This window comes from Liquorilactobacillus ghanensis DSM 18630 (assembly GCF_001435235.1).
GTDB lineage: Bacteria > Bacillota > Bacilli > Lactobacillales > Lactobacillaceae > Liquorilactobacillus > Liquorilactobacillus ghanensis.
Genome location: NZ_AZGB01000016.1, coordinates 293,257 through 400,350, shown reverse-complemented (window position 1 = coordinate 400,350; position 107,094 = coordinate 293,257). Strand labels below are relative to the sequence as shown.

Below are 107,094 nucleotides of genomic sequence, written 5' to 3'. Positions count from 1 at the left end.
ATAAATTCAACTTTACGTCCCCGTTTTTCGATCATCGCTCGAGTTTCATCCCATTCGGCTTTACCAAAAGTCGGAATAAAAATATCCGCGCCCGCTTCGGCCAATGCAACTGCATAACCTTGCCCTAAACCGGTGTTGCCGCCGGTAATGACCGCAACTTTGCCTTTCAGGCTAAAAAAATCCATTTTAAACTTATCTAACGCTGCTTCATTGGCTTTAATTTCTTCAATTGATTGTTTCATTTATTCTGCTCCTCAATTATTTTAATTGATCCATTGCCACAGCATCCATATCATCATAGGTCTGATTTTCACCGCACATCGCCCAAATAAAGGCATAACGCGTTGTTGCTACTCCACAATGAACTGACCAACTGGGGTTAACCACTGCTTGTTCATTGGCAACAACAATATGTTTAGTTTCCGCTGGTGTTCCCATTATATGAAATACTTTAGTTTCCGGTTCAGCAAATTCACAATACATATAAGTTTCCATTCGCCGAGCATGAGTATGAGCTGGCATAGTGTTCCAAGCTGATCCCGGTTCCAAAACAGTGTAGCCCATTTGCAATTGACATGTATCCATCTGTGAAGCGTCAATATATTTGTAAATTGTCCGCTTATTCATGTGCTCTTGATCGCCTAGCGGTTTAGCCAAAGCATTGGCAAATGGTAATTTTTTATTGGGATATTTTTTATGTGCTGGAGTCGAAACAACATAAAATTTGGCTGGATCATTTGCATCAATTGATTCAAACAAAACCTGCTTAGTACCCTTGCCGACGTAATAACCATCGTGTTGAACCATTTCAACTTTTTCACCATCAATTGTCAATGACCCTGTACCACCAATATTAATAATGCCTAACTCACGCCGCTCTAAAAAATAATTGACCCCTAATCCTTTATCAAGTTTAATTTCTAACGCCTGTTCACTTGGTGTTACTCCACCGAAAATCATTCGATCATTATAAGTATATGTTAGTAAAATATCGCCTTTAGAAAACAGTGTTGGCATTAAAAATTGCTCACGCATCTGTTCAGTCGAATAATGACGAATATCTTCCGGGCTATGCGCGTATCTGGTTACCATTGAAAATGTCATAATTAATTCCTCCTTGTTTAGTTTCTTTATAAGAAACCTAATTTCCTATTTACAAGATAATTTTAATATCTTGCTCTCACAAATGCAAGCCCTTTCTATGAAAAATAATCATTAAAAAATCATAAATTACCCATTTTTCATTTTTAAGTTTTTGGTGATATTTCATTTGGTTTCCATTTAAAACTCAATTTTACTTAATTTTTAGCTGCTAAAATTTAATATCCACTAAGCAGATCACAGCAGAAATTCGCATTGATAATCACCATCTGCATTAATGAAATCAGCGATAGAATAACAAAATAATTGATTAAATTACTATATCAGCTAATATTTAAACAAAGAGACAAATTAGATATTGCAATTCAAAAGAAAATAAATTACAATCACTTTGTAGAATATAAGAAATATAGTTTCTCATATAGAAATGTAATAACCATTCAAGGAGGATTAACTTATGAATACTTATCGCTTGCAGCAGTTGCTTTACGAGGAAACAGACATTGAAAAAATTCAGAAAAAAAAGCATAATTTCATAATTGACCTGCCTAAATATTCATTTAACTACCAGAATGGGCTTTTAACTTTAAACGATACCAGTTTCTTCAAAAAAAATGAATATCTATTTATAAATAAACATAATCGCTATGCAGCCTGTCCAAAACATTGTTATCAATTTATTGAGTTAAATTATATGTTTTCGGGAAAGTGTACCGAAAAAATCAATGGTGAGAAAATAGATTTGAAAAAAGGAGATATTCTTTTTTTGAACGCAGGTTCCAAGCATGCAATTAGTTCACTCGGTAAAAATGATATTTTAATAACCTTTTTGATCAAAGAAAAGAATATTAAGGTAGACTTGTTATCCCAAACAAAGGGATTTTTAAATATATCAATGGAAAATATAACGCCATTTTTTACTGATATCTTCCGTGATAAACAATATCATGTTTTTAGAAATAACGAACCATTAAGTTTTGAACAAACATTGAACAATATCATCTATGAGTATTATTTCCCACAAATCTACTCGGCGGAAATTATAAAATGTAATTTATTAAAATTCTTTCTACTTACAGCTAGAAGATCCGAAAAAAGCTGTCCTGATTCACAGCTAGAACCGCATAATTCTATATTATTGTCCCAAATTACTGAAGAAATTAATAAAAATTTTAAATCCTTAACCCTAGCAGTAATTGCCCAAAAACTAAATTACAACAAAAATTATATAAGCAATTTCATAAAGAACCAAACCGGAAAAACTTTTACCGAGTTAATAAACATCAGACGAGTTGCCGAAGCAAACAAATTGATTAAGCATACCAACTATTCCATAGCCCAAATAAGCGAACTAGTCGGATTTTCCAGTAAAACATATTTCTATTCAGAATACAAAAAGCACTTTGATCATTTGCCTTCACATGACCGCCAATATTCTGCAGCTGAGTTTTTAAAAGTTTAACGTCTGATTACTGTTTTATGCTAAAACGCTCATATTTTTAGATGAGTAGCTATAACTTTACAATTACCAAACAAAACGGTTCTCAAAAAAGCTGCAAGCAATTAAAAAATTGCTCTACATTAATTGCTTTGCTGTTATTTTCAACTGCATAAAATTAGTCGAAGAAAAATTAATTTCTTCGGCTTTTTGTTATTTTAAGCATTAACTAAACTACTACAAAACATCAGAGTATAACTGATTGCTAATTTTCAAAGAAATCTATTGATCGGTAACAGCTGCTTTTTTTGCAAGTTGCAAATCTTTAAACTCATGGAATAGAAACGCGATCAACAGCCAAGCCCCGAAAATATACGGGAAAAACTTCACTGGACCTTCCGGTTGCGGATAGACACTTCTAACAATCGGAATCATCAACAAAACCGCGGTGATCAAAGATAAGATAACATTATGAATTTTTAACTCAGCAGATTTATACAGAAAAACAGGGGCGCTGATGGTAATTAACAGATAAGCAATTAAAAATCCCCAAACAGCAATTGTGCCAAACCACTCATATGTGTTTTCAATAGTTGTCATTAAAGCAAAACCCACTCCCAAAAAACCGATAATTGCTCCAGAAACGCCAATTGCAAAGGTCGGTGTTTTCTTTTTTTCATTAACAAACGAAAACTTTTTGGGTAGATAGTTTTCCGAACTCATTTTCATCATAATTCTAGATCCGGCTGTAATTACACCTACCGTACTGGACCAGAAACTGATTACAGCTCCTATTGTAATGCAATAGCCCAGAAAGGAAACATGATTTCTAGTAGCTAAAAAACCAAGTGGCGACATTGACTCTCCAAGCGAATGACCAGTTCCTGAAAATCCCATCATCATAATTAACGACATGATAACAAAGAAAATGCCAACAGCAAGAGGACTGCTGATAATAGCTCGTGGAATATTTTTAAGTGGTTCTTTAGCTTCTTTCCCCATCGAAGCAGCTCCCTCAAAACCCACAAAACTGAAGAACGCCAAGCCCAGTCCGGAAGCAACATGGCTAAAAGAAATATTTGTAAAAGCAACATTGTTAGGATTAATTGAAAAATGATGACTAAATAAAAGGACAATTCCAAGAATTGAAATAATTGAAACAGATAGGAATTCCATTGTCATCATGGTTTTAGTAGAAAGTTCTACTCCCTTTTGAGCCATTAACCAAGCAGTGATTGTACCGATAGCTATTAAAACTGGATAGGGTAATGAAATATTGATATAAGCTAGCAGTGTATGTGCATAAATCGCAAAACCAGCTAAAACCGCTACTGCTGTTGTGATATAAGCAAACAAAATACTGGCACCAGACATGAAACCAACTCGACTGCCAAGGCCGTCGGTAACATAAGTATAGATACTGCCAGAAGTGGCATATCGCCGAGAAAAGACATTTACCTGTTTAGCCAAAAGTACACAAGCCACAGTAGCAATTATATAGGAAATCCAAGTACCGTTACCTGCAAGAGCAAAAACAACCGGAATCGTAATTGCCGGTGTTGCAGTAGGAGCAATATTAGCTACTGACTCACCAAGAACCTCAAAAAATGATAATGAATTTGCTTTTAATCCAGGAGAATTTGTCACGGTTGAACTAGGTTGTTGCGGACTGATTTTTTTGGAAATTTCAATGTAACTGGCATCCGATAGTTTTTCATGCATAAGCAGCACTCCTTTGCTAAAATTTAAAAGCGGCAAGCAGTAATGTCATAATATATAACATCGACAATTGGATTATATTATTTAAATGTGAAAAAAGCAACTGTGTTCTAATCAAAAACTACGCATTTTAATAATATTTTCAGTTTTAATATTGATTAATCTGAATTTAGTGGTAATATTCTAATCATTAATAGTCAATTCGCTTTATTGGCTATTGTTGTCGGTTAGCTTTTATCACATGACAAGAATTTGCTAAAAAATGAAAGGTGTGTTGTTTATGATTAAAACTGATGAATTACAAGAGGCCCTTCCCCAAGTTTCTATGCCACTTCCTGGACCAAATGCTAAAAAGGTTTTAGCAAAGCGAGCTGCAAATGTTCCTGCTGCGGTTCTGTGCAGCTATCCAGTAGTAATTAGTCGTGGAAGTGGTGCAATGATCGAAGATGTTGATGGCAATCGTTTTCTTGATTGGGTCGCCGGTGTGGGGGTTATGAATGTCGGCTATAGTCAACCGCAGGTGATCGAGGCTGTCAAACAACAAGCGGAGCGATTCTTCCACGGAATGATCAACATTACAACACATGCCAACTATGTTGACTTAGCAGCGCAGATAAATAAATTAGCACCGGTTAATGCTGAAGATAAAAAGACCATGTTCGTTAATTCCGGTGCCGAGGCGATCGAAAATGCCGTTAAAATTGCTAAATCAGTTACTGGCAGAGCTGACGTGATCGTTTTCTCAGGCGCCTTTCATGGACGAACGGCACTAACATCAACCATGACGGCTAAAAAAACATATTCATATGGCATTGAACCAGCAATGGGGGGAATTCACCGAGCAGAGTTTCCCAATCTATATCGAGCACCACATGGATACTCACGCGAAGAGAGCATTCAATATTACCTTGATAAACTTCGATATGTCTTTGAACAAGCTGTCCCAGCTAAACAAGTCGCAGCAATTGTTATTGAACCAATTCAAGGTGAAGGCGGCTTTATTCCTGCACCGTTTGAGTATGTAGCAGCATTGCGAAAAATTTGTAATGAAAATGGTATTATGCTAGTTGCTGATGAAGTTCAATCAGGATTTGCACGTTCGGGAAAATTATTTGTTTCAAATTATTGGAAAGAAAACGGTTTTGCACCTGATATTATTGCCATGGCAAAGTCAATTGGAGCTGGATTGCCATTAGCGGCTGTAACAGCTGGTTCACAGATCATGGATAACATTCAATCCGGAATTGTCGGTAGTACATTTGGAGGAAATGCTTTAGCATGTGCTGCGGGACTTCAAGTGCTTGATATCATTAAAGAGCAGCAATTAACTGAACGAGCTAAACAAATTGGTCAAATGGCTTTTGATGGATTTACCGATATGCAGTCGCGTTACGCTGAAATTGGTGATGTTCGCGGAATCGGCAGTATGATCGGTGTTGAATTTGTAAAAAATAGAGCTACCAAAGAACCATATCCAGAACTAGTTGCTAAAATTATCAAACATGCCGTTTCTCATGGTTTAATCATAGAAAATGCTGGCGTTCACGATAATGTTATTCGCTTCCTAAGTCCGTTAGTCGCAACCAAAGAACAAATCAAAGCCGGGCTTGCTATCTATGAAACAGCAATTAAAGAATCATTGACAGAATTAGCAAAATAGTAGACTATTTTTAATGATGAGTTGTTTTAGAAATACAACAGCTTAAATTATTACAATAATTTATAATTCAAGCACCACTTTTTCTAATAATTAATTGGATAGCTCAAAAAGACGGTCAACTTTGTTTAAGCTGACCGTTTGATAGCTAAAAATCCTGTTAAACTGGCTGTGGTAAGTAATTGCCTTGCCGGTTTTTTTGGTGATGAATAAAAATTTGCTATTAAAATTCTGGCATCTCACCTAATTATAAAGCCTGTTTGCTCCCAATGTCAGATAGATTTCTCAACAAAATTCACCTTTAAATCACGAGCTACATAATTTAATGAATTAGAAACAATTGCTTGGAAGCGGCATTGAACAGTTGCTTTACCGTTACATGGACGTAAATCAAAAGTTGTTTTTTCAAGCTTGACATCCCTAAAAGTAGCTTTAAGATTAGCAAAAACAATGTTATCCAACATCTTTGCTTGCTCAGTATAGATGAAGATGCTGTTATCACTCAAAAATTCGATATCTTCAAATTTAACATTCTCAAGCCGTTGCCCCGACAAATCTGTGTTTTCGGTTCTTGGCAACAAAGTAATAAAAATCGGTTCACCAGATCCCCACCATTTTTCAGTAAATCTTTGAGTTTCAATTTTTATATCCTTGAATACTATATTAATTGCACTGCCGGGATCCCGCAGTTGAAAAGCCAGTCCCCGATTACTTCCTCTAATATCAAGCCGTTCAAACTTACAATTTTCAAAATCACCAAAACTACTGCTGCCAAATTTAATAGCTGAGCTTTGAGACTCTATATAACAATCTGTTACATTTAGATTTTCGCAATTACCATATTTCGCCGTTTCTTCGGTACATTTTAGACAAATACCATCATCCCCAGTAATAATTTCACAATTTTGAATTAATGTGTTTTTGCTTCTATCCACATCGATCCCATCTGTATTGGGCATCCGCATTTCATTGTGAATCTTGATCTTAGTGATAACTGTATTTACACAGCCAACTAAATGAATTGTCCAAAAAGGAGCCTGCTTTATTTCGATATCTTCCAATGTTGTATCCACGCAATTCTCAAAATATAGGGTCATTGGTCGTGGGTATTTGTAAAATTTTAAATGGCTTGCAGTTTTTTGGTTGGGAAGTATAAATTTTGTATAGTTGCCATCGATCGTACCTTCACCGCTAAATTTTATATGCTCGCAGTTTTGGGCATATATTAAAGCACAAATAGGCGTCTTATTTTTATTCAATTCAAAGGGTCCTGGTCGATGATAATACTTTGCTTCTACTCCGCTGCCCTTCAAGCAAACTCCCTTGGCTAAATGGAATTCAAGATTGGATCGTAATTTAAGCCCGTCAATCAAATATATCCCGGGTTTATCAAACGAAATTGTTAGCTTATTCTTTGGATCATGGTCATTTATAATTTGTTGCAAACAGCTGGTCAACTTGTTAAGATCTTTAATAACCTCAAAAATATGAATGGTCTGCTGTTTCATTACTTCCTCCTAACTTTGATTAATTTCATGACAACGACCTGTTTGAGAGATTAAGCCAATCATAAAAATTTTTACAGTAGCTACTTATCTCCCAATTCTATCGTGGTTTCACACTGTCAAGTGCACTCATCAGGTATTCAAAGTTTTTACTATTAATAAACTTAAATTGATTTGCTTCCAAATTATTGAACTTCTCAACTAGCAAATAAGCCGTCAGGTATCTCACTAAAGCTTTTTTGCAATCTTTTTCGTCATCATCACCGGTTAAATTCGAGCCGCTAACCACTGAACAGGCAAAAGCCGCTGGATCTATTTTTATTTTTTTATCCGCCATTTTAAATCATTCTCCTTTAAACATAAATTTCCTAATTCTAACGATTGTCAAAATTATCATTCATATTTTGGTTACTGTGTTTAATATTAAGTGAAACGTTTTTAAATTTCAGACCCTTAACGCCAACAATATTTCCAAACTCACTAACATCTAACTTAATATCTTCAAAAATAATATTTTCCATCGGTTTTGCAGGGAAGGCTTTTATATCAAAAGCGCGTGCTGATTTTTCATAATCAGCTGATAATTTTAAAGAAACGTTTTTAATATAGACATCTCTTACTTTAGTTTGCCATAAGTTTTTAGGTATCGAAGCAGCCACGCTTCGCCAAAATTCAGGTTTTGATTGAAATTCTTCGTCACTAATCTTTTTCAAATTATATTCCCGATGCCAATTAAGTATCCATGAAAACGGAAATCTGACATTCTTCATCTGCAAATTTTCTACAAAAACATTTTCAATCGCGCCACCGCGTTCTGCTGATGATTTCATCCTTATCCCGCAATCACAGCCGACAAATTCCAAATCGTGAACTTTAATTTCATAAACACTGCCGGTTACTTCACTGCCAATCGTCAATCCGTACCCCGATAAAAACTTGCAATGATCGATCTCGATTATTCGACTAGGTCTCCCCACCCTATAACCATCACCATCTCTGCCTGATTTAATTGCAATACAATCATCGCCGCAGGAAAATACACAGTTATGCACATGCACTTTTTCAGACGAATCAATATCTATTCCATCTGTACTAGGTCCGTTATTTTTATCAATAACTAAATTAGCTATTTCGATTTTAGAACAATAGGTTATTTGTAAATTCCAAAATCCAGACTGCGTTAAATTAATATCTTTCACTTTAATATCGCTGGCATTATACAATAATATTTCTCTAGGTCTTGGGATTGAATAATCAGCTATCCAGCGCAAATTCTGTTCATCATATTGCTTTCTGGCCCCACTCTTTTTATCATTTCCCCAATATTTGGCCCACCAGAAGGGCCCTTGCCCATCGATTCGACCATTTCCGCTAATAGAAATATCTACCGCATCAATGCAGTTTATAATAGCTGCCGGCCATTTCATCTCAATCCCAGCAACTCTGGTATTAATAATTTTATAATCTTTAAGACTTTTTGTTCCCAGTAAAACTGCGCCATCTTCAAAAACTAAGCTGGTATGACTCTTTACAAAAAGTGAACCAACCAAATAAACTCCCGCCGGAATAACTACCGTATTTTGGACATCATTAACCGCATCGAGTGCTGCTTGAATTGCTTTTGTTGCATTGGTGGTTCCATTTCCTTTCGCAGCAAAATCAAGTACATTTATCTGCATAGAGCTAACCCCCTAAATCAGCTGGCCATCTTAAAATAGCTTTTAATCTACACATCCCCTATGATCTACAGATATATTAAACAATTTAAAGTAACTCACTTAGTTGCCTAAGAACTAATAAAAACAGCAAGCTCTTCAACGAATGATTAAATTGTCAAACTAAAACGAAGAAACTCATCGGCAAGTTTTCTAGCATGTAACTACCTTGCATCAAAAAAGTTAATCCTTGTCAGATTTGGCAGTACCTCATTATCTGATAAATAATCCAATTCTATAATTTATCAATTATCTGATTAGCATTGATCAATGATTGTTTAAAATCCTTTTGCGGAGTTTCGTCAAGGATCACGTAAGGTTCACATTGAAAATCAGCAATTATTTTGACCATTTCACTGATAGCGGCATCTCCAGTTCCGATCGGTGTAACGACCTTTTTTCCAGCTTTAAATGCATAATCTTTTAGATGAAACGCATAGATACTTTCGCCAAAGTTTTCAATGGCTTCTGCAACCAGCTCCGTTGCTTGATCACTTGCTTGATAAACCAAATTAGCCGGGTCCAAAATTATTTTTAAATTTGGTGAAGAAACCTCTTGTAGCAGTCTTTTTGTCAAACCAACACTGTGTATCGGATGATTTATACCAGGTTCAATTCCCACGAGACAACCAAGTTTAGCCGCTGTGTCAGTTAAACTTCTTACTTCATTAATCGTCTGCTCAACAATTTTGCCATCCCAATTTTCTTTAGTAAAGTTAAAATTCGGGTCAACACTGCCGGTTTCGGTAGCAACAAGTGCGCTCCCAAATGAACTGGCAAGGCTCAGATACTTTTCAAATTGTTGGCAGTTTTTTGCTCTTAGTTTAATGTCTGGATGAATTATATTTACATAACATCCAAGGACCGCGATACTAATTTTATTCCTTGCAAAAGTTTTTCTTACACTGTCAGCTAATCCGAATGAAACATTTTTCCCAGAATCAGTTAACTTATCTAAGGAAACCCGCGGAGCAAACTGAACATATGAGAAATTTAATTTATGCAATTCAGCTGCTAATTGGTCAACATCATTAAAAATTGGTAGATCATGGGCTCTAATTCCTAACTTCATTTTTCATCTTCCTTAAATTTAAAGCTGCTTACTTTAGTATTAATCTTTATTGATCTCTTTTAATTCAGCAGAAATTTTATTCATCTTACTCTTTGTTAATGAATAAGCAAAGAATAAAATGAGGACTGCGACTAATAACAAAAAGGCTGGCAATAAATTTGCAACATCATAGATTCGATCTTTAACCGCTTGACTCTGGACTGCCCCGCCAACTGTTGAAGATTGATAACCAATTAGTGCCAGCAACCAGCCACTTAAGCCACCAGCCAAAGCCTGACCAACTTTACGAGCAAATGAATTAATTGCATAAATGGTACCATCTTCGCGATAATGCGAAATATACTGATGATAATCGATTACATCGGTAATAAAAGCCCAAACCATCAGATTGAAGAAGGAGTAGCAAACTGTACCCAAGAACATTAAGGCTAAATAAAGCCAAACGTTTTGAATCTTCAAAAAATAAAGCAGGAAGAAAATAACTGAAGATGCAAGCAAGGTCACCGAACTAGCTTCTTTTTTGCCAAATTCTTTAATGATCTTATTTGCAAATGGAGCTAAAATAATTGGACAGCCATAAGCAAAAAACTCAGATATAGATAACGCAACATTATTTTTGTAAAAATCATTAAACAAATAACTTATCATTGTTCCAAAAGCACTCTGATTAATAACGACAAACATATCAGTTAAAATTAAGGCAATCAACGGTTTATTTATCGAAATACTCTTAAACATTTCCTTTAAAGAAACATTATTAGTTTTCTTAACTTGGACACGTTCAGTCGTGAAATGGTAAGTCAAATTGTACGAAATAAATGCGATCACTGCACAAGCAATTGAAATATAAAAGAAATGCATGCCACTGATCTGTTTTTGACCGGAACCAATGCTGGTATACATAAATATCGGAATCAACAAGCCAGTCGTTGCTCCACCAATAGCTGACCCAACACTTCTAAAGGTTGATAATGATGCTTTATCATCCGGCGCTGGACTTATCGCTGAAGCTAGAGAGCCATAAGGAATATTAATGCAGGAAAGCAAAATACCATATGATAAATAAGTAATAGTTACATATACTAATTTTCCAATCATTGAAAAATCATTAACAAACGGTAAAAATAATACTATACAAATTATGCAAAATGGATATTTAGCTTTACGAATCCATGGTCTGAAGCGTCCTTGCGGTGTCAGCTTAGCAACATCAGCCAGCCTGCCAATGGTTACATCAGTAAACGCATCGATAAATCGGGCAATCAAAAACAGTGTTCCCAATGTTGAGCCGGCAATTCCTAAAACATTGGTATAATAAATAGTTACGAAACTATTTACCAAGCCCAAAATAAAACAATTGCCTAAATCGCCAAACATATAGCCGATCTTATCCCGTTTACCAAAGGGAGCTGCTTTTATATTGACAGCTTCTCCATAGTCTGCTTTTTTCATTACTGCCACCTCCCATAACTTTATTAATAAAAGCCTTTAAGATATTCAGTCAAAGCAAGAATTGCCATTGACTGGCCATAAGGCATGATCGAGATTTTTATGTGCTTATAAAATTCTTTATCTTTGCCCATTGGTGTTCCAGCCGAAACATGTGCCAATCCGCCATTTTCATCAATATTGGCGATTAACCCATTAATTGCTTTTTCAACTGTCTTCAGATGTTCTTTACCGATCAATCGTAAATTAATCGCCTTTAAAATACCGTAGGCAAACCCAGCTGTTGCAGATCCTTCAATGTATGAAGTTGGATCATCAATCAAGGTATGCCAAAATCCGGTAGTTGGATCTTGATACTTTTCCAAGGCACTAAGCTGGTACTTAAAACTTGTTACTAAAAATTGTTGGTATCCATCCGTTTGGTCGCAGCCGATCAATTGTAGAAATTCTGGAATTGCAATCGTGATCCAGCTGTTTCCGCGACCCCAAAATGCAGCTCCAAAATTATTTTTTTCATTAAATGTCCATCCGTGATACCATAAACCGGTTTTCTTATCCTGCAAAAACTGAATATGGAGCAAAAACTGTTTCTTAGCTTCTGCAACATATTCTTTTTTATGGAAAAGTACTCCCAGTTTGGTCAATGCCAATACACTCATCATCAAGGTATCGTCCCACATTTCATTTGGATTTAAATCTCCAAAGGTAACGTGTTGGAAGCCTCCTCTTTCAGTTCGTGGAAGTTCGTAATATAACCATTCACCCCATTGTTGTAAATATGGCAAATAAAATTTATTATTGGTTTCTTCAAATAAATCTGCTAATGTCAACATCTGTACCATTGTGTTAATATTTTTCTCAACCGGCTTGCCGTTAAGATGATCGTCATACCATTTCTCAATACGTGCTAAAACTTGGGGATCTCTGGTTAATTGATAATATTTCATCATCCCATATAAACCAATTCCTGATGTCCATTCCCAATAATCAAAGCTTTTATTATCAATTATCGAACCGTCAGCTACTTTAATTGAAAATTCACCCGTTGGATCACTAAGATGGATCAAATTGTCAATTAACAACTTGATTTTTTCATTCAATTTATCTTTAGTAATTGTCATCTCTGCCATTTTTCAATCCTCCTAATCAAAAATTGCCTATAGTCGTATCCAATTAATTAACACACCCTAGTCTATTGATTACGCTTTCATTATATTTGTGAAATATATCTCAATCAATAATTGATATACATATGGCGGTGTTTAATATACATATTTCATTCAGATTAGAAAACAATTAAAATATATTTGTTTATACTTGTTGTAAATTGAACTTGGTAATTACATACTCTGGTTGCCTTAGCAAATTACTTGAAAAGTTACAACAAGATGCCAATTTGCGGCCCGTGCCAACTCTTTTTTATGTGACATCTATTGGCTTTTAAATTATAATGGTTTATGCATAAACTCATTTATAAGGGAAGATAAAAATGGCAACTAAAATGTATGGTTCAGTTCTTATTAAAGCGAAACAAATTACTGATTTTATTGCTGATAAAAATACTTCAGTTTCTTTAAAAGAACTTGATGAACACCTTGAAATTACCAAGCCGACTATTTTGAAAATATTACGAACTTTGGAATATTGCGGCTTTGTTCAACAAAATACGGAAACCAAAAAATATAGTTTGGGAACTGTTTTTTTGCGTTACGGTCAAAAAGTGGCTGAAAACTTCGATATTAAGGATTTAACTCGACCATTTCTTGAACAACTGCGCGACGAAACAAATGAAACTGTAAATCTCGGTATTGTTGAAAAAAACAATGTAGTACTGTTAGACAAGCTGGAAAGCTCAAGAAGCGTTAAACTCGTTTCACGAATCGGAGGCACCATGCAGATGTATTCATCCGCAATGGGAAAGGCTTTTTTAGCCTACTATTCCCCTGAAAAACTAACTGCCTATCTAAGCGAAACACCTTTAAAGCCCTTAACTTCACACACTATAACTGATGCTGTTGAGCTTAAAAAAAATCTCGAAAAAATCCGCCGTCAAAATTTTTCAATTGACGATGTCGAAAACCAATTAGATATTTTCTGCGTTGGTTTTATAATTCAAAAGAACGCCAAATGTTATGGGGCTTTCAGTATTAGCGCTCCCAAATACCGTGTTAATAAAAAAATACTAAATGATTTCATTAAATACGGTAAAAAAGCTCAACAAAATATTTTAAAAGCACTTCCGTAAGTGTTGATTGATTTAAAACCATTCATGAAAATGACCGGTCAGTTTCCAATGGAAATTAACCAGCTCTTTTTATGAACGGCCGAAAATTGTAACTGACAAAAAAAGCTCTCCAAAAAAGAGAGCTTCATCATCTTATTAAAATTAATCCTCATTACTTTATAAAAAGATTCAAAACCAGCACTACTAATAAACCAACAACTGAGTTTACGAACTCTAGTGCCCCCCAAGTTTTAAAGGTATCTTTTAATGAAATCCCGAATGATTGCTGAAACAACAAAAATCCTCCGTCATACATAAGTGTGGTCGTATTGCTTCCACAAGCACAAGCCAATACCATCAGAACTGGACTAACATGAAAAGCCGTTATCATTGGTGCCACAATTCCAGCTGCCGTTATCGCAGCAACCGCTCCCTGCCCAGTCAAAATTCTAATTAAAACCGTAATGATCCAAGCTAAAATAAAGGGCGAAATCGGCACTTTACCAACTAATTCTACAATGACATTACCAATTCCCGAATCGATAATTACCTGCTTCATTATTCCACCTGCAGCGATCACCAATAAAACATTTGAAATGCCTTCAATAGCACCAGTCATACTTTTAGTAATTTCTTTTCCTGAAACTCCTCTGGCGTATCCAAAAGCAACCATCGCAACTAAAACAGCCAGTAACATACTGATTTCGGCGCTACCGATAAACGATGCAAATTTATACATAAAACTGGTTTGTTTATACAGCAATTTTATAATTGAAGAAAAGATCATTAAAATTGCCGGCAGTAATGGCACTAACAAACTAATTCCAAATCCAGGCAATTCAGCTTTGGGCTTTTTAGGTGCTGGCTTCATGACATTTCCTAGTGGCATTTCTGCTAACCCAGGTATAAACCTTCTTATTAAAACCCCAGAACAGATAATAGTTGGAACAATAACAACGAATCCCCAAATATAAACCTGTGCTATATCTGCATGAAAAGCTGTGACTAAAGCCATTGGACCCGGTTGCGGTGGAAAAATACTATGTCCCATGGTAGCACCGGCTATGGTTGGAATTATTAATTTCATATAAGGAATTTTGGCTTCTTTGGCAATGCTAATAACCAAAGGAACAGTAATTAAAAATGCCACTTCATAAAACATCGACATTCCAAAAATAGTTCCTATAATCAACAAAGCAAACGGTAAAAGCTTAACTCCCATTTTCTCTACAATTGTATCGGCAATTTGTTGTGAAGCACCTGAATCGGTCATCAATTTACCAATTATCGCCCCAAAAATAACAATTAAAGCCAGCGTGGATAATACCCCGCCTACGCCTTTTTCAATTGTTGGAACAATTTGACCGATCTTCATCCCTTCGGCAAATGCAATAAATAAGCCTGATAGTATCAAAGCCAAAATATTGTGCATTTTAACTTTAACGATCAAAAACACTAGTAAAAGGATCCCCACAAAAACCCAGATTAAATCTAATAAATTAGCCAATTATACTCTCCCCCTGACTTGTCTTTTCCCCTGCCTTCCATAAAACACCTGATAACGTCAACTTCAACATGATTAGGTCATCCCCAAAATTTTTAAAATTAGACTTAATCATCACTTAAACATATTCAGTAACTTCACTATCATAAAATTTGTTATTTTAGATAAATTCTGTAGAATTAAAATCTATAAAATAAAGCTGATTTTTGAAAAATCAGCTTTATTTCTGCTAAAAAAACATTTATTTTCGACTTAATCTACCTGATTTTCTGTCATAAATTTTGTTAATTCAGCTTTATTTGGCAAACCTTCATTATCGCCGATGTTTTGCATTTGAATGGCACCGATAGCACTTCCGCGCCGTAAACAATCCCGATCACTTAACTCTTCCAGTTTGGCTGAAACCACCCCAGCCACAAAACCATCGCCAGCACCAATTCGATCAATGATCTTAGGAATTTTAATTGCGGCAACTCTTTCTGTCTGGTAACTGCCATCTGGTTGACGATGTTTACTGTATGAACCATCGTCTACTAAATTGACAATTACTTGCTGGATTTGACTGTTTTTGTTTTGCAAGTAATAATCAACAATATCTTCAACAGCTGTTTTACCCGTTAAAATTCGCCCTTCTTTGATATTAGGCATCATAACATCACATAAATTGGCAATTTCGTTAGTCCGCTTAATCATCAAATCTTCAGAATCCCAAATTGTTGGTCGCAGATTTGGATCAAACGTAATTTGAACATCATTTTTACGAGCCATTTCAATCAATTTTAAAGTAGCTTGATAGCCTTCTTCACTCAAACCGGCTAAAATTCCACCCAAATGTAAGATCTTAGTATCAGAAAAGTCCAAATCGGCCAATTTATCAATATCAAGATGCGAAGCAGCGCTTCCTTTGCGGTAATAATCGGTTTCTGGTCGCCCGTTATCTGCCAAACCTTTCAGCATGAAACCGGTCTTCCATTCCGAATTAATTTGCAAACCACTCAGATCAATTTTTTCTTTTTGTAACAAATCTTTAATCTGATCGCCAAATGTATCTTCACCGATCCGGGAAATAAATTTAACTGTATGGTTTAGACGAGCAACACCAATAGCCACATTTAAATCAGCTCCAGCAATCCGGCTGGAAAAGTGCTTTACTTGTTTCAGCGGTCCTTTGTCTTGTGCAATAAACAATCCCATCGGTTCACCAGCGGTAATCAATTCTGTCATTCTTTTATCTCTCCCTCTTAAATTCTAGTCAAAAATTATTTCATACTGCATCAGCTTGCTTTGAGCTGGCTTTAAAAATAAATTTCCATCTTTTTTCATCCAATCAATCGGTTCGCCATATACATCAGGCAATCCATTAAAAGGTTCAATACATAAAAATGGTAGCGGTTGATCTTCTTTAGTCCATAAACAAACATTGCGAAAATCTTTTAATTTTAACGAAATACGCTGATTTGTTTTTGTCGAACCAAGCTTAACCTCTGTAATGTCTTGGTTAGCAATTATACGTAAACCGTTAGCAAATAATTGCCGCGACAATTTGATTTGGTGCTTGTTTTGTGTTGGCAACAATTCCAATTTACCGGTTCGATAAGGAAATGGCTTCATAACTATCTCATAAGCCTGCAGCCGATCCTGATTGCCAGCAAATTCTAAATAATAATCCTCAAAACTTCCTTGGTCTGTGGCAATTGGCAGGTTGAATGCCGGATGAGATCCCAAAGCAAACGGCATAGTTTTTGAACTTAAATTAGTTACTTTAAAACTAACTGAAAGTCCTGTGCTAAGCAGCTGATACCTTACCTTTAATGAAAAATCAAACGGATACATCAGTTGTGTTTCCGAATTGCTTTTAAGTTCAAAAACAACTGCACTGTCGCTTTTTTGAATAACTTCAAAATTCTCGTCGGCAGCAAAACCATGTTGTGGCATATCAAATGGCTGTTCATCAACTAAATAACTATCCTTATTTGAACGACCAATTGCTGGAAACAGTAATGGAGCATGCTTAGGCCATTCCTTACCATTCCAAAGATAATCAAAACCATTTTTTTTATTTACAAAATTAGTTAATTGCGACCCCACGGGATCTATATTTAGATAATAGTTATTGTTTTCAATTTTTATCACGCTGAACTCACTCCTTTGGTAAAAAACCAAATTTTCAAATTATTTTGCAGCGTTGTCTTGTTGAATTTGCTCTAAGGATTTGCCAGCTGTTTCTTTCAGAAAGACTTGGACAAATACACCCATGATGACACAGAAAAGTCCAAAGATAACGAAAGTCCAAACACTGCCCAACTTAGCAATCATTACCGGATACAACTGTGTTACAACATATGTCGCTAACCAAAGAACTGATGAAGCAATCGATGAGGCACGGCCACGAATTTTATTTGGGAACATTTCTGAAATTAATACCCAAGTACCGCCGCCCCAAGACATTTCAAAGCTTGCAGTATGCAAAACAATTAAAATAACAATGAAAATATCAAATAATTTGGTAATTGGATTCTGAGCAAATAAAATTGCAATTAAGAACAAGCAAGTGGCCATCGCATAACTTCCCCATTTAAGCATGCGGCGACGACCTAATTTATCAATCAAGCCCATGAAGAAAGCAACAAACAATACTTTAACCAAGCCAATGAAAACAGTTTCAATCATTGCGGCATTGCTTCCGGCACCAGCTTGCTTGAAAATGGTTGGTGCATAGTAGCCAATTGCATTTATTCCTGATAACTGTTGGAAAATCGAGCACATAACAGCCACAAATAAAGCCATTTTAGAACCTTTTTTCAAGAGTTCTTTGGTAAAACTTTTACTATTTTTCTCACTTTGAATGCTGGCATGAATCTCTTTAATTTCTTCATCAACCTTTTCAGTTGGTTCATTCGACATTCGCTGCAAAATAGCTGAAGCTTGATCACTTTTATTTTTGTTAATCAAGAATCTTGGACTTTCAGGAATAGCAAATATCAGCAAGAAAAAGAGAATTCCTGGAACCATTCCTGCAAAGAACATCATTCTCCAGCCAACATCCTCATTCCAAGCTAACGAATGAGTATTCGCAATTATGGCATTGACTAAATAAACGATAAAAATTCCACAAGCAATCGCTAATTGATATCCGCCAACCATTTTCCCACGAATATCCTTGGGAGCTATTTCAGCTATATAGACTGGGACCAAAGTTGAAACCATCCCAATTCCCAAACCACCGATCAATCTAGAAATAATCATTAACGATACACTGCCTGCCAATGCACAACCTAACCCAGACAAAGTAAACAAAATAGCTGAGATCGACATTACAATTTTTCTGCCGATTTTATCAGAAAGCCAACCTGCAATTAGGCAGCCGAAAAAGGCTCCTAATGGTATGCCGCCTGATACAAAACCTAAGACACCACTTGACATGTGAAAGACCGGACCAATGTAATTAATAGCACCTGACATTACACCTTGATCATAGCCGAACAAGAATCCCCCAAAAGCAGCAATAAGAACGGTGATTAGTAAATACTTGGTATAGCTTTTGCCCTTTTTTTTCATATAGAACCTCTCCCCTATTTCAAAAACAATAACTAATCAAAAAAACCAAAGTAGTGATATGCATTATTGTAAGAAATATCTTCGACAATCTTGCCAAGATATTCATAGTCCTCAACTACTTGTCCCCGTTCGACCCATTCACCAATCAAATCACATAGAACTCTTCTAAAATACTCATGCCGCGGATAAGACAAAAAGCTTCGCGAATCAGTTAACATTCCCACAAAATTAGCTAACAGACTTTGTTGGGCCATAACAGTTAATTGTTTATGGATTCCTTCACGAGTATCGTTAAACCACCAAGCGCAGCCTAATTGCAGTTTCTGCACTCCTTCACCCTGAAAACTCTGCATGCCAGTTGCCAACTCCAGCCAATCGTTAGGATTAGTTGAATAAAGCATGGTCTTAGGCAGTTTATCTTCAGCATCCCCCAATAATTTCATCATTTCACCAGCAATGCCGCTTTGTGAGCCCATTGAATCAAAACCAGTATCCGGTCCCAATTTGGCAGACATCCGCGGATTAGCATTGCGCAAGACGTTGATGTGATACTGCATCGTCCAATTATATTTTTTATTCAATCCCATCAATGCTTCCAACAGCATGGTCTGGTAACCATTAACTTCTTTAGCTGATAAATGCTGATTATCAACTTGAGCCTTAGCAATAATCTGATCGACTTGTGCGGTCGAAAGTTTTTCAAAATGATACGTATTCAGTCCATGGTCCGACAAATGCCCACCCATTGAAGTGAAATACTCAAATCTTTGTTCCAGCGCCGCAACTAACGAAGCAAAATCGTGGATTTCAACCCCAGATACCTTACTTAGTTGTTTCAGATATTCGCCATAATCTCCTTGATTAATTCGAATAGCATTATCCGGCCGCATAGCTGGCAAAACTTTAAAACCATTCTGCTGTTCTTGCGCTGCTAACAATTTATGATAATGCAGGTCTGATGCCGGATCGTCAGTTGTACAAACGACTTTTACATTGGCATTTTTAATTAAATTGCGTGGCTTAAAATCCTCAGTCTGCAATAATTGATTAGCTTTTTCCCAAATTTCCGGTACATTAGCAACCGTAAATGGTTTATCAATCTTGAAAAAGCGCTTCAATTCAAGGTTGGTCCATTCATACAACGGATTCCCAATTGCCTTTTCAATCGTCTTAGCCCACTCAACTAACTTTTGATATTCATCACCATCACCGGTAATCAAATCCTCTGGTACACCGTTTGCCCGCTCTAATCTCCATTTATAATGATCTCCGAAAATTCCATCATTCAACCAAATGCGCGTTAAATTAGGATAATTCTTATTCTCGTAGATATCCTTTGGATCAAGATGGCAATGATAATCAATAATTGGCATCTTTTCAGCATGTTCATGAAATAACTTTTTAGCCGGTTCGTTGGTTAACAGAAAATCCTTATCTAAAAAAGACATGTTTTATTCCTCCTAACTAAAAGTTCTTGTTACTTACTTTCTTTTTCAATTGCTTCCCATAAACCGCTCAAATACGAGATACCTAACGCACGATCATACAGTCCATAACCGGGACGACCTGCTTCTCCCCAAATATCACGGCCATGATCCGGTCGGATATAGCCATCAAAGCCAGTATCATGAAGGGCTTTCATTATTTCATACATATCCAGTGAACCTTCTGATGAAAGATGAGCTGATTCATGGAAATCACCTTCATTGCCCATGAATTTGATATTGCGAGCATGGATAAATGGTGCCCGGTCCTTTGCAACAAATTCACGAATAATTGCCGGCACATCATTAGCCGGATTTTCACCCAAACTACCTGTACAAATAGTAAAACCGTTGTATTTGGATTCATGCAGTTGTTCAATTGTCAACATATCTTCACGGTTTTTGTAAATTCTTGGCAATCCGAAAAGTGGACGTGGCGGATCATCAGGATGCATTGCCATTCGCACATCACATTCTTCACAAACAGGAATAATTTCATCCAAAAAGTATTTCAGATTTTCAGTTAACTTTTTCGCATCAACTCCGCTGTAAGCTTCAAATAAGCGTTTTACTTCCGCTAATCTTTCCGGCTCCCAGCCTGGCAGTACATATCCGTTGGAGTTATCTTGGACTGATTTCAAAATATCTTCGGGATCGCCTTCAACCTTTTTATGTTGAAATGCCAAATCAGTTGAGCCATCAGCTAATTTAAAGTGCAAATCAGTTCTTACCCAATCAAAAATCGGCATGAAATTGTAACAAATTACTTTGATCCCGTATGCTGATAAGTTTCGAATTGTTTCTTTATAGTTTTCAATATATTTATCCCGACTTGGCAAGCCGATTTTAATATCATCATGAATATTAACGGATTCAATCACTTCAAGTTTTAGACCCGCAGCTTCAACTTCATTTTTTAAAGCAGCAATCTTTTCTTTAGGCCAAACTTCACCAACCGGCACATCAAACAAGGCACCGACAACTTGGGTCGTGCCCGGAATTTGCCGAATATCCTTTAATTTAATTGAATCGTCTTTTGATCCATACCATCTAAATCCCATATTTTTCATAAAGTAATCTCTCCTACTTCTGTTTTATTTTGAAAAGTTAAATCCTTTTTCAGCTACTGTCTGCTGAATTGTTTCAGCTACAGCTTTTGGTCCGGTAATCATTTTTGCAAAGTAGTTTTCAACTTTACCAGCCAAACCAATTTCATATAAATCATTGCCAAAAATTTCGTGATTGCTGAGAATCGGCTGCAGATGCTGATGAACATCAACATTTGTTCCTAATTTAATGTCCTTAACATATGGCTGTAATTCTGGCAGCATCGGATCACGACTTAATTCAAAGGCTTTGCCATTATCATCAATCCCCATTAAATAACGGCACCAGCCAGCTAAAACCAACGGAATAAACTCAAGCTCTCTGACATTACGATCGTCAGCATCAAGATAATGCTGAATCGTTACTCCATAACGCACCGGAATTTTTTGTGAAGTATCACTGGCAATTCGTTGTGGTGTATCAGGAATATTTTTATTCGGCAATCTCTTGGTAATTAACTGATCAATAAATTTCCGTGGATTCAAGATTTTCGGATCTTTAACAACTGGCAAATCTTCACGGTATCCCAAGTTTTTAATCAGTGCTAATAAATCTGGATTCTCTGTTTCTTCCCAGATAGAGGTATAACCCAATAAATTACCAAAGATTGCTAAAGCGGTGTGTAACGGATTCAAACATGCTGTAACTTTCATTTGATCCGCATCGTTAACTGTTTCGCGCTTAGCCAACAATACTCCAGCATCTTCCAACGGTGGCCGTCCATTAGGAAAGTTATCTTCAATTACCAAATAGTGAGTTTCTTCAGTATTACCAAAAGGCGCAATATTAGTATGTTTAGCAGTATGCACGATTTGATAATCTTCAAATCCGTCAGCCTTTAATCTAGCAGCAACACTTTCAGCTGGATTAGGAGTAATCCGATCGATCATGCTCCAAGGGAAAGTTACCTTCTTAGGATCAGTCAGATAATCAATAAAACCTTTTTCAACAAAACCTTTTTTCAACCAGCCTTTAGCAATTGTCATAATTGCCGACTCTAACCGCGCACCATTTTCAGAAAAGTTATCCGTGCTGACCATGGCAATCGGTGCTTGGTTGCGCAAGTAACGAGCATACAGCAAATGTGCAACTGCACCCATATTAGTTTTAGGATGCTTCGTTCCATCAGCAATATCAGCCTGGGCTGCTTGCGTCAGATTGCCATTGATATCCCGCAGAGCATAACCTTTTTCAGTAATTGAAAATGTTGCAAATTGAAGTGATGGATTTTCAAAAACTTCTGTCAAATATTGCCAGCCAGTTGGATAGTCTGCATTATAGAAAGTGCTGCGACCAACACTGGCAACCAGTTCTTTTTCTAAAGAACCATCACTGCCCATCGTCACGCTTAAAATTCGATTATTGTATGCATGATAAATATCATCGATTACTTGCTCATCGTATGTTTCCGCAACAATAATTCCACTTTTTAACTTACCTTCATTTAATAATTGCTGAGCAATTACTGAGTGAAAACAGCGAAATAAATTACCACCGCCGAAATGGACCCAAATAGGAGTTTTTTCGGTTTCTGTTATAACTTCTTCTTGCAGATAATTTGGTACTTTAATTCCAGCTGCTTCAAACTCAGCTTGTTTTGCCACATAATCATCTGTTAATTTAACCATTGTCTCAATCCTCCATTATTAAAACGTTGTGACTTCTCTAAAAACCTTGTAAATCCTGACAGACTGTTTTACTATAACTAGTGTACTAATATATCAATTACCAGTTTCAATGTATACGCTTTCTTACAGAATGTCAATACCTAATTTGATTTTTTTTATAAATTTAAGGAGGAACTTAAATGCTGCAAAAAAATACTTTTACGCAAAAAGTTGCTGCTGCCGGAGTAATCGCCGTAATTCGTGCCAAATCTCCTGCAAAAGCACTTGAAATTTCCGAAGCTGTCATCAAAGGTGGTTTAACTGGAATTGAATTGACTTTTACCGTACCGCAAGCTGATCAAGTTATAAAAGAACTTACTACTAAATATCAAGATACTGACGTCGTAATTGGGGCTGGAACGGTCCTTGATCCGATTTCTGCTCGCCTAGCTATTTTAGCTGGTGCGCAATTTATTGTCAGTCCCAGTTTTAACCCTAAAGTTGCTGAGATCTGCAACCTTTATCAGATTCCCTACACCCCTGGCTGTCAGACAGTTACTGAGATGCAGACTGCTTTAACTGCCGGAGTTGATATCGTTAAACTTTTCCCTGGATCTGTTGCTGGTCCGCAAATGGTAAAAGCTGCTTTAGCACCTTTGCCACAGGTCAATATCATGCCAACTGGTGGCGTTAGTTTGGAAAACATGGCTGAATGGTTTAAAGCTGGTGTGATTGCTGTCGGTGCCGGCAGTAATTTATTAAAACCGGCAGAAAATGGAGATCTTGCGGGAGTAACCGCTAATGCACAAAAATACGTTGCCAAATTAAAAGAAATTCGGCAGCAATAAGTTAAACGGAGGAAAATATGGTTGATTTATTAACTGTTGGCGAACCATTAGTTGTTTTCGCTTCAACCGAGGATAATCAAAATTTAGTTAAAGCTGCCAACTTTCAAAAACACTTAGCTGGAGCAGAACTAAATGTTGCTGTTGGAATCTCAAAATTAGGTTTTTCAACCGAATATATTTCACGGGTTGGTAATGATCCTTTTGGGATATTCATAAAGGAACGGCTGATCCAAGCAAAAATTGGAACCACCTATTTATCAACCAGTCAACGTGCCTGGACCGGATTTGAATTGAAAGAAAAAGTTACTCAAGGCGATCCTGATACTTTTTATTTTAGAAAAAACTCAGCTGTAACTGAATTAACTAGAAAAATTGCGACAATTATTAATTTTCAAAATGTCCGGGTCCTACATTTAACCGGAATTTTCGCCGCACTATCTGAGCAGACTTTGGCAATTTCGGAAGCCCTAATTAAACAGGCTAAAAAAGATAACACAACCGTCGTTTTTGATCCTAATTTAAGACCGGCTTTATGGCCTTCCACCGCAAAAATGGTAGCCGTGCTAAATCGATTAGCTTTTCAGGCCGATATAGTTTTGCCGGGAATAAATGAGGGTCGAATTTTAACCGGGTTGGATACACCGGAGCAAATAGCCGATTTTTATCTGCAGCATGGCAGTAAAAACGCTGTTATTAAAGTCGGTGCCCGCGGAAGTTATTTCAAAACCGACCAAGCGAAAACCGGATTCGTTCCCGGCTTCAAAGTAAAACGGGTAATTGATACGGTTGGTGCTGGAGATGGTTTTGCTACAGGGGTAATTTCCGGTTTGCTCGATGAGATACCATTACCTGAGGCAATAACTCGTGGAAATGCAATTGGTGCCTTAGCCACTCAAACGACTGGTGATAATGATAATTATCCTGACCGGCTTGCTTTAAAAAAATTTATTGCGGAAAATTCTAAAAAATGACTTTCAAATCAAATTGCATGACCCGTAAAAAATGTATATACTTATAAATAGTAAACTTGATGTATTTTTATGAGTTGTAATAGAAGAGAGTGATTTTTTTGCTTAACCCAGCAATGAATTTAAAACTGCAAGCATATTCGGAAATCCTAAAAAGGATTATCAGTACTGAATATCAGCCGGGCCAACGAATTTCCGAAAAGGAATTAAGCCAAGAATTAAACATTGGTCGAACCCCAATTCGTGAAGCTTTGTTACAGTTACGCCAAGAAGGCTTAATCAATGTTGTTCCCCAATCAGGAACTTATATTACTAAAATTGATCTATGTGTTGCGATTAGTGCGCGCTTCATTCGCGAAAGTATTGAAACCCGAATCGTTAAGGAAGCTACTGCTCTAAATGATCGGACAGCTATGGCTAAATTACAAAAAACAATTGCCAATCAAAAGTTCTTTTCCAAACAAAAAGAATTTGAAAAATTCTTCGGTGAAGATGAAGCTTTTCATCGCGAATTTTATTTGATGACCAACCATCAACAGGTCTGGGAATGGTTGCAAACTACCAATATGCAATTAAATCGCTTTCGCATGTTGCGACTAAAAGTAAAAACGCTGCCTTGGGAAAGCTTGATCAATGAACATGAAAAGATTTTAAAGGCCGTCAAAAACCACGAGCCCGATGAAGCTGAACGATTAATTGCTAATCATCTTCATTTAATGCTCGATGAAAAAGATGCTCTGTTGAATACTTTTCCTGATTATTTTACTAACGTTCCCGATAAAAAATAATTAGCAGATTGCTTTTCTTGGCAAAAATGAGTATTCTGAAAGTATCGTAATTTTAAGATACTGGGGGAAGTTACCATGACTACTTTATATATTATTCGTCACGGTCAAAGTCAAGCCAATGCCAAGGGAATCTTGCAAGGCAGTCACATTGATACGCCTTTAACAGCTAAGGGACGACAACAAGCACAGCTGGTTAGTTCCCAACTTAAACGGCAACGACTGCAATTTGATCTCGTATATGCCAGTCCTTTGCTGCGAGCAGCGCAAACGGCAGCCATTATTGCTCCAAAATCAGTTACTGTTTTTGACAGCCGCCTGAAAGAGTTCGATTATGGTCTTTGGGATGGCGAACTGGAAAAAACGATCTGGAAAAAATTCCCGGATTGTTTCGATCTACGCCATAATTTATTACCGGGAACATCCGAAATTAATCATGGCGATAATTTTGAACAAGTTACTTTTAGACTGCAGCAGTTGTTTGCCGAGTTAGTTAATCGGCATCCCCAAAAAAAGATTTTAATTGCCAGTCATGGTTTTACCATCAAATTGATGATGAACGCCGTTTTAGGCATTAACCGACTCTCCAGTTTAAATGAGCCAACTAACGCTGGTCTGACCAAAATTGAGTTAACACCGCAAACACAAACCGTTTATTATTTTAATCGCGATTTAACTGCGGCAAATTAGTTTTCAATAACATGTGATTATTGGAATTTCACTAAGCAAACGCGAAAAAAGAAACTGCGCAAAGTCTAGTTCTTGCGTAGCTTCTTTTTTTTGAAAAAATCTTTATTAACGTGAGCAAAACATACTACTTTATTTGAATTCACGTGCTATCTGGCGGACTGATACACCTTGATTATCAGCTTCTTGGATAACCTGCTTGATTTGCAGATCACTGAATAGATTAGGGTCAACGCCTTCTTTGATAAGGTCTTGTCGAGCTTGTTTTACCTGCTTAGTCGTAATTTTTTTCAAATTACTTGCAGCAGCTGTACTTGTACTCCCAGGTAGAAAATCGGTTGCTGATGAATCAGTTGCCGAAACACCACTGTCAACATGGTAGCCTAGTTTAGTTAAAATTCGGTTATTATAAGTCTGCAATTTTTTGGCTTTTTCATAAACATTTTGATAATAAGGTTTATTTATACTGCCATAACCTAAAATTACAGCTAATTTAGTATTAGAAGCTGTATATTCATAATTAGTCGATAAAATTTTAGCCCGATCGTACGCATGCTCAAACAATGGTAATTCCCGCAAAACTTCTTGTAATTCAGCTTGTTTTGCAGAAGCCCGGCTGACTAAAAGCTGCATTCCATTTTGCTGTTCAGCAACTTGTTGAAACTTCTTTTGAGCTGCTTGCAGTTTCTTCTTGTCAACATCTTTCATTCCTTGACGATATAATTTCACTTGTTTCAAATAGATTTGAGCTGTTTGACCATTCTTTTTCTTCTTCAACGCATTTTCCAAATCGATTTGAGCTGTTTGATATGCCTGATTATTAATGGCTGATTCTGCTTGATTAAGCGATTCTTGATAATATTGCATATTTTCAACGTGTTTTGTATAACCATAACCAATAAAAATTACGGCAATGATCAATGTGATCATAAACCAAGTACGTTTTCTCATAATTTATACCTCCGTGCTGGCTTTCAGCTAATATTATAGCATTTTTTAGGGAGTCACACGCCTCAGGCTAAAAACTACGATCAGCAAGAAGCATCTAACACTGACCGCACAACCGACTGCCAACTTCCTAGGCCCACAGTGATCCGTTGAAATACACATTCCTAATTAATATCATTATAGACAATGTATAATGCAAATCAAATATAAACATATTTCTCAGTAATAAACGAATTTGACATTGCTAGTCCAAAGCAGTCAAAAAAATAATTCACTACTTAAAAAAAATCCCTTCTTAGTACTATTTTTTAGCTATTGTTTTAAAAATACGGCTAGATAATCATTATCAGTTGACCTGTCTAGCTAAAAAAAGTTAAAATAAAAAATACGATTTCATCTAATAATACGAGGAGTGCAAAATATGAATACCACCTTTTTAACCGATATCATTAATCAATATGGCTACCTTGGTATTATTTTTTTAATCGCCATTGAAAATATTTTCCCACCGATCCCCTCAGAAGTTGTCTTAGCATTTACCGGTTTTGCAACCCTAACAACTTCCCTGAAAGTCTTTCCAAGTATCTTAGCAGCTACTTTTGGAGCAGTTATCGGAGCCCTGATTCTTTACGCCGTAGGTCGACTATTATCAGTACCGCGATTGGAAAAATTAATTGCTGGGCGTTGGGGTAAAATCTTACATTTAAAACCTGCCGATCTTGAAAAAGCAGCTAATTTTTTTAAGCGTTATGGCGGCCAAGCTGTTTTTTTTGGACGGTTTGTACCAGTAGTACGCAGTCTAATTTCATTACCGGCTGGGATGGCTGAATATTCTTTCAGTCGCTTTATTATCTTCACAACCTGTGGAACGTTAATCTGGAATACTGCCTTAATTTGGTTAGGTCGTCTAGCTGGTCATGCTTGGCCGCATTTTGTTAATTTATTTGAAACTTATGGTAAATTTGCTCTCTTATTAATTGCAGCTGGTTTGATTGGTTACTGGCTGTTCAGACGAGCGAAAAAAGCAAAATAAATTTTAGCTTGTGCTGAAAATTAAAAAACGGCTGGCTTAAACATTATTGTTTAGTCAGCCATAATTATTTATATTATCATTTTGCAGAATTTGCTAAATTTAAGATGCTTTTAAAATTTTTAAACATTATGTAGCCCGCCCCTATCAAAAAAATACGGGCACCAGTCGAAAAAGTAATTTTATTCACCGAATTCATCAAGTTAAGGTAGTCACTTTTGGCAATAAACACCAAATTTATCGCAATAAAAACCAGTGTAATGTAAATCACTGGATTTATTTTGCCTAAGAAAATACTAATAAGTAGAATCGTTAGTGGGATAAACACTAAAAAAAGCGCCCAAAAACTTGCTCCCTCAAAAATCAATTGATACCCTGTAAAAATTTTGCTTTGTGGATCAATCAGGTCGCTTTCCTTAACTTCATAAAAATTACCTGCAATTAATGAAAATAACATAATCAGTGAACCAATTATTTCATCCTTATCCCTCAACCTAATTTTTCCTCCGTAAAAATCATTTTCTTTTTATTTGTTTCAAATAAACTTTCTCCACATCTTCGATTACTTTGGCGCGTCTTTTAGCTATGATAGTTTTAGCCATTCTTTTTTGATTCTTCTTATTGCCATGATTGATTATTCTCTTTAATTCATCATTATTTAGCTGATTAAGTTTAATAAATGTTATTTTTTTCGTTATTAAACATGCTGTCAGCGTTACTACAAGCAATAAAAATGTTAAAATCACTTTGACTTTTTTTCCTTCCTACCGATTAAGCTATTCAAACTTCACTGCAATTGATCAGGTTTTCCCCAAAAGAATCCTTGCTGTAGCTTCCCACCACTATGCCAAACTTGCTGAGCCATCTCTTTGGTGCTAACTCCCTCTACTACAAATTCAATATTGTTTTCTTCCGCAATTGAGCTCCAAAACTTTACCAACAGATTTTGTGAAGCTGGTTTTAACGAATAAAATGGCAAAAGTGAAAGTTTTATTCTACTAACACCATTCAAGTTTTTTAAAACAAAAGCCAACGTATTTTGACCGGTGCCGACATCATCAAATGCCCATTGATATTCAAGTTTTTTTAATGCAAATAAAAAATTTTCAAAATCTTTAATCTTGCTAGGAGTTATTGGGTGTTCTGTAATCTCAATTCGTAAATTTTTGCAACTACTTCTCACTGCTTCTAAAAAATTAATTGTTGATGAATATATGCATTGTTGTGGTGCTAAATTTATCCAAATGTCCTTATCAGATTTTATTTGGTTAATTTTGGTAAACATCGACTCCAAAAAAAGCTTATTTGTTTCATTATTTTTGATCATTGAACAAAATTCTTTTTGGGGAAAACCAGCTGTGTCAGTTGATCTTAACAGTGCTTCAAAATTGATGACTTCACTGTCTTCTTGTTTTTTTAGATTGATGATGGGTTGGTATACTAAAAACAAATTATTTAATATCTTCTGTATGTTATTTTTTTCCAATGCTTTCTCCTGTAAAAATGTTTTCAATTAGGGTAAACCCTAAATAAAACACGCTTACAGCAAAAATAGTTTCTATCAATATATATATATTGATAGAAACTATTTTAAAATTAAAAGCATATACAATCTAATTTTCAAAAATTGAATTTTAATTCAAAAAAAGGATAAAAATATATTATAATTGACAGTCTCTTACTGTAGATATAGTATTTATTATGTGCTATTTAGAGTTTACCCTAAACAAAATACAACAAATGCAGTATATATATTCAAAATAAAAATTTTGGAGGATGATTTATATGAAGTTTGGTTATATTAGGGTATCCTCAAAAGAGCAGAACTTAGCTAGGCAAATTGAGCGTCTAAATAAAGTACCCGTTGACAAAATATATTCTGAAAAAATATCTGGTAAAAGTATCACTGAGAGAAGCGAACTTTTAAAATTAATGAAAACCATAAAAAAAGACGATGTTGTGTACGTTACCAGCTTGGATCGTTTAGGCAGAGATGCCAATGATCTAACAAAAATAATTCAGTTCATTCAACAACGAGGAGCTTCCATACAGAGTTTAGATTTACCAGATTTTTCTAATATCCCCGATGCAAATCTACGAAATATGTTAACAGATATTCTCATCACTGTTTTTAAATTTCAAGCTCAAAGCGAACGAGAAATGATAAGAGAACGCCAAAGAGAAGGTATCGCTTTGGCAAAAAAACGCGGTGTTTATAAAGGACGACCAATTTTGTATAGCGCTACTTCTGCTAATAAAAAAAGGCGCAATATTTACTTTGCTGTAAAAAAGGAACTGGCAATGGGAAAACCAATTCGCTTTTTAGCCAGTAAGTATCAAATCAGTGTTGGCACCGTTTGCAGAATAAAAAAAGAATGCAATTAGTCAAGAGCTCACGTACGATTGTAATCTATATATTCTAAAACAAACTGGAATGTTGCAGACTAGTAAATCTAGCCTAAAACATTCCAGTTTATTATTTATACCCCTAACGACAAATATGTTTTAATTAACTAATAGCCTTATTCTGCTACTAAGAAAATCAATTTTCAAACTTATTTTCCGACATTTTTGCCTCGCTGTTTTCCAAGATAGTAAATCACTACTAATAGCATCAATAATAAAATTCCAGCTAATACAATTAATGGATAATTAATTTTGTTGCTATCGTTATTGTTAGCTGTCTTTTGACTAATTTGTGAAACGCGCGTTGTAACAAGAAAATCGCGCTTAAATTCCCATTTACGCTTTCCTGAGTTCATTTTCAAAACTAGCATATACTTTCCTTTAGCCAACGGTTTTTTTAATCGAATATGATAATTAAAATAACTCAAAGGCGCCATTTCCATATTTGAATTAGTTTGCTTTAAAATTTTTTTATGCTGATCCTTAGTATATACCTTTGCCTTAAGCTGTAACTGACCAAAATAAGTTGGCGTTAAATTAGCGATTTTGGCTAAAATAACTGGTTCTCCCACAACGGACTTAGCAACCACTTTTTCTAAATTCAGCTTCGTATGAATAATCTGCTCGTTCTCTTGCAAAATAACAGGAATAACATAAGAGACTTTACTTTGATATCCCATAATCGCTTTTTTCCCATCACTGCTAACATCAGCCTTGCTAGCTCCGCCTCGCTGCGAAACATAAAATCCCCCAACAAAAACTCCTTTAAAAGTTTCAGTCGGAATCCTTATTGTATATTCTTTTTGAATAGTCTGATGCGGAGCAAGTGTAACCATCCTAGTACCAGAAACCATTGAATTAAATTTTAACTTGCCGAAATAACGATTTCCTAGTTGCTTTAAGTTATACTGTACAATTCCATTATCTCCCGTAAAAGCCGTATTAGGAGAAACTTTAAACTCCTGTGTTTGGTTACTATGATTAGAAAAAATGAGTCTGACATTTATCACTTGCTTTGGTTCAACATCTTTTTCAATTGAAGATGGACTGCTTTTTTCGTCAACACTAACCGAAAAACTCGCTTTGGCTGCCAACACATGCACATTGGTAAAACTCAGCAGACCTAAAAAGACACCCCCTAGAATCAACAATAAAACTAAAAGGTATCTGAAATTAACATTATATGCTTTCATAATATTATTGTGCAGCTGGAGTAGTAGTCGAACTTGAAGTACTGCTGCCGCCAATAGTTCCTGTATTCCCTGTTAGAGTCCAAGTAATTGTTCCATTATAAGTTGCACCAAAAACTTGTTTATCCGTTCCAAGCGTAATTGCAGTTTTACTTAAAGATGTAGTAGTTGTTCCTTCATTTGTTCCTGAGCCAACGACAACGCTTGTTGTACCATCAGGAGTAACTTTATCTGTACCATCAAAAGTCATTGAAGCTACATCTAGGGTATTAGTTTTACCATCACCACCTGTATAAGTTAACTTTGTGGGAACTGCGGATAGTGACCAACTAGTGTCCGTACCATACCCTTGATCGTCAGTTGTTTCTAGAGTTGTACTGCTAGCAGAATTCGAAACTGTTAAATTAGTTCCATTAGCAATATCATCGACCTTACTATTAAAAGTAATATCAGGGGCGCTAGTAATTGATAATGTACCTGCTGCTACATCTACACCTGTATTACTTGTCCCACTTTGGGTCCCTGTAGTGGCAGCATCAGCTGTAAAACTTGTAAAGCCTATCATTAAACCAGTAACTGCTAATATAGATATTAGTGTTTTTTTATTCATAAATCCATCTTCCTTTCATATGGTATATAATGATTTATACCATTAAAGCAGGGATTGTTCAACTAGTACATTAATAGCTATATGCATTATAATTCATATTTTTGCATTAATATAATTAGCATTTTGGTTGTGTTAAATTAGATAAATTCATGTGTTGAAAGTTTCTTACTTATTATAAGTTATGATAATGATAATTTTTTAGTTATGAATATTTGATAATTAACTGCACAAAAAAAAGCTGTCCATTCTAATTACAGATAGACAGCTTATTGAGAGATACACTACACATTCTCTAATAAATATATTCCCGCGTCATAGGTAAATCCTTGCCGCTTGGTCCTTTAGAAATCAAATACTGAATACAATCAATATTTCCTGATTCAAAAGATGCTGCGCAAGCTTGCAAATATAGATCCCACATTCGGACAAATTTCTCACCCATTTTGGCTTGGATTTCTGTTCGATGTTCATTAAAATTACGATCCCAGTGTTCTAGAGTATGCTGATAATGACGCCGTAACGTCTCTAAATCAAAAACCTGCATGCCGGCTGTAATAATATGCTGCAAGTTTTCTGTTAAACCAGGAACATAGCCACCCGGGAAAATATACTGGTTAATCCACCCGTTGTAAGCACCACCTTGTTGCCGCGTAATGCCATGAATCAAAGCAACCCCATCATTGTTCAAATATTTAGCGATCGTATTAAAATAGGTAGCCAAATTCTCTGAACCAACATGTTCAAACATGCCAACACTGGTAATATAATCAAAAGGTTCTGCTTTCAGTTCGCGGTAATCTTCTAAATAAACCCGCGCGTGATCTTCTAACCCTTCATCTTTAATTTTTTGCTGAACAAACTTATATTGTTCTTCACTTAAAGTGATGCCACTAACATCCAAATGATATTCTTTAGCTGCTGTCAGCATTAACGTTCCCCAACCGCAACCAATATCCAACAATCGTTTACCAGGCTGCGGATGCAATTTTTTAATGATATGATGAACTTTATTTAATTGTGCTTGTTCCAATGTATCGTCCGGGTGCTCAAAATAGGCACAAGAATATGTCATTGTTGAATCCAGCCACAATTTATAAAAGTCATTACCCAAATCATAATGCTTTTGCACATCATATTTGCTATGTTTCTCTGAATGAGATTGTTTCGGCAAAAATCGCTTTAATTTACTATCATGGAAAAAGCTGCCGGCTGAAACATAGGCAGCATAGATTAACTTTTGAATCGAACCATCAATTTCAATTCGTCCATCCATATAAGCTTCACCTAAAGCAATTGATGCATTTCGGGTTATATCTTTAACTGGAATTGCTTCTTTAAAAGTAATCGTTGCTTCCGGTTCGCCATCACCATACTGTTCAGCTTTCCCATCCCAATAAATTACTTTTACAGGAATATTAAATGACTTACTTAAAAGCGTTTTATAAAATAACTTATCGATCATTATTCATCCGTCCTTTACTTTCATTTTGCATATAAAAGTATTCTATCACTTTTATATTATCTTGTCTGAGTTCCCAATTTTCCACCCAGCAAAAAAGCTGTCGTCAAATTCGACAACAGCTTTTAATTTTTATTTTTTAAAGCGCTAAAGCAAAAGTCAGCAATGTTACTGCGACTAAGCCTAAAACAACTGCCAATCCCATCGAGCGTGTTCGATAAGCCACCGCGATTACAATTATAGCCGCTAAAATCTTAGCTAAGTTTCCAATCCCCGTAAAAGTGTAGCCATGATTAGCATCAATGAAGATATCTTTAACTACCAGTGCCGTAAACAATGACACCGGTACATATTTCATCCATTCATTAAACCATACTGGAATTTTACGTGTCGAAAAAATTCTGAGCGGAATAAAACGTGGGCCAAAAGCTACCAGCATTGACAAAATAATTAACACAAAATGTTCCGTAGTTTTTGCTGCCATAATTAATTATCTCCTGACTTGCTGATAACTTTCCGACTGGCTTTTGGTTTGATTTTATGTAACAATACTCCTCTTTGATGACCATGCTTAACTAAATAATCTTCCATAGCAAAGCCGAACAATGAAGCAATAATCGTTGATACAACCAATCCCATAGTACTTTTTAATAACCCCATAAAAATAATTGCTAAAATTCCAGCAAAAAAGCTAACTAAAATCGTTAAACGATTAGCTACCTGCATAACAATCATATAGAGGAACAGCGAGGTTAAAGCAAAATCAACAATTTCCAAATCAACTGTCAATAAATTACCAATCAAACTGCCGACAACATTTGCTATCGTCCAAAAAAGCAATGAATAGTGTTCAACCATCAATGCATCTTGCGGTCTCCAAGCTTTGTCTGTAGCAAACTTTAAATAATTGACTGCATAGTTTTCATCATTTAATGAAATCGCAAAAAAGTATAAAAACTTTTTGCTGGTATTATGCAAATATTGTGAAATACTGGAACCCAACAAAGCGTAACGTAATTCAAGAAAAAACAACATAATCAAAATCGTATGCAATGGTGCATTGACTGTCAACATTGAAGCAATCAAGAATTGTGCACCACCAGAAAAAACTAAAATCGAAGCCAGCCCTGTCAAAACCGTATTGAATCCAGCAACGTTCAATAATATTCCGCAAGCTAATCCAATCGGCACATAACTTAAACATAAGGGCAACGCTACTTTCAAAACCTCTAACCAGCGTGGTTCATCTTTTTTCACGAAAAAGCCTCCAAAAAGTATTAAAAGTTCCCGCAAGGTCGATTATAACATACCAACGGGTAGTTTAAGGAAATTTTTAAGCTCTCAATTTGCCTTTTTATTTTCAATTTTAAAATCAATTTGCTGCTAAAAACGCAAAATTCACCATAATTATTGCTGCTTTAATTCAAAATGCGAACGTGTCAAAACCATGTAATCCTTTTCTATGAAAATAACAATTAAAAATCATTAAATATCCATAATTTTATTCGGATTATCAAAAAATAAATTTAACCAATTATTACCTGTTCGGTTGGATATTCATAATTGAAATCTTGTTCCCTTTTTGAAACAAATAACAATAACATGTAGAGCATCCCCACTCGACCAATAAACATCAAAACAATTATCACCCATTTGCCGACAACACTTAACCCAGCAGTTATCCCCATTGACAATCCTGTAGTACCAAAAGCAGCTGCAACTTCAAATATTAACGAGATCAAAGAAAAATGCTCCGTAATTGATAAAATCAAAACTGCTCCCATACACAGCAGCATTGATAAATTAGTTACAACTATTGCTTTTTGAATATCACTTTGGCTGATTCGTCGCCCAAAAATATTAACATTGCGCCGTCCACGAATAAAGGCCGCTAAATACAGCAATAAAATTCCTATTGTGGTCGTTCGAACACCACCACCAACCGAACTAGGGCTGGCGCCGATAAACATTAATAATGAGAAAATCAAGAGGGTGCTGGTCTGAAAAGACTTTAATGACTCCAACTGCAAACCGGCATTGCGCGTTGAGGCACTGTAAAACATTGCAGTCATTAATTTACCAGGCCATGATTCGTTAGCCAATTGGCCTCTAAATTCTGTCAAAAAAATCAGTACTGTTCCAACAATAAAAAAGATTATTGCAAAAAGTAATGCTAATTTAGAAAATAGGGAAAATTTGAAATGCATTTTCTGTGGATGATGAAATTTGTAAAAAATCCATTGTTGAAATTCTACCAACACCGGAAACCCAATTCCGCCCAACATAATCAAAAACATAATTGTCAACAAGAAAATATAATTATGTCGAAAAGGTGCCAATGAATTGCCTGTAATATCAAAACCAGCATTGGTAACAGCTGAAATTGAAATGTAAAAGCCATTAAAGATTGCTTCTTTTAAATGACTGATTCCATTTTGATAAGTGAAATAAATTGAAAATAACATTCCAAAAAAGAGCTGCAGCAAAACCATTAAAATAAAAACCGAATATGACAAACGAACTGTGCCACTTAAACGTGGTTGGTTCATATCAACTTGAATCAACTGCCGCTGCTGTAAGGATATTTTCCGGCCACTGAGAATCATTATTACGGTTGCCAGCATTGTTACACCGAAACCGCCAATTTGGAACAAAAATTCTAATAAAATAATGCCGGCATGATTGTAAACTTGACTAAGGGGAAAAGTTGTTAGTCCGGTAACACTAATTGTTGAAACGGACATAAAAAAAGAATCCAGTAAACCAACGTGCGCTCCCGGTTTTAAAAAAATCGGCAAATTCAATAAAAAAAAAGTAAGTAAGATCAGAATCAGATAAGCACTGACGACGAGTTGAATTGGTGTAGCTTCTGTTTTCACCTTTGTCTTCAGTTTGCTTAAAAAATGCATAATCATTACTCACTTTCTACTGAATTAATTGATCAGTTTTAATTTCGTATAACTGATAACAACTTTTTGTTTCAATTCTTGAGCTGTGTTCGATTGGCTAAACTCAGAATCAAAATCAATAATAGCAGAATTCTTTAATTGTTTTTCAACGACACCTTGAAAATGGTGCCGGTGAAAAATAAAAGCAACGTGGGTATCTCGTTTAAATGGTTTACCTAACTTACTAACCTCAATGACACTGTTTTTGCCATTCCCCTTGGCTGTTTCACTCATGCTGTTTTCCTCCTTACGAAAGCGACAACAAACTGTTTACCAACAGCTTACTTTAAACCAGACCCGATTAATAAAAAGTTGGCAACAACTTCGCCAGCTGTCTGTAGTTTCATTATAACTCATTTTAGCTTTGAATGACTAGCTGAAGCTGGTTCAACAAACTTAATGATTTACTTTAAGCAATTTTTTTGGTAGACTCAAATTATCATAAGAACAAGCTGGGGTGCCTGCGGGCTGAGAAATACCCATGAACCTGATCTGGATAATGCCAGCGGAGGGAGCTTTTTATTAAAAACCGTCGAGCAAACTACTGGCATACTCTTTTTGAGTATGCTGTTTTTGTTTCCAAGAATCCCCAGTGTGTTCAACAAAGGGAGAGTTTCGCTATGCAAACCGTTAAAAATAACAAACGCTGGTCTTTAAGAGATGTAATTTTCTTAGCCATTATCGCCATTTTCTTTGGAATCATTTACCAATTATGGAGTTATGCCTATTATGCTCTGGCTGCAACTCCGCTAAAACCTTACGCTAACGATCTAACCTTGGGTGTATGGATTATGGCTGGGCCGCTGGCGGGTGTCTTATTGCGCAAAGTTGGAGCCTCGGTAGTTGGTGAAATGCTGGCTTCAGCTGTTGAAATGCTACTTTTTTCGAGTTGGGGAGCATCAACTTTATTATCTGGTTTTATTCAAGGAATCGGTAATGAGTTAGGCTTTGCTTGCACTGGTTATCGTAATTGGAGTAAAACCGGATTAACTTTTTCAGCAATTGGAGCTACAATTGTAACTTTTATTTGGGATTTATTCCAAAGCGGCTATAGTCAATACAGCTTGGGATTATTAATTACTCTTTTCATTATCCGTTTAATTTCAATCGGTTTTTTTGCTGGTGTTTTAGTTTATTGGATTCAACAGCTGACCGCTAAGACAGGATTGATCAAATAAATGACCGTATTAAGTGCAGATCAGCTGACTTTTAGTTATGACGACCAAAAGCCAGCTGTTTTTAAGAAACTTGATTTTAAAATTGAAAATGGAACCTTTGGCTTGCTGACCGGCCCTTCCGGTTGTGGAAAATCTACCCTCTTCAAATTATTAGCGGGACTTTATCCACAATATGGTGGTCAATTACTGACTGGCAAGGTTACTTTGGATGGGCAAAACATTGCTGAAATTGTACCATTTGCACGAGCAGGCAAAGTTGCGATGCTGTTTCAAAATCCCAGCCGTCAATTTGCAATGCGCACCGTACAAGAACAGTTACAATTCGCCCTAGAAAATCTGCAACTTTCGCCGATTGAAATTCGCCAACGAATTTCAGCCGCTTTAACAGAACTCAAGTTAGAAAAATTTCGTTCACGGCAACTTACCACGCTATCTGGTGGTGAGCAGCAGCGAATTGCCTTAGCAACTATCTTAGCAATGGACAGTGAGATTATTTTACTGGATGAGCCCTTCGCTAACGTTGATCCGCACGGTCGGCAGCAGCTATTGGCAGATCTAAAAAAATTGCAGCAAACACGACACAAAACTATTTTAATTGCTGACCACGATCCTAGCGGTTATGCAGGAATTGCTGATCGATTATACCATCTAAGTGTCCATGCTGAACAAATTGAACGTTTACCATTAAAAAACCTACAGTTGGCAGCAACAACTAATGTTGCCGTAAATTATCAGTCTTTAAATAAGGGAAGCCTTGCTTGGCAGCAGTTGCAATTGGCAATCGGTCCGCGAAAATTACTGACCGGTAGTAACTTTACTTTACCGGAAGGCCAACTTGGGTTGCTATCTGGAGCAAATGGTACCGGCAAATCAACACTATTTGCCGCAATATGTCAACAACATGATTATCAAGGCAGCATTACTTTTCAACAAAAATCGGCCCAGAAATTCAAACTTAAGCGTTGGGCTGATTTAGTGGGCATTGTCTTTCAAAATAGCAGTGACCAATTTATCAGCCTGAAAGCTGCTTCAGAAATCAACCTTTCAGCTAAAGCTTCTCATCATCCAGAATATTGGACGCAAACTCGCATCGATCAGGCAATTACCAGTTTGAATTTAAAAAATGTTTTGGATCAAGTCTGTTATCAACTATCTGGTGGTCAGCAAAAAAAATTGCAACTGCTGAGTATGTTGGTTATGGCCCCACCGGTATTATTATTAGATGAACCATTTGCCGGATTAGATGCTGAATCACTAGCTGCCGCTTTAGCTTTGATCAAACAAGCAACAAAAGCTTTACAGCTCAGTATCCTGATCATTTCTCATCAGCGATTAGGGGTCGTCGAAACGATGGATTATGAACTACAGCTTAGCCAGCAGCAACTAACTTTACTGCAAAAGGACGGTGAGCAAAAAGATGCCTAAAAAAAAGCATTTATTAAATACCGCCGTAATGACCGTCATTATGCTTGGTATCGGATTGCCACTTTCTTTTTCTTTAAGCGTTAAATTAAATCTCTTAATCTGTCTGCTGGCTATTTTTTACTTAATAGCTTGTCGGGTATCATTTAAAACAGCCATAATCGTATTATTAGTCGCCTTCCCGCTGGCACTAGGTAGCTGGTGGTCTTTTTTAGTCTTTGGTACTGGCGATCGCTGGCACACAGCTTGGATCTATGGTACACGTGTGTATGCTTACTTACTGCTGGGAATGACAGTTACCATGACGACCAGTGTCAAAGAATTGCTGTTTAGCTTAGAAGAACATTTACACCTTTCGGCAACTTTTGTCTATGGTCTGCTGGCTGCCTTCAATTTACTGGGACGGATTAAACAGGAATATCGACAAATTCAATATTCAGCTTTAATTCGTGGCCAAGTTTACCACTTGTGGCAGCCCGGTCTGTATCTCCGAATTATTTTAACCGCCCTTAACTGGTCTGGTGATTTAGCTGAAGCAATGACTTCTCAAGGTTTCTCTGAAGGTGAGCCCCGAACTCAAATGCAACATGATCCTCTGCCTGTTTGGCAATGGGGACTGGCAGTTATTTTGATTCTAAGTTACTGTTGGGCTGCATTCATTATTCGTCCATGGTAACTTGCAACTGATTCTCACTATAAAAAATAGGCTCAGAAAATGAAAACATTTTCTAGGCCTGTTTTGCTTTATAAAGCTTTACTCAAGTGCTGCCCCATTAGTTTCGATAACGTGTTTGATCCATTGATAAGATTTTTTAGGTGTTCTTGTTAATGATCCATGTCCTTCATCATCCATATCGACATAAACAAAACCATATCTTTTTTTCATTTCACCAGTAGACAGCGAAACCAAATCAATTGGTGCCCACATAGTATACCCAAGACAAGGGACATGATCAATATTAATCGCATCAGCCATTGCTGATAAGTGCTGCTGGAAATATTCAATCCGATAATCATCTTCAACATATCCATTTTCATCAGCCTGATCAATCGCACCAATTCCATTTTCGACAATAAAAATCGGTTTTTGAATTCGATCATAAATTTCATTCATGCAATAGCGCAGCCCCAAAGGATCAACCGGCCAGCCCCAAGGAGTTTTATCAAGATAAGGATTAGCACTGCCGCCAACATTAAACCAGCCATCACCTTTTTTAGTTATATTTGAACGATAATAACTAAATGCAATATAATCCAACTGACCTGTCTTTAAAATTTCTTTATCGGCAGGGTCGATGGTGATTTTTTCAAATCCATGTCGCTGCCAAAGCTCTTCAGCATAATTAGGATAATATCCCCGTCCCATAACATCAATAAAATACCAATTTTCTCTGCGTTCTTGCAAATGATGAAACATATCTTCTGGTTTGCAGGTAGCCGGATACAGTTCACTCATGGCAAACATTGCTCCAAAACTTCCACCCGGAACCAATTTATGCCCTAATTTAACCGTTTTGGCAGAAGCCACAAACATATTGTGTGCCGCTTGATATCTTGCTTGACCGTCTGCTTTTCGTACCCCAGTAGGACCAAAACCGCGAACAGCATTAATTTCATTAAATGTTAACCAATATCGACAACGATCTCCAAAATATTCAAATAATGTTTTGGCATATTTAACATAAGCATCAATCACTTTGCGTGAAGCCCAACCATTGTACTTCAATACCAGATTCATCGGCAATTCATCATGGCAAATTGTAATTAAGGGTTCCATGCCATACTTTTTCATTTCATTAATTACATCATCATAAAACTTTAAACCAGCTTGATTGGGTTCATTTTCTTCTCCAGTTGGAAAAATCCGACTCCAACAAATCGAAAAGCGAAAAATATTAAATCCCATCCCAGCCATTAATTTAATATCTTCTTTATAATGATGATAAAAATCAACCGCTTGATGGCTCGGGTAATATTGATCAGCTAAAAAAACTGGTTCAACATCAGCTGGAACATCATCAGCTAAAATAAATGAACTTCTGGGAGTAATCACTTTCCCATTAGGTAATTTCAACGTATGGTGACGTGGATTGGCTTGCGAGCCATTTGTTTCAAAATCACGCGATAAAAGTCCACGACCACCTTCATTAAATCCACCTTCATATTGAAAATCTGCTGTTGCGCCGCCCCATAAAAAATTGGTAGGAAAACTCTTTGCTGTCTTCAAAATAACAACTCCCCTTCTATTTCTAATTCAATAGTGCACCGGTTTTTACAACTCCATCAGTTTTTAAATTAACTTTCTGACCTTTAGCATCTGTAATAACCAATATCGTTGTTAAATCATAGCCTGCCTGTTTTATTTTATCTCGATCTACTCTAACAAGTGGTTGCCCAGCTCTGACCTTTTGATCTTGTTTAACTAAAACATCAAAACCATCTCCCTTTAAATTAACGGTATTAATCCCTATATGCACTAATAATTCAACTCCTGTATTTGTCAAGATTCCAAATGCGTGCCCGGTTGGAAATACTGATACTAAAGTTCCGTTTGCCGGTGAACAAATAACATCATCTTTCAATTCAAAAGCTACGCCATCTCCTAAAACTTTACTAGCAAATGTTTCATCCTTAACATTATCCAATTTTAGTAACTTACTATCGCTAACAGCTACAATTGCATCATCAGGATATGTTTTCTTCACTGGTTCTGTAATCTTTTTCGGTGAGTTTTCTTCAATCCCCAATACAAAAGTAACTATCGTTGAAGTAATAATCGCTGCAATAATGGCTATTACCATCCCTATAACTGTTTTTTGAAAAATAGGTAACGCTAATAAATTAGAATATCCCATCACATAAGCTCTTGCGCCTAATAAACTGGCAACTACTCCACCGACAAATCCTCCCGCCATAACGCCATACATTGGTCGGCGATATTTTAAATTAACACCATAAATTGCGGGCTCAGTAACTCCAGCTACAATACACCCGATAGCTAATGAAATACACTCACTTCTAAATTGAGTATTTTTAGTTCGTAAAGCGACACCTAAGTTTGCTCCACCTTCAGACATATTATGCAAAATAAATGCTGGTCTTAAAATTGCATCATAGCCTGGATTGCTAAGTAATTGTGTCATAAATGGTGCTAGAGCTGTATGCATTCCTGCCATTACCATCCATGGCAAAGCTGCAGCTAATAAACCGACCGCTAATGGGCCAACTGTACTATTCAAAAACATAAAGAAATTAGCAATGTATTGACCAAGCAAATTTCCAACTGGTCCAAGTATCAAATAACCTAACGAGCCACTAACGAAAATTGTTCCCATACCTACAAAAACCGAGCGAAACATCCCCGGGACAATTTTGTTTAAATATTTTTCTGCATAATAGGCCACAATCGCAATCAATAAGGCTGGTAAAAGTGTCGTGCCATAGTCTAACAATTTAACGTTGATTCCAAATAAGGTTACATGTTTAGCCGTTTCTGTTACCAAAGTAGTATAGTTACCGTGCAGCAAAGATGCGGTAGCAACCATAGCATAAACTGGTGTCCCTCCTAATTTTGTAGCTGCTCCATAGGCCACAATAATTGGCATAAAATAAAAAGGAGCATCAGCAATTGCCGATAATAGTAAATAGGATGAACTTTTTGCAAACGAGGGATCCATGAAAGTTACGGCTAATAGTAAAACAACCTTTAGCATGCCACCTGCAATTAAACCAGGAATTAATGGCGTTACAGATGCAGAAATAAACCCAATAAATTTCGATCCTAAGTTTTTCCAAGTTAAAGGTTCTTTCTTTTTAGACAAATCATCAAGATTTTCATTAACAATGCTGCCTGTTTTAATATCAAAATTCTTAGTTATTGCTTCATATGTAGGAATCAGATGCTTCCCCAAAATAACCATGTATTGTTCCCCAGCATATACAACACCAATGACTCCTTCTAGATTTTCTAATGATTCTTTATTTGCCTTACTAACATCCTTAAGGTTAAATCTGAGTCGAGTCATACAATGACTAACACTTTCAATATTATTAATACCCCCAACATTGCTAACAATCTTTGATGCCAGTTCCTGATAATCCATACATAATTCTCCTCTTTTCTGATAATTTTGTCAATTGTAATTGAGACTTTTGCCAAAAAGAGTATATCATTTTATAGAAAGCGCTGTCAATAATTAATTGAAAAATAACTTTGACTAAATCTCCACAACGAATTAAAGTTAACTTATCAACTATGCAGCGAGGAATTTTTATGAATATTATCAACGCCATTCAACAAAAAACTAGCCATTTTTCAAAATCTGAATTGAAAGTAAGCGACTATATTTTAAAATACCCTGAACACGTGGAAACTTTTACGATCACTAAACTTGCTGATCGAGCTGGTACTTCTACTTCCGCGGTATTAAGATTCTGTCAATCTTTAGGTTTTAACGGCTACAAGGAATTCCGCTTTGAGATGATTAATTATTTACGAAATAACCGCCATCATGCTGATCCACGTGACATGCAATCTATTTTTCTTAACGATTATACTAAAATCATCGAACAATTATCTCAGTTGGATTCCAAATTGATGAAACAATTAGAAAAAGCTCTTATGGCTCCTACCATGAACTATTTACTTGGAGTGCATTTTTCCGCGTTACCTGCCAAAGAACTCTTTCTTGGCTTAGAGGATTTGGGAATTTTGTCATTATACGCAAACGATTATATTAATGCTGCTCATCTAACGAATACTATTTCTGATGATGCGACCCTTGTTTTATTCTCAATTAGTGGAAATAAAAGTAACTTCAGTCACTTATTAACGGCTATTGATAACAATATGCCCCAAAATTCATTTTTAATTACCATGAACCCTAAAGCGGCGCTGATGGCAAACTTTAAGCACAGTATCGTCTTGCCTGGCAGCAGTTTCTCTAACCGTTCAGTAGTTGATGCCCAAGCTGTCCCGATTTTATTCGTTGAACTTTTATTAAATTTAATTCATGAGCAACAATAACCTAATCACCAGTCAGCTTGATACCGCTAATTTTCAAAAATTTGCAAAAAATAAAAAGAGGTCGGAGGAAAATTCTCCAGCCTCTTTTATTTTTTTATATTTCGCTGCCATTGCTTTGAATGACTTTTTGATACCAATAGAATGAATCCTTGCGAATTCGTTGTAGACTGCCGTTTCCCTGATCATCAAGATCGACATAGATAAAACCATATCGTTTGCTCATCTGACCAGTTGAAGCACTGACAAGGTCAATACAGCCCCATGGCGTGTATCCCATTAAGTCAACACCATCAGTTACCGCTCCTGCCATTGCCTGAATATGCTGGCGTAAATAATCAATCCGGTAATCATCATGGACTTTACCATCAGCCGTCAACTCATCAATGGCTCCTAAACCATTTTCAACTACGAATAATGGTTTTTGATAGCGATCATATAATTGATTTAAAGCAATTCGCAAACCAGTAGGATCAATCTGCCAGCCCCAGTCGCTAGTCTGCAAGAAAGGATTGCTGACTCCGCCAATCAGGTTTCCAGCTGATTTAGCAGCATCTTGATGAGTAATATCTGTTACTGTAGACATATAATAACTGAACCCAATATAATCAACCGGATTCTCTTTCAAAAGCTGCAAATCTTCTGTTGTGATTTCAAGATCTTGCGGGTTGACTTGATGGTCATGCAGCATCCGTGCAGTTGATGAGGGATACTTACCTCTAACTTGGACATCTGCACAGAAGAAGTTGAAATCTTGCATTTGCTGCAAATTAGCTAATTGATTTTTGGGATCAGCATCATAGGCATAACTTGTTGCATACAAAATCATACAACCAATTTGCAGATCCGGATTCAATTGATGGCCAATTTTTACGGCTAAGGCACTTGCAACAAATTGATTATGCCAAGCTTGAACAACATTGGTAAAGTCCTGCGAACCACTGCTTGGAACTAACCCTTGACTCATCACCGGAAAATGAAAAGCTGAGTTGATCTCATTAAAAGTCATCCAATAATGAACTTTTTGGTAATATCGTTCCAAAACTACTTTTGCAAAACGTTCATAGAAAGTTATTAACTGTCGATTCTTCCAACCACCGTATTTTTTAGCCAGATTCAATGGCAATTCGTAATGTGAAATTGTAATTACTGGCTGGATTTTGTATTTCAAACATTCATCAATCAACTGATCATAAAACTTCAAACCAGCTTCATTTGGCGTAGTTTCATCACCCTGCGGAAAAATTCTTGACCAAGCAATTGAGAAACGATAACATTTAAAACCCATCTCAGCAAATAACTTAATATCTTCTTTAAAACGCTGATAATGTTCAATCCCGCGATGGTTCGGATAATGATACTTATCTTCGTCTATTTGCCATGCAAAATCTGGTTGGCTGGCAATTGCAAACCGCTGCTTGCCGCCGGGTAAAGCATCAGCAATCGAAGGCCCTTTGCCATCTTGGTTCCAGGCTCCTTCTAACTGATTGGCAGCTGTTGCTCCGCCCCACAAAAAATCTTTTGCAAATACTGGTGATGATTTAAAATCAAACATTAATTTTTCCTCCTTAATCAGCAACCGCACTCTGGTCTAACTTCTGTAATAACCCATACAGCGCACCATACAGGTTAGCACTATTTTCAAACTTAGCTCTTTTAATCTTTGGTCGAACCAAGGTTTGCTTAACTAATGGCAGTTCTAGTAACATTTTATCATACTCTTCGTTAATCGTTTTAACCAACAGCGGTTGACTGCTGATACCGCCACCAATAGCATAAGTAGTCAAATCAACCACACTTTGGACATTTAAGATTAGGTACGCGATCCGCTGGCAATATGCTCTGAAAATTTTCCAAGCTGCTGGATTTTGTCGGCTAAGTTGTTCAAAAACAGCCAAACCGTCTTTTTTATCGGCCAAATTTAATTCCGTAGCAATTTTTTCAATCATCTCAACGGCTGAACAGCTCATACCAACTAATTTATCGTTTCCAGTGAGTTGATAATTATTAATCATGAAACTCAACTCACCGGCTTGAAAATGGCTGCCGGGCAATAATTGATTATTAATAATAATTCCACCACCAACTCCGGTTCCAAGAATAATAGCTGCCGAATTAGGTTGATCCTGCAAGACGCCTAACCATAATTCCGCCAGTGCTCCGGCTTTACCATCATTTTCGACCCCGACTGGTAATTCACCAAAATCAGATTGAATCAATGTTTGGAAATTCATTTGGTCCAAAAAAGGTAATGAACCGCCATGATAAACAATTCCCTTTTGTGAATCAACCTTTCCGGGAACACTGATTGCCACACCTAAGATTTTCGACTGGTAAGCTGCTATGATTTCTTTAAACTCTTTAATAAAGGCATCTTTTTCGGTCGGTGTAGCTTTTTGTTGTTTAAAAAGCAGATTACCGGAATGATCAATTAATCCATATTTTAAATTAGTTCCACCAATATCAATACTCAAGTAATTACGCATAAAAATCTCTCCTCTTAAGCCAAAATACGAATATCAATTCAAATTTTTACTTTTTCAAATATTTTCTAAGCAGATAGGCTGGTGTGCAGCTCCATGCATGACAATAACTATTAATTGCCATGCTATTATATGGTGAAAATGCCGGTTTCTCAGGTTGAAATGCCTCCCAAAAAGTATCAGCACCATATTTGAGCATGCCACCCCAGTAGTCCTTAATTAAATCAAGTGCGGCCGCCGAATGCCGTGTTTCAAATAATGCAGCACATACGTGATGATACATATATGGTGTTGCAATTCCAGTGATCGGAAAAAGTTCTTTTAAAGCTGTTTCCATTAATGCATGATTTTCTGCTGGTGGTAAAACATGAGCTAATGCCATCCAAACTTGACTTGCTATATTAATTTCCTGTTTAGCTCCACTTACAAATAGTCCACGTTGTTGATTATACAATTTTTCAGTCGCAAAATTCACTAGTTTATCCAATGTTGCTTGATATTGGTCGGTCGCAATTTTCATTTCCTGAGCCAGTTCCAAAAATTGTTTTAATGCATAAATCGTTACCGCCTGAGCACAAGTCGCTTTATCAAATTCTTGTGACCAATCAATAAAGATCGGCCATTTTGGATCTAATTCAACTTGTCCTTGCTGATCTACTAACTGTAATGCTTGATCAAGCTGGCGTTGAGCAATTGGAAATAAATCCTGCAATACTTCCATATCATGATAGTGGGCAAAATAATCAGCTAAAGTTGAGATGAAAAACAAACTATAATCATATAAAAATGTATCATCTGGAATTGGTTCTTTTTGCGTAAAAATATTAGCAGAGATTCGCCCGTCTTCTGTCGTTAATCCGCCAAACAAATACAGACATCGTTTAACTAACTGCTGGTTGTCAAATGTCGCATAATTGGCTAAGGCCTGTAGCCTTAAATCGCCTAACCATAAACGGCGATCACGTTTAGGCCCATCTTCGAAAACTTCTTGCATGCAATCAAGCAAGGTCTTACAACTAACGCGATCAATTTGATCCAATAATGGATCACCGGAATCTAATTTTAAAGTTTGTTCCGAAGACACGGCACTTTCCGCTGTAAACAACGGCTCGCTGAATACTGCTTTCCATTTTGGAGAAGTATCCATTACTTCAAGCATAATATATCGACATGCATAACGGCGCGGTAATTTTAAAAGTGATGGCAACACATCTAAATGCAGATATTCTTCTGCCAACCACGAACTACTCAATTCGCCATGATACGGCTCATGGTTAGTTCCAATCTCAGCAGGTAATTCAGCAAAAACGACGTGTAACCATAGCGGTGCATCCATCGGTGAACCAACCGAGTTAATTTTTATTTGAAAATGACCAACTTGATGATCTCCAAGATCCAACACAACTCGCTCACCTTTACCAAATGATAATTGATTCAATTTAGTAATTGTCTGCGACTGTGAAACAGCACGATAACCGAATAATTCTTGTTGATCAGGAATTATTTTTACAATTCTTTGTGGAACAAGCTGTTTATATTGGAGTTGCGGTTTTGCCTGCTGTGCCTTTTTAAGCAATTTAGCGTCATGCTTGAATTTAACTGTTGTGTTCATCTGAAATTCCATAATTTACCGCCTAACCTTTCTCTAAGCTGCCGTCTTTTTGCTATTAGAATTAATTTTTATAATCACGATCAAAGAAACTACTGCTAACACCATCATTAAAAATCCTGCATGTAGGATAGCTGCTTTGCTTGAAACACCTAAAAATTTACCAGCATATGGTGATAAAAATGAACCTAAGTTAGAACCAACCAAAGCAATTGAGGTATAGAGGGGAGCTTTCTTAGGAGATGATGCTTCGCTAATTCGATTGAAAATATATGGAATGATCATTGCACTGACAATCCCCATCAAAATACATAAAGCGTAAACCATCCCAACACTATGAACAGTGCTGATAAGAGTCATGATAATCCCTGACAAAATCAATCCTGATGGCAATAAAAACTTGCGTAAAAACTTGTAGCAGTAGCCAAATAAGATTCCGCCGGCAACACTGGCAAAATTATAAATGCTCCAAGCGTTACTTGCTTGTGTAGCTGTACCAATTTTTTCTTCAACGAAAAATGTCGGAAGCTTAATCGCTAAAACCATGATAGCAATCAAAATCAAGAAAGTTAAAACTGCCAGTGTTGCAATCAATACTTTCGAATCCTTTTGAACACTCTCGCCTCGATCTTGAGCCTGCGCTAATTCTTTTTGCTGCTCGGCTTCCTGCCGTTCTACTGCACCGTTTTTCTCCGGATCGGGAACAAAAAAGATAAATAATAACAAAGTTGGCACAAACAGTAAATATACCCAATATGCAGCGTGCCAGCTAATATTAAGCAGTTGTCCTGCAAAGTAGGTCATTAATGAAGTTCCGACCCCTGCGATAGCTGAACGCCATCCCATTAATTTAGCCCTTTCGTCACCGGAGAAGAAAACCCCAATTAAACTAATTGCTAACGGGTTTGCTAAACCAATCCCAATACCTAAAACTGCACGCGATACCAAAATTACAGTAAAATTATTCGAAAAAGCTGGAATAACAGAACTAATAGTCGCGATTGCCAAGCCTAAAACTGCCGTTTGCTTCTGACCGATTTTTCGCACTACAAAGCCGCTGACAAGTACAAAAACGGTTACAAAAATTGAAACAACGGTTGTGATCAATTCAATATTAACCAATGATTCACTGGAGAAGGTTTTAGCCATCCCCGGGATCGTTCCTGTAATTACACTAGCTGCTTGTTCAACAATATTTAATGATAGCAAAGCAATAATAATTAATACATTTTTGAATGAATGATTAGAAGTTGTCATGATTTGTTCTCCTTTTGCTTTATTATGATTATCATCTACAATCCTATTCTACTTGATTAAAGCGCTTTTAATTGTATAATATTAACCAAATAGGTTCTATATTATCTAAAATGAAAGGGCTTCCTATAATGAATCAACTATTAGCTTTACTTAAAGAACTCCATCTAGCTTCTAATATATCGATTTTTGTTTATGATCATGAACAAAAATTAGTAAATCAATTCAAACAAACTGTCTCACCCAGTTTTCCTAACAGGTTTCTAAATAAAATCGATTTTTCTTTAACTACTGGTTCTGTAAAAATATTTAATACTAGTCGCAATGAATGCTTTAGCGTCATTTCTTTACCCGAAAATAACCGAAAAATACTAGTTCTTTGGTGTAATGTTCAAACCATTGCAGCTTTAGGCTATTTTCGTGACAGCTTTCCCAGCATTAGTTTGGAACGCTTAATTTCCTATACTAAGATTTTATATTTCAGTCTTTTTCAAAAGCTGCCAGTAATCGAGCAACCTAATTTTATTAGCGATTTTTCTTTTGTCGCTGAAGAAAAAGATGAACATTTAACTGAAACCGATGTTAATATCTACCACAACAGCTATTACAAGGAAAAATTAATGCTGCAAGCCTTGGAAAAGGGAATTTTAGTTGAATTTCGACCTCGTTTAGCTGACTTTATCAATAGTGGGACTTTTGGAAAAATGGCAGTTGGTAACGAACTAAGAAATAGCAAGAATTTGTTAATTGCCGCAACTACCCTTTTCACCCGTGCCGCCATTAAAGGCGGGATGCACCCTGAATCAGCTTATATGTTAAGTGACCGCTGCGTTCAGCGGATCGAACGCTTGAATCAAATTGATAGCATCGTTGATTTGATCCAAGAAATCGGTGAAATATTCGTGAAACGTGTCCGAGCAGCTCAAAGCTTCTCTAATTCAAGTTTAATTTTTTTGATTCAAGACTATGTTTTCAAGAATTTGGCCGAACCAATCAATTTAACACTCATGGCAAAACAACTAGGTTACTCTAAAAATTATCTTTGCCGTTCATTCAAACAAGCCACCAACCAAACGATCGTCGACTATGCTAATGAACAAAAAATTCGCGAAATTCAAAGTCAATTAATATTTTCGCATAAAACAGTTACCGAAATCGCAGCGATGTTGGGATTTTATGATCAAAGTTACTTGACTAAACTCTTTAAAAAATATTTGCATACCACTCCCACCCAGTTTCGAAAGAAGTATCATATCTAAAAAAACAATCGCCACAAAACGACGATTGATGTATCCAGACAATATTTTTTGAATTTAATTATCTTAAGTTATCAACGATGATGGTGTATTTTAAATTCTTTAATCCGTTTTTATTTGCTGACGATGAACTTTTAGATAGTGATATAAAGCAAAAACAAAAATCAGTAAAAATGCTACTGCGCTTAACATCATTATTGCTCGTGGAGAAGTATTATTAAATAAACCTGTAATCAAATTAATAACGGTTGGGGAAACAAAGCTGCCAATATTAACTAAAATCAATACTATGGTTGTTGACATATTAATTGAACCTTCTGGTGCTGCCCAATCTAACCAATTGTACATGTAAGGTACTCCAATGCCAAAACCAAAGCCCAAAACGACTACAGAAACAAATAGAAAAATAACATTATTAGCTAATGAAATCAGAATGAATCCCAGTGCAACCAAAGCAAAACCTAATGGGAAGACTTTATCATGCAACCGTTTAAAAAAGAATCCAAAGCTAGCTCCGATTGGAATTCCTACTAAAGTAGAGAAACCAGCGATTAGAGCAGCTGTACTAGTTGTTCCAATCCCTTCCGTAACAATAAGGCTTGGTAGAGCAAACGAAATCGGCATATAAAACATAAAGATCAACAGCATTAAAACTGCGATTAAAATAACTTTACTATTAATCTTTTGTTTGGGAACAGGTACTTTATTTGCTGATTGTCCAGCAACTACTGCATTCTGCTTTTTGTCTGCTAGTGGTACAAAAAGAGTGAACAAAATCAAAACTGGAATAACTAAAAAATAAATCGCAAAGGCTGCATGCCAACTGATTGTAACTAAATAGCTTAGCAAAAATGAACTTAAAGCCGCTCCGACACTTCCCATTACATTTTGATAACCGATCATTGAAGCAAGTTCTTGTTCATCACGCTTATAAAATTGCGGAATTAAACTAACAGCTAAAGAATTAAACAAACCAATACCCAATCCAATCAAAAAACGAGAAATTAAAATTGGCAGATAGGCTGTTGCATACATTGGAAAAGTTCCGGTTATTAATGTGATCAGCAATCCAATTAGAACGGTAGGTTTCTGGCCCAATTTTCTAACTAAAAAGGGACTAATCAAAAGGCCAATTACAATTCCAAAATTAGGCACAGTTGATAAGGTTTCTACTCCAGCCTGATCAACTCCGGGAAAAGCGTGATACATTAATGGCAAGGCTGATGAAATTTGTGGCGCCATCATCAAAAATAACGAAATCGACAATAATGAAACTTTAAAAATGAGTTTATCTTTTGTCTGTTTCATGTTTTTTCCCCCATAACTTTTAGGATTTCACAATGAATTGCTTGAAAAACTTAATCTCATCATCATTAGCTTGATCAGCAATATAATCTTTTTGATTAATTAAGAAAACATGTGGCCGTGGATGTTCTTTATCACCATATTCTTTAAAAACATGTTTAATTCCTTTTTCAGCAAGAAAACCTGCAAACTTAATTGAAGCATCCCGAATAAAATCTTCCGTTGCAGTTGAAATATAGGTTGGTAAATAATCCGCTGTAATATATTTTTCAGTATCCAGTAAATCACGTTTATTTTTTAAAACTTCATCAGTAAAATAGCCCTTTACCGCACCACCTATCATCCCGGGATCCAAGACAAAGACAGCCGCACTATTTAAAGCAATTGCCCTAAATTTAAGTTCAGGCAATTGATAACCGAATTTTGCGCGAAAAGTTGGATTCTTCAAAATAGCTGCATATTGTTCAGCCATTTGTCCACCAGCACTATCACCGACTAGAAAAACATTATTTGTATCCAAATTATATTCTTGAGCATGTTTTGCTACCCAATGAATGTAACAATTAACATCATCCAGTTCGGCCGGGAAAACAGCCTCTGGAGCCAAACGATAATTAGGATTTATAAAAGCAAATCCGCGCTTAGCTAAACCCAGTCCATAAAATTGATAAGTTTCTTTTGTTCCATAGCACCAACCACCACCATGGATATTAATGATCGTTGGAATTTTCCCAACTACATTTTTGGGCAAGTAAATATCTAGTGAATTCCACTTAGGATCTGGACCATAAACTATATTATCAATACGTTTTACTTCCGGGATTTCAAGCGGTAATCCAGCATCTCGTTGATCATCGCCTTTTTTCCACTCAGTTCGTATTTGTTCAATCGCTAATTCTATTTGCTTATCTACCATTTCAAGTTCCTCCTTTTGGTTACGCTTACATAATAAATAAAAAATGAATTGACTGATATACTTTTCAAAGCCAGTTCATTGCTAAATATTAACCTCTTTTACTTCGATAAATTTCAGAAGCTGTTTTCCCGTATACAGCCTGAAAAGCTTTATTCATCGCTCTAATGCTTGGAAATCCATTTTTAGCAGCAATTTCAGTTAAGTTATTTTTTTCTCCTAAAAGATCATAATATGCTTTTTGCGCACGTACATTGCTGATATAAGCACCGATTGTAAGATCCATGTGATTTTTAAAAAACTTAGCCAAGTATTCTTTAGATAAATTAACTTGCGCTGCAATTTCTGACAAACTGATTTTGTAACTATAATGATCATTAATGTATTTAGTGATTGCTTGAATTCTGACCACCTCAAACTCTTTAGTTCCATAAACAATATCATATTCAGTTTTAGGCTTGGTAAAATACTCTAGCAATAATTGCAAAGTCCTAGCAGTTAATGTTTCAAGTTTCAAATTGCTAAACTTAGTGCCATTTTTTAGGTTCTTATAAATTTTAAAAAGTGTTGTTTGTATTTCGGTATATATTTCTTTTTGAAGATTATCAAACCTTTCCGGTTGATTAACATCAATGATTTCATTTTCGATTTCTGGATATAAACGATTAACATAGTAATATGGATAGATAATTGAAATAGCTCGATCTCCCGTCTTTAGCACTGAACGAATACTGTGGATAACTTGTGAATTAACCACTAGTACCGTTCCTGCATAGGTCTGATAATGATGCTCGTTGATTACAAAATCATCAATTACGCCATTGATCGTAAATGAAAGCTCAATCCCCTGATGCCAATGAGGGGCGATATAGGTCAATCCCTTCTGCTCATGCAAATAGATCCAAGCCGATAATGGTTTGGTTGGCGTGACAATTTCGTGTAAATATTTGCTTTCTGCCACTTTGATCACCCATTTCCCAAATAATTGCTAAAATTAACAATTTTTCTTCATATTTTAGTTCATCAAACTGTTTATTACTAAAATAACGAATTTCTAGAAAAAAGGCTAATTATCCACAAATCTTATGCTCAGTTATTTAATAATTATTCCCATCTTTTTAACCCACATCAAACACATCAGCGCGATAAAAATTACTTAACATTAGCAGTAAGCTATTTGCATTTCATGAAAAAGTTTTACTCTCAATTTATAAATATGAACCACTATTAACAGCAAAGCTGCTTAAAATAAAAAAATTGGCATTGATATAATTTATCAATACCAACATTATAGAATCAAAAAACAGCTTCAAAAGATTAGCTCTCTTAAAGCTGCTGTTAATTTAATAAGAATTCTCAATTATTCTGGTTGATAGGCTTCATCAATTATCAAAACTGGTTTAATTGTCTTACCAGTAACTGAATCATTATTTGCTTGGTTAATATCAGCAAACTTATAGAATTTCTCAGTTTTGTCAAAATCAAACATCCCTAATTTGTAAAATTCAATTAACCGTGGCACATCTACCTGCGGAATTGAATCGCCCATATTAACACCGACAACTTTACGATCAGAAGTACACAAATCATTCCAAGAACTCATGGTAATGTTTTGCGCTGTTACTGCAATCAAAGCGGCTGTTCCTCCTTGAGCTAAAGCGTTAATTGCCTGCAACATTACCGGCTCGATTCCAGTAGTATCAACGGTAAAGTCAACTCCGTAACCATTAGTCAATTTCTGAATAGCAGCTACCGGATCTTCTTCTTTACTATTAATTGTTTGTGTTGCTCCCAGCTGCTTAGCCAAGGCTAACCTTTCTGGAACCACATCAACTGCGATCACTTTAGTACAACCAGAAATTTTACCAGCCATCATTGCTGCCAAACCAACTGCACCGGTACCAAAGACGGCAATCGTTTGACCAGGCTTCGGCTGTAAAGTATTAAATACGGTACCACTACCAGTTACATAACCGCAACCCAAAGGCCCTAACTTACGTAAATCTAATTTTTTATCCACTTTAACTGCATTACGTTGATTTACAACTGTGTGAGTTGTAAATGATGATTGATTGAACATATCACTAATATGTTCGCCATTTTCAGTAAAATGATCGGTTCCATTAGCCCGAACGCCACTTAAATTATATTTAGCATAACTGCGGCATTGGGTTGGAATTCCCTTCAAGCAGTTATCACAAGTTCCATCTGAATAAAATGATAGGACTACATGATCACCAACCGTGAAGTTTTTAACTTGTGGTCCAACTTTTTCCACAATGCCTGAGCCTTCATGTCCTAAAATTACTGGATAGCCTAAGGAAGCATCCCCCTTGCGAATAGCCTCATCTGAATGACAAATTCCGCTAGCTACCATCTTAATCTGCAAATCAGTCGGTCCCATCTCAGCCAATTCAATGTCGTTTTTAATAACAAATGGAGCTCCCACTTTTTCAACAACTGCTGCACTGATTTTCATAATACATTCCTCCTGAATTTGTGAACTATTTAACTAACCATCCTTATTATCTTCATTTAGGTAACCGTTTTCAATATCATATGCACATAATAAAAGTATCAATTTCACAGATTGAAAGTTCCAATACAATTAGAAATTGCAATAACTGTTTATTTGTTTTAGTTAGCTTGAAAATTCAATTTGTCACAATAAAAATAAAAAAGGAATACTTATTATTCACTGCATAAACTTACAGCAAAAATTCTGTTCATAATCAGAGCTTGATCCACTTATGGCTGACCGCAATGGCGACTGCTTGTGCTCGATTCCCAGCTCCTAATTTTTGATAGATTTCTGTTAAATGATATTTAATTGTTCGCTCACTAAAAGACAACTGCTGACCAATTTCTTTAACATGATATCCCTGAGCAATCAAGGCCAGAATCTGTGTTTCTTGTGCTGTTAATGGTGATTGCTTCCTGACAGTTAGTTTTTTGACTTCAGTACCGATTACTGAACTCTGCGGATTATCAATTAAGAACTTGGCTGTTTGCAAAATTTCAGTTACCGGAGCTGTTTTCAATACAATTCCATCCAGTCCGTTTTGCAGCATGTTTTCAAAGATTGCCGGATCTTCCACCGTCGTTAATAACATTTTACGAAAATTAAAATTTAATTGATTCAATTTATACAAAAACTGTTCCCCATCCATCAATGGCATACTGTAATCAAAAATTATTAAATCCAACTGTCCGGCGATTGCTGGGATTTTCTTTAACGCTGTCGGTCCATCACCTGCCGTAGCAACGATTTTTAGTTCCGGCATTGATTTGGCAATATTAACAATTCCTTCAACAATCAGCGGATGATCATCAACAAACATCAAGTGATAACTACTCACTGACAACCACCTCCTTTGGCAATTCAACAACTACTCGCGTACCTTCTCCGAGTGAACTTTTTATTAGCAATTTACCTCCCATGTCTCTAACCGTGTTTTTGATACCTGCCAATCCAAAATGCCCTTGGGAATTTAATGATGTTGCTTTCATACCATTTCCAAAATCGGAAACAATTAAACGATATTTTGTGTCATTGCATTTAGTTAAAATTACGACCTCTTGACTATCAGCGTGCCGAACAACATTATTTAATGTTTCTGTCAGTATTTTGGTCAGCTCTAAGGCTGCTTTTAAGCGCAAACTTTGCTGACTGGAAGAATAAATTATATCCAAATGATATTTTTGCTTAAAACTGGTAATTATCGGATTAAAAACCTGCTGTTCGCGACGATGATGCTGCTGTTCTGTCATTTTCAAACGTTGAATTTCCAATCGCAGATTTTGTTGAGCCTGATCAGCAAATTTTTTCACTTTCTGTATTTGTTGACTAGTTTCTTTGGTTGCTGGCAGAACCAAATGATGTTCAATTCCTTCTAATTGGACACTAATAGCAATTAAGTCTTGCGTTACCGTATCATGTAAACTTTGGGCAAATTTTGTTCGTTCCCAGGCAACTACCATTTTTTCCAAACCATGATATGCCTGATCCATTTGCTCATTTAACAAACGATTTTTTTCGCGTTCTAATACTAAACGATTAATTAGCGTTGCATAATAAATCAAAATGCCGGTAAATAAAAAAATTCCATCAAAACTAATGAACGTGTTGATCAAATGGTAGAGTTTAAATAAGAATAAAAAGGTAAAACTTATCAAAGCCACTACTATTACTGTCACTCCCCAACGATTTGTTGGAAAATAAAAATAACACTCCGCCAAAATCAAAGGCAAAAAACCGATCATTAAAATAATCGCTGCTTTTTGATATGTTTCACAAATTAAAAAATAGAAGATACTAATTGCTAATAAGTAAACATAATTAGTCTTTTTAGCTCTCACCCGATAAAAATACACAATATTGGCAATTAAAGCTTGCAGACAGGCAAATAAGCCAAAAAATTGGAATCGATTACCATACAAAATGATATGCAAATAAAATGTTGTAAAAAACAAAAGTACTAACCAAATAAATAATGGAAATGATATTTTCTTAGTAATTTGTAGCATCAGTCAAAATCTCCTTAAAAAAAGAACTATGTCAAAAATAACATAGTTCTTCGAGTAATGCTTATTCGATATTTAAATTTGGTAAAATCTTATCTAGCCACTTTGGGAAATACCAATTTGCTTTGCCGAAGATTCTGATAGCGGCGGGAACCAACATTAGCCGGACAATTATCGCATCAAAGAATACCCCAAAAGCTAAGGAAAGTCCCATCATTTGAATAATAATTTCGTCGGTAAATGAAAAACTGGCAAAAACCGAAATCATAATCAAAGCAGCTGCCAAAACTGATCCGCCACTGGCGGAAACACCGGCCGCCACTGCCGCTTGGTTATCATGTGATTTTAAATATTCCTCATGAATCCGGCTGACTAAGAATACCTCATAATCCATCGCCAAGCCGAATAAAATGCCAATGTCCAATACCGGAAGAAAATTCAAAATCGCGGTTTTGCCTGGCAGATGTAAAATACCAGCAAAATTACCTAATTGAACAGTATAGACAATTGAACCCATAGTCGCTGCCAACGACAAAATAAATCCGACTACCGCAACTAATGGTATCAAAAATGATCTGAAAGCCAGCATCAACAAGATAAATGAAAATGCTACGATGATTAACAAGAACTTCGGCAAAGCCGACATGAGTCTCGCTGAAATATCAATATTCATTGCCGTCGATCCGGTAACCATTACCGGTCCTGCTTCTTTAAGCTTTATTTTGCGCAATTGATGAACTAATTTTTGCGTTTTTTTAGCGTTAGCTTCTGTTTTAGGAACAACACTGAGCATAACATATTTTTGATCAGAAGAAATTGTTGGTTGACCTATTTGATGTACTCCAGCTAATTTTTTTACCTGCTGAACTAGATTAGGAACAGTTTGTGCATTCTTGTTCTTAACTACAGCTACTAAAGTTGCATCGCTACCAGCTCCGTATGCTTTTTGTTTAATGTCAAAAGCTTTTCTTTCTGTTGTATTCAGTTGTTTAGAACCATCATTAGGCAAGCCCAAATTTAATTGTTTAACTGGCAAAGCAGCTAAACAAAGAATTGCAATCGTTATAATAGCCACTAAAAAAGGAGTTTTATTAACGATTCCAGCAAAAATTTTAGCGGGTTTAACGTGTAAATGTTTGGTTGGCTGCTTAGCCTTCAAAGGAAGCAAATATAAAACGCTGGGAACGATCAATAACGTTAAAATCACTACCAAGATGACACTGAGTGCTGATACACCTCCCATAATACCCAGGAATTTAATTCCTAAAGCCGACATGCTCAACAGAGCAACTACAATTGTCGAGCCGGCAAACAAGACTGATGGAGCGGTACTGGAAATAGTATTTCGAAGAGCTTGATTTTTATCTTTTGTCTGAAACTCTTCACGAAAACGAGCTACCAAAAATAAAGCATAATCAATCCCGACCGCTAAAGAAACCATCGCTGCCAAAGCTAGATCATAACTTTCAACCGTCCAAGTTTTTGCTGTAAATAAAATAGCCGCCAAACCAGTTACTAATCCTATAATAGCTGAAATAATCGGCACCCCAGCTAGAGTAAAGGAAGCAAAAGCGATTGTTAAGATAACAAAAGCGATCGCCAAACCTACTATTTCCGGAACTTCACTAACAACAACTTTACTTGTTATGCCAGAAAGTTCGACCTTTAATTGACTTGAACGATGATCAGCTGCTATTTTTCTTATTTGTTTTGTTTGCTTATTCGTTAAATTCTTATTTTTATAAACTAATGTTAAATAGCCAACGTGATCATTCTCAGCATAATTTTGTTGCATTGCTGGAGTTAAAACTGAAGTTATCTTCGACGTTTTAGCAGCTGCTTGTTGTAATTTAGCAATCTTCTGCTGATTTGTCGGACTGGTTAGTTTAGTTCGCGATTTTAAAACGATTTGAATCTGTGCACCGGCGGCAGCTTGACCAAAATGTTTTTTTACAACGTTAGTCGCCTGATCAGCTGGTGTTTTACCAACTGTTAACTGCTGATTAGACAAGTGACCACCAAACACAAAACCTATTATCATTACCAAAGCCGCTAACAAAACTCCTGTAAGCAAGAATTTCTTAGGCTTGGCAATTAATTTTTTCCCATACCAATTAAAAAACTTCTTCATTATTAACTTAACGCTCCTTGTATTTAGACATACAAGGAGTTTACCAATTAATTGTCACCATATTCTGCCTTTTCCGTCAAATGTCTTTGCCCAATAGTGCAAAAAATATTAAGTTAATAGGTTCAACAAGATAGTTAACGTTAAAATACTAAATAATGTGCTAATCAAAGTTATCGTGGACACATATTCCGGTTCTGTCTTAAATTGGATAGCATACAAAGTAGTATTCGCTGCACTGGGCATAGCTGCCATTATAACTATTACTGCCCGCATAACTTGATCAATCGGCAACAATAAACATAAAAAATATGCTATCAACGGAGAAATCACTAATCTTAAAAAGCAAGCTAGATTTACTCCGCCCCAATTGATTCTTCTCAGTGGCACTTCAGCTAATTGCATTCCCAGAATTAACATAATAATTGGAATTGTAGTATTAGCAATCAAGTTAATGCTTTTCATAAAATTACCAGGAATCACAATATGGTACTGATTCAATAAAATAGCTGGAATGATAACATAGTTCATTGGCTGTTTAAGAATCATTTTCAGCGCCGTTTTCATTCCGCCTTGATTGTCTGTCGCTACATAGACGCCAACTGTACCCATCAAAATATTATGAAAAATCATGATTGGCATCCCATACAGAATTCCTTTATTACCAAAAGCAAACATTACGATCGGTACTCCGTAATTCCCACTATTGGGGAACCCGATTGATAATAGTAGTGCATCTAAATGACTGCGCTTGTAATGAAAAACATGTCCGATAATCACTCCCAGTAAGATCAGTGCCAGCAAGATCAAACTTGATGTCAATATTACATAAAAGAAATTACTGTTAAGCGGTTCTTTATAAAACGTCTGAAATACTAAAAAGGGTAACAATAAATAAATAGCTACCGTTGACAACGACTTTATATTCAAATTAAAAATCTTTTGAAAAATAAACCCACTTAAGAAAATCAATAATACCGGCAGCATAACATTTTCAAAAATACTCATCCGATCATTTCACCACCATATAAAAAAATAAAGCCAATAGTAATAAATACTTAAATTGGCTTTATTTTAATCAATTATTCTGCTGTTTTTAAAGGAATTTCGGATTAGCTGTTACATTAAACGCCGTAGCTAATTCCCGTAGTTGATCGTCAGTAATCGACTGCTTGATTTTACCTCCCTGAGCGCCAATTTGAGAATAGATCAAAGCTGCTTTTTCAACTGTTTCAATTAAACCAAAAGTTTCATCCAAACTTGCACCTACTCCAAAAATTCCATGATGCGGCCACATAACTACCCGAAAGTTCTTCATTTTGGCAGCTGTAGCACGACCGATCTCATTAGTTCCTGGTGTCATATATGGAATAACGCCCAGTCCTTCTGGGAAGACAACCAATGATTCTGCCTGCATCTTCCAAAGTAACCGTGAAATATGTCCTTCATCCAAATCCTGTGTAAAGGACAAGGCGATTAAATTGGTTGGATGACAGTGCATTACTACCCGGTGTGTTGGATCAAATTTCAATCGTTCAATATGGGTCATCAAATGACTTGGAAATTCAGAAGTTGGTTTGCCACCGTCTTCAAATCCCCATAATAAGTCAGCTTTTTGACCATCTTCAGTAATCTGGAGCAAACCTAAATCTAATTTAGGCTGATTGATAACATTCCGGAAATAGCGGCCAGTACCAGTTACCAAAAAGTATTGTCCAGCTAGTGGTTTAGCATCAAAGCCAAGTTCCAAAGTCTTCTTTACTGTTTTAATATCTTCATATTCAGTTAAGTCAGCAGCATCAATCCGTAACGAAACATTGCCGCCGTTACGTTCATCCCAACCATGATCATATGATGCATAGGTAATTTCGCTAATCTTTTTTACAAATTTTGAATCGACAAATTTTGTCATTTAAAATTCCTCCATCTCTTCCGATACCACTTCTACTAATACTTTAATTACGTTTAAACAAAACATCTTTTTCATACTGATGAATTTCATCTAACCAATCAGTTCCAACCGGTGTATTATTCTTTAAGCAGAATTCATCCCAAACAGCACCAAATGGATAAGATTTTAATTCTTCAGTTACAGCCAAACGAGTTGTAAAGTCATAATTTAATTCTGCCTTCTTCAATTGATCAATTGGTGCTAACATTGCTTGCAACAATGCTTTCTGTGTTGAACGAGCACCAACTACCCAAGCAGCTACACGGTTAATAGTTGCATCGAAGAAGTCTAACCCAATATTTGTCCGATCTAGTTCATTATCACGTACAAGTGAACGGGTAATCCTCATTAAAGCATCATCCATAATTACAACATGATCACTATCCCAACGAACTGGACGTGAAACATGCAGCATCAAACCTTTGCCAAATGGCATAAAGGCTGAGAATTTGTCAGAAACATCTTCAGTTGGATGCCAATGACCAGCATCAATTGTCCATAATTTACCGCGGCTGATCGCATAGTTATTATAGAAAAGATGTGAACCTACTGTGTATGATTCAATTCCAGTTCCAAACAGCTTTCCTTCAACCGCTTCAATGGTATTATTTTCATCATACTTCTTAGCAAAGATTTCATCTAAAGACTTAATCAAGCGTTCGCGTGGACTCTGTTTATCAATCGGATTATCTTTAAAGCCATCAGGAATCCAGAAATTATTAACTGAAAGCTGGCCTAATTCTTTGCCAAAGTAGTTGGAAATTTCACGTGATTTCTTCCCTACTTCAATCCAATAATCACGTGTTGCCTTTTCAGGACTTGCTAACGTAAAGTTGTATTTTACTTTTGGATGTGAGAAGAAAGTTGGATTCATATCCAAACCAACGCCTTCTTTTTTCGCCCAATCAACCCAATATTTAAAATCTTCTGGTCCAACTTCATCGAAGTCTTTTTTACGATCAGGAACTGCATAGATAGTATGCAACTGTAATTTATGCTTTCCTGGAATCAAAGTGAGTGCCTCATGCAAATCTGAAGCCAATTCATCAGGTGTTCGTGCAACTCCAGGATAGTCACCACTAACTCCAATTCCACCGGTTAGTTCTTGATCTGGGTTCAAAAAGCCATGAAGATCATCGCCTTGCCAGCAATTCATTGAAATTTTAACTTTTTTCAATTGTTCCATAGCAGCATCTGTATCTACCCCTAATTCTGCGTAACGTTCTTTTGCTACTGCATATGCTTTTTCGACATTTTCTGCTTTAACCATTTATAATTCCTCCTTTAATCTAAGTGAAATACTTCATGCAAATCCAAAGTTACTGGGCTTTTATCTGGATTAGTATCCATCAGCGGCTCCATATAAGCCCACCACTTTTTACATGCTTCCGACCCGGCAATCGCATTGTATTTTTCTACATTATCAACTTCCAAATAAGCAAATAAGTTGCCGGTTTTTTTATCAAGAAAAATCGAATAATTATGAGCTCCAGCTTCTTTCAAAGCTTTTCTCATTTCTGGGAAAAGATTGTTATGCCGTTTTTCATATTCATCATATTGATCCGGATAAACGTGCATCAATTGTCCCATTCTAACTGTCATCTTCATTTTCTCCTTTCTATTTCTTGTTTTTTTCAAAAAAACTTTGATACCGTTGTAAAATTTGCGGATATTTATTTGGTTCTGGACGAAATTCTTTGATTGCAAATGATTTCGCGATAATCCGGCGGGCTAGGTAAACATTCAAAATATCGCCTTTGGTTATCATTTGAACCATAATATTACCAATTGCAGTAGCTTCACTTGGTCCAGCATAAACATTGACATTGCCGATCGTTGCCGTTAATTGATTCATCAAACCAACATTTGATCCGCCACCGACAATATTCAAACTATCGATTCGGTAGCCTAAAATATGATCCAAGATCGCCAATTCATTTGCATAATAAAGTGACAAATTAGAATAAACTGCCATTGCTAACTCACCTGGAGTTTGTGGTACCTTTTGCTGCGTTTCTTGACAGTAATCCTGAATTTCTTTGATCATGTTGCTTGGGTTTTGGAACCGTTCATCATTGACATCGATCAATTGTTGGAACGGAGCCTCTTTTTCTGCTAAAGCAGCTAATTCAGCAAAACTATATTGATCCTTTAACTCATGTTTAATATTCTGAATAATCCAGAGTCCCATGATGTTTTTCAGGAAACGATAGGTCCCATATGCTCCCCATTCGTTGGTATAATTTTGTTTAAAAGCTTCTTGACCATTTTCCGGAGTATTTAATTCCGTTCCAATCAATGACCAAGTTCCAGAGCTCAAATATGCCCACCGTTGACCAATTCCTGGAGCTCCGATTACAGCCGAAGCAGTATCGTGAGTTGCTACTGTGATAACTTCAGTTTTAGGAAGATCATATTTTTCAGCTAACTCTGGGCGGATTTCACCTAAAACAGTTCCAGCTTCAACCAGCTTCGGAAATTGTTCTTGCTTAACATTGACTTTTTCCAATAAATGATCATCAAACAATCCTTCACGTAAACTCAGCATTTGTGTAGTTGAAGCATTGGTTACTTCTGTGACAGCTTTGCCAGTCAAAGCGTAGCCAATATAATCAGGAATCATCATTATCTTAGCTGTCTTAGCCAAGAGTTCCTTATCTTCTTCAAACAGCTGATATAACGTATTAAAATCTAAAAATTGAATACCTGTTTTTTGATAAATATATTCTTTAGAAAGATCAGTTGTTAAACGTTCGATGCTGCCTTGTGTCCGTGTATCGCGATAAGAAATGGGGTCTTGTAATTTATTGCCCTGTTTGTCAACTAAAACATAATCGACCGCCCAAGTATCAATTCCCAGAACTACTTCTTGATAACCAGCTTTTTTTATTTTAACTAAACCAATCAAGATCTCTTCGATCAGTTTATCAATGTTCCAACGATCATGTCCTTTTGCATGAACAAAACCATTCTTAAACCGATGAACCTCTTTCATCACTAGTTTGTTGTCGGCCAATTTAGCCAACATTAGCCGACCACTTGAAGCTCCAATATCAACCGCAACATATGTCTTAGCCATAAATTACTCAAATCCCTTCATTTCAATCTTGATCTTTGCCATAACGTTCTTTCGTAATTTGTGATAAGGTCTTACCACGAGTTTTTGGTGTCCAGATCGTCCCAACCAGTAATGATACAATTAACAGAACAATCATTGCTGTTCCAGCAATCTTAAAGCCTAACCCGGATAAAATCATTGGAAAGACAATTGACCAGATTCCAGCAGTTCCACGAACGATAAAGAACATAAATCCTTGTGAACCGGCACGATACTTAGTAGGAAACAGTTCAACTGCCCATAAAGCATACCAAGCTTGAGCACCAATCCCTGCTGAAATTCCCCAAATAATTACGAATGCCAGTAATGCGGCCCAGCCAAATCCGATATAAGTTAAAATTACCCAAGAAATGACTGCCATTGCTGCACCAACGAAGAAAAATGTCCGGTGATTTACTTTATCTCCCAACAAAGCGAAACCAAAGTAACCAGCTAAAGCAGTACATATCCACAAAACTGCCTGCAGCATATTAGCTTGGGTATTGTTAAGACCACCAACAGTTTCATAAACAAATGGCATGAAGAAGCCCATCGCTCCAGCAACTAAATTCCAAAATACGTAAACTCCGCAAAGAAATAAGATACTTTTAACTGAAACTGAATTCGAAAACAAATCACGGTATGGATGCGCTTCAACTGGAGATGCTTGTTCTTTCTTCTTTTGATCAAGCCAATCTTGTGATTCTGGCAATTTCTTTTGCAAATTCCAAGCAATAAAAGCAACTACTGTCAAAAATGCAAACAAAATTCGACTTCCCGTTAACTCGATTGGTGCTAGTAGTGTTCCAGCAACAAAGATAATAACCGGTCCCATCGACCAAGCAAACTGTGAAATACCAATATTATGTGCTCGATTAGTATCACCTGAAGTTTCACCAATATAAGTCCATGATGCCGGGACCCCAGCACCAACTGCAATTCCGGTTATTAAGAAACCTAATAACAACATTGCAAAATTGACTGAAAAAACAACAATTAACGTTCCAACCATGTAAACCAGCATATCGTACGTATAAATCATCTTTCGACCAAACTTATCGGAAAGGCGGCCTCCAATAATTGCTCCTAACGCGGACCCGAATGCATTTGCACTCAAAGCCCCTAATAATCCGACCTCGAAATTAGACAATCCAAATGCTTTTTGCCAAAGAGTCAGTCCTGATGCACCTGCAACAATGGAACCAGAATCCAAAAAGTTTGTTAATGATACTGCCCATGTTGATCCATTCGAACTTTTACTTGCCATCTCGCCACCCCTTCACATTTTTTCGGATATCCTTTTCGTATACAATTAGATTACACCATTTGATGTATCCGCTTTCAATGGCAAAAAGACAGGTATTTAATATCATATTTACATATCCAATTAACAAAGCACCGCTACAAACCAAAGATTCATAGCGGTGCCCGCAAATTAAATATTTATTAAGTTATGTTGTCGATCAGCTAACGGTTTCTCCTTGTAAAAGTCATAATATTTCTTATAAAAGAAACTCTTATTTGAAATGCCGACTGCTTCAATGATTTGACTGATAGGCAACGAGGTTGAGGTGATTAGAATATGTGCCTGGGTTAATTTCTTTTGAATAACAATTTCTGAGAATGGTTTGCCAACTTCTTTTTTAAACAGGTTACTCAAATAATTCTTATTATAACCATATTTTTTGGCTATTTTTTGCAACGTAATCGTTTTATAGTTTTTATCAATTTCATCAAGAACATCAACTACCAATTTGCGTCTTTTATTTTGCGGCTGCTGATCAGAAATTCGATAATCTCTAACTAAATTAGTTACTAAAATCTGCAAATAAGCTTTAATAATGGCATCTGAAAATTCCTTTTTTAAAAAATATTCCTCGATTATTTCATCCATGATTTGTGATATTTTGTTATTTTTAGCCGTCCGAAAAATTAAGTAATTTTGTTCTTCGTTGGCCTTAATTGGACTTTTTAATAAGAAATCATACAAAACACTCCGACTGCGGCGAAGATCTTTTAGAAAATCGATATTAATATTGCTGTTGCGAAATAAAATATTAATCAATAGATCATTTTCTCCTAAAGCTTCGATCGAGTGCTCTGCTCCCACATCCAGCAATAATAAATCACCACGATTTAAAATTAATGCTTTCCCATTAACAACCTGTTTTGCTTCCCCTTCAAGCATATAATTAATTTCCAAAAAAGTATGTGAATGTGTCGGATAAGGTGCAAAGCGATTATGCTTACTTATATAAATATCCTTGTTTTTAAAAAAATAATTATTAAGAACTTTCATTTTTTCCTTTTTTGACAGCTCTTTATTAATTGCATTTGGCGGCATTTCTTCTAAATAATGAAAATCTTCCCTTTGTTTCTTTTCAATTGAATTTAAAGTATACAACATATTTAAAACTCTTTGATTCATAGCCTTGCCCTCCAAAAGTGTAAGTGCTTCCACAATTAATATACCATAACTATTGGTGATTAGTTATTAATACTTTTAGAAACATTCCCTTTTTTAAAGCGGTTAACATTTAAAAAAGAATCAAAACTTAATCTTTTTAAAGATCGGAATTAATTTGAAATAATGGCAACTTTGCCAAGTAAATGATATCGTCACGTGATGCTGCTTCTCCTTCGGCTAAAATTGCGCATTTATTAACGACTTTCACGCCAGCTTGAACTAAGAGTTTTTCAGCTGCCGCCAGTGAACCACCAGTTGAAATAACATCATCAACCAGAACAACTCGCTTTCCCCGCAGCCTGGCAGCATCATTTCCATCTAAAACCAGCAATTGCTGTTTGGTTGTCGTAATTGAGGCAACTGATATTTTTAGTGGTGCTGTCATATATGGTTTTACGCTCTTGCGTAAGACAATAAATTGCGGATGTTGACTAATTTGGCTCAATTCCTCAGCTAAAGGAATCCCCTTGCTCTCTAATGTCACCAAGTAATCAAATGGTTCCCGTAATTTACCAGCTAATTTCTGAGCTGCATAGTGAGCTAACTCTGAATCCCCCAACAGCACAAAAGAAGCAATTGCAGTTGTTTTGTTGATTGGAATAATTGGTAAATTACGTCTAAGCTTGCCAATCACTAAGTCATACGTTTTTTGCATTTTTAATCCTCCAAACCCAGCAGCAAATCAATTCTCACCATCATGCTAACAATTACTTTAGTGTGTCTGTCAGCAATTGACTGTCAATAAGGTGAACAATTAATGATGTTATCCCTTAAAAAGTTCACTGATATCATTAATAATAGCTTACAGGATAAATCATTTCCACAATTTCTACTATAAATACGTATTTTAGCATTTAAATAGGCCTTAAAAAAAGCTCTCTAAATTAAGTTGGTTAAGCTTGAATTTAAAAGAGTTTTTTAATTAATAAGTCATATTACAAATTATTTTGTCAATCCACTGACAAATTCATCAAAGATCAATTGCATCTTTTCATCGGTTGCCACTAATACTTCTGGATGCCACTGAACAGCCAAAACTTGTTGGTTATCTTTACTTTCCAAACCTTCAATTACCCCATCACTAGCCACAGCTGTTACTTTCAACGAGTCGGCGACCTGACTAACTGCTTGATGGTGGTGACTGTTAATCAATCGCTGATCACCATACAAATCGTGCAGCCGACTATTAGCAGTAAATTTTGCATAATGAGTCGCTTCGGTTCGCGAGGCTGCTTGAAAATGTTTAATTAAAGGTTGCTTAGATCGTACCGGATACTCACTCTCAAGATCCTGATAAAGTTTTCCACCTAAAGCTACATTAATTATCTGCATTCCGCGGCAAATTCCTAAAAGCTTTTTGCCGGCAGTCAGTGCCTTTTTTACCAACGCAATCTCTAGTCGATCGCGCTGAATTTCACTAAAACCCATGTTGATATGTGGTTCTTCACCATAAAAAACTGGTAAAACATCGGGACCGCCAGTAAAGAAAAAGCCATCACAAATATTTACATAGTAATCTAAATCATTGATTGCTTCACTGGGAATCATAACTGGTGTTGCTCCCGCCTTAACAATTCCACGGACATCTGCTTCATTAATATAATAACGTCGTGTCCCATTAGCGGTAGTAATCCCACCCGGAATTCCTATAATCTTTTTTTTCTCCATTAAAAGTCATCATCCGTTCTTTTCAGAATTTATTTTCAATTAAAGTTGATAATACCAAGCTTTCACTGCTTAAACAAGTCATCTAACCCAAATATACAATAAGTTGCAGGAAAATTTTCAGTAAATTCTTTTTATCAAGACATTTTTTCAAAAAAATATTATTAGTTGACAGTTGTCGCTCAAACACTTATTCTTTAGGTATCATCAACTGTTTCGGAGGGAGTTGGCTTAACCCATGTGCGGCAAGCTACAGTTAATAATGTGTCAAACGTATTCATGTTGTGAAAAACACAGCATGCTTTTTGAAGTGCCAATCGTGGAGCAGCAGAACTCTAGCTACTAAAACTGTTTTAGTAGTCCATGGGTCTCCAGTCACGAACGGACTGGGGGCTTTTTTCATTCTTTTTGATGATAATAAGTAATTTTTAGAGGGGGGCAACTTTTATGAAAAAAAAGTTGTTAACATTAGTCGGGGCAGCTTTAACCAGTGTACTTATCTTAGCTGCTTGCGGCAAAAGTAATTCAGCAAATGGTTCTAAACAAGTATTAACCGCTGCAACTAACGCTGAAATGGCAACACTCAATAGTACTAAATACAGTGATACCACTAGTCTTGAAGCACTTGAAAACTCGTTTGAAGGTCTGTATCGTTTTAATGCTAAAAATAAACCAGTTTTAGCAGGTGCTTCCAGTGTCGCTGTCAGCAAAGATCAAAAAACATACACCTTTAAGCTGCGCAAAAATGCCAAATGGTCAAATGGCGATAGCGTCACAGCTGAAAACTATGTCTATGCTTGGCGTAAAATGGTTGATCCGGCAGCTGCTTCACCAAACTCACAACAATTTCAGCCAATCAAAAACGGCACCCAAATCGCTGCTGGAAAGTTACCAGCTAAAGACTTGGGAATTAAAGCACTGGGAAAATATAAATTGCAAGTTACTTTAGAAGCACCTATCAGTTATTTTTCAGAGTTACTGACTGGAGCACCATTTTATCCACAAGATCAAAAAGTTGTTAAAAAATATGGCAGCAGCTATGGGACCTCTTCAGCCAAAGCTGTCTATAATGGACCATTTGTTGTTAAAAATTGGACAGGAACTGATTTAAAATGGAATTATGTTAAAAATAATCATTATTGGGACAAAAAAGCCGTTAAACTTCAAAAGGTCAATGTTCAAGTTGTTAAGGATGCCGCAACAGCTGGCAACCTTTATAAAACCAATAAACTTGATTATGCGATGTTAACAACCGATTATATTAAGCAATATGAACATACTTCCGGTTATCATTCCAAACCGATTCCTTTGATCGGTTATATGTCCTTTAATGTACATCGTAAAACAACCGGCAATATTCATTTTCGTAAAGCAATTGCCATGGCTTTTAACAAAAAATCACTTGTCAACAATGTTTTGCATGTTGGTTCACCATTAAACGGAATCGTTCCTAAAAATTTTGCCTATAATTCCAAAACAGGTGATGACTATCGACAAGAAGCCGGTAATATGCTGACTTATAATCTTAAAGACGCTCGCAAGGAATGGGCGGAAGCTAAAAAGGAATTAGGTAAAGATAAGATCACCATCCAGTTGCTGACTTCTGATACTACTGATTCCAAACAAATCGGTGAATATCTCCAGAGTCAATTAGAAACTAATTTGCCTGGATTGTCAGTCAATTTACGGTCAATTCCGTTGAAATCACGTTTAGCTGCTACAAGTGCCTATGATTACGATATGGTTTATGGAACTTGGCAGCCAGATTTTGCCGATCCAGTCAACTTTATTAGTGATGGTGGGCAATATCATTTGGACGGTGATTACAATAACAGTAATTTCCGCAACTTGTTAAATGAAGCCGCCACAACTTACGCAACAAATCCAACAAAACGGTGGTCAGTCTTGATCCAAGCTGAAAAACAATTAATTCAAAAAGATGCCTTCACTGCTCCCGTTTATCAAGGTGGTATGTCGTATCTGTTAAAGAAGAAGGTTAAGGGATTACAAATTTCTCCTTATGGAACTGTCTTATTTTATCGGAATGCCAGTATCAAATAATTAAATTAGAATTCTCTCCCGATCGAACCAAAAATTTGATCGGGATTTTTTTCTGTTTTTTAAAAAATAATTAAAAAACCATTAAATTAATATTTACTTCTTAATAAAGATGGCTGATAATTAATTTAATTTTTATAATTGGAGGAATTGTTATGTCACTTGAAAATGTCCGTTCTTTTTTTAAACAATATCAGCTGGAAAACCGAATCCATGTCTTCGATGAGTCCACGGCAACCGTTGCTGAAGCTGCCGCTGTTCTGGAAGTCAAACCGGAACAAATTGCTAAAACACTCGCCTTCTCGCTGAAAGAACGGCCAATCGTAATTGTCACCGAAGGAACCGCTAAAATTTCCAATCCTAAATACAAAGCTGCCTTTAAACAGCGGGCACATATGGTTAAAGCAGATGAGCTAGAAGATTTAATCGGTCATCCGTTGGGTGGTGTCTGCCCTTTCGCTTTAAAACCAGCTGTGGATGTTTATCTAGATGAATCGCTTAAAAAACATGACGTTATTTATCCGGCTGCTGGGACAGCTAATGCAGCTGTTAAGTTAACGGTAGCAGAGTTGGAAAAGTATGCGCAACCGGTAGCATGGGTTTATGTTATCAAAGAATAATGTTTTCCAAATATAATTTGCTGAAACGTTTTTTTGCTAATTTAAAGATAAAAAAGAACTGAGATGTTTTAGATTAATGATCCAAAATACCCCAGCCTTTTTTGCGGAATTTTTAACTTGAACGTTTATATTGCAGCATTTGATAACCAATGCCAATATGAGTTTTAATATAATGAAACTTTCCGGTACATTCTATTTTTTTTCTTAAAGTGGCAATCGTTACTCTGAGCGAAGAATTATCTTCAAACATTTCTTCTCCCCACGCTTTTTTTAACAAATAATGATGCGTTAAAACACGTGAAGCATTTTGGGCTAATAAACACAGCACTTTATATTCAGTTGGTGTTAAATGCACTGCTTGATTTTTTATTAGCACCGTTTGCCTAGCATAATCAATTAATAAATCTCCATTATAATAATATTTTTGTGCCGGCACTTGTTCATTTTCCTGCTCATAACTGATTCTTCGCAAGGCTACCCTAATTCTGGCTAAAAGTTCTTCAACCGAAAATGGTTTAACCAAATAATCATCTGCTCCAGCATCAAGCGCACCAACCTTATCGCTATCTTCTTCACGCGCTGAAACAATAATAATGGGAATGCGACTGGTTTTACGAACTTTCTTTATAATGTCGACCCCATCAATATCAGGGAGCATTAAATCAAGCAATAAAAGTTCTGGTTTAAAAATACCCAAAAGACTAAAGGTCTCTCGACCATTAACCGCATGTTCATAATCATATTTTTCTGCCCGTAATGTTATTTCAATTAATCGTGCAATTTCCGGATCATCTTCCACAATCAAGACCCTATTTTTTTTCATACTTATCACCCCAAGCAGGTAAAGTAAAGTAAAAACATATACCCTTTTTTTCAAGATTTTTGGCCCAAATAGTCCCTCCAAAACTTTCAATAACTGATTTGCATAAAGACAAACCAATCCCTAGACCGCGTTGTGACTGCAGATCAGCTTGGCGTTCACCAGTGTAAAATAACTTAAACAAATTAGTCAGTTCCGGAACACTTAACTGCGGACCATCATTTGAGATCTCAAATTGAACTTGATTTTGATTCTTACGAAATGCTGTTATCCAAATATGACTGCCGTTTGGTGTATATTTAACAGCATTATTAACAATATTAATTACTACTTGAACTACTAATTTAGCATCTACTTGAACCATCAATAATTCATCCGGCAATTTAACTTGAATAGTGTGCTGATCCGCCCCAGGACTCAAGTGTTCAAGCGCTTCAGTTATAATTTCATCAACCAGCTCTGGGCTTTGTTTAATTTGCAGCTGACTTTCTAAATGCGTCATCGCCAATAAGTTTTCAACCAGATTTATCAACCAAGCTGCATCCTTGTAAATCGTATCGTATAAAGTCAATTGTTCTTCTCGCGAAATTAAATCAATCTGCCGTCGCAAAACATCAATGCTGCCTGAAATATTAGTTAACGGTGTTCGCAAATCATGTGATATCCCCCGCAATAGGTCAGTTCTTAATTTTTCTTGTTGGGCTTTAATCTCAGCTTGCCTTTTTGCTTTCAAAATTTGCATTCTTTCAAAGGCCTGCCCACACACATCCAATATAGAAATTATCAGATTGCGATCAAAAAACTCTACTTGTCTTTTATTCGGAATCACAAATGCAACCACTGCCATTACTTTGTTTGGAGTTGAACCAAAAACCGGCAAATACCAGCATTTTGAATTGGGCAAGGTAGTTGTTTTGGCCCCAGCTTCTTGACCATTTTTTAAAGTCCAAAAAGCAACTGCTTGTTCAGTGTTGCTAAAATATTCGGCTGCAATTGTTTCTTTACTGCCAAGTGCAAAAAGATATGGTTCAGTTAGCTTCCCGTGCTCCTGCTTATAAAAAATAATTGGGACCGGGTAAATTTTTTGCAGCTGTTTAGCAGCAATCGCGATAACCTCTGCGACTTTTTTGGTAGATTGTAATTGTTGGATCGTCGTTAGCAATGCCTCGGTACGATAAACACGCTGGGCATTTGAAACGGCCTGTTTTTTTATTTTCAGAGTCCATGAATTACTGATTATTGCCACAAAAAGCATTAAACCAAAGGTGATTACATATTGCGAACCAGCCTCTAAGGAAAAATACGGTTGAGTAAAGAAAAAATTAAAACACAAGACTGCCGCAATTGCTGCAAAGATTCCATACTTTTGTCCTTCAACCAAGATTGCACAAACCATCACCCCTAAAATGTAAATCAAGACAATGTTAATTAATTGCTTATCTAAATGAAATAAAATTTCACTAATTAAAGTATTGACGATTAAAACCGCAAAGATAATGATCCAAGATTTTATTACATTTTGATTGAAACTTTTCAATTTAAGTTTTGCAAATCTTTGTTTTATTTTTTGCTGATTTAAGCTGCTACCAGTGACCGGTTCATTAATGATATATTTATCGACCTCTGGCAATAACAGTCCCAGCTGAGTGACCAAATCGTTTTCGCGCCGCCGCAACCAGGTTTTAGGACTTGAACCTAGAATAATCTTGGTCACCTGGCTTACTTTGGCATACTCAGCAATCTGCACAGCTGGTTTTTCTCCCAGCAGCTTAACAATCTTAGCACCTAATTCATGTGCCAAATTCAAATTGAAATCCAAGTAATTTTTAGGATAATCCGGATTATCTTCTTTAACATAAACGGCTATCAATTCACAACTGAATGCCTCGGCCAACTGGGCAGCCGAGCGAATTACATGTGCACTGCTGTACGAACCGGAAACACAAACCAAAAATCTTTCAACGACTTGCTTACTGCCGGTTTGTAAACGCAAAGACATTTTTCTTAAGGCCAACTCACGCAAAGCAACTAAATTATTAGTCGTAAAAAAATTCGTAAGTGCCTGCTTGATCTGCTGTTTGGCATATATTTTTCCCTTTTTTAACCGCGTAATCAGCTCTTCCGGTTCAATATCGATCAATTGAAGCTGATTAGCTAAATCAAAAACATAATCCGGCACTCTTTCTTGGACATTAAGGTGCAAATGATCCGCTAAAATATTCTGCAGGCTCTCTAAATGCTGAACATTTAAAGTCGTATAAACATCAATTCCAGCGTTTAACAATTCCTGAATGTCTTGATAACGTTTCTCATGACGACTAGCCGGAGAATTAGTGTGAGCTAATTCATCAACCAAGATAATTTGCGGCTGTCGCTTCAAAGCGGCGTCTAAATCAAATTCTTTCAGCAAAATATTGTGATGCTGTTCTGTTTTAACTGGAATAACTTCCAAGTTTCCAATCAGATCTTCCGTCGCTGACCGGCCATGTCGTTCAATATAGCCGACAACAACGTCATATCCCTCCTGCCGCAGATCCTGTGCTTCCATTAACATCCTATAAGTTTTGCCCACACCAGCTGCATATCCAAAAAAGATCTTTAACTTGCCACGTTTATTCCCTGAATCATTATCTGCATCAGCTAATTTTAAATAATGCTCTACTTGCGCTTTAGATTTCATTAATAGAACCCCCAAAATCAGCTTTTCTACCTATTTATCAACTGCTTATCTTATCCAAAGCTAGATTAACTTCGAGAACATTTACTCGTGGCTCGCCTAATATACCGAAAGTTCTATTTTTAGTATAATTATTAATAATCTTCTGAACCGAAACCGGGCTGAGTTTCCTAGCTGCTGCGATCCGTTTTACTTGATACCGAGCCGCTTGCAAAGAAATCTCAGGATCCAACCCGCTGCCGGAATCGGTCAACAAATCAACCGGCACTGCTTGCTTAGCTGCCGGATTAAGCCGTTTGATTACTTGGTCGTTACTTTTTACCAGCGCTTGATATTTTCGACTGCTTGGGCTGAGCTGTGAAGCCGCTGAATACATGGTGTTATTTTCACCGCCAACCCCATTCAAATTCCCCAAAGTGATTGACATTTGACGTCCCCACAGATATTTTTTACTTGTAAACGGCTGAGCTATCAATGCTGAGCCTTTAATTGTTTTTTTCTCGCTAATCAAACTGCCGTTAGCCTTATTGGTAAAGAAAGTCTGACCTACCGCCGTAACAACTGCTGTATAAGCAATGCAAACAAGTGTAATTACCGCTAAAGCTAATAATGATTTAGTGAACATTTTTATCATTATTTTTCCTCCTCAACCTAAATCAATTGTAAAATCGGCGTGATAATCAAATCGATGACCTTAATGCCGATAAATGGAATTAAAATCCCGCCTAATCCATAAATTAAAAGGTTATGCCGTAGTAATTGGCTGGCCGCCACTTCCCGATAGCGAACTCCTTTCAAAGCCAATGGAATCAACGCTACAATAATCAGCGCATTAAAAATCAAAGCAGACAAAATTGCGCTGGTCGGGCTATACAAATGCATAATGTTAAGTACATTTAATTTGGGATATAAGCCAACAAACATTGCCGGGATAATTGCAAAATACTTTGCAATGTCATTAGCAATTGAAAAAGTGGTTAAACTGCCGCGAGTCATCAGCAATTGTTTGCCAATTCTGACGATTTCGATCAATTTAGTTGGTGACGAATCCAAATCAACCATATTTCCTGCCTCTTTAGCAGCCTGTGTGCCGGTATTCATAGCTACGGCAACATCGGCTTGAGCTAAAGCCGGAGCATCATTGGTGCCATCGCCCGTCATCGCTACTAAATGGCCTTGATCTTGATATTCGCGAATCGTTTTTAATTTGCTTTCCGGTGTGGCCTGTGCCAGAAAGCTGTCAACACCGGCCTCAGCTGCAATTGCTGCCGCTGTTATCGGGTTATCGCCAGTAATCATAATTGTTTTAATGCCCATTTTACGTAAATCGGAAAACTTTTCCTTAACACCTTTTTTTATAATATCTTTTAGATAGATCACTCCTAAAATAACGTTATTTCTGCAGACAACTAATGGAGTACCACCTTTTTGTGAAATACTTTTCACAACATTTTGACATTCTTGACTGGCCTGACCATGATTTGCAACGACATATTCTTGAATATTAGCAGCTGCACCTTTGCGAATTGCATCCCCGGCGTAATCAACCCCGCTCATTTTTGTTTGCGCAGAAAAAGGAATAAATTTCGTTTGATTTGCCGCCAGATTTTGCTCCCGCAGATCATATTTTTCTTTTGCCAAAATCACAATTGATCGGCCTTCAGGAGTTTCGTCTGCCAATGAAGCCAATTGAGCTGCAATTGCCAATTCTTTTTCAGAGTGCCCATCAACTGGAATAAACTCAGATGCACGGCGATTGCCCAACGTTATCGTTCCTGTTTTGTCCAACAACAATACATCAGTATCTCCCGCGGCTTCAATAGCCCTGCCGCTCATAGCTAAGACATTGGCTTGATTTAATCGACTCATCCCGGCAATTCCGATCGCCGACAGCAACGCACCAATTGTCGTCGGTGCTAAGCAAACCAATAAAGCAATTAACCACACAATTGACAGCGGATTGTGGATACCATTAATCCTGGAAGAAAGCACTGCATATGCATATAATGCAGCAACTACCAATACAAAAATGATCGATAGTGCAACTAAAAACAATTCCAAAGCAATTTCATTTGGAGTTTTTTTCCGATTAGCCCCTTCAACCATGCCGATCATTTTATCAAGGAAACTGTTTCCTGCTTCTTGGGTAACTTTAACTACAATTTTATCTGATAAAACGGTAGTTCCGCCGGTAACAGCTGAACGATCGCCGCCTGCCTCTCGAATTACCGGGGCCGATTCACCGGTAATCGCACTTTCGTCAACTGAAGCAGCTCCTGCTATTACTTCACCATCAGCAGCAATCGTCTCACCGGCTGCCACTAAAAACAGATCATTTTTCTTTAAATCAGCTCCATTAACCAATTCCGGTGTCAAATCAGTCGCACTGGTAACCTTTTTGGCCATCACTGCTTTTTTTGATTTTTTTAACTCAGCCGCCTGAGCTTTGCCACGGCCTTCCGCAATTGCTTCCGCAAAGTTGGCAAATAAACAAGTCAGCCACAAAATCAATGACACTACGATAATAAATCCGCTGCTGACAATTCCATCACCAATTCCAGTTAATGACAATCCGGATAAAATAGTTGTCATTATAGCCGACACATAAACTAAAAACATAACTGGGTTTTTAATTTGAGCCGATGGTTTTAATTTAATTAACATTTCTTTCAAAGCATCTTGAATCATCTTTTGATTAAATAACGAAGTATTTTTTTGTTCCATAATTAGCTCACTTCCTTAATGTTTTAAAAAATCAGCTATCGGTCCCAAGGCTAAAGCTGGGAAAAAGCTTAATACACCAATTATCAAAATTACGATAATCAACATAAAAACAAATGTTGGACTAGCAGTCGCTAAGGTTCCTGAACTGCTTGCAACTCTTTTTTGTTTTCCCATATTGCCTGCAATAGCCAGCATGGCAATAATCGGTAAAAATCGCGAAATAAGCATCGCAATTGCCAAAATAATATTTAATAAGGTGGTATTCCCGTTAAAGCCACCAAAGCTCGAACCATTATTAGCTCCGGCCGACGAAAAAGCGTATAAAAATTCTGAAAAACCATGCGCTCCAGTATTGCTTAAGCTACTCAAAGTTGATTTCAGCATAGCTGGAATCGAGCTGCTCAATAAAATAGCTACTGGCGTTGACAAACAGGCAATAACAGCCATGCGCATTTCGTAAGGTCCGATTTTCTTTCCCAGATATTCGGGGGTTCGGCCAACCATCAATCCGGCTATGAAAACTGTCAACAAGACAAAGCCCAGCATTCCATACAAACCTGAACCAACACCACCAAAAACTACTTCGCCTAACTGCATCAAAGCCATCGGCAGCAATCCTCCCAGAGCACTAAAACTGTCTAGCGAAGCATTCGTCGCTCCAGATGATGTTGCTGTTGTAATAATCGACCAAGTAGCTGATCCTGGGACACCAATCCGGGTTTCCTTGCCTTCCATTGCTAAATTACCTATATGACGCAAGGTGGTTCCATGTTGTTCCAAAATTCCTTCTGCAGCTATTGCTGCCACAAACAAAATTGCCATAGTTACAAAAATTGCCCAGCCCTCTTTACGTCGTTTAAGAACTTCACCAAAACTAAAGCAAAGTGCCATTGGTAATAGAAGCATTGATGTTGCTTCAACTAAATTTGAAAAAGGCGTTGGATTCTCGTACGGATGAGCCGAATTAGCACCTAAAACACCACCACCATTAGTTCCCAGCTGTTTAATTGCTACTTGAGAAGCTTGCGGGAATAAAGGTAATGCTTCCTTCGTTATTATCTTAGCTTTTTTAACCAAATGGTCCTTATCATCTGTTACCTGCTGCTTTTTTTCATTAATATGTGCTCCGTAAATCAACTTGTTTTGTTGATTTACGGCTACCGGTTCAATTAAGTTTACTGTTCGATAACCCTTAGTAGTTTGCGGGACTCCGCTAGCTAACAATAAACATGAAATCACTAAACTAAGCGGCAAAAGCAGATACAAAAAAATCTTAGTCAGATCACGCCAAAAGTTACCTATATGACTAGCTTGAGTCCGTTTAAAACCACGAATCACTGCAAATAAGACAGCAATTCCAACGGCTGCAGAAGCAAAATTCTGTACGGTTAAACCAATTGACTGTGAGAAATTCGATAGAGCTGTTTCACCAGCGTAAGCCTGCCAATCAGTATTGGTAACAAAGCTAATAGCTGTATTAAAAGCCAGCGGCCATGAAAGACCGGCAAAATGTTCTGGATTTCCCGGCAAGTAGTTTTGAAATTTCAAAATCAGCACTAAAATCAAAAAACTAACTAATGAGAACATCAAGACATTGTAACTATATGTCTTCCAGTTCATCTCTTTTTTGGAAATATGCAACCAGCGGTAAAACCGGGTTTCAATTGGTTCAACAATAATACTCATAAAATTGTGCTGCTCGTTAATCACCTTACCGATATATTTTCCTAATGGAATCGCCAGTAGTACTGGCACGATTATATATGGTAAATATTGCATCCAAACCGGCATTTAATTTTCCCCCTTAAACAAAACATAAATAAGATATACCAACAAAAAGACTGTTAAAATTGTTCCTAAAATTAATACCATGGTAATCACTTCCCGTTATTTTTGTTATTCGTTAGTCAGCATTTCGATCAAATTTTCCCAAAATTCTCTTGCTTCCAATGAAACACTGTCTGAAAATGCATAATCGATTTGTAAAATCTGTCGCTGATTAAAGTAGTAAATAATTTCAATATCGGGTAAAAACAAATCACCAGTTGTACTTTGAACTTTTCCAGATTTTTTCTGTTTAATTCTGACAATTAAATCCTTGACAACTTGACGGCGATCCTCTTTTTTGGAGACACCACTGATTAGATATTCTTCAAGCATATTTCTCACTCCCGGCGTTAATTTATATTCGTATCGTACGCTCTTCGCCGTTAAAACGGTGTTAAGGTTCCGACGCTGATGTTAAAACCGTGTTAAGAAACCCAAAATTGCCAAAAAAAAGCTGAAACAGTTGAATAAGTTCCTAAACTCACCCAATTGTTCCAGCAAAATATATATTAATTTTTGGCTTAGCTTTTATTTTTTAAATGAATCATACAAAAAAAGCCAAGTACAATTATTTAAAGATCGTACTTGGCTTTTTTGGAACTATTCAACTAGTTTTGGCTTAAGTAAGCCTGCTTATAACTATAATGTCCATTAACACTATCATAAACAACATCTTTCAAGTGCGAATTTACTAAATCGATGGTATTCATTTCATATAATGGTGTAATCGGCTGCTCACGACTCAGCACTTGACCGGCCTTAACCAAATCTGTCCAGCGGCGATCGACATTACCGGCATTTTTTTGGTTAGCGTTGGCGATCAAGCTATCATATTCAGTATTTGACCACCCCAAATGATTTTGTGTGCTATCAGAAGTAAACATCTGCAAAAATGTAATCGGATCAGCAAAGTCTGCAGTCCAGCCAATCAAGTCCAAATCAAAATCACCACTTGCTCGTCGGGCCAGCTTAACATTGACTGGCATTGTTTTAAGTTGCACTTTCAAGCCTTTAAGGTGCGTTTCTAATTGGCTTTGAATAAATTCAGCTGTTTTTTTAGTAATATCATCAGTTCCAATCATCAAAGTCACTGTCAGTTCTTTTTTGTTTAGCTGCTGCAACCCTTGCTTAAACAGTTGTTGAGCTAATTTAGGTTTGTAGTCAGTTGTATTTTTAACCTTGACTTCTTTAGTATAGTCAACTTTGGTTTGCGGATTTTTCACGAAATTACTTGGAACAATACTGTCAGCCGGTTTGGCATCATTTTGCAAAATATTATTAATCAGCTCATTGCGATCCAATGCCAACGAAATTGCTAAGCGGACATTCCGATTAGCTACTGGACTGGATTTGCGCACGTTATACTCCAAGTACTCAGTGCCGGCTAAATTTCGTTTGACAATGTTTTTGTTATGCTGCAATTGTTTGATTTGATCACCCGTGAGTGTTATCAAATCAAGTTTTTTAGTTTTGTACAAATTGTATGCAGTTGCCGGATCCTTAACTACTTGATATTTGATTGAACTCAATTTAACCTGCTTTTTATTCCAATACTGCGGATTTTTCTTTAACTGCCAAGTATCATTGGTTCCGTTCCAGCCAGTTAAAACAAATGGTCCATTATAAACTGTCTTAGCAGCACTGGTGCCATATTTGCTGCCATATTTTTCAGCGATTCGTTGATCAATCGGATATAAAGTTTCACGCGCTAAAATCTTCGTAAAATATGCTTGCGGCTGATTCAGCCAGATCCTTAAACGATACTTTCCGATTGCTTTCACACCAAGAGCAGTTGCTGCTTTTTTACCAGCAATAATCTGAGCCGCATTTTTGATATTAGTAAATAGGTAAGTATATTGACTGGCTGTCTTAGGATTCACTGCATGCTGCCAAGAATAGACAAAATCTTTAGCCGTTACCAGATCGCCATTACTCCATTTGGTATTTTTGCGGATATTTATCGTATATACCCGCTTATTCGCTGAAACATTTGTTTTGGTTGCTAATGCTTTGAGGGCATTACCATTTTTATCATATTGATATAAACCTTCGCCCACATTATCAATTTGATTAAATGATGTCCGATCAGTAATCTTAGCAACATCCAATGAAGTAATTGGGTAACTAGCAGCTAAATTAATTGTCTGTCGAGTTGCCTTGGTTGAACTTTTTTGTTTATTTTTAGCTAAACTTTGCCAGCTGATAATCCCGCCAATAACAACAATAGCAGCAATCAGCCATCCCAAATATTTCTTATACCTTTTCTGATTCACAATTACAAATTCCCCTCATTAATTTCTGCAAAAATTATTTTTCAATAATCACATCAGCCGGTTTAACATCGGAACTGAAGTAAGGTCTTAAATCACTGTTATAAGCCCTTTTAAAGAAACCTTGTTTATTAAGTTTGTTAATTTCATTATTTGTCCACTTTAGCAAAGACTTATTGCCCTTTTTAACTGCTGGCGCAATACTTGAGCTTTGTCCCAATTGCTTAATACCTACTTGGTAAGTTGGATGTGTCTTGGCCCAAGCATACAAATAAGTATTATCGTCTGCCAACGCTACTCCGCGTTTGTTCTTTAACGCGTTAAACTGCTGTGTTTTCGAATCAAATTTCAGCAATTTAACACTTTTTTGTTTTTGCGTGAAATAGGTTTCTGCAGTTGTTCCCTTGCTGACGATCACTGTTTTATTCTTCAATTGATCAGCACTGGTAATAAGGGCATTTTTCGGAGAAACAACTCCGACTGACACTTTCATATATGGATTAGCAAAATCAACAACTTGTTTACGATCACTGGTGACGGTAAAGTTAGCTAAAACTAAGTCAACTTTATTAGAAGATAAGGCGTCTACCCGACTGTCAGCATTAACTTGCACAAATTTAATTTTAACGCCTAAATCTTTGGCGATCCTGCGAGCCAAAGTAACATCATAGCCAACGCGTTTACCATCCTTATTGACCCAGCCATAAGGTTTTAAATCACCAAAAACAGCAACCTTGATCGTTCCACGTTTTTTGATAGCAGCTACAGAGCTGGTATTGTTAGAACTCGAGGCAGAACTTGATTTGCTTGACGAACCGCAAGCTGTCAAAGTTAGGGCAGCTGTAGCTAAAATAATTCCAGTTGTAATTAACTTTTTTAAACTGATTTTTTTCATAAGATCTCTCATTCCCCTTTTTAAAATTTCATACTCTCTAAAAATTCTCGTGCCCGTTTAGTCTGGGCATTAACAAAAAACTGTTTCCCGTCAGTTTCTTCCAGCACGTGACCATCATCTAAAAATAAAACTCGATCAGCAATTTGCTCTGCAAAATTCATTTCATGGGTAACGATAATCATCGTCATATTATCTTTTTCAGATAATTCCTTGATAATCTCCAATACACCGCGCACCATTTCCGGATCAAGCGAAGCAGTTACCTCATCGAATAACATCAATTCTGGATGCAACGCTAATGCTCTAACAATTGCAATTCGCTGCTTCTGCCCACCTGAAAGCTGTCGTGGATATGCAGCTGTATAATCTGTCAGGCCAATCCGCTGTAAAAGTGAAATAGCTTCTTGCTTTGCTTGGTCATGATTTTTCTTCTGTACTTTAGTCGGCCCCAGCAAAATATTATCTAAGACATTTAAATTAGGAAATAAATCATAACTTTGAAAAACCATACCGATTTTTTGCCGTAATCGTTGCCAATTTTTTTCAGTTGGTACCAACTTTTTACCAGCGAAGAATAAATTTCCGCTGCTAAAATGTTCCAACCCATTTAAACAACGAATTAGCGTACTCTTACCAGAACCAGATGGTCCTAATAAGGCCAAAACTTCTCCTTGCTTTATTGAAAAGTCAATATTAAACAGAACTTGCCGTTTATCATAAAATTTATTTAATTTTTCAATCCGCAAAATCTCTTTTGTCATCAGATTTCCCCCAATTAATGCTGCTTAGCTATATCTACCTTTTTTGCCAGCAATGATAGTGAATAATCGACTATAAAGTAAAAAAAGAAAATCACTCCATAAATCAAAAAGATTCCGTTTGGATGTGTTTGACCGTTGGCTTCAATAATTTGTTGCCCGATATTAATCACATCCATGACACTGATTAGCATTAATAAGGATGTTGTTTTAACAACCCGCGTAGCTAAATTGATCGTTGCCGGCAACTCTAAAGTTAAAGCTTGCGGCAATAATACGTAACGAAATAATTGCCAGTGATTTAATCCAATTGCCAAGCCTGATTCCCGCTGATGCTGCGGAACTGAAATCAAAGCTCCACGGACAATATCGCTGAATTCGGCTGCTACCCATAATGCAAAAACCAGCACTGCCACTTGATCAGCAGGTAAATTAAGGTTCAATTGGCGCGGTAAAATATAGTAAGCTAAAAATAACAAAACCACCGTTGGAATGATCCGGAAAAATTCCAAATAAAGACGCAAAACAATGCGTAACGGTCGATTCTTTAAAGTACGCAGCATGCCTAATATCGTTCCTAAAATAAGACCAATTATAAGCGACAGCAATGCAATCCAGATAGTCGTCCATAAACCGCCCAACAAACGTTGAAAATTATTGCCAGCAAATAAAATATTAGTTCCCAAATGACCCATAACGGACTCTCCTTTCAAGGATTGTCAAAATAATTGATAATGGAATCAAGATAATCGCATAAGCAATTACTAACATCAATAAATACTCATTGCTTCGATAATAAATTCCAATTAAATCCAAAGCGGTATTGGTTAATTCGGGGATAGCAATTACTGAAAAAATTGAAGTTTCCTTAATTAGGAAAATAACGTTTGCCGCCAAAGCGGGTACACTTAAAGAAAGACCTTGGGGAAAAACAACATAACGAGCTAACTGAAATTGATTCATTCCAATCGCTTTACCAGCATCAATTTGATTTGGTGCTATTCCAGCAAAGCCGCCCGAAAAAGCTTCTGCCATATAACTGCCACCAAGAAAAGTTAGTCCAACGAAGCCGCAAGTTTCAGCCGACATTTTCCAACCAATTACCGGGAACGCATAATACAAAAAGAATAACTGAATCAGCAACGGCGTATTGCGTGCTAATTCAACATAACCTGTAAAAACTTTTGAAATTACCGGCACCTTAAAGTACTGCACCAAACTGCAAAGGAGTCCCACAATCAGTGATCCTAAAATCCCGGTAAATGACATCCACAAAGTTAGCTTAAATCCAGCAACAAATTTAGGAATCGCTGCCTGAATAACAGTCAAATCCATAAAATTCTTCCTTTCTACTCCAAAAGTGATAGTTTTCTAAATAGCCACATATCAAGCACCCGCTGACCAGAACCATGCCATAATGCCAACCAGCGGCTAATTTTCTGTTGCCTTAAACGACACATATCATCAGCCCCCATTTTTTCCCAAATAAAAAAGCCCCCTGGCTATTAGCCACGAGGCGAATTTCGCGTTACCACTCGTTATTTAGCAACCTAGTCACCTAGCTGCTCTCTAGAAGTTTCATCCTAAAACTCCGATGCTGTAACAGGCATTCCTGTCTACTGCTTATTCATTAGAACTCACCGCAGAAATTACTAGTAAGACCATCTTCACCTGTTTGTTACTGACCTTTTTCAGCTATTCAGGACTCTCTGAAAGTAACATTAACAGGTTACTCATCTTTAATTAATTAATTTCTTAAAGTCTAATTCAAAAGTTAATTAATGTCAATTCAAATTTACATTTGAAAAGAAAGTAGTTAATAATTTTTTGCCTGATCCCTACATAAATTGTCCAGTATTTGATTACATACTGAGGTCAATATTTGATTATTAAAATGACTTTCAAGAAGCACGTTTCCTTAACTTAAAATAGTAACTTTCAATTATTATTCAAGTCGCTCACCAATGAATTTCTTAAAATCATAGAAAAGAGTATAAAGTAGTTTGTGTAAACGAATAAAAGTTATATCAAAAAGTGGACTTTTTCCTCTTATGATCGAATTGTCAAATCAAAGCGAGAAGATTTCCCGTAAAATAGAAATATTAAAAAATTTTTTGTCAATATTTAGAATCAGCCATAAAATACTTCTCATAAACAGACATAACTGTTTTACCCAGTAACCTCTTATGGATGACTTTATTAATTATGATAACTATCACAATGTCAGTATTATCATCTGATTAATCCTGAATATGGTAAATTCAAACTTTTCATCAGCTAATTATCAAGAAGAATTACGTTTTCTTATTCTTAAATACAACTTATTTACCATTGCGTCGTTACACAGTTCAAAAAGAAGCAGTTTATATTACCTTAAGAATTACAGTTGTTGGAATTAAAGAAATTCTTGATTTATTAATGAAAGTGCTAAAATCCTGTCGGAAATAGCAACTAATTTTATCTGCGAGAGCTTAAACAAATTCAATTAATTATTGTTGATGAATGGTCGGACTTCAACCAGCTTCATTCGGTAACTAATGAAGTTGAGGCTTATAAAATGCTTGCCAATTTTTATAGTACTTTGAGAAAAATTTACTCAATTATTATTAGCCCCATCAAGTAAATTCAAAAATTATTTTTAACTTTTCCAACCGCAATTCATCTAACTATTTATTCCAAAAACATTATATACCTACTAAAAAAAGATTACGCATAATACCAAAGCAAAATAACAATTTTCCAACGAAAAATTGTTAAATAATTTCATTGGTATGAAAGTAATTAGCTATAACGAAAAGAACTTTAATCGAGAGTTTTGACTACTCTTAACTGAATAAAATTATTTGGTTTGCAAGTCTGCTTTAAAATCAACATCATATAAATATTCGTCTAAGTCAACTTTCAATGCTTGGTTGAATAAATTTGATGCAATCATTTTGCAACCAACGGTCGTAATAATTACCAATTCTTTATCTGTAAATATATCTTTAAGTTGAACATAGAGTTTTTCTGGAACATTATTTGCATCATCTACTATCGCACGACCATATGCAATTAGTATTTTTTCAATCTCAGTATTTTTAAATTCGTCAGGTCTAATATTTAAATCTCGTAAAAGCTTTGCATGATAGGTTGAGCACACTAAACAATCTGTTTGAGCCGAAATTGCGTAGCAATAGAAATATGTTGCACGATTGCCTACTATCTTTATCATTTCATCACGAATTGGGTAAAATTCCATTGCATAAAAGCTTTTCATCGAGCGCATCAATGTATTAGTCATATTCGTAATACGTTTTCCTTTTCTAAGTCGTTCATCAAAAAATTGTTTTCCGTCTTCGTCTAAATCATCACGTTTTGCCAATGAAATAATTGCCATATCTCCTCTTCCTTTCACTAATCAATGCCTCTACTAGGTATTGATTCTAATAGCGTCCTTGTATACTCAGTTTTCGGTCGAGTATAAACCTGTGTGCTAAATCCCTCCTCAATCAGATGACCTCGTTGAAAAATATATAAATAATCTGCAAGTTGATATACTACTTCTAATGCATGTGAAATGAAAACCAACCCAACATGTGTATCAATTTGTATTTTTCTTAACAGTGTTAACACTTGTACCTGATTAAATGTGTCCAATGCCGATGTTGGCTCATCACAAACAATTAGATTTGGTTGTGCCGCCAATGCTCTGATAATCCCAATACGTTGACATTGTCCACCAGATAACTCATGAGGCTTTTTATCCAAAATTTGCCTATCTAGTTTAACATTAGCTAACAAACCTAATAACCGACTGGTTAATGTTTCACCTTTCAAACCAAAATAAAACTTTAATGGTTCTGCCAAAATTTGGCGTACAGTTAAGTGTGGATCAAGTGAAGAATAAGGATTCTGAAAAATATACTGAATTTGTCGTCGTTGTCTTTTTGTCCGATTTGTCGTTAGCACCTGACTTTTAAATTTAATCACTCCGTTAGTTGGTATTGTCATTCCCATGATCATTCGTGCAATCGTCGTCTTACCACTTCCCGACTGTCCAACAATCCCGATCGTCTGACCTTGATTAATAGTAAATGAAAATGGTTCCAAAGCAAAAGCTCCTGGTTCTTGAGAATATTTTTTACTTAATCCCTCTGCTGATAACAACTCAATCTTTTGTGTCATATTCTTCCTCCATTGCTGGCACTCGTAATATATTAGCTAATAACTTCTGAGTATACGATGCCTGCGGATTTTGAAACAGTGCATTACATTCTTGGATTTCAATAATGTGTCCATTTTCAATAACTCCAATTCGATCAGCAATTTGATGCACAATTCCAAGATCATGTGTGATGAATAAGATACTCATCCGTAATTTTTTATTCAATCGCAATAAAACATTAAGAATTTTTTTTTGCGTAATAACATCCAATGATGTTGTCGGTTCATCTGCTATTAATAAACGCGGATGCTGAATCAGTGTAATTGCAATCATAATTCGTTGGCACATACCACCAGAAAGTTCAAATGGATATTGTTTTAACACTTTCTCAGGCTGTTCAATGTCAACTTGTTTTAGTAATTCAAGACTTCTCTCATGAATCATCCGTTTGCTGATTTTAGGATCTGCTTTATGAAAAACATCAGCCATTTGCACTTTAATTTTGTACACTGGATTCAGAGCTCCAAATGAATCTTGAAAAATCATTCCGATACTTTGACCGCGTAATTTTAACATTTGCCTATGTGATAGTTCAAACAACGATTGACCTGCAAAAATTATTTTCCCAGTAACTGAACATTGTAAGTTATATGGCAACAAACGTAATATTGATTTAGCAATCATACTTTTACCGGCACCAGATTTTCCAACTAAACAAAACACCTCTCCTTGTTTAATTGCAAAATTGACATTATTAATGATTAGCTGATGTTGTCTTTCTTTAGAAATGCTCAAATTTTTCACTTCAATTAGAGATGGAGATGTTAGCATTTTCAAACTTCCTTTCAAATTTTGTCAGTGCATACTTTGCAAGCACAAAATCGAATATTTGTAGTCCAAATTGATCAAACATTAATGGTTTATTATCGGAAGATGTATCTAATGGTACAGATATATCTTCCAATAACTGTACTTGTTTGCTAACAATCAATCCTTGACGCATTGCAATGAACAGTGATTGTTGTGAAGTTAGTTGGCCTGCACGATAATCATCACAAATAATTTTATTAAAATGTGCAACATCGTCCGGTGCCATATCGTGTAAACCGATATGCACATATAGTTGTCTAGGACTAAGCCACTCATAATGTAAATATGGCTCCATCGCTGATGTTGCACCAATAATCACCCTAGTAGAAGATTGGCATGCATATTTAAGATCATTCACAACTGATACTCGTCGTGTGTACTGCGCTGCTACTCTTTGTGCATGCGATTGTTCTCTATCCCAAATTAAAAAATGTGTATTTGGTAAAGAATGGTACAATACATCTAAATGCTGTTGAGCTTGAAATCCACTCCCACAAATCAAAATACGAATTGGCACAACAGATAGCAATTTTTGTAAAGCTAATAAGGTAACAAGCGCTGTTCTCACACCCCCAATACGCAGCCCGTCAACTAAAGCAAGTGGCATTCCAGACTGCATAGAATTCAATAAAATTAACGGTTCAGTAAAAGGTTCATTGGTCTTGGGCACGTGACTGGTCCACTTTAAACCAACTAACTGATCATCCAGTAAATAACCCGGTAGTGAGTAAAACGCACCCTTTGTAAGCATCTCAGGTATCATGGCAATTTCTTGTGCGTTAACTGCCCTTCCATTTCGTTTCGACTGCAGTGTTTTCCAAAATATTTGTAAAAGTACTTGAGTGTCTGTAAAATCAATTTTTGACATTTGCTGACGGTTAAGTATCTGCATCCATCTCATCTTCCTTTTTCAAGCAACTAATAAGTTCTGAAGCCATTCTCCAAATAGGTTTATAGTTACCACAACAACTGCAATGCAAACTCCCGGAATTGTTGCTATCCACCAAGCACTTTGAAGATAATTTTGGCCTTCATTGATCATGCCACCCCAAGTAATTGTTGACAATGATACTCCAACACCAAGATAGCTTAACGATGCAGAAAATAAAATCATACGGGATATCTGTAAAATTTCTTGTGTAATAAATGTATTCATAACGTTTGGTAAAACGTGATGCCAAATAATTATTCCATGTCCTAGTCCCATCAATTCAGCAGATTGAATGAAATCTGTTTCTTTAAGTTGAATAACACGACTTCGTACAACTCGAGCCGTTGAAACCCAACCAGTAATTGACAATACCGCTATTACATTGACAATACCCGATCCAAACACTGAAATAATGACAATGGCTAACAAAATACTTGGAATAGATAATTGGATATCCCCCAAACTCATAAAAAACGTATCAGTAAATCTCTGTAAATACCCTGAAATTGTCCCAATAATTAATCCAATTGTTCCTGATACTAATACTGCGACAATACTAATTAATAATGATAATTGCCCACCATATAAGATTCTGCTAAAAATATCCCTTCCTAATTCATCAGTACCCAAAATTGCTAATTTTCCACTATTAGCATAATGTGCTAAGGGAGTTAGCAGTGTACTCTTCATATGTTGAGAATTAGGATCAAATGGCGCAATTAATGGTCCAAAAATAATGAGTATAATAATAATGGCAAACGGTAAAAGTCGTATTTCATTTTGCCAAGTAATATGTTTCATAATTATATTTTCCCCTTTCTTACACGTGGATCAAGATAAAAATATAAAACATCTACTGCAAAATTAATAAAAATGTAAAATACACTAATAATAATTACTGTTGCTTGAATCAAAGGAAAATCACGCTTTTGTACAGCTTGAACGACTAACTGTCCTATTCCAGGCCAAGAAAATACAGTCTCAGTTACAACAGCACCACCGATCATCGTTCCTAACTCTAAGCCGATAATAGTCAAAACAGGCAACATTGCATTTTTAATTTCGCGATTAAAAACAATATCGACATCAGTAAATCCCATTGCCTGTTTTGCTAATACAAACTTTCCATCTAAAACCTCAATTAATGACGTTCGCATAGTTTGAGTAATCGGTGCAACTGGATATGCTGCTAATGTTAAAGCTGGAAGAATGATTGCTTTTGGCATATCATTACCAAAAGTTGGAAACCAGCGTAATTTAACCGCAAAAATCATGATTAATAAGATTCCAATAAAGAATGTTGGAAATGACTGAATTAAAAACACAAAACTAGTACTAATATGATCCAACCATGAATCTTTCCAAATTGCGGATATAGTTCCCATAATGATACCAGCGACAATTGCTATAATAATTGCAAGTATCGCTAGACTTAAAGTGGCTGGTAGACGCTCCGCAATCAACGAAATGACTGATTGTTTATAATATAATGATTCTCCAAAATTACCCTGTAAGATTGAAACTAGATAATCCCAATACTGCATCCAAAGAGGATGATTCAATCCTAAGTTTGCATTTAATGCAATTACATCATGACGTGTGGCATCTACCGGTAACATAAGTTGAGCTGGATTTCCTGCAAGACGTACAAGAATAAACACTATAGTCAGAACACTCAGTAATGTTAACACTGACTGTATTAATCTTTTCAAAAGATAATGTACCATTATTTCACCATCACTTTATATACGAAACGTCTTTCACGTTAATTGATCCATCAATTTTCCCAGACCAATTAATCTTTTTTGAAACACCATAATAAGTGTTCTCTTGATATAAAAATATCCGTGGTGCATCTTGAACTACTGTTTTTTCAATGCTTGCATACAAATGTTTTCGTTCCGTCAAATTCGACGTAGTTCGCGCTTCATCGAGTTCTTTATCAACTGTTACATTTGAATAAGTAGAATATGGCTCTCCTGAATGTAAAACAGCATACATTGCAGCATCTGCGTCTAACGTATTCGTTGAACTCCAACCTAAAACATACATAGCCGATTGTTTGCCAGCAGGTACTGAACTACGATAAACTGAACTCTCAATATTTTTTACTTTGAGAATTACTCCGACCTTTTTTAGTTGTGCTGCTAATGCTTGTGCCACGGCAGTATTATCTGCATACCAGTTAACAGTATCTAATGTAGCCGTAAACCCATTTGAATAACCAGCTTCTTTCAACAGTTGTTTTGCTTTAGTAGGATTATAAGCATATCCACTGGGTTCACCGGTATAACCTGTATCCTTCGGTCCACTTAGACTATTAGTTGCCACAGCAGAGTTTTTTAAGACGTCCTTCACAATTTGCCGTTTGTTGATTGCATAATTTAATGCTCTACGTACTTTAACATTGTTAAATGGTTTAACATTAGTTTTAAAACCAACATAAACGATATTGCCACCTCGTCTAACAGTTGATAAACGTGCTGTTTTAGACTTTTGTACATTAGTACGATCTTCCGGTGACACACCAGTTATGATATCAGCTTCACCATTATTTAACGCATCTATGCGAGTAGATGCTTGTGGAATAGCTTTAAAAATAACTTTTTTCACTTTTGGTATGCCATTCCAGTAATGCTTGTTAACCTTTAACGTCACAGACTCCCCTTTCTTCCAACTAACAAATTTATATGCACCTGTACCAATTGGATGTTCAGAGAATGTCTTTTCTCCCACTTTTTTCACATACTTTTCTGGAACAATTTCTGTTGGATAGCGATTAAAACGCGTAGGAATTAATGGATCTGGCTTTTTAGTAACTACATCAACAGTGTGTGTATTTACAACTTTTACCTGCTTAATTGTTGAAATATAACTTGCAGTTGGCGCGTTATTCTTCGGATTTAGTACACGGTCAATTGAAAACTTTACTGATGATGCCGTAAATTTTTCACCATTAGTAAATTTAACTCCTTTACGTAGTTTAAAGCGCCAAATAGTTGGTTTAATTTGCTTCCAACTAGTTGCTAAACTCGGTTTAAGTTTTTCATTGTTATCACGTGTAACTAATGTATCAAAAATATTATCAACTACTTGTGCATTTTCTGTTAAAAATCCTGGATCCAGACCAGCCACATCATATGGTCGCGCAATTACTAATGGTTTTGCAGCAACTTTTCTTCCTGAATTACCTTTATAATTCACATACCCAAATACTGCTAAAAAAATGATAATAAATGTAAAAATTATACTAATTAACTTTTTCATAATCTTCCCCTAATCAATTTGTCCTACCAAAAAGGCGTATTGGCCCTTCCTAATCAATGATTGCGTATGTACTGACAAAACTATAGCTTGTGCTAGTTTTGTCAGCATTTCATGCTGTTGACCTTTCAAATCATTATAAGTAATAATAGGTTCACCACGAATCAAAATTTCCCCAGGCTTTTGCCAATTTTGTAGTAATCCTAATGAATCAAAATACCCTTCTTGAATCGTTTTCACGATACGTGGATTGTAAATTTTTAGCCGATGTATCCTTTCAAGAATATGCCAATAGCACAAACACGTTAAAATGTTAGTAATGTGTGTGTGAATTGCCTCTGGTTGTACCTGATTAGTACCTCCCGATTCCAATAGTAAAGCTGCTATACCTCTAGAAGTTAGAGCATCAATCAACATTGCAGTACTTTGTTTATTACCGGTTAATACAGCTTCAATATCAAGATATTGAGTAACTAATCTTCTAGTTTGTGCTGTTGCATCATCAGGAATTGTTGCAAAACTAGCTACATCCAAATATTCTCCTCCGCCATGTAAATCTATGAAATAATTTGAAACACTTACAATTGATTCAATCAACCATTGTCCATATCGATACGAATAACTATTTGGATGAGACTTTTTCGTATAAACACGATTAAGGTTAACATTATCCTTAGGACTACGATTATGGCCTATCATAAAAGCTGTTGGATTAACAATTGGTAAACATATTATTGATCCATGAATTGATCGTGGTGATACAGTTGATACGAGTTGTTGAATTGCGTAAATTCCATCTAATTCATCACCATGTTCAGCTGCTTGAATCCATACAGTTGGGCCTGGAACTGTTCCTTTAATAATGTAGATAGATAACCTGCCAAACTCGTTACTCAATAAAAAATGTTTCTTTTGTCCAGCAGATACTTGGTTAAATAACGATTGTATTATTGTCATTAACTCTCCCTACTCCCTTTAGTAGATAGGTATATCTGTTTTTTTTATAATATATTTAAATAAATTAAATATATTTTTCTGCATAATTCAGTGAAAGTTCATTCTTCCAAATCTGTTACATCATAATTCAAACAAATTGTTCTTTCAGGCTCTATTTCAAGGCAAAATTGCAAATGCCCTTACTGGGAAACCAGGGGCTTTTTCTGCTTTAGGTACAGATATAAAAATGTATGCACCAGTAGCAGGGAGTAAATCTAAATTATCAAGTAATTCAATTTGATAATGTCCATGCGAAAGTACGTAATATTCCCCAATGAGTCCTTTTTGTTGTTTTACCGCTGTATCGGTATCAAAAGTTTCATGCCCATTTGCAACCGCACCTCTTTGTTCATAGATATACTTCAACGCATCTAAGTCCCAGCCAGGATAATGAGCCTTGTCATTACTATCAAGATTTTGGAATTTTTCTTGACTAGGCCACCTTTTGCTCCAATCTGTTCTGAGAGCTACAAAAGATCCTTCAGGAATTTTCCCATTTTTCTTTTCCCATTCTTTGATATCATTAACCGACAAAGAAGCATCTGGACTATTCTTTACTTTTTCAGAATTATCAATTACAACTAGTGGTAATAAAAGATCCTTTAACAATATATCTTCAACATAAACATCTCTATGAGAATCAAAATGCACTGGTGGATCAATATGAGTCCCAAATTGTCCCGGAAATCTATATTCTTTCACAAAAAAGCCATCTGCATGTGTAAAAATAGTTTTAAATTCAGGTTTCTCAAAAGATGGAAACCGTGGACTTTCTGGACCAAATGTATGCGTTAAATCTATCCACTGATATTTTTTCAATCGTGTTATTAAATCACTAAGTGAAGAATCATTCTTTTTTTCGTTTAAATTTGTCATTTTATACTACACTCCTTATTTTATTAATATTATTTTTAATATATATTTAATACAAATTTTTACGTTCTATAAATTTACGAACTTTTTATTTATCCGAAAAATCTAAACTAGGAGTTTTTCTTCTAAAAAAGTTTGTTTTTACTAATAAAATTAGAAAACCTACTAGTAACCAAACAATACCTACAATTTTTGCTTCTTTTGTCAAACTAACAAATATCCAAAAACTTACTCCAAAACCAATCAGAGGTGATATTAAATATTTAATGAATGATTCTAAATTTTTGTTTTTTGATTTAATAAAGAATTTCCAAATAACGGATAAATTTAAAAGAATAAATCCAAAAAGAGCTCCGAAACTAACTAAATTGGAAACTGTATTCTGTGAAAGCGTAAGAGACAACACTAATGAAATTAATCCAACTAATAATATTGATATATATGGCGTTTTATATTTTGAATGTAGTTTTGCTAACGATGCAGGCAATATTCCATCCCTACCCATTGCATACAATATTCTTGAAACAGCTGTTTGTCCTTCTTGTCCACTTGCAAAACCAAACGACAAAATAATTGAAATATCTGCTAAAATAACTAACCATTTTCCACCCACTCGTTGTAATATGTCCAAAAATGCTGTATTTTCATTTAAGTTTTTATAGTCAGGAGCAACAAATCCAGCTAACGTCGTTACAACGACAAACAATAAACCGATACTTACAATTGACAATATTATGGCTCTACTTACAGAATGATATGGATCTTTTGCCTCTTCAGACAAAGTACTAATTGCATCGAATCCAAGATAACTGACTATTACAATTCCCGTAGCTTGCAAAACCCCATTAAAATTAAAATGTTCTGGATTATAGAGCGCTACTGCATGTAGAGCAAAACTTCCATTTAGTAACCCGAAAATAGTTCCAACTACAAATGCAATTAACACAAAAGCTTGTAATGAGAAAAGTCCCCAGCTTATTTTTGTTACAACATTCACACCTAAAATATTTACAATTGTATTAAAAACAACCAACACAATTATCCATATCCAACCTGGTAATTGTGGAATCAAAGCTTTCCCAAAAGATTCTGTAATCAAATAAGTAATGGTTGGTATCAGTAAATAATCTAGTGTTATTCCCCATCCCCCAATAAAACCTAAACCAGCATTAGTTCCCTGTTGAACATAAGTGTAAACAGAGCCCGAAAAAGGATAATGCGAGGACATAGTCGCATAGCTGAAACCTGTAAATAACATTGCAACCATCCCTACCAAATACGCTAAAGCAACCATTCCATTAGCTGGTTGCAAAAAAGAACCATAGAAAGCCAATGGTGCAACTGGTATCATAAATGTTATTCCATATACTAATAAGTCCCTTGTCGATAAACTTACTTTCAATGATGTGTTCCTTTTTTCCATAAGCAATTCTCCTATTCCTTTTACTCTTCAATTTTAATATCACAAAATATATATACTATGCTTGTTTGTCTTAACAAAAAAAGCCCCGCAGTCATTTCTGACTACGAGGCGAATTTCGCGTTACCACTCGTTAATTAATAATCAAGTTACCTTGATTATTCTCATCAGGTCGTGAGTTTGTTTAAATACAAATATCATATCTCATAACCTCGATGCTATAACAGGCATACCTGTTTGCTGCTTACCTATCTAATGCTCACAGCAAATTCTATAAAAGACCATCTTCGCTTGCTGTTCCATTGACTATTTTCATCAACCTAGTCTCTCTGAAAATGGTATTGCAAGTTACTCATCTTTTTTATTTTTCTTTTTTTAATTTAGATTTATTTTAAAGGCATTATTTACGTTTGTCAACACTAAAATCACATTAAATTCACATTTTTTTAATTCCAAATTTTTTCAGCTGTAGCAACTACTAATTCAATTTTGTCCCACTGCTGTTTTTCTGTTAATTTGTTGCCTTCTTCAGTTGAAGCAAAGCCGCATTGTGTACTTAAAGACAAATGCTCCAATGGTACATACTGGCTGGCTTCTTTGACACGTTTAATTAGTACTTGCGGATCCTCTAACTCAGGACGTTTACTGGTAACCAGCCCTAAAACGACATCTTTGCCAGTTGCCACTTTAGCCAACGGAGCAAAGTCACCTGAACGGTCATCATCAAATTCCAAATAAAAGGCCTGAACATTTTCTTTGGCAAATAAGTAATCAGCAACTGGGTCATAGCCGCCAGATGCTGCCCAAGTTGAATGATAATTACCACGACAAACATGGGTACTGATTCGCAGATCATCTGGCAAATCATGCAAAGCTGCATTATTTGCTTCCAAATACGTTTGCTCAAGTTTTTCACGACTATAATCACCATTTGCCATCGTTTCCCAGAATTTATCATCGACAACCATTCCCCAAGTACAGTCATCAATTTTAACATCACGACAACCTGCCGCGTAAAGCGCTAAGATCAAAGAACGATACGCTTCTCCAATATCATTAATTAGATCTTCAGTAGAATCATAAACTTTTTTCAGAGCCTGAACGTTTTCTTCACCTCTGACTAATTCTGCATAAAATTGAGCCGGAGCGGGAATACTTTGGCGAGCCGTAATTTTTGGATCATCTTTAGTTAAATCATAAAGAAATTTGTATGCTGCCAAATCTGGATGATTGGGATTAAACGAAATTCTCCCAGCAACTTGTGCTGAATCATTTCTAGTTTCTTCATCGTGGAAAAGATATCCCTGCTTAGCATGTGTATGTTTAATACCGTTAAAGCCCCAAAAAGTATCGAGATGCCAGTAACTGCGGCGAAATTCTCCATCAGTTACAATCTTCAAGCCGTGTGCTTTTTCTTTAGCAACTAAGTCCTTGATTGCCTGATCTTCAACTTGGTGTAAATCGGCCAATGAAATTTTGCCATCTTTCTGTGCTGCGCGTGCCTGTTTCAAATTGTCAGGACGTAAAAAGCTGCCTACGATATCATAATGTAATTTAGTTGCGGTTGCATTTGTCATTTAAATTTCCACCTTTCAAATTTGTTATTATCAATTAATTTTGTTGTTGTACTAATTTTTAGGATCGCATTCTTAGAGAAAACAAAAAACCCCTCATCAATCCATTACAAAATGAATTAACAAGGGGCGAATGGTTCGCGGTACCACCCTTTTTCGTGTCAAGCGACACCTCAACGATACTTTTATTATATCTGGGAAATTAACGGTTCCTACCGAATATCCAGCCTGCACCGAATATTTCTATTTCAAAGCTCATCTTCACTGACTTGACCGATCACCGTTCTCAGCTTACCCGGATTCTCTGCCGACCATCGCACCAGTTACTCTTCTTCTCAAAAGATCCATTTGATTAAAATTAGATTAACAACGTTATTTGCATTCTAATCTTAAGCTCAAAAGATGTCAAGAGGAATCACTAATTTTTTAATAGTGATTTTTGCTGCCGTCGACGATACAACAAATAAAGCGCATACCCAATTATCCCAAAGAGAACTGGTCCAACCAGTTCCAAAAATAATTCTAAATAATTGCGGCTGGTCAAAGCTGAATAAACTGTAGAACCAACACCTAGCAATAGCAAACTATCAACCAATCCTACTGCTAACCAGTAACTAATTTTTCGATGAAATAATTCAAACGGCTTAGTTAATTGTCGATTTGCTTTGAAAAATGGAAAAGCTGTGACCAAGAAAAGATATGGCAAGGTCGAAGAAAGATTGTCCATCAGTGTCAAAATATTATAAAAGGCTGTTGCCGATTTATTTCCAAAAGATGTCAAGGCTATTAAAATCGCTACAATCAGTGCCTGCCACCACATTGCATTGGCTGGCATGTTGAAACGATTTAATTTAGGCAGTGCTTGTGGCCATAATTTCTTAGGCGTACCCAAAATAAATGATTTGATTGGCATATAGACGATCACAAAAAATGAGCCCAGGTAACTCAACAACATTGTAAATGAGCCAAAACGGGCAAAAAAGAAACTAAGACTTTGCGCCTGTGCTGCTGGCAAGTTGAATTGTTCACCTAAACGATAGCCCAAGTTACTCATCAAAACATAAGTTGTATTACCCAGATTAACTCCCGAATGATGAAAAACCTCCTGCCAGTTAGCAGAAGCGCCCCACAGAAAAATGATTACCGCATACGCCGAGCTAATCAACAAAGCTCCCAGCCCCAAGGCCAGCGGAAAATTTTTCTTAGCATTTTTCATTTGATCGGATACACCGCCAATGGCTTCAATTCCGGCATATGCATATACCGCAAAAATTAAAAAAGAAATCATTTGGCTGATCGATTGGTAACCTGCTCGTGGAGACTTGATAAAAGTTTCCGGCAATTTCACCGGTTCAGCCAAATGAAAACCATTTTTCAATAATAACAATAGACTCGCCAAGGAAAAGAAGATCGTCAATACTGCGGCCGCAACACCGCCAATAGCAGCTAAACGGGCAACTTTTTTTAACCCTCTGACAGCAATCGCCGTTACCAGCAGAAAAAATAAAATACTGATAATGCCAATCGTTTGCGTTGAAGTCAAATTACCCACACGCCATTGACCAGTCTGATCAGAACCGCTAATAGTCGTTGACAACATGATCCAAATTTTAGATACTGTCGAAACAATCAAAATCACCCAAGAAGCAATCCAAATAAAGCCGCCAATAAAGGCCCACTTCAATCCCAGAGAATTTTCCAGCCAAGAAAAGACACCACCTGGCTGTTCATGCAAAGAAGCTCCAAATTCAGCAAACATCAAAGTTGACGGAACAAAGAATAATAAAGCAGCTAAAATATACCAAATAATTCCAGCATATCCCATTGTATAATAAGCAATCGAGGTATTATCGAATGCAAAGGTTGAAGTAAAAATCATTAATAAAACACTCAGCAAAGTTAACTGCTGTTTATTTTTTGCCACTGTCGTCTTTCTCCCCGTTAGTTTATCTTTTTTTAATCATAATCTAATTATCATTTTTAACTTATCACACTAGAGAAAGATGTCAATAAAAATCTCCTGCTTATTATTCAACAATTATCATAAAATATGAACTTCAAAATTAATTATTTATGCGTGGGCGTGCGCAATTTTGGCCCCAGCAGCTGCTGCAACTGCCGCAATAATATCATCTAAAAAAGTATTTACATTTCCGTCAGTTGGATGATCGAGCCGTTTAAGAATGCCATGCTTTTCTTTATCCAAATAACCAAAATTAGTGGTTGCAATTTTACCGTAGATTCCAGAAATGCCACCTTCTGCTAATAGCTCATCGACACCAAAAACACCGCTATCATTTTCAACAATGCTTTGCAGCGGTTCCGGTAATTGTCGCCGACTGGCAAACTGGTCTAAAACAATTCCGACCATGGCATTATTCAAAACTTCGCGTTTGTGTAAAACATCAATTACAGCAGCTCGTACCTCGCTCATTTCTAAATTTGGAATATAGCGTTGCTGGATATTATATGTTATTGAAGCAATATCATCAGCTTTCACTCCTTTTGATTCAAAATAATCAGTCACAAATTTATATGATGCCTTATCTGGAAATTTAAATTTAGGATCGTTCATTATTTTCTCCCCTCTCTATTAAAGCTAACACTTTCTATTCTAAAGTAATTTAGCATTTTCTTCAAAATAAAGCCAAAAAAACAGCGATTTATAAAATCATCGCTGCTTTTGGCTTTAGTATTATCTGCATAAATTATCTAATTACTTCACTGCAACTTTCTTTTCTTTTTCAGCCAATTCTTTTTCAGCAATCATATCTTCTAAATTTTCTTTTTGAGTAATTAATTCTTCCAAAGTTGGTTCAGCACTTGTTTTAGCTGAATGTTTAAGTGATGGGTTCTTAACAAAACGTTTTAAGTCGCTTGCATTATCTTCATATAGTTTATAACCAGTAGCACCAACAATTGTTCCGCCTACAAAGCCGACAAAAAAGTCCTTATCAAAATTGATCATCGAAATCCCTCCTTAAAATACTATCTATAATTTATTATAACATACGAATCATTTTAAACACATTTTATTGGCTTAAAAAGCCGTCTGTGTCAACATTTTTTGCTGACGCTCGTTTAACTGATGGTAATCTTGAATCAATTCTAGAGCGTTTACAATCCAAGAGGTCAACGCCACTTCTGTCATCTTGGTTGGTCCCAACGCAAACGATGTAATAAACGCTGTAATAATATCTGGATGTCTAATTCGTCCCTGCTTGCGATCACCATGTGATAAAACGGTATAGCCTGTAAAAATTGTTGTAAAAACATCTAATAAGGCATTAGGATGCTGCAAAAAATGAGTCGCATAACTCATTGTCAGTAAAACTCCTGAAACAGCTGAACGTTGTACGGCTCGTCTTAAGGAAGCTGATTGTTGCCAAAAATCACGTGATAGTAGTTGTCCGTCATCATATAGCTCAAAAACTGATAAAATTCGAATAACTTGATCAAACGACAGCGCTGCTTGATCATAATAAACAACGACCGTTGAGATTCGCGGTTCAGTTCGAACTGAAATAATACCTTGGCGTGCTGATAAACTATAAGTAATCTGGCGGCAGATATTTGGCGACATTTTCAAGTCTGGATAATACACACGGACTCTACCAGGAATTTCATGTAAGATTTTCATAGCTGAATGCTCCTTTTTAGCGTAATTTAATCAGTGAATGTAAAATAACCCCAATCGTTGTTCCATTATGAATTATTGCACTTAAAACCGGTTTGATGCGGCCATTCAAGCTTAAAATAATATCAGCTGTATTCAACGTGAACACAGCGGCATAGTTTTGTTTAATAATCCGCATGGTCTGTTGTGAAGTTTCTATAATTTCCGAAATAACTTCAGGTCGATCATCTTGAATTAAAACATCACATGCATTTTTGGCCGCGCCGCTGGCATTTTTACCTAAAGTTACTCCGACCATACTCCATTTCAAGGCGGCAGCATCATTTAATCCATCACCAACCATCATCACCGGCCACTGTTGTTGCGCATTTTTGACATAATCAACTTTATCACGCGGTAAAAGCCCACTAGCAACATGATCAAGCTGAAGCTGCTGGCCAACTTGCTGAGCTACTGCCTGCTTATCACCTGTCAGCATGGTAACTTTTACCACCCCCAATTTCCGCAATTTGGTAATCGTTTGCTTCATTTTAGTGCGGATTTGGTCATTTAAAACAATAATCCCCAATGGCTGCTGATCAACTGCAACATAAATCACCCGAGCTGTTGGATCTTATAATTCAACTTGCTGTTCAAACCCACTGATTGCATGCTGTTTCATTAATTTCTCAGAACCAATGTAAACATTTTGACCATGGAAATTATGTGCGATGATTCCATAACCGGTCAAAACTTCCTCGTCCTCAAGCCGTAATGTTTCCAAGTCAATATCATGCCGTTTAACCAACTTCATGATAGCTCGTCCGATTGGATGGTTGACATGTTGCTCGCCATAACCGACTGCTGCTAACAATTTCGGTTGCGAAACACCAGGCGCCAAAGAAATTTTTTGTACCGTTGGTTGACCAGTTGTCAAAGTTCCAGTTTTATCAAAAATCACTTCTTTAATCATGGCTGCGTTTTCAATTGTCCGACCGCCTTTAACAACCACTTGTTGTTGTGTAAAATGATTCATTGCAGTCAGAATTGCGATCTCACTAGACAATTTGACCCCACAAACAAAATCAACTACCAACACACTAATAGCTTTTAGCAAATTTCGCTGCAGCCAATAAGTTAACCCAGCTGCCGTAAATGAAATTCCAACCATTTGCTGTGCCAAACGATCGGCTGTTTTTTGTAATTCGCTCTTGTTGGATTGAGCTTCTTGCAGCAATTGATAAATGGCAGCTTCTTCTGTTTGTGAACCAAGTTTGGTTGCCGTAATTTCCAATTGTCCCTGTTCAACCACCGTCGAAGCAAACACTTGATCTCCCGGCCGCTTTTTTGCTAATTGGAATTCACCGGTGATTCCAGCTTCATTAACACTGGCTTTCCCGTTGACAACCTGACCATCAACTAAAATTTTTTCACCAGTATAACAGGCCAACAAATCACCTTGCTTAACTTGATTTAACGGGATATCCTGCCATTTACCAGCTTTTAAACGGTGAACTGTTTGTCCACGATATTTTAAAGAATTTTCTAAATAGGAGTGACTGCGGCGATCTGTAATTTCTTCAATAAGGTTTGATATTCCGCTCATAATCATCACAGTTGTTGCTGTTACTGGTTGTTTAATCAAGTAGGCCGCTAAAATACTAACCATCGTTAAACTATCTGCTGTCGGTTTCAAGCGCAGCAATTGTTTAAATCCACGTGTAAATACCTTCGGATCCAGTGCAGCACTCAATAATAAACTGCCACCCAGCAAAGGTTTACGCCAATGATTAGGCAATTGTTCATAGGAATGTTCTAAAACTGCCGCACTGATTAATGCTACTAGTGCTGCTGCAGCTCGTTGCTTAAAAATCCAATGCTGATTGAAAGACCAATTAAGCTCTTGGCGAATTTTACCCGGAGATATTTGCTGTGGATCATAATACAACAACAAACTGCCTGAAAACCGATTGCAATTAGCACTGTAAATTCCCGGCACACTCCGCGCGATTGCTTCAATCTGCACTTCAGAATAATTTTTTAGTTCTTGTTTTAAATGCAGTCGTAATCTGCCTGGCAATTGATGAACTAATTTCAAGTTATTTTTCCCGCTTTCTATTGACTCGATCTAAAATTGAATAACTCCACCATAAGAAACTCAATGCAGCTTGCGGACGGCTGCTCCATGCCCGAATTCCCTTAACTAAACTGTAGGAAAAAATCAATGTATCACTATCAATCAAACCCAGTGAAGCTCGTTTCAACAAATGATCAACTTTTTGTTTGCCATCATAAAGCCGATTAAGTGCGGTTACTGGAGCTTCTTGATATGCTTCATCAGTCATTTTTACTAATTCATTTAGAAAATCATCAAATTCTTGCTGTGAAAAACTGGCTTTTTTAAAATTAAATAACAGTGTGCCAATTTCAGCAGATCCTGCTACCGTCTCAATTTCTGGGAACTCCGCCATTCGTTGCTTGACATATGCATGAATATTCTTATTTTTCCAACGATTACTTTGCAGCCGCAACCGGTAACTATTGGCATAAACAACTTTAATATTTTGCGTCCGCATCAGCTTTTTATAACCACTCATTCCCACGGTCATTAGACCAAAACTCAATAACTTATTCATTTAAATTCACCCCATTTTGAGCATAAATATTTTCTAACTGCTGCTCTAAAAATTGCAGCGTTTCAAAAGGAAACTCCTTGGGAATCGAAAAATACAACGTAACTGTACCAATTAGCGGTGTTAATCGGATTTCCTTGATCTCGGGAACATCTTGCAGCAAATAACGTTTGATATCTTCCAGCAGCGCTGCATTATTATGCCAATAAGGTGACTGCAAACGAACCCGTTCTTTAGTTACACTGAGCACCTCAATCCGATATTTCCGCTTTAACCTTTTTCCTTCACGTTTTAATTCAAACAAAGAAAGCAACTGCATTCCAAGTCCTCCGCTCCATCGATAACCATTCTAAATTAATGATACAAATGCTAATCGTTTAAATCAAATATTAATCACTATTATTATTTAAAAAACAATAATAATTAATTTGTTATCCGTTTAATAAAACAATTTCTTCTAACTTTATCACCATTATTATAAATATTTTAACATATTCAGCTAAATTATGTAAGCGCTTAGTATTGTGGCAGATTAAATTTATTCGAATCATTTTAAAAATCTTCACCCAGGCATTAAATTACATATTTTGAATAATTATAAACAAATTTTTCCTAATTTTGATCCGTCGACGATTTTCAAAACAAAAAGAAGGACCCGTTTTTCAAATAAAACAGATCCTTCTTTTTTTAAGCCATCATAATTATTAACAATATCATTTCAATGCAAATTTGCTAAATGATAAAACACTTAGAACCACTGTTGCAAAACTGCTGCAATTCCGTCATGATCATTATCAGCTGTTAATTTGCCAGCTCTTTTTTTAATTTCTTGGGGAGCATTTCCCATTACGTAACCAGTGCCAACCGTCGTCAGCATTCCCAAATCATTGTAATTATCACCAAAAGCAATTGTTTCTTCAGGTCTAACTTGATAATAATTCGTTAACCAGCTGACTGCTTGCCTTTTTTCAACTCCACCAGCTGTGATTTCAATTAAATTAGGTGATGAACGGGCTATTGACAGTTTTGGATAATATTGCTTGATCAGTGATTCTGCTTGCTTAACCGATTCAGATTCTCCCATCAATAAAACTTTATGAATCAATTTAAATTGCGCAATTTCAGCAATTGTCACTAAACGCTGCGCCTGCAAACCAACAATTTTTTCTTCATTTGGCACCCATTTTTGATCATTATTGGTCGCTGCCCAACGATCTTCACCATAAATATTCCAGACTAAGTTAGGAAAATGCTGTTCAACATCGTTGCAAATACTTTGAGCTGTTACAACCGGAAGTGCCATTGATTTTATACTTCGAGCATGCGCATCACGAATCAAAGCACCATTATAGGCAATTAGTGGTGTGATCAAACCAATATTTTGCAGTATTGGTGCAATTGCAGTTGGCATCCGTGCCGATACCGGAATAAACTTACTTCCTGCTGCCACTGCCCGCAAAATTGCTTGCTGTGTTTTAGGTGTAATCTGATGCTGATTATTTAATAAAGTTCCATCCAAATCGCTAAAAATTAATTTGGGAAGCATTATCCTTACTCCTTAGTCTTTGTCATTGTTGTCGTTGAGTTAAATTTTGTTTCAGAATCATTGATTATTAACGATAAAACATGCCTATCACAGTATCTTCCTAACTAATTAAAGGTTAACATTTCCAAAATAAATAACAAGCCCTTCGTTGCAGAAAAAAGCAACGAATCACGATCCTCATGCTGTTTAAAAAAATGAAGCATCTTGGAAATAGTTACCTATCCAAGACGCTTCATTTTTCAATTTTTTGTTACAAATTGTTACCTGTCAGTTTATTTTTACAAGTACCGCAGTATGAACTGTTGTTGTTATCCAGCAATGGATTACTGCTTATCTTTTTTAGTATGCCGTTTGAATCCCCAAAGGGTTCCAACACCAGCCAAAGCTAGTATCAACATACCTATAACTGACATTAATGTGTTTTGCTCCTCACCAGTTTGAGGCAATGTTTGGCTACTTTGATCCTTATTACTTTTTAAGGATTTTGCTTTAACTGATGAGCCACTAATATTTGAGTTATCACCATCATCAGTTTTTGAATTTTCATTCGAACCATCATTATTAAATGGAGCGACATTTGAATCATCATTATTTTTATTGTCTGGTGATTGACTTGCAATGACTGTTACATTAATCGTTTTGGAAATCGTGTTCCCTGCTGAATCTGTATAGCTATAAACGATCGTATATCTTCCTGGTGTCTGTGTATCAACTTTCCCACTAATAGTTAAATCAGATAGTCGTAATTCTCTGCCGTTTTCATCTTTAGCACCGATAAAATTATTCGAAGCATTCCAAGTATTTCCAGCAGTAATCGTACTATCTTTCGCATCTATTGCTGCCTTAGATACGACCACTGTCACGGTAATCGTCTTACTGATCTGATTGCCGGCTCCATCTGTATAGCTGTACGTTATTTCATATTTTCCTGGTTTGGTTGGATCTACACTACCGGTTACTGTCAGATCCGAAATCTGTAAAGGATTGCCATTTTCATCCGTTGCCGAAGTAAAGTTGTTTCCCGCGTTCCATTTCGTGGTCGGGCCAGCTATGATCGTGCTATCTTTCGCGTCTATTGCTGCCTTAGATGCGACCACTGTTACTGTGATCGTCTTACTGATCTGATTACCAGCTCCATCTGTATAGCTATATGTTATTTCATATTTTCCTGGTTTGGTTGGATCTACACTACCGGTTACTTCTAAATCTGTAACTTTTAGCGGATTCCCATTCTCATCTGTTGCAGAGTTAAAGTTATTTTCAGCGTTCCACTTCGTGGTT

Annotated in this window: 96 protein-coding genes, 2 pseudogenes and 1 riboswitch; of the genes and pseudogenes, 17 read left to right on the top strand and 81 right to left on the bottom strand. The window is 36.3% G+C overall.

Features of this window, described 5'->3' with window-relative positions:
* A pseudogene (locus FC89_RS12705) lies at positions 1–242 on the bottom strand (2-deoxy-D-gluconate 3-dehydrogenase); the annotation flags it as partial.
* 16 nt (positions 243–258) lie between these two features.
* Entirely contained in the window at positions 259–1,104 is an 846-nt protein-coding gene (gene kduI / locus FC89_RS07320) for a 5-dehydro-4-deoxy-D-glucuronate isomerase (RefSeq protein WP_057871893.1), read from the bottom strand.
* A gap of 454 nt (positions 1,105–1,558) precedes the next feature.
* Here kduI and FC89_RS07315 point away from each other — a divergent pair, with 454 nt between their 5' ends.
* Positions 1,559–2,563: an AraC family transcriptional regulator gene (locus tag FC89_RS07315; RefSeq protein ID WP_057871892.1), complete on the top strand. Its 1,005-nt coding sequence runs from the start codon at positions 1,559–1,561 to the stop codon at positions 2,561–2,563.
* A gap of 258 nt (positions 2,564–2,821) precedes the next feature.
* On the opposite strand, the gene FC89_RS07310 is transcribed toward FC89_RS07315, so the two are convergent.
* Positions 2,822–4,261: an APC family permease gene (locus tag FC89_RS07310; RefSeq protein ID WP_057871891.1), complete on the bottom strand. Its 1,440-nt coding sequence runs from the start codon at positions 4,259–4,261 to the stop codon at positions 2,822–2,824.
* Between the two features lie 277 nt (positions 4,262–4,538).
* On the opposite strand from FC89_RS07310, the gene FC89_RS07305 reads away from it, so the two are divergent.
* On the top strand, positions 4,539–5,918 hold the full coding sequence (locus tag FC89_RS07305) for an aspartate aminotransferase family protein (RefSeq protein ID WP_235804398.1): 1,380 nt from the start codon (positions 4,539–4,541) through the stop codon (positions 5,916–5,918).
* A gap of 269 nt (positions 5,919–6,187) precedes the next feature.
* Here the strand turns inward: FC89_RS07305 and FC89_RS07300 are convergent, their stop codons facing one another.
* The 6 genes from FC89_RS07300 to FC89_RS07275 all read right to left on the bottom strand — a co-directional run bounded on the left by FC89_RS07300 (position 6,188) and on the right by FC89_RS07275 (position 12,786).
* Positions 6,188–7,423, bottom strand: a complete 1,236-nt coding sequence (locus tag FC89_RS07300; protein WP_057871889.1) for a glycoside hydrolase family 28 protein — start codon at positions 7,421–7,423, stop codon at positions 6,188–6,190.
* Positions 7,424–7,520: 97 nt separating this feature from the next.
* A complete protein-coding gene (locus tag FC89_RS07295) occupies positions 7,521–7,757 on the bottom strand; it encodes a hypothetical protein (RefSeq protein ID WP_057871888.1) in 237 nt (78 codons plus the stop codon).
* Between the two features lie 37 nt (positions 7,758–7,794).
* Entirely contained in the window at positions 7,795–9,099 is a 1,305-nt protein-coding gene (locus FC89_RS07290; protein WP_057871887.1) for a glycoside hydrolase family 28 protein, read from the bottom strand.
* A 271-nt stretch (positions 9,100–9,370) separates the two neighbouring features.
* The gene (locus FC89_RS07285) at positions 9,371–10,207 is read right to left on the bottom strand and encodes a sugar phosphate isomerase/epimerase family protein (protein WP_057871886.1); all 837 of its coding nucleotides are present in this window, start codon (positions 10,205–10,207) and stop codon (positions 9,371–9,373) included.
* 39 nt (positions 10,208–10,246) lie between these two features.
* Complete coding sequence (locus tag FC89_RS07280; RefSeq protein WP_057871885.1) at positions 10,247–11,659, bottom strand: MFS transporter; 1,413 nt, start codon at positions 11,657–11,659, stop codon at positions 10,247–10,249.
* 23 nt (positions 11,660–11,682) lie between these two features.
* Positions 11,683–12,786 (bottom strand): glycoside hydrolase family 88/105 protein, encoded by a 1,104-nt coding sequence (locus FC89_RS07275; protein WP_057871884.1) that lies wholly within the window; start codon positions 12,784–12,786, stop codon positions 11,683–11,685.
* Between the two features lie 359 nt (positions 12,787–13,145).
* On the opposite strand from FC89_RS07275, the gene FC89_RS07270 reads away from it, so the two are divergent.
* On the top strand, positions 13,146–13,901 hold the full coding sequence (locus tag FC89_RS07270) for an IclR family transcriptional regulator (protein ID WP_057871883.1): 756 nt from the start codon (positions 13,146–13,148) through the stop codon (positions 13,899–13,901).
* A 151-nt stretch (positions 13,902–14,052) separates the two neighbouring features.
* On the opposite strand, the gene FC89_RS07265 is transcribed toward FC89_RS07270, so the two are convergent.
* From FC89_RS07265 to FC89_RS07235, 7 genes are all read right to left on the bottom strand, one after another.
* Positions 14,053–15,387: a gluconate:H+ symporter gene (locus FC89_RS07265; RefSeq protein WP_057871882.1), complete on the bottom strand. Its 1,335-nt coding sequence runs from the start codon at positions 15,385–15,387 to the stop codon at positions 14,053–14,055.
* A 249-nt stretch (positions 15,388–15,636) separates the two neighbouring features.
* Entirely contained in the window at positions 15,637–16,608 is a 972-nt protein-coding gene (locus FC89_RS07260) for a sugar kinase (protein ID WP_057871881.1), read from the bottom strand.
* A gap of 24 nt (positions 16,609–16,632) precedes the next feature.
* Complete coding sequence (locus FC89_RS07255) at positions 16,633–17,517, bottom strand: aldose 1-epimerase family protein (RefSeq protein ID WP_057871880.1); 885 nt, start codon at positions 17,515–17,517, stop codon at positions 16,633–16,635.
* 39 nt (positions 17,518–17,556) lie between these two features.
* On the bottom strand, positions 17,557–18,942 hold the full coding sequence (locus FC89_RS07250) for a sugar porter family MFS transporter (protein WP_057871879.1): 1,386 nt from the start codon (positions 18,940–18,942) through the stop codon (positions 17,557–17,559).
* A gap of 32 nt (positions 18,943–18,974) precedes the next feature.
* Positions 18,975–20,390: a glucuronate isomerase gene (uxaC, locus tag FC89_RS07245; RefSeq protein WP_057871878.1), complete on the bottom strand. Its 1,416-nt coding sequence runs from the start codon at positions 20,388–20,390 to the stop codon at positions 18,975–18,977.
* Between the two features lie 29 nt (positions 20,391–20,419).
* Positions 20,420–21,496 (bottom strand): mannonate dehydratase, encoded by a 1,077-nt coding sequence (gene uxuA, locus FC89_RS07240; protein ID WP_057871877.1) that lies wholly within the window; start codon positions 21,494–21,496, stop codon positions 20,420–20,422.
* Between the two features lie 24 nt (positions 21,497–21,520).
* A complete protein-coding gene (locus FC89_RS07235) occupies positions 21,521–23,161 on the bottom strand; it encodes a mannitol dehydrogenase family protein (RefSeq protein WP_057871876.1) in 1,641 nt (546 codons plus the stop codon).
* A 182-nt stretch (positions 23,162–23,343) separates the two neighbouring features.
* Here FC89_RS07235 and FC89_RS07230 point away from each other — a divergent pair, with 182 nt between their 5' ends.
* From FC89_RS07230 to FC89_RS07215, 4 genes are all read left to right on the top strand, one after another.
* Entirely contained in the window at positions 23,344–23,988 is a 645-nt protein-coding gene (locus FC89_RS07230) for a bifunctional 4-hydroxy-2-oxoglutarate aldolase/2-dehydro-3-deoxy-phosphogluconate aldolase (RefSeq protein WP_415591583.1), read from the top strand.
* Between the two features lie 17 nt (positions 23,989–24,005).
* Positions 24,006–24,959 carry a sugar kinase gene (locus tag FC89_RS07225; RefSeq protein WP_057871874.1) on the top strand — a complete coding sequence of 318 codons (954 nt, stop codon included), beginning with the start codon at positions 24,006–24,008 and terminating at the stop codon, positions 24,957–24,959.
* Positions 24,960–25,057: 98 nt separating this feature from the next.
* Entirely contained in the window at positions 25,058–25,744 is a 687-nt protein-coding gene (locus tag FC89_RS07220; protein WP_235804397.1) for a GntR family transcriptional regulator, read from the top strand.
* 75 nt (positions 25,745–25,819) lie between these two features.
* Positions 25,820–26,431, top strand: coding sequence for a histidine phosphatase family protein (locus FC89_RS07215; protein ID WP_057871873.1), 612 nt, complete (start codon positions 25,820–25,822; stop codon positions 26,429–26,431).
* 129 nt (positions 26,432–26,560) lie between these two features.
* Here the strand turns inward: FC89_RS07215 and FC89_RS07210 are convergent, their stop codons facing one another.
* Positions 26,561–27,379 (bottom strand): hypothetical protein, encoded by an 819-nt coding sequence (locus tag FC89_RS07210; RefSeq protein ID WP_057871872.1) that lies wholly within the window; start codon positions 27,377–27,379, stop codon positions 26,561–26,563.
* Between the two features lie 418 nt (positions 27,380–27,797).
* On the opposite strand from FC89_RS07210, the gene FC89_RS07205 reads away from it, so the two are divergent.
* A complete protein-coding gene (locus FC89_RS07205; RefSeq protein ID WP_057871871.1) occupies positions 27,798–28,409 on the top strand; it encodes a DedA family protein in 612 nt (203 codons plus the stop codon).
* Between the two features lie 76 nt (positions 28,410–28,485).
* Here FC89_RS07205 and FC89_RS07200 read toward each other — a convergent pair whose 3' ends face one another.
* From FC89_RS07200 to FC89_RS07190, 3 genes are read right to left on the bottom strand one after another with little or no spacing between them, the layout of a single operon-like run.
* Complete coding sequence (locus tag FC89_RS07200) at positions 28,486–28,899, bottom strand: hypothetical protein (protein ID WP_057871870.1); 414 nt, start codon at positions 28,897–28,899, stop codon at positions 28,486–28,488.
* A 22-nt stretch (positions 28,900–28,921) separates the two neighbouring features.
* Positions 28,922–29,152: a hypothetical protein gene (locus FC89_RS07195; RefSeq protein WP_057871869.1), complete on the bottom strand. Its 231-nt coding sequence runs from the start codon at positions 29,150–29,152 to the stop codon at positions 28,922–28,924.
* A 41-nt stretch (positions 29,153–29,193) separates the two neighbouring features.
* On the bottom strand, positions 29,194–29,919 hold the full coding sequence (locus tag FC89_RS07190) for an EAL domain-containing protein (RefSeq protein WP_083485440.1): 726 nt from the start codon (positions 29,917–29,919) through the stop codon (positions 29,194–29,196).
* A 272-nt stretch (positions 29,920–30,191) separates the two neighbouring features.
* Between FC89_RS07190 and FC89_RS07185 the strand changes: the two genes are divergently transcribed.
* Positions 30,192–30,791: a recombinase family protein gene (locus tag FC89_RS07185; RefSeq protein ID WP_057871867.1), complete on the top strand. Its 600-nt coding sequence runs from the start codon at positions 30,192–30,194 to the stop codon at positions 30,789–30,791.
* 170 nt (positions 30,792–30,961) lie between these two features.
* Here FC89_RS07185 and FC89_RS07180 read toward each other — a convergent pair whose 3' ends face one another.
* From FC89_RS07180 to FC89_RS07150, 7 genes are all read right to left on the bottom strand, one after another.
* A complete protein-coding gene (locus tag FC89_RS07180; RefSeq protein WP_157060681.1) occupies positions 30,962–32,059 on the bottom strand; it encodes a DUF3324 domain-containing protein in 1,098 nt (365 codons plus the stop codon).
* Complete coding sequence (locus FC89_RS07175; RefSeq protein WP_057871865.1) at positions 32,010–32,612, bottom strand: hypothetical protein; 603 nt, start codon at positions 32,610–32,612, stop codon at positions 32,010–32,012. Before FC89_RS07175 ends, FC89_RS07180 begins: the two co-directional genes overlap by 50 nt.
* Positions 32,613–32,904: 292 nt before the next feature.
* On the bottom strand, positions 32,905–34,074 hold the full coding sequence (locus tag FC89_RS07170; RefSeq protein WP_057871864.1) for an SAM-dependent methyltransferase: 1,170 nt from the start codon (positions 34,072–34,074) through the stop codon (positions 32,905–32,907).
* A 136-nt stretch (positions 34,075–34,210) separates the two neighbouring features.
* Complete coding sequence (locus tag FC89_RS07165; protein ID WP_057871863.1) at positions 34,211–34,555, bottom strand: AzlD domain-containing protein; 345 nt, start codon at positions 34,553–34,555, stop codon at positions 34,211–34,213.
* Between the two features lie 2 nt (positions 34,556–34,557).
* Entirely contained in the window at positions 34,558–35,328 is a 771-nt protein-coding gene (locus tag FC89_RS07160) for an AzlC family ABC transporter permease (RefSeq protein WP_057871862.1), read from the bottom strand.
* Positions 35,329–35,597: 269 nt separating this feature from the next.
* Positions 35,598–36,980, bottom strand: coding sequence for a potassium transporter TrkG (locus tag FC89_RS07155; protein WP_057871861.1), 1,383 nt, complete (start codon positions 36,978–36,980; stop codon positions 35,598–35,600).
* A gap of 24 nt (positions 36,981–37,004) precedes the next feature.
* Positions 37,005–37,253, bottom strand: coding sequence for a hypothetical protein (locus tag FC89_RS07150; RefSeq protein WP_057871860.1), 249 nt, complete (start codon positions 37,251–37,253; stop codon positions 37,005–37,007).
* A gap of 209 nt (positions 37,254–37,462) precedes the next feature.
* Positions 37,463–37,550: riboswitch (TPP riboswitch) on the top strand.
* Positions 37,551–37,639: 89 nt separating this feature from the next.
* Here FC89_RS07150 and FC89_RS07145 point away from each other — a divergent pair.
* Genes FC89_RS07145 through FC89_RS07135 form a run of 3 tightly spaced genes read left to right on the top strand, consistent with a single transcriptional unit; the run spans position 37,640 to position 40,295 of the window.
* Positions 37,640–38,197, top strand: a complete 558-nt coding sequence (locus FC89_RS07145; protein ID WP_057871859.1) for an ECF transporter S component — start codon at positions 37,640–37,642, stop codon at positions 38,195–38,197.
* Positions 38,198–39,622: an ABC transporter ATP-binding protein gene (locus FC89_RS07140; RefSeq protein ID WP_057871858.1), complete on the top strand. Its 1,425-nt coding sequence runs from the start codon at positions 38,198–38,200 to the stop codon at positions 39,620–39,622. It begins immediately after the preceding gene.
* Positions 39,615–40,295, top strand: a complete 681-nt coding sequence (locus tag FC89_RS07135; protein ID WP_057871857.1) for an energy-coupling factor transporter transmembrane component T family protein — start codon at positions 39,615–39,617, stop codon at positions 40,293–40,295. The genes FC89_RS07140 and FC89_RS07135 overlap by 8 nt, the downstream gene beginning before the upstream one ends.
* A 78-nt stretch (positions 40,296–40,373) precedes the next feature.
* On the opposite strand, the gene FC89_RS07130 is transcribed toward FC89_RS07135, so the two are convergent.
* Both FC89_RS07130 and FC89_RS07125 read right to left on the bottom strand, forming a co-directional pair.
* The gene (locus tag FC89_RS07130; RefSeq protein ID WP_057871856.1) at positions 40,374–41,846 is read right to left on the bottom strand and encodes a glycoside hydrolase family 1 protein; all 1,473 of its coding nucleotides are present in this window, start codon (positions 41,844–41,846) and stop codon (positions 40,374–40,376) included.
* A gap of 22 nt (positions 41,847–41,868) precedes the next feature.
* On the bottom strand, positions 41,869–43,722 hold the full coding sequence (locus tag FC89_RS07125) for a glucose PTS transporter subunit IIA (RefSeq protein WP_057871855.1): 1,854 nt from the start codon (positions 43,720–43,722) through the stop codon (positions 41,869–41,871).
* A gap of 170 nt (positions 43,723–43,892) precedes the next feature.
* Between FC89_RS07125 and FC89_RS07120 the strand changes: the two genes are divergently transcribed.
* Positions 43,893–44,645: a MurR/RpiR family transcriptional regulator gene (locus FC89_RS07120; protein ID WP_057871854.1), complete on the top strand. Its 753-nt coding sequence runs from the start codon at positions 43,893–43,895 to the stop codon at positions 44,643–44,645.
* Positions 44,646–44,739: 94 nt separating this feature from the next.
* On the opposite strand, the gene FC89_RS07115 is transcribed toward FC89_RS07120, so the two are convergent.
* From FC89_RS07115 to FC89_RS07100, 4 genes are read right to left on the bottom strand one after another with little or no spacing between them, the layout of a single operon-like run.
* Entirely contained in the window at positions 44,740–46,197 is a 1,458-nt protein-coding gene (locus tag FC89_RS07115; RefSeq protein WP_057871853.1) for a glycoside hydrolase family 1 protein, read from the bottom strand.
* 13 nt (positions 46,198–46,210) lie between these two features.
* Positions 46,211–47,128, bottom strand: a complete 918-nt coding sequence (locus FC89_RS07110; RefSeq protein WP_057871852.1) for an ROK family protein — start codon at positions 47,126–47,128, stop codon at positions 46,211–46,213.
* 46 nt (positions 47,129–47,174) lie between these two features.
* Positions 47,175–48,749 carry an alpha-L-rhamnosidase-related protein gene (locus FC89_RS07105; RefSeq protein WP_057871851.1) on the bottom strand — a complete coding sequence of 525 codons (1,575 nt, stop codon included), beginning with the start codon at positions 48,747–48,749 and terminating at the stop codon, positions 47,175–47,177.
* Positions 48,750–48,770: 21 nt separating this feature from the next.
* Positions 48,771–49,991 (bottom strand): MFS transporter, encoded by a 1,221-nt coding sequence (locus FC89_RS07100; RefSeq protein WP_083485437.1) that lies wholly within the window; start codon positions 49,989–49,991, stop codon positions 48,771–48,773.
* Between the two features lie 128 nt (positions 49,992–50,119).
* On the opposite strand from FC89_RS07100, the gene FC89_RS12855 reads away from it, so the two are divergent.
* The gene (locus FC89_RS12855) at positions 50,120–51,247 is read left to right on the top strand and encodes a helix-turn-helix domain-containing protein (protein WP_235804395.1); all 1,128 of its coding nucleotides are present in this window, start codon (positions 50,120–50,122) and stop codon (positions 51,245–51,247) included.
* A gap of 99 nt (positions 51,248–51,346) precedes the next feature.
* On the opposite strand, the gene FC89_RS07090 is transcribed toward FC89_RS12855, so the two are convergent.
* From FC89_RS07090 to FC89_RS07015, 16 genes are all read right to left on the bottom strand, one after another.
* Positions 51,347–52,552, bottom strand: a complete 1,206-nt coding sequence (locus FC89_RS07090; RefSeq protein ID WP_057871850.1) for an MFS transporter — start codon at positions 52,550–52,552, stop codon at positions 51,347–51,349.
* Positions 52,553–52,571: 19 nt separating this feature from the next.
* Positions 52,572–53,465: an alpha/beta hydrolase gene (locus FC89_RS07085; protein WP_057871849.1), complete on the bottom strand. Its 894-nt coding sequence runs from the start codon at positions 53,463–53,465 to the stop codon at positions 52,572–52,574.
* Positions 53,466–53,553: 88 nt separating this feature from the next.
* Positions 53,554–54,423 (bottom strand): AraC family transcriptional regulator, encoded by an 870-nt coding sequence (locus FC89_RS07080; protein WP_057871848.1) that lies wholly within the window; start codon positions 54,421–54,423, stop codon positions 53,554–53,556.
* A 399-nt stretch (positions 54,424–54,822) separates the two neighbouring features.
* Positions 54,823–55,941 (bottom strand): NAD(P)-dependent alcohol dehydrogenase, encoded by a 1,119-nt coding sequence (locus FC89_RS07075; RefSeq protein ID WP_057871847.1) that lies wholly within the window; start codon positions 55,939–55,941, stop codon positions 54,823–54,825.
* 253 nt (positions 55,942–56,194) lie between these two features.
* Complete coding sequence (locus tag FC89_RS07070; RefSeq protein WP_057871846.1) at positions 56,195–56,821, bottom strand: response regulator transcription factor; 627 nt, start codon at positions 56,819–56,821, stop codon at positions 56,195–56,197.
* Complete coding sequence (locus FC89_RS07065) at positions 56,814–57,989, bottom strand: sensor histidine kinase (RefSeq protein WP_057871845.1); 1,176 nt, start codon at positions 57,987–57,989, stop codon at positions 56,814–56,816. The genes FC89_RS07070 and FC89_RS07065 overlap by 8 nt, the downstream gene beginning before the upstream one ends.
* 61 nt (positions 57,990–58,050) lie before the next feature.
* Complete coding sequence (locus tag FC89_RS07060) at positions 58,051–60,117, bottom strand: MMPL family transporter (protein ID WP_057871844.1); 2,067 nt, start codon at positions 60,115–60,117, stop codon at positions 58,051–58,053.
* A gap of 108 nt (positions 60,118–60,225) precedes the next feature.
* On the bottom strand, positions 60,226–61,122 hold the full coding sequence (locus tag FC89_RS07055; RefSeq protein WP_057871843.1) for an AEC family transporter: 897 nt from the start codon (positions 61,120–61,122) through the stop codon (positions 60,226–60,228).
* An 88-nt stretch (positions 61,123–61,210) separates the two neighbouring features.
* Positions 61,211–62,026 (bottom strand): rhamnulose-1-phosphate aldolase, encoded by an 816-nt coding sequence (gene rhaD / locus FC89_RS07050; RefSeq protein WP_057871842.1) that lies wholly within the window; start codon positions 62,024–62,026, stop codon positions 61,211–61,213.
* Positions 62,027–62,069: 43 nt separating this feature from the next.
* A complete protein-coding gene (locus FC89_RS07045) occupies positions 62,070–63,335 on the bottom strand; it encodes an L-rhamnose isomerase (RefSeq protein ID WP_057871841.1) in 1,266 nt (421 codons plus the stop codon).
* Between the two features lie 14 nt (positions 63,336–63,349).
* Positions 63,350–63,667 carry an L-rhamnose mutarotase gene (gene rhaM, locus FC89_RS07040; protein WP_057871840.1) on the bottom strand — a complete coding sequence of 106 codons (318 nt, stop codon included), beginning with the start codon at positions 63,665–63,667 and terminating at the stop codon, positions 63,350–63,352.
* A 16-nt stretch (positions 63,668–63,683) separates the two neighbouring features.
* A complete protein-coding gene (rhaB, locus tag FC89_RS07035) occupies positions 63,684–65,144 on the bottom strand; it encodes a rhamnulokinase (protein ID WP_057871839.1) in 1,461 nt (486 codons plus the stop codon).
* Between the two features lie 22 nt (positions 65,145–65,166).
* The gene (locus FC89_RS07030; protein ID WP_057871838.1) at positions 65,167–66,429 is read right to left on the bottom strand and encodes an MFS transporter; all 1,263 of its coding nucleotides are present in this window, start codon (positions 66,427–66,429) and stop codon (positions 65,167–65,169) included.
* 168 nt (positions 66,430–66,597) lie between these two features.
* Positions 66,598–67,590, bottom strand: a complete 993-nt coding sequence (locus FC89_RS07025; protein WP_057871837.1) for an AraC family transcriptional regulator — start codon at positions 67,588–67,590, stop codon at positions 66,598–66,600.
* A 136-nt stretch (positions 67,591–67,726) separates the two neighbouring features.
* Positions 67,727–68,284, bottom strand: a complete 558-nt coding sequence (locus FC89_RS07020; protein WP_057871836.1) for a phosphoribosyltransferase family protein — start codon at positions 68,282–68,284, stop codon at positions 67,727–67,729.
* Positions 68,285–68,571: 287 nt separating this feature from the next.
* The gene (locus FC89_RS07015) at positions 68,572–69,297 is read right to left on the bottom strand and encodes a gamma-glutamyl-gamma-aminobutyrate hydrolase family protein (RefSeq protein WP_057871835.1); all 726 of its coding nucleotides are present in this window, start codon (positions 69,295–69,297) and stop codon (positions 68,572–68,574) included.
* Between the two features lie 444 nt (positions 69,298–69,741).
* Between FC89_RS07015 and FC89_RS07010 the strand changes: the two genes are divergently transcribed.
* On the top strand, positions 69,742–71,355 hold the full coding sequence (locus FC89_RS07010; RefSeq protein ID WP_057871834.1) for a peptide ABC transporter substrate-binding protein: 1,614 nt from the start codon (positions 69,742–69,744) through the stop codon (positions 71,353–71,355).
* Positions 71,356–71,507: 152 nt separating this feature from the next.
* Positions 71,508–71,972 carry a YbaK/EbsC family protein gene (locus FC89_RS07005; RefSeq protein WP_057871833.1) on the top strand — a complete coding sequence of 155 codons (465 nt, stop codon included), beginning with the start codon at positions 71,508–71,510 and terminating at the stop codon, positions 71,970–71,972.
* Between the two features lie 112 nt (positions 71,973–72,084).
* Here the strand turns inward: FC89_RS07005 and FC89_RS07000 are convergent, their stop codons facing one another.
* The 11 genes from FC89_RS07000 to FC89_RS06950 all read right to left on the bottom strand — a co-directional run bounded on the left by FC89_RS07000 (position 72,085) and on the right by FC89_RS06950 (position 85,278).
* Positions 72,085–72,795, bottom strand: coding sequence for a response regulator transcription factor (locus FC89_RS07000; RefSeq protein ID WP_057871832.1), 711 nt, complete (start codon positions 72,793–72,795; stop codon positions 72,085–72,087).
* The gene (locus FC89_RS06995; protein ID WP_057871831.1) at positions 72,782–75,472 is read right to left on the bottom strand and encodes a sensor histidine kinase; all 2,691 of its coding nucleotides are present in this window, start codon (positions 75,470–75,472) and stop codon (positions 72,782–72,784) included. The genes FC89_RS07000 and FC89_RS06995 overlap by 14 nt, the downstream gene beginning before the upstream one ends.
* A gap of 37 nt (positions 75,473–75,509) precedes the next feature.
* A complete protein-coding gene (gene kdpC / locus FC89_RS06990; protein ID WP_057871830.1) occupies positions 75,510–76,103 on the bottom strand; it encodes a potassium-transporting ATPase subunit KdpC in 594 nt (197 codons plus the stop codon).
* A gap of 17 nt (positions 76,104–76,120) precedes the next feature.
* Positions 76,121–78,193: a potassium-transporting ATPase subunit KdpB gene (gene kdpB, locus FC89_RS06985; RefSeq protein ID WP_057871829.1), complete on the bottom strand. Its 2,073-nt coding sequence runs from the start codon at positions 78,191–78,193 to the stop codon at positions 76,121–76,123.
* 15 nt (positions 78,194–78,208) lie between these two features.
* Positions 78,209–79,984 (bottom strand): potassium-transporting ATPase subunit KdpA, encoded by a 1,776-nt coding sequence (gene kdpA, locus FC89_RS06980; RefSeq protein ID WP_057871828.1) that lies wholly within the window; start codon positions 79,982–79,984, stop codon positions 78,209–78,211.
* Positions 79,985–80,089: 105 nt separating this feature from the next.
* A complete protein-coding gene (locus FC89_RS06975; protein WP_057871827.1) occupies positions 80,090–80,353 on the bottom strand; it encodes a hypothetical protein in 264 nt (87 codons plus the stop codon).
* 275 nt (positions 80,354–80,628) lie between these two features.
* On the bottom strand, positions 80,629–82,293 hold the full coding sequence (locus tag FC89_RS06970; RefSeq protein ID WP_157060680.1) for a peptide ABC transporter substrate-binding protein: 1,665 nt from the start codon (positions 82,291–82,293) through the stop codon (positions 80,629–80,631).
* A gap of 34 nt (positions 82,294–82,327) precedes the next feature.
* Positions 82,328–83,185: a transporter substrate-binding domain-containing protein gene (locus FC89_RS06965; RefSeq protein WP_057871825.1), complete on the bottom strand. Its 858-nt coding sequence runs from the start codon at positions 83,183–83,185 to the stop codon at positions 82,328–82,330.
* 20 nt (positions 83,186–83,205) lie between these two features.
* Entirely contained in the window at positions 83,206–83,946 is a 741-nt protein-coding gene (locus FC89_RS06960; protein ID WP_057871824.1) for an amino acid ABC transporter ATP-binding protein, read from the bottom strand.
* A gap of 14 nt (positions 83,947–83,960) precedes the next feature.
* The gene (locus FC89_RS06955) at positions 83,961–84,638 is read right to left on the bottom strand and encodes an amino acid ABC transporter permease (RefSeq protein ID WP_057871823.1); all 678 of its coding nucleotides are present in this window, start codon (positions 84,636–84,638) and stop codon (positions 83,961–83,963) included.
* Positions 84,619–85,278 (bottom strand): amino acid ABC transporter permease, encoded by a 660-nt coding sequence (locus FC89_RS06950; protein ID WP_057871822.1) that lies wholly within the window; start codon positions 85,276–85,278, stop codon positions 84,619–84,621. The genes FC89_RS06955 and FC89_RS06950 overlap by 20 nt, the downstream gene beginning before the upstream one ends.
* 924 nt (positions 85,279–86,202) lie before the next feature.
* On the opposite strand from FC89_RS06950, the pseudogene FC89_RS12850 reads away from it, so the two are divergent.
* Positions 86,203–86,355, top strand: a pseudogene (locus FC89_RS12850) (transposase); the annotation flags it as partial.
* 427 nt (positions 86,356–86,782) lie between these two features.
* On the opposite strand, the gene FC89_RS06945 reads toward FC89_RS12850, so the two are convergent.
* The 21 genes from FC89_RS06945 to FC89_RS06845 form a co-directional block, all read right to left on the bottom strand.
* On the bottom strand, positions 86,783–87,340 hold the full coding sequence (locus FC89_RS06945) for a carboxymuconolactone decarboxylase family protein (protein ID WP_157060679.1): 558 nt from the start codon (positions 87,338–87,340) through the stop codon (positions 86,783–86,785).
* Positions 87,340–88,110 (bottom strand): ABC transporter ATP-binding protein, encoded by a 771-nt coding sequence (locus tag FC89_RS06940; protein WP_057871820.1) that lies wholly within the window; start codon positions 88,108–88,110, stop codon positions 87,340–87,342. The genes FC89_RS06945 and FC89_RS06940 overlap by 1 nt, the downstream gene beginning before the upstream one ends.
* Positions 88,094–88,921: an ABC transporter ATP-binding protein gene (locus FC89_RS06935; RefSeq protein ID WP_057871819.1), complete on the bottom strand. Its 828-nt coding sequence runs from the start codon at positions 88,919–88,921 to the stop codon at positions 88,094–88,096. The genes FC89_RS06940 and FC89_RS06935 overlap by 17 nt, the downstream gene beginning before the upstream one ends.
* Complete coding sequence (locus FC89_RS06930) at positions 88,896–89,852, bottom strand: hypothetical protein (RefSeq protein WP_057871818.1); 957 nt, start codon at positions 89,850–89,852, stop codon at positions 88,896–88,898. Before FC89_RS06930 ends, FC89_RS06935 begins: the two co-directional genes overlap by 26 nt.
* Positions 89,853–89,870: 18 nt before the next feature.
* On the bottom strand, positions 89,871–90,692 hold the full coding sequence (locus FC89_RS06925) for an ABC transporter permease (RefSeq protein WP_057871817.1): 822 nt from the start codon (positions 90,690–90,692) through the stop codon (positions 89,871–89,873).
* A gap of 2 nt (positions 90,693–90,694) precedes the next feature.
* Positions 90,695–91,618 carry an ABC transporter permease gene (locus FC89_RS06920; protein ID WP_057871816.1) on the bottom strand — a complete coding sequence of 308 codons (924 nt, stop codon included), beginning with the start codon at positions 91,616–91,618 and terminating at the stop codon, positions 90,695–90,697.
* 10 nt (positions 91,619–91,628) lie between these two features.
* The gene (locus FC89_RS06915; protein WP_057871815.1) at positions 91,629–93,158 is read right to left on the bottom strand and encodes an ABC transporter substrate-binding protein; all 1,530 of its coding nucleotides are present in this window, start codon (positions 93,156–93,158) and stop codon (positions 91,629–91,631) included.
* Positions 93,159–93,167: 9 nt separating this feature from the next.
* A complete protein-coding gene (locus FC89_RS06910) occupies positions 93,168–94,112 on the bottom strand; it encodes a succinylglutamate desuccinylase/aspartoacylase family protein (protein ID WP_057871814.1) in 945 nt (314 codons plus the stop codon).
* 156 nt (positions 94,113–94,268) lie between these two features.
* Positions 94,269–95,027 carry a cyclase family protein gene (locus FC89_RS06905; protein WP_057871813.1) on the bottom strand — a complete coding sequence of 253 codons (759 nt, stop codon included), beginning with the start codon at positions 95,025–95,027 and terminating at the stop codon, positions 94,269–94,271.
* 85 nt (positions 95,028–95,112) lie between these two features.
* Entirely contained in the window at positions 95,113–96,447 is a 1,335-nt protein-coding gene (locus FC89_RS06900; protein ID WP_057871812.1) for an APC family permease, read from the bottom strand.
* A gap of 443 nt (positions 96,448–96,890) precedes the next feature.
* Positions 96,891–98,021 (bottom strand): 5-methyltetrahydropteroyltriglutamate--homocysteine S-methyltransferase, encoded by a 1,131-nt coding sequence (locus FC89_RS06895; protein WP_057871811.1) that lies wholly within the window; start codon positions 98,019–98,021, stop codon positions 96,891–96,893.
* A 415-nt stretch (positions 98,022–98,436) separates the two neighbouring features.
* On the bottom strand, positions 98,437–99,942 hold the full coding sequence (yjeM, locus tag FC89_RS06890) for a glutamate/gamma-aminobutyrate family transporter YjeM (RefSeq protein ID WP_235804394.1): 1,506 nt from the start codon (positions 99,940–99,942) through the stop codon (positions 98,437–98,439).
* A gap of 147 nt (positions 99,943–100,089) precedes the next feature.
* Positions 100,090–100,593 (bottom strand): phosphatidylglycerophosphatase A family protein, encoded by a 504-nt coding sequence (locus FC89_RS06885; protein WP_057871810.1) that lies wholly within the window; start codon positions 100,591–100,593, stop codon positions 100,090–100,092.
* Between the two features lie 141 nt (positions 100,594–100,734).
* Positions 100,735–100,986, bottom strand: coding sequence for a hypothetical protein (locus FC89_RS06880; RefSeq protein WP_057871809.1), 252 nt, complete (start codon positions 100,984–100,986; stop codon positions 100,735–100,737).
* Between the two features lie 72 nt (positions 100,987–101,058).
* Entirely contained in the window at positions 101,059–101,658 is a 600-nt protein-coding gene (locus FC89_RS06875) for an HMA2 domain-containing protein (RefSeq protein WP_057871808.1), read from the bottom strand.
* 16 nt (positions 101,659–101,674) lie between these two features.
* The gene (locus tag FC89_RS12950) at positions 101,675–102,253 is read right to left on the bottom strand and encodes an HAD-IC family P-type ATPase (protein ID WP_057871807.1); all 579 of its coding nucleotides are present in this window, start codon (positions 102,251–102,253) and stop codon (positions 101,675–101,677) included.
* 15 nt (positions 102,254–102,268) lie between these two features.
* Positions 102,269–103,732, bottom strand: coding sequence for an HAD-IC family P-type ATPase (locus tag FC89_RS12945; protein WP_057871806.1), 1,464 nt, complete (start codon positions 103,730–103,732; stop codon positions 102,269–102,271).
* 1 nt (position 103,733) lies between these two features.
* The gene (locus FC89_RS06860; protein ID WP_057871805.1) at positions 103,734–104,270 is read right to left on the bottom strand and encodes an HMA2 domain-containing protein; all 537 of its coding nucleotides are present in this window, start codon (positions 104,268–104,270) and stop codon (positions 103,734–103,736) included.
* Positions 104,263–104,586 carry a hypothetical protein gene (locus tag FC89_RS06855; protein ID WP_057871804.1) on the bottom strand — a complete coding sequence of 108 codons (324 nt, stop codon included), beginning with the start codon at positions 104,584–104,586 and terminating at the stop codon, positions 104,263–104,265. Before FC89_RS06855 ends, FC89_RS06860 begins: the two co-directional genes overlap by 8 nt.
* A gap of 429 nt (positions 104,587–105,015) precedes the next feature.
* Entirely contained in the window at positions 105,016–105,813 is a 798-nt protein-coding gene (locus FC89_RS06850; RefSeq protein WP_057871803.1) for a Cof-type HAD-IIB family hydrolase, read from the bottom strand.
* A gap of 323 nt (positions 105,814–106,136) precedes the next feature.
* Positions 106,137–107,094 (bottom strand): bacterial Ig-like domain-containing protein (locus tag FC89_RS06845; protein ID WP_162258273.1); only part of this gene is annotated, 958 nt, incomplete at its 5' end.

Bases quoted from the DNA above. Each gene is read 5' to 3' on its own strand.
- kduI (WP_057871893.1), bottom strand. From the start codon at position 1,104: ATGACATTTTCAATGGTAACCAGATACGCGCATAGCCCGGAAGATATT.
- FC89_RS07315 (WP_057871892.1), top strand. From the start codon at position 1,559: ATGAATACTTATCGCTTGCAGCAGTTGCTTTACGAGGAAACAGACATT.
- FC89_RS07310 (WP_057871891.1), bottom strand. From the start codon at position 4,261: ATGCATGAAAAACTATCGGATGCCAGTTACATTGAAATTTCCAAAAAA.
- FC89_RS07305 (WP_235804398.1), top strand. From the start codon at position 4,539: ATGATTAAAACTGATGAATTACAAGAGGCCCTTCCCCAAGTTTCTATG.
- FC89_RS07300 (WP_057871889.1), bottom strand. From the start codon at position 7,423: ATGAAACAGCAGACCATTCATATTTTTGAGGTTATTAAAGATCTTAAC.
- FC89_RS07295 (WP_057871888.1), bottom strand. From the start codon at position 7,757: ATGGCGGATAAAAAAATAAAAATAGATCCAGCGGCTTTTGCCTGTTCA.
- FC89_RS07290 (WP_057871887.1), bottom strand. From the start codon at position 9,099: ATGCAGATAAATGTACTTGATTTTGCTGCGAAAGGAAATGGAACCACC.
- FC89_RS07285 (WP_057871886.1), bottom strand. From the start codon at position 10,207: ATGAAGTTAGGAATTAGAGCCCATGATCTACCAATTTTTAATGATGTT.
- FC89_RS07280 (WP_057871885.1), bottom strand. From the start codon at position 11,659: ATGAAAAAAGCAGACTATGGAGAAGCTGTCAATATAAAAGCAGCTCCC.
- FC89_RS07275 (WP_057871884.1), bottom strand. From the start codon at position 12,786: ATGGCAGAGATGACAATTACTAAAGATAAATTGAATGAAAAAATCAAG.
- FC89_RS07270 (WP_057871883.1), top strand. From the start codon at position 13,146: ATGGCAACTAAAATGTATGGTTCAGTTCTTATTAAAGCGAAACAAATT.
- FC89_RS07260 (WP_057871881.1), bottom strand. From the start codon at position 16,608: ATGACAGAATTGATTACCGCTGGTGAACCGATGGGATTGTTTATTGCA.
- FC89_RS07250 (WP_057871879.1), bottom strand. From the start codon at position 18,942: ATGAAAAAAAAGGGCAAAAGCTATACCAAGTATTTACTAATCACCGTT.
- uxaC (WP_057871878.1), bottom strand. From the start codon at position 20,390: ATGTCTTTTTTAGATAAGGATTTTCTGTTAACCAACGAACCGGCTAAA.
- uxuA (WP_057871877.1), bottom strand. From the start codon at position 21,496: ATGAAAAATATGGGATTTAGATGGTATGGATCAAAAGACGATTCAATT.
- FC89_RS07235 (WP_057871876.1), bottom strand. From the start codon at position 23,161: ATGGTTAAATTAACAGATGATTATGTGGCAAAACAAGCTGAGTTTGAA.
- FC89_RS07225 (WP_057871874.1), top strand. From the start codon at position 24,006: ATGGTTGATTTATTAACTGTTGGCGAACCATTAGTTGTTTTCGCTTCA.
- FC89_RS07215 (WP_057871873.1), top strand. From the start codon at position 25,820: ATGACTACTTTATATATTATTCGTCACGGTCAAAGTCAAGCCAATGCC.
- FC89_RS07210 (WP_057871872.1), bottom strand. From the start codon at position 27,379: ATGAGAAAACGTACTTGGTTTATGATCACATTGATCATTGCCGTAATT.
- FC89_RS07205 (WP_057871871.1), top strand. From the start codon at position 27,798: ATGAATACCACCTTTTTAACCGATATCATTAATCAATATGGCTACCTT.
- FC89_RS07185 (WP_057871867.1), top strand. From the start codon at position 30,192: ATGAAGTTTGGTTATATTAGGGTATCCTCAAAAGAGCAGAACTTAGCT.
- FC89_RS07175 (WP_057871865.1), bottom strand. From the start codon at position 32,612: ATGAATAAAAAAACACTAATATCTATATTAGCAGTTACTGGTTTAATG.
- FC89_RS07170 (WP_057871864.1), bottom strand. From the start codon at position 34,074: ATGATCGATAAGTTATTTTATAAAACGCTTTTAAGTAAGTCATTTAAT.
- FC89_RS07165 (WP_057871863.1), bottom strand. From the start codon at position 34,555: ATGGCAGCAAAAACTACGGAACATTTTGTGTTAATTATTTTGTCAATG.
- FC89_RS07155 (WP_057871861.1), bottom strand. From the start codon at position 36,980: ATGCATTTTTTAAGCAAACTGAAGACAAAGGTGAAAACAGAAGCTACA.
- FC89_RS07150 (WP_057871860.1), bottom strand. From the start codon at position 37,253: ATGAGTGAAACAGCCAAGGGGAATGGCAAAAACAGTGTCATTGAGGTT.
- FC89_RS07145 (WP_057871859.1), top strand. From the start codon at position 37,640: ATGCAAACCGTTAAAAATAACAAACGCTGGTCTTTAAGAGATGTAATT.
- FC89_RS07140 (WP_057871858.1), top strand. From the start codon at position 38,198: ATGACCGTATTAAGTGCAGATCAGCTGACTTTTAGTTATGACGACCAA.
- FC89_RS07135 (WP_057871857.1), top strand. From the start codon at position 39,615: ATGCCTAAAAAAAAGCATTTATTAAATACCGCCGTAATGACCGTCATT.
- FC89_RS07125 (WP_057871855.1), bottom strand. From the start codon at position 43,722: ATGGATTATCAGGAACTGGCATCAAAGATTGTTAGCAATGTTGGGGGT.
- FC89_RS07120 (WP_057871854.1), top strand. From the start codon at position 43,893: ATGAATATTATCAACGCCATTCAACAAAAAACTAGCCATTTTTCAAAA.
- FC89_RS07115 (WP_057871853.1), bottom strand. From the start codon at position 46,197: ATGTTTGATTTTAAATCATCACCAGTATTTGCAAAAGATTTTTTGTGG.
- FC89_RS07110 (WP_057871852.1), bottom strand. From the start codon at position 47,128: ATGCGTAATTACTTGAGTATTGATATTGGTGGAACTAATTTAAAATAT.
- FC89_RS07105 (WP_057871851.1), bottom strand. From the start codon at position 48,749: ATGGAATTTCAGATGAACACAACAGTTAAATTCAAGCATGACGCTAAA.
- FC89_RS07100 (WP_083485437.1), bottom strand. From the start codon at position 49,991: ATGACAACTTCTAATCATTCATTCAAAAATGTATTAATTATTATTGCT.
- FC89_RS12855 (WP_235804395.1), top strand. From the start codon at position 50,120: ATGAATCAACTATTAGCTTTACTTAAAGAACTCCATCTAGCTTCTAAT.
- FC89_RS07090 (WP_057871850.1), bottom strand. From the start codon at position 52,552: ATGAAACAGACAAAAGATAAACTCATTTTTAAAGTTTCATTATTGTCG.
- FC89_RS07085 (WP_057871849.1), bottom strand. From the start codon at position 53,465: ATGGTAGATAAGCAAATAGAATTAGCGATTGAACAAATACGAACTGAG.
- FC89_RS07075 (WP_057871847.1), bottom strand. From the start codon at position 55,941: ATGAAAATCAGTGCAGCAGTTGTTGAAAAAGTGGGAGCTCCATTTGTT.
- FC89_RS07065 (WP_057871845.1), bottom strand. From the start codon at position 57,989: ATGCTACAAATTACTAAGAAAATATCATTTCCATTATTTATTTGGTTA.
- FC89_RS07060 (WP_057871844.1), bottom strand. From the start codon at position 60,117: ATGAAGAAGTTTTTTAATTGGTATGGGAAAAAATTAATTGCCAAGCCT.
- FC89_RS07055 (WP_057871843.1), bottom strand. From the start codon at position 61,122: ATGAGTATTTTTGAAAATGTTATGCTGCCGGTATTATTGATTTTCTTA.
- rhaD (WP_057871842.1), bottom strand. From the start codon at position 62,026: ATGACAAAATTTGTCGATTCAAAATTTGTAAAAAAGATTAGCGAAATT.
- FC89_RS07045 (WP_057871841.1), bottom strand. From the start codon at position 63,335: ATGGTTAAAGCAGAAAATGTCGAAAAAGCATATGCAGTAGCAAAAGAA.
- rhaM (WP_057871840.1), bottom strand. From the start codon at position 63,667: ATGACAGTTAGAATGGGACAATTGATGCACGTTTATCCGGATCAATAT.
- rhaB (WP_057871839.1), bottom strand. From the start codon at position 65,144: ATGGCTAAGACATATGTTGCGGTTGATATTGGAGCTTCAAGTGGTCGG.
- FC89_RS07030 (WP_057871838.1), bottom strand. From the start codon at position 66,429: ATGGCAAGTAAAAGTTCGAATGGATCAACATGGGCAGTATCATTAACA.
- FC89_RS07025 (WP_057871837.1), bottom strand. From the start codon at position 67,590: ATGAATCAAAGAGTTTTAAATATGTTGTATACTTTAAATTCAATTGAA.
- FC89_RS07020 (WP_057871836.1), bottom strand. From the start codon at position 68,284: ATGCAAAAAACGTATGACTTAGTGATTGGCAAGCTTAGACGTAATTTA.
- FC89_RS07015 (WP_057871835.1), bottom strand. From the start codon at position 69,297: ATGGAGAAAAAAAAGATTATAGGAATTCCGGGTGGGATTACTACCGCT.
- FC89_RS07010 (WP_057871834.1), top strand. From the start codon at position 69,742: ATGAAAAAAAAGTTGTTAACATTAGTCGGGGCAGCTTTAACCAGTGTA.
- FC89_RS07005 (WP_057871833.1), top strand. From the start codon at position 71,508: ATGTCACTTGAAAATGTCCGTTCTTTTTTTAAACAATATCAGCTGGAA.
- FC89_RS07000 (WP_057871832.1), bottom strand. From the start codon at position 72,795: ATGAAAAAAAATAGGGTCTTGATTGTGGAAGATGATCCGGAAATTGCA.
- FC89_RS06995 (WP_057871831.1), bottom strand. From the start codon at position 75,472: ATGAAATCTAAAGCGCAAGTAGAGCATTATTTAAAATTAGCTGATGCA.
- kdpC (WP_057871830.1), bottom strand. From the start codon at position 76,103: ATGATAAAAATGTTCACTAAATCATTATTAGCTTTAGCGGTAATTACA.
- kdpB (WP_057871829.1), bottom strand. From the start codon at position 78,193: ATGGAACAAAAAAATACTTCGTTATTTAATCAAAAGATGATTCAAGAT.
- kdpA (WP_057871828.1), bottom strand. From the start codon at position 79,984: ATGCCGGTTTGGATGCAATATTTACCATATATAATCGTGCCAGTACTA.
- FC89_RS06975 (WP_057871827.1), bottom strand. From the start codon at position 80,353: ATGCTTGAAGAATATCTAATCAGTGGTGTCTCCAAAAAAGAGGATCGC.
- FC89_RS06965 (WP_057871825.1), bottom strand. From the start codon at position 83,185: ATGAAAAAAATCAGTTTAAAAAAGTTAATTACAACTGGAATTATTTTA.
- FC89_RS06960 (WP_057871824.1), bottom strand. From the start codon at position 83,946: ATGACAAAAGAGATTTTGCGGATTGAAAAATTAAATAAATTTTATGAT.
- FC89_RS06955 (WP_057871823.1), bottom strand. From the start codon at position 84,638: ATGGGTCATTTGGGAACTAATATTTTATTTGCTGGCAATAATTTTCAA.
- FC89_RS06950 (WP_057871822.1), bottom strand. From the start codon at position 85,278: ATGGATTTGACTGTTATTCAGGCAGCGATTCCTAAATTTGTTGCTGGA.
- FC89_RS06940 (WP_057871820.1), bottom strand. From the start codon at position 88,110: ATGACACAAAAGATTGAGTTGTTATCAGCAGAGGGATTAAGTAAAAAA.
- FC89_RS06935 (WP_057871819.1), bottom strand. From the start codon at position 88,921: ATGCTAACATCTCCATCTCTAATTGAAGTGAAAAATTTGAGCATTTCT.
- FC89_RS06930 (WP_057871818.1), bottom strand. From the start codon at position 89,852: ATGCAGATACTTAACCGTCAGCAAATGTCAAAAATTGATTTTACAGAC.
- FC89_RS06925 (WP_057871817.1), bottom strand. From the start codon at position 90,692: ATGAAACATATTACTTGGCAAAATGAAATACGACTTTTACCGTTTGCC.
- FC89_RS06920 (WP_057871816.1), bottom strand. From the start codon at position 91,618: ATGGTACATTATCTTTTGAAAAGATTAATACAGTCAGTGTTAACATTA.
- FC89_RS06915 (WP_057871815.1), bottom strand. From the start codon at position 93,158: ATGAAAAAGTTAATTAGTATAATTTTTACATTTATTATCATTTTTTTA.
- FC89_RS06910 (WP_057871814.1), bottom strand. From the start codon at position 94,112: ATGACAATAATACAATCGTTATTTAACCAAGTATCTGCTGGACAAAAG.
- FC89_RS06905 (WP_057871813.1), bottom strand. From the start codon at position 95,027: ATGACAAATTTAAACGAAAAAAAGAATGATTCTTCACTTAGTGATTTA.
- FC89_RS06900 (WP_057871812.1), bottom strand. From the start codon at position 96,447: ATGGAAAAAAGGAACACATCATTGAAAGTAAGTTTATCGACAAGGGAC.
- FC89_RS06895 (WP_057871811.1), bottom strand. From the start codon at position 98,021: ATGACAAATGCAACCGCAACTAAATTACATTATGATATCGTAGGCAGC.
- FC89_RS06885 (WP_057871810.1), bottom strand. From the start codon at position 100,593: ATGAACGATCCTAAATTTAAATTTCCAGATAAGGCATCATATAAATTT.
- FC89_RS06880 (WP_057871809.1), bottom strand. From the start codon at position 100,986: ATGATCAATTTTGATAAGGACTTTTTTGTCGGCTTTGTAGGCGGAACA.
- FC89_RS06875 (WP_057871808.1), bottom strand. From the start codon at position 101,658: ATGAAAATCTTACATGAAATTCCTGGTAGAGTCCGTGTGTATTATCCA.
- FC89_RS06860 (WP_057871805.1), bottom strand. From the start codon at position 104,270: ATGAATAAGTTATTGAGTTTTGGTCTAATGACCGTGGGAATGAGTGGT.
- FC89_RS06855 (WP_057871804.1), bottom strand. From the start codon at position 104,586: ATGCAGTTGCTTTCTTTGTTTGAATTAAAACGTGAAGGAAAAAGGTTA.
- FC89_RS06850 (WP_057871803.1), bottom strand. From the start codon at position 105,813: ATGCTTCCCAAATTAATTTTTAGCGATTTGGATGGAACTTTATTAAAT.